The sequence below is a fragment of the Streptomyces sp. CA-179760 genome (genome assembly GCF_050937045.1).
Classification (GTDB): Bacteria; Actinomycetota; Actinomycetes; order Streptomycetales; family Streptomycetaceae; genus Streptomyces.
This window is the reverse complement of record NZ_JBNJLZ010000001.1, coordinates 3,183,833-3,299,175: the sequence shown is the minus strand read 5'-3', so window position 1 is coordinate 3,299,175 and position 115,343 is coordinate 3,183,833. Positions and strand designations below refer to the sequence as shown.

Below are 115,343 nucleotides of genomic sequence, written 5' to 3'. Positions count from 1 at the left end.
GGTGCAGCCGCGGCGGCGTACAGCAGTACTTCGGGGGGTGGCTGCCTGATGGCACAGAAGCGCCGGCACTTCGGCCGGGTCCGCAAGCTCCCGTCCGGTCGCTATCAGGCTCGCTACCTCGGCCCCGATGGGCAGCTCCGGCCTGCGCCGGAAACGTTCCGCACCAAGAGGGACGCCGATGACTGGCTCGCCGACAAGCAGACAGAGCTGCGGCGCGGTGACTGGCACGACCCCGACGCCGGGAAGGTGGCGTTCGGTGAGTACGCCGCTGCCTGGATCAAGGAACGCGAGCTGACCACCACGACTCGGCAGCTCTACGGCTCGCTCCTGCGTCACCACCTCGAACCCGCCTTCGGGGCCGTCAACGTCGCGGAGATCTCGCCGCCGCTCGTGCGACGCTGGCGCGCTGACAAGCTCGCCTCCGGCACCGGCCCGACCACGGTCGCCAAGGCCTACGCCCTGCTGCGCGCGATCATGGGCACGGCCGTCGCCGACCAGATGATCAGGCGCAACCCGTGCACGATCAAGGGCGCCAGCACCGTGCACACCCCGGAGCGGCCGACCGCGACCGTGCAGGAGGTCTACGACCTGGCCGACGCCATGCAGCCCCGCTACCGGGCACTCGTGCTGATGGCCGGATTCCTCGGCCTGCGCTGGGGTGAGCTGATCGGCCTGCACCGCCGGGACATCGACCTCGACCACGGGGCCGTACGTGTCCGCCGAGCCGTCGCCGAGCTGTTCAACGGGCAGCGTGAGATCAAGGCACCCAAGAGCGCTGCGGGCAAGCGCACGGTGTCGATCCCGGCGGCGATCATCTCTGACATCCGTGACCACCTGGAGCGGTACGCCGAGCCCGGTGCCGACGGCCGGGTCTTCCTCGGCGCCAAGGGGGCGACTCCCCGCCGCAACCACTTCAACCGGCTGTGGCAGAAGGCGTGCGATGAGACCGGGATCAAGGGCCTGCACTTCCATGATCTTCGGCACACGGGCAACACTCTCGCGGCCTCCACGGGGGCGAGCACGCGTGAGCTGATGACACGCATGGGTCACAGCACGGCCCGTGCCGCGCTGATCTATCAGCACGCAAGCGCCGAACGTGACCGGCTGATCGCCGACGCTCTGAGCGCCCTCGTCGACAAGGGCCGGAAGACCAAGAAGAAGCAAGATCCAAAGCGGAAGGGGCACGCGGGGGACACGACGGACTGAACACGCCCCCGGGAAACGATCAGGGCCAGGCGGAGGAATGATCCTCTGACCTGGCCCTGATGTGTATGGAGCGGGCGACGGGAATCGAACCCGCGTAGCTAGTTTGGAAGACTAGTGCTCTACCATTGAGCTACGCCCGCACGGTGCGCGCCGCAGGTCGGGTGACCGCGGCACGAAAGCATCGTAGCGGGTTGTGCGCCCTCGTCGCACACCGCATTCGGATCCGGACCTCCCGGGCGCAGACGCAGCGGAAATGCGGCGGCCGTACGGCCTTGCGCCATGTACCCTACGTGTCGCACCAGACGGGGTGTGGCGCAGCTTGGTAGCGCGTCCGCTTTGGGAGCGGAAGGCCGTGGGTTCAAATCCCGCCACCCCGACCAGTCATCCGACCATCTCGAGCCATCTCGAGTCCTCTCGGGTGATCGTCTCCCGGTCGCTCATGTGATCGCCTTTTGGGCGGTGTAGTCGCTGCCGTTACTATGCAAGCTGCACGCCCGTGTGTCTCAGCGTCTGAAGTCTCCGGGCGGCGAAATCCGCCGGGCCGCTCTGGCCCCGGCAGAACCCAAGCAGTCAGCCACAAGGAGACCGAACCGTGAAGAGCGCCGTGGAGACCCTGAACCCGACTCGGGTTCGGCTCACTGTCGAGGTGCCCTTCGAGGAGCTCAAGGACAGCCTCGACGCGGCGTACAAGAAGATCAACCAGCAGGTCACGGTGAAGGGCTTCCGCAAGGGCAAGGTCCCGGCCCGGGTCATCGACCAGCGGTTCGGCCGCGGTGCGGTGCTGGAGGAGGCCGTCAACGACGCGCTGCCGAAGTTCTACACCGACGCGGTCAACGAGGCCGAGCTGAACCCGCTGGGCCAGCCCGAGGTCGACATCACGGAGCTGAAGGACGGCGAGACGCTGAACTTCACCGCCGAGGTCGACATCCGTCCCTCCATCGAGATCCCGGACTACTCCGGCATCGAGGTCGAGGTCGACGCGGTCGAGGTCACCGAGGAGGACGTCGACAAGGCGGTCGAGGAGCTGCGTGAGCGCTTCGCCTCCACCGCCCCGGTCGAGCGTGCCGCCGAGGACGGCGACGTCGTGACGATCGACCTGGAGGCCAAGGTCGAGGGCGAGGTCCTCGAGGACGGCGTCGCCGACGGCGTCTCCTACACCATCGGCTCCGGCGAGCTGCTGGAAGGCATCGACGACGCCGTGAAGGGCGTGGAGGCCGGTGGCGAGGCCACCTTCACCTCCGAGCTCAAGGGCGGCTCGGCGGCCGGCAAGGAGGCCGAGGTCACCGTCAAGGTCACCCAGGTCGCCAAGCGTGAACTGCCCGAGCTGGACGACGAGTTCGCGCAGCTCGCCTCCGAGTTCGACACCATCGAGGAGCTGCGGGCCGACAGCCGTAAGCGCCTGGAGAACATGAAGCAGTACGACCAGGCCACGCAGGCCCAGGAGCGCGTCCTGGAGAAGCTGCTCGAGCTGGTCGAGGTGCCGGTCCCGGACAAGCTGCTCGAGGACGAGGTCAACACCCGCAAGCACAACCTCGAGCACCACCAGCTCGGCCAGATGGGCCTCGACCTCGAGAAGTACCTCGAGATCCAGGGCAAGACGGCCGAGGAGTTCGACGCCGAGACCAAGGAAGCCGCGGTCAAGGGCATCAAGACGCAGTTCGTGCTCGACGAGCTCGTCAAGCAGGAGAAGCTGAACGTCAGCCAGGAGGAGCTCACCGAGCACCTCATGCGCCGCGCCGCCTCCTCCGGCATGTCCCCCGACCAGTTCGCCCAGGCCGTCGTCGAGGGCGGTCAGGTTCCGCTCCTGGTCGGCGAGGTCGCCCGCGGCAAGGCCCTGGCCGTCGTGGTCGAGAAGGCCGCGGTCAAGGACACCAACGGCGAGGTCGTCGACCTGGACGACGAAGAGGACGAGACCGAGGCCTCCACCGAGGAGAGCCCGGCCGAGGCCGCCGAGGAGAAGACCGAGGAGAAGACCGAGGGCTGAGCCCCCGGCACCGACTAGGTCATTAAGGAAGGCCCTGGGGTACGAACCCCAGGGCCTTCTTGCTACCCGCGGGGGCAGCGCGCCTCAGGGGCGCGGGGAGTGCGCGACAAGCCCCTGCCGGCCCGCAGCCGCCGACCAGAAGGCCCACTCACGGCGCGACCGTACGGCCCCCGGCGGAGCCCGTCGCGCTACGCCCCCGGCGAACACTCCCATCTCCGGGATTCCCCGAAGGGACCCGCGCGTTAGGGTCCATGAATACGAGGGCAGTGGAGTCTGCGAACGGCTCCAGCCCCGCAGGGAAACGTGAGACGGCCCGGCGCCGTCGTAAGACGAGCAGGTGGATACGTGACGAATCTGATGCCCTCAGCCGCCGGCGACCCTTCCATCGGTGGTGGCCTCGGAGACCAGGTCTACAACCGGCTGCTCAACGAGCGGATCATCTTCCTCGGCCAGCCGGTCGACGACGACATCGCCAACAAGATCACCGCACAGCTGCTGCTCCTTGCCTCCGACCCGGAGAAGGACATCTACCTGTACATCAACAGCCCCGGCGGTTCGATCACGGCCGGTATGGCGATCTACGACACCATGCAGTACATCAAGAACGACGTGGTGACCATCGCCATGGGCCTCGCGGCCTCGATGGGTCAGTTCCTGCTCAGCGCGGGCACGCCCGGCAAGCGCTTCGCGCTGCCGAACGCCGAGATCCTGATCCACCAGCCTTCCGCCGGCCTCGCCGGCTCGGCCTCGGACATCAAGATCCACGCCGAGCGGCTGCTGCACACCAAGAAGCGCATGGCCGAGCTGACCTCGCAGCACACCGGCCAGACGATCGAGCAGATCACCCGCGACTCGGACCGTGACCGCTGGTTCGACGCCTTCGAGGCCAAGGAGTACGGCCTCATCGACGACGTGATGACGACGGCCGCAGGTATGCCGGGCGGCGGCGGCACCGGGGCCTGAGAGGTCCCCACGGGGCCTGTGGCGCCCCGTGAGGCCCACGGAGCCCTCCCGGGCCCCACAGCGACCCCAGACAGCCCCAGCCGACCGCCTCAGCCCTTCTCAGGAGACACCGTGAACCAGTTCCCCGGCAGCGGGATCTACGACCGTATGAACGCCGTGCAGGACATGAACGGCTCGCAGGGCCGCTACACCGGCCCGCAGGCCGAGTCCCGCTACATCATTCCGCGCTTCGTCGAGCGCACCTCCCAGGGCATCCGCGAGTACGACCCGTACGCGAAGCTCTTCGAGGAGCGTGTGATCTTCCTCGGCGTCCAGATCGACGACGCCTCCGCCAACGACGTCATGGCGCAGCTGCTGTGCCTGGAGTCGATGGACCCCGACCGTGACATCTCGGTCTACATCAACAGCCCCGGCGGCTCATTCACGGCGCTCACCGCGATCTACGACACGATGCAGTACGTGAAGCCGGACATCCAGACGGTCTGCATGGGCCAGGCCGCCTCCGCCGCCGCCGTCCTGCTGGCCGCCGGTACGCCGGGCAAGCGCATGGCCCTGCCGAACGCGCGCGTGCTGATCCACCAGCCGTACAGCGAGACCGGCCGCGGTCAGGTGTCCGACCTGGAGATCGCCGCGAACGAGATCCTCCGGATGCGCTCGCAGCTGGAGGAGATGCTGGCCAAGCACTCCACCACGCCGGTCGAGAAGATCCGTGACGACATCGAGCGCGACAAGATCCTCACGGCCGAGGACGCGCTGAGCTACGGCCTGATCGACCAGGTCATCAGCACCCGGAAGATGGACAACTCGAGCCTGCGCTAGGCGAGAGGCTGTATCGTCTGCCGCCCCTTGGCACGGTTTGGCACGGTGCACGTCAAAGTGAACCGCGCCAAGGGGGGCCCGAACGAGGGGCCCGGCAAGGTACCGTCGGACATAAGGCTGCACCAGGAGCCGCTGGACGTCGACGTCCAGTCGTCTCCCAGGCGAAGGGGAAGCACACCGTGGCACGCATCGGTGACGGCGGCGATCTGCTCAAGTGCTCGTTCTGTGGCAAGAGCCAGAAGCAGGTCAAGAAGCTCATCGCAGGGCCTGGTGTGTACATCTGCGACGAGTGCATCGACCTCTGCAACGAGATCATCGAGGAAGAGCTCGCGGAGACCAGCGAGGTCCGCTGGGAGGAACTCCCGAAGCCCCGCGAGATCTACGAGTTCCTCGAGGGGTACGTGGTCGGCCAGGAAGCCGCCAAGAAGGCGCTCTCCGTAGCGGTGTACAACCACTACAAGCGCGTCCAGGCCGGTGAGAACGGCGGGGCGAACGGCCGTGACGACGCCATCGAGTTGGCGAAGTCCAACATCCTCCTCCTCGGCCCCACGGGCTCCGGGAAGACCCTCCTCGCGCAGACCCTCGCGCGCATGCTGAACGTCCCCTTCGCGATCGCCGACGCCACGGCGCTGACGGAGGCGGGTTACGTCGGCGAGGACGTCGAGAACATTCTCCTCAAGCTGATCCAGGCCGCCGACTACGACGTCAAGAAGGCCGAGACCGGGATCATCTACATCGATGAGATCGACAAGGTCGCGAGGAAGAGTGAAAACCCGTCGATCACGCGCGACGTGAGCGGCGAGGGCGTCCAGCAGGCCCTGCTGAAGATCCTGGAGGGGACCACGGCCTCGGTCCCGCCGCAGGGCGGCCGCAAGCACCCCCACCAGGAGTTCATCCAGATCGACACGACGAACGTGCTGTTCATCGTGGGCGGTGCCTTCTCCGGCCTGGAGAAGATCATCGAGTCCCGGGCGGGTGCCAAGGGCATCGGCTTCGGCGCGCAGATCCGCTCCAAGCGCGAGATGGAGTCCAAGGACCAGTTCCAGGAGGTCATGCCGGAGGACCTGGTCAAGTTCGGCATGATCCCCGAGTTCATCGGCCGGCTCCCGGTCATCACCTCGGTCCACAACCTGGACCGCGAGGCCCTGCTGCAGATCCTCGTCGAGCCGCGCAACGCGCTCGTCAAGCAGTACGAGCGCCTCTTCGAACTCGACGGTGTGGAGCTGGACTTCGAGCGCGAGGCCCTCGAGGCCATCGCCGACCAGGCGATCCTCCGCCAGACCGGCGCGCGTGGCCTGCGGGCCATCATGGAGGAGGTCCTCCAGGGCGTGATGTACGAGGTCCCGTCCCGCAAGGACGTGGCCCGGGTCGTCATCACGGCGGACGTCGTCCAGTCGAACGTGAACCCGACGCTGATTCCGCGGGATGCGCGGGGACGCGGGCCGGGCGAGCAGAAGACCGCCTAGTCACCCACCGCATGCAAAGGGCGCCCGGCACTGCTTGTGCCGGGCGCCTTCGTCGTTGCTGCGTCAGGCCTTGACGCGGACTTCCGCGCGGACCTTGGTGGTGAGGTCGATCGCCACGTCCTTGGTGACGCCCTGCGCGGCCTCAGCCGGCGACACGATGGCGATGGTGCTGTAGTCGGCCCACGCGCAGAACCAGTTGATCTTCTCCTTCTTGTTCAGCTGGTCCTGTGACTTGGCCGACTGGCACTTCATGGCCGCGCCGTCGAGGTCGGCCTCCTCGGGCTCCCCGATCAGTTCGGGCTTGCCGGAACCGGTCGAGGCCTCCTTTTCGGACGACTTCTTGAAGTTGGCGAAGAACAGGTCCAGCGTCGCCTCCGGGTCGGAGATCTCACCGTAGGCACCCGCCACCGTAAGGGTCTTGGCCGACGCCATCTTCGCCGCGGACGACGGGTCGTCGGGGTCGTAGTCGCTCAGGTCCACCGTGGTGTAGAGCCCCGCCGCGGTCTTCGCGCCCTTGACGCCGCTCTGCTCCAACTCCGGCGCGTTTCCGGCGGTCTGCCCGTCCTTCGTGGTGCGCTTGTACTCGCTGAGGACCTTCGCCGGCGTCGCGATCTTGTGCGGCCCGTCGTCCTCCAGGCCGCCACCGCCGCCGATCACGAAGTACGCGCCCACGGCGAGGGCCGCGACCACGGCCACCGCGCCGAGGATGATGCCCGTCTTCTTCTTGCCGCCGCCCGGCGCCGGGGGCTGCGGGACGCCGTACTGGGGCTGCTGACCGTAGGGCGGCTGCTGGCCGTACGGGGGCTGCTGGCCGTAGGGGCCGGGCTGCTGGGGCGGGACGCCCTGCGGGGGCTGCTGCGGGTAGCCGTAACCGGGCTGGGGCGGAGGGGCCTGCTGGGGGTAGCCGTAGCCGGGCTGGGGGGCCTGCGGCGGCTGGCCGTACGGGCCCGGCTGGCCGTACGGACCGGGCTGCTGAGGCTGCTGCCCGCCGTACGGGCCCGGCTGGTTGTAGCTCATGTTCTGGGTTCCCCTCCAGATGCTTATGTGTTCCGGACATCCTGGCGCAGACCCGTCGTGTGCATGGCATCGGGGTCCCCGCCGTTACAAAGCGAAACGAGTTTCGGGACGGGGGAGTGACACCTCTAAACTGACCCCCGTGACCGAGAACGCTCAGCAGCAGCCACCAGCGCCCAGCACCGACCTGCCGACCCAGTACGCGCCGGCCGACGTGGAGGGGCCGCTGTACGAGCGCTGGGTAGAGCGGGGTTACTTCGAGGCGGACGCGAAGAGCGACAAGCCGCCGTACACCGTCGTCATCCCGCCGCCGAACGTCACGGGCAGCCTGCACCTCGGGCATGCCTTCGAGCACACCCTCATCGACGCGCTGACGCGCCGTAAGCGCATGCAGGGTCACGAGACGCTCTGGCAGCCCGGCATGGACCACGCCGGCATCGCCACGCAGAACGTCGTCGAGCGGGAGCTGGCGAAGGAGGGCAAGTCCCGGCACGACCTGGGCCGTGAGGCCTTCGTCGAACGGGTCTGGCAGTGGAAGGGCGAGTCCGGCGGCCAGATCAGCGGCCAGATGCGCCGCCTCGGCGACGGCGTCGCCTGGTCCCGTGAGCGCTTCACCATGGACGAGGGCCTGTCCCAGGCCGTCCAGACCATCTTCAAGCGGCTCTACGACGACGAGCTCATCTACCGCGCCGAGCGCATCATCAACTGGTGCCCCCGATGTCTGACGGCCATCTCGGACATCGAGGTGGAGTACCAGGACGACGACGGCGAGCTCGTCTCCATGAAGTACGGCGACGGTGACGACACCATCGTCGTCGCCACGACCCGCGCCGAGACGATGCTCGGTGACACGGCCGTCGCCGTTCACCCCGGGGACGAGCGGTACAAGCACCTGATCGGCAAGCTGGTCAAGCTGCCGTTGACCGACCGTTCCATCCCGGTCGTCGCCGACGAGCACGTCGACCCGGAGTTCGGCACGGGCGCCGTCAAGGTGACCCCGGCGCACGACCCGAACGACTTCGAGATCGGCCGGCGCCACGACCTCCCGGCCCTGACGATCATGGACGAGCACGCGGTCATCACGGCGCACGGCCCCTTCCAGGGCCTGGACCGGCTGGAAGCGCGGTCGGCGATCGTCGCGGCCCTGCGCGCCGAAGGGCGGATCGTCGCCGAGAAGCGGCCCTACGTCCACTCCGTCGGCCACTGCTCGCGCTGCAAGACCACCATCGAGCCGCGCCTGTCCATGCAGTGGTGGGTCAAGGTCGGTCCGCTCGCGAAGGCCGCCGGCGACGCCGTCCGCGACGGGCGCGTCAAGATCCATCCGCAGGAGATGGAGAAGCGCTACTTCGACTGGGTCGACAACCTCCACGACTGGTGCATCTCACGGCAGTTGTGGTGGGGTCACCGCATCCCGGTCTTCTACGGGCCGAACGGCGAGGTCGTCTGCGTCGGCCCCGACGAGGAGCCGCCCGGCACCGAAGCCGAGGGCTGGCGCCAGGACACCGACGTCCTCGACACCTGGTTCTCCTCCGGTCTGTGGCCGTTCTCCACGATGGGCTGGCCCGAACAGAGCGAGTCGCTCGCGAAGTTCTACCCGAACTCCGTCCTGGTCACCGGCTACGACATCCTCTTCTTCTGGGTCGCCCGGATGATGATGTTCGGCCTGTACGCGATGGACGGCACCCCGCCGTTCCACACCATCGCCCTGCACGGCATGGTCCGCGACCAGTTCGGCAAGAAGATGTCGAAGTCCTTCGGCAACGCGGTCAACCCGCTGGACTGGATGGACAAGTACGGCAGCGACGCGCTGAGGTTCACGCTCGCGCGCGGTGCCAACCCCGGTGTCGACGTCCCGATCGGCGAGGACTGGGTCCAGGGCTCCCGCAACTTCGCCAACAAGATCTGGAACGCGACGCGCTTCGCGATGATGAACGGCGCGACGGTGGACGGCCCGCTGCCTGAGCCGTCCGCGATGTCGTCGACCGACCGCTGGATCCTCTCCCGCCTCAACACGGTCGTCGCCGAAGTCGACGCCTTCTACGAGGACTACCAGTTCGCGAAGCTCTCGGACGCCCTGTTCCACTTCGCGTGGGACGAGGTCTTCGACTGGTACGTCGAGCTGTCCAAGACGACGTTCCAGGCGGGCGGCGAGGCGGCCGAGGTCAGCAAGCGGGTCCTCGGCGAGGTCCTCGACGTCACGCTGAAGCTGCTGCACCCGGTGGTTCCGTTCGTCACCGAGACCCTGTGGACCACGCTCACCGGCGGCGAGTCGGTCGTCATCGCCGAGTGGCCGAGCGACAGCGGTTTCCGTGACAAGGGCGCCGAGCAGGAGATCGAGTCGCTCCAGTCGGTCATCACCGAGGTCCGCCGCTTCCGTGCCGACCAGGGGCTTCAGCCCGGCCAGCGGGTCCCGGCCCGGCTGACCCTCGACGGCACGCCGTTCGCGACCCACGAGTCGGCCATCCGGCAGCTGCTCCGGCTCCAGCCGGAGGGCGACGCCTTCACGGCCACGGCGACCCTCCCGGTCGCCGGCGCCGAGGTCGCCCTCGACCTCTCCGGCACGATCGACGTCGTGGCGGAGCGCAAGCGCCTCGCGAAGGATCTCGCCGCCGCGGAGAAGGAGAAGGCCCAGGCGACCGGGAAGCTCGGCAACGAGGCGTTCCTGGCGAAGGCCCCCGACCACGTCGTGGAGAAGATCCGCACCCGCCTCGCCAAGGCGGAGGAGGACATCACCCGGATCCAGGCGCAGCTGGAGAGGCTGCCGCAGGCGTAAGGGTTCGTACGGTGTTGAGGCCCCCGGAGCTGTCAGGCCGGGGGCCTCACACGTGGCTCGGGGCACCTGCCCAGAGGGGCTCCGTACCGCGGGGTGAGGCGGAGCCGCCCGCGCGCGGGGCATTATCGATGTCCGGCTCCGCCGCGCGGGCGCGACCAGCCCGCATGGGCCCGCACCCGCCCACAGCGAACAATGTCAGTCGGTCTCCGTAGACTGGGCCCCGTGAGCGAGTTCCCTCCAGACCACAGCGACGACCAGCCCGACCCCCTCGACAACTTCGACGAGATCATCGCGGAGGAAACCACCCGCGACCCCGACCTCGCGGTCATCGAAGCCGGCAGCCGAACCCTCCGCACCCAGGGCGGCCCGCCCGAGGCCGACATCCCCGCCCGGCCCGCCGACCCCGAGGTGGACAAGGCCCTGCGCGAGGTCGAGACAGAGCTCGCCTCGCGCTGGGGCGAGACCAAGCTGGAGCCCTCCGTCAGCCGTATCGCCGCGCTGATGGACGTGCTGGGCGAGCCGCAGCGGTCGTACCCCTCGATCCACATCACGGGGACGAACGGCAAGACCTCCACCGCCCGCATGATCGAGGCCCTGCTCGGCTCCTTCGAGCTGCGCACCGGCCGCTACACCTCGCCCCACGTGCAGTCGATCACGGAGCGCATCAGCCTCGACGGCGCCCCGGTCTCCGCCGAGCGGTTCATCGAGACGTACGAGGACATCAAGCCGTACATCGAGATGGTCGACGCGCAGCAGGAGTACCGGCTGTCCTTCTTCGAGGTGCTCACCGGCATGGCCTACGCGGCCTTCGCCGACGCACCCGCGGACGTCGCCGTCGTCGAGGTCGGCATGGGCGGCTCCTGGGACGCCACGAACGTGATCGACGGTGACGTCGCCGTCGTCACGCCCATAGACCTCGACCACACCGACCGGCTGGGCTCCACGCACGCCGAGATCGCCACGGAGAAGGCCGGGATCATCAAGCAGGGTGCGACGGTCATCATGGCGCAGCAGCCTGTCGACGCGGCGCAGGTGCTGCTGAAGAAGGCCGTCGAGGTGGACGCGACCGTGGCCCGCGAGGGGCTGGAGTTCGGCGTCGTCGACCGCCAGGTGGCCGTCGGCGGGCAGCTGGTGACGCTGCGCGGCCTGGGCGGCGAGTACCCCGAGGTGTACCTGCCGCTGCACGGCGCGCACCAGGCGCACAACGCGGCCGTCGCGCTCGCCGCCGTCGAGGCGTTCTTCGGGGTCGGCGCGCAGCGGGCCGACGCGTTGGACATCGACGCGGTTCGCAAGGCGTTCGCGGCCGTCGCCTCGCCGGGGCGGCTGGAGGTCGTGCGGAAGTCGCCCACCGTGGTGCTCGACGCCGCCCACAACCCGGCGGGTGCCCGGGCGGCGGCCGCGGCGATCGGGGAGGCCTTCCAGTTCAGCCGCCTCATCGGGGTCGTCGGCGCGAGCGGCGAGAAGAACGTCCGGGGGCTGCTGGAGGCCTTCGAGCCGGTGTTCGCCGAGATCGTGGTCACGCAGAACTCCAGCCACCGTGCGATGGACGCCGACGAGTTGGCCGGTATCGCCGTCGAGGTGTTCGGCGACGACCGCGTCCAGGTCGAGCCGCGGCTGCCCGACGCGCTGGAGGCCGCGATCACGCTCGCCGAGGAGGAGGGCGAGTTCGCGGGCGGCGGTGTGCTCGTCACCGGTTCCGTCATCACGGTCGGCGAGGCCCGACTGCTCCTGGGGAAGGGCTGAGACCCGTGCGTACGCTCTGTTCCTCGACCCTGATCGGCGAGTTCTTCGTCATCGGCTTCGCCGGTCTGGTCGCCATGAAGGATCCCGATCTGTCCATGGCGACGGTGTGGACGGTCAGCGGTGTTGCGATGTTCCTGTGCCTGGTGCTGTGCGGACTGGTGACGCGCCCCGGCGGGGTCGTGCTCGGCTGGGTGCTGCAGCTCGCGCTCATCGTGTCGGGCTTCGTCGTGCCGATCATGTTCTTCCTGGGCGCGATCTTCGCGGCCCTGTGGTGGGCGTCCGTGCACTACGGGCGGAAGGTGGACGAGGCGAAGGCGAGATTCGCGGCCCAGGCGGGTCCCTCGGGCTCCTCCACACCTGACGCTGCGTAACGAGCGCCCCGACACGCCGGGTAATCTCGTCTTTCCGTAAAACCTTGACGCATAAGGAGCCCGTCGTGACCCAGCGCACCCTCGTCCTGCTCAAGCCCGACGCCGTCCGTCGTGGCCTGACCGGCGAGATCATCGGCCGCATCGAGCGCAAGGCGGGCTGGCGGATCACCGCGCTGGAGCTGCGCACCCTGGACCAGGACACGCTGGAGCAGCACTACGGCGAGCACAAGGGCAAGCCCTTCTACGAGCCGCTGGTGGAGTTCATGGCCTCCGGCCCGGTGGTGGCGCTGATCGTGGAGGGTGAGCGGGTCATCGAGGGGCTGCGCGCGCTCGCCGGCCCGACCGACCCGATCGCCGCCGCGCCCGGCTCCATCCGCGGCGACTACGGCGTCATCGTCCGAGAGAACCTGATCCACGCCTCGGACTCGGAGGAGTCCGCCGAGCGAGAAGTGAAGATCTTTTTCCCGGGTCGCGCCTAAAGCGCGAAGGGGCGAGCGAAGTCTGGGGGTGCCGCTCCCAGACTTTTCTGGCATATGCGTGCCGATCGAGGGAACGATCGCCCCCGAACGCCCGTCTCCACAAGCGAACCCGCACAGCATCTGCTGACATTGGCGGAGACCCTCCCGCAGTGTTCGCGAAGGCGCGTCTACGATGGAAGCCTTCACGTCACAGCACCCACCTTTGCCTACCTGAAAAGCCCTCAAAAGCTAGTGGGAAGGCCAGACGAATCCTGATGGGGAACTCAATGTCGTTCATCGGCCGTGACATGGCTGTCGACCTCGGGACCGCCAACACGCTGGTGTACGTCAGGGGTCGCGGGATCGTACTCAACGAACCGTCCGTCGTCGCGATCAACACCAACACCGGTGGCATCCTCGCGGTCGGGGCCGAAGCGAAGAAGATGATCGGGCGCACGCCCGGCAACATCGTTGCCGTTCGTCCTTTGAAGGACGGCGTGATCGCCGACTTCGAGATCACCGAGCGGATGCTCCGCTACTTCATCCTGAAGATCCACAAGCGGCGGTATCTGGCTCGTCCGCGGGTCGTCGTCTGTGTGCCCTCGGGCATCACGGGCGTCGAGCGCCGCGCCGTCATCGAGGCGTCGTCCCAGGCCGGCGCCCGCCAGGTGCACATCATCGAGGAGCCCATGGCCGCGGCCATCGGCTCCGGCCTGCCGGTCCACGAGGCCACGGGCAACATGGTGGTCGACATCGGCGGCGGCACCACGGAGGTCGCGGTCATCTCCCTCGGCGGCATCGTCACCGCCCAGTCCATCCGGGTCGCGGGCGACGAACTGGACAACGCGATCATCCAGCACATCAAGAAGGAGTACTCCCTCCTGCTGGGTGAGCGGACGGCCGAGCAGATCAAGATCACGATCGGTTCGGCGTACGACCTCGACTCCGACGAGCACACCGAAATCCGTGGCCGGGACCTGGTGTCCGGGCTGCCGAAGACCGTCGTCATCTCCGCGGCCGAAGTCCGCAAGGCGATCGAGGAACCGGTCAACGCGATCGTCGACGCCGTCAAGACGACCCTCGACAAGTGTCCGCCGGAGCTGTCCGGCGACATCATGGACCGGGGAATCGTTCTGACCGGTGGCGGGGCGTTGCTCCGGGGCCTGGACGAGCGGCTGCGCCGGGAGACCGGTATGCCGATCCATATCGCGGAGGATCCGCTGGACAGCGTGGCTCTCGGTTCCGGTAAGTGCGTCGAGGAGTTCGAGGCGCTCCAGCAGGTGCTGGACGCCCAGCCGCGCAGATGACATAACTCTTCGATTCCGCCGTACGGGACGATCTCCTCTCGTGCGGCGGATCGTTGATATAGAGGCATAAGCTCCCACAAAGCAGCCCCTCGGGTTTCCCTGGGGCTCCCTGAATTCCTATGAGGAAGGGCACGGCCGCCGCACGTGAGGGACACACGAGAGAGTCGGCTGCTCCTGGTGCTGCTGATCGCCATCGCGTTCGCTTTGATCACGGTGGACATCCGCGGTGGAGAGGACTCGCCCGTCGACGGTGCCCGACAGGGCGCTGCGACGGTCTTCGGCCCGATCGAGAGCGGTGTCTCGGCCGCGGTCGACCCGGTCGGCAACGCGGTCTCCGCCATCCGTGAATCCGGCGACCGGCACGACCGGCTCGCCGTGCTGGAAGAGGAGAACGCCGCCCTGAAGGCGAGGCTCGGCAGCGACGACCGCAGCCGCAGCCGCCTCAAGCAGCTCGACAAGATGCTGAAGGTCGCGGGCACCGGCCAGTACGGCATCAAGGGCGCCCAGGTCATCGCCATCGGCGCCGCGCAGGGCTTCTCCTGGACCATCACCGTCGACGTCGGCGCCAACGACGGCATCAAACGCGACATGACCGTCCTGAACGGGGACGGGCTCGTCGGCCGGGTCACCACCGTCGGGCCCAACACCGCCACGGTCCTGCTCGCCAGCGACCCCGACTTCACGGTCGGCACCCGGATGGAGTCCGGCGACGAGCTCGGCTTCGCCTCCGGGCAGGGCGACCGCCCGCTGCGCGTGGAACTCCTCAACGGCAAGGCGGAGGTGAAGAAGGGCGACCGTCTGGTCACCTTCGGCTCGCAGGCCGACCGGCCGTTCGTGCCCGGCGTGCCCGTCGGCGTGGTCTCGCGTGTCGACCCGTCCGGCGGCGGCCTGACCCGCACGCTCTTTGTCACGCCGTACGCGAGCTTCACCAAGCTCGACATCGTCGGTGTCGTCGTCGAAGTCCCGAAGAAGGACCCGCGCGACACGGTGCTCCCGCCCAAACCCAAGCCCACCCCCAGGCCGACGGTGACGGTGACCGTGACGCCGTCCGCCGAGGCACCCGCAGACGGCCAGAACCAGCAAGAGCAGTAGGAGCTGTCACCTCATGCGCGTCAACCGGATCCTGCTCTCCTCCGCCCTGGTCGTCGTCGCCCTGGTGATCCAGGTGAGCGTCCTCGCCCGCCTGCACCTGCCGGGCGCGGTGCCCGACCTGATGCTCCTCACCGTCCTCGGCCTCGCCCTGGTCTACGGCCATGTGGGCGGTGCCCTCGTAGGCTTCGGCGCGGGCCTGCTGGCCGACCTCGCCCCGCCCGCCGACCATGCCGCCGGGCGGTACGCCCTTGTGCTGTGCCTCATCGGCTATCTCGCCGGCCTGGCGAAGCCGGAGACGGGCCGGCTGAAGTCCGCCACCGGCCCCATGGTCGTGGTGGTCGCCGCCGCCATCGGCACGACCCTGCTGTACGCCGGGGTCGGCGCCCTCGTCGGGGACACCGCCGCCCGCCATGTGGGCCTGGGCAGCCTGCTGTTCACGGCCGCCCTGTACGACCTGCTGCTCGCCCCGTTCGTCGTGCCGGGCATCATGGCCCTGGCCCGGCGCGCCGAGAACGATCCGCTCGCCGATTCGGGCTCCGGTGGCAAGGCCACCGACATCTCGAACGGCTGGCTCTCCGGCGGCACCGGCCTGAAGATCGGCAGTCAGCGGAACGGGCTGCGGGTGAAGGCGGCTCGGGCCCGGATGGCGCGGGCCGGGCGCATCAAGGGGGTCAAGCGGCTGTGAACGCAGCGAAGTTCACCCGAACGAGAGCCTCCAGTCGGAACGCCTGCTCAGGGGCCGGCCGTTCATCACTCGTACCGGCGCACCTGTGGCCGGACACACCGTCGTATCCGACCATCCGCACGCACACCGAGAGGGGGAGGCAGCCGCAGTGACCAACATTCCCGAGACCGGCCGGAACACACGGGTCCAGATCCGGCTCGTCGTCATCCAGGTTCTCGTCCTCTCCCTCCTGCTCACGCTCGGCGGACGCCTGTGGTACCTCCAGATCCGTGAGGGCGCGGCGTACGCCAAGGAGGCGTCCGGGAACCACGTCCAGCAGGTCGTCCAGCCCGCTGTCCGGGGTTCGATCCTGGACGCGCGCGGTGTGGCCCTCGCAGACAACGAGACCCGGCTGGTCGTCTCCGCGTCCCGTACCGACCTGCTGAAGATGCCGGACGACGGCAAGGACGTCCTTGCCAAGCTCGCCAAGGTCCTGGGCATGAAGCCCGAGGAGGTCATGGCGAAGGTCCGGCTGTGCGACTCCGAGACGCCCCAGCCCTGCTGGAACGGCTCGCCGTACCAGCCGATCCCCATCACCGACGAGGCCACGCCCAAGCAGGCCCTGCAGATCCGCGAGCGCGCCGAGGACTTCCCCGGCATCACCGCCGAGCCGGAGGCCATGCGCCGCTATCCGAGCCCGGGCAAGGCCAACACCGCCCAGGTCCTCGGCTATCTCTCGCCGGTCACCGACGAGGAGATCAAGCAGGCGCAGAACACCAACTCGCCGTATCTGCGCTCCGACCAGGTCGGCCGCTCGGGCCTCGAGCGCCAGTACGACAAGGCGCTGCGCGGCAAGGCCGGCGTCACCCGCTACGAGGTCGACAACCTCGGCCGCGTCATCGGCCAGGCCGAGGCCGACCCCACCCACCCGGGCGACAACCTCGTCACCAGCATCGACTCGCGCGTCCAGCGGATCGCCGAGTACCAGCTGAACGAGGCCATGAAGGAAGCCCGCAAGCAGAACGACCGCAACACCGGCACCAACTACAAGGCCGACTCCGGTGCCGTCGTGGTGATGGAGGCCAAGACGGGCCGGGTCGTCGCCATGGCGTCCAACCCGAACTACGACCCCAACGCCTGGGTCGGCGGCATCTCCGCCAAGGACTACGCGCGGCTCACCGGCAAGAACTCCAACTACCCGCTGCTCAACCGCGCGATCCAGGGCCAGTCGGCGCCCGGCTCCATCTTCAAGGTCGTCCCGACGGCCGCCGCGATCAACGCCGGCTACTCCTTCGACGGCCCCTACCAGTGCTCCAGCTCGTTCTCCCTCGGCGGCCAGGTCTTCAAGAACTTCGAGTCCAAGGGATACGGCCCGATCAGCCTCGGCCGCGCCCTGGAGGTCTCCTGCGACACCGTCTTCTACCGGCTCTCCCACGAGGAGTGGAAGCGCGACGGCGGCGCCAAGCCGAAGAAGAAGACCAACGACTGGTTCTACAAGACCGCCCACCAGTTCGGCCTCGGCAAGGAGACCGGCATCGACCTGCCCAACGAGGTCACCGGCCGCATCCCCGACCGCCAGTGGAAGCTGGACTACTGGAAGGCCAACAAGGACGTCTGGTGCCGCACCGGCAAGCGCAACGGCAGCTACGCCGAGAAGATCGCCTACGAGAACTGCCTCGAAGGCAACCGTCTGCGCGCCGGTGACTCCGTCAACTACTCCATCGGCCAGGGTGACACCCTCGTCACACCGATCCAGATGGCCACCATCTACGGAGCCATCTCCAACGGCGGCACCCTCTACGATCCCTCCGTCGGAAAGGCCGTCATCAGCGCCGACGGCAGGACCGTCACGCCGATCGAGCCCAAGTCGCACGGCAAGCTGCCGATGACGAAGACGACGCGCGACCGGATAGACGATGCCCTCGCGGGAGTCGCCACCCGCGGTACGGCCGCCTGGAGGTTCGGCGGCTGGCCGCAGGACAAGATCCCGATGCACGCCAAGACGGGTACGGCCGAGGTCTACGGCAAGCAGACGACCTCGTGGTTCGCCACCTACACCAAGGACTACACGGTCGTCATGACGATCGCCCAGGGTGGTACGGGCTCCGGCGCCTCGGGCCCCGCCGTCCGCAACATCTACAACGCGCTGTACGGCGTCTCCGAGGACGGCAAGATCAACAAGAAGAAGGCCCTGCTGCCCACCCCGCAGGAGGCCCTGCCGAAGGTCAGGACCGACGGCACCATCTCCTCCCCGAAGGTGGCCAAGGACCCGGCCAAGGACCAGCAGGCCGACAAGAAGGACCCGAACGCCCCGGCCGACCCGCTCCAGCCGGCGACGGCCGCTCCACCGACACCGGAGAACCGTGACACCCGAAGGCGGCGGCGCCGCAGGGGAAGCCGGAGGCCGACGACATGACCGGCGGTGTGAACAGCTTCCAGGTCTCCGGCTACGGGCCCGAGCGCTCCGGCTGGACCCGGCTCCTCGCCCGTGACTCGGTCGTGCGGCGGCTCGACTGGCCGATCCTGCTGTCGGCGCTGGCCCTGTCGCTGCTCGGCACGCTCCTCGTCTACTCGGCCACCCGCAACCGCACCGAGCTCAACCAGGACGACCCGTATTACTTCCTCATCCGGCACCTGCTGAACACCGGCATCGGCCTCGCCCTGATGGCCGGCACGATCTGGCTCGGCCACCGCGCCCTGCGCACGGCCGTGCCGATCCTGTACGGCCTCTCGGTCCTGCTGATCCTGCTGGTGCTCACCCCGCTCGGCTCCACGATCAACGGCGCCCACTCGTGGATCAAACTCCCCGGCGGCTTCTCCCTGCAGCCCTCGGAGTTCGTGAAGGTCACGATCATCCTGGGCATGGCGATGCTGCTGGCGGCCCGGGTCGACGCGGGCGACAAGCAGTACCCCGATCACCGCACGGTCGTGCAGGCCCTGGGCCTGGCCACGGTGCCCATGCTGATCGTGATGCTCATGCCCGACCTCGGGTCGGTCATGGTCATGGTCATCATCGTGCTCGGCGTGCTGCTCGCCTCCGGGTCGTCCAACCGGTGGGTCTTCGGCCTGATCGGCGCGGGCGCCATCGGCGCGATCGCCGTCTGGCAGCTCGGGGTGCTCGACGACTACCAGATCAACCGCTTCGCCGCCTTCGCCAACCCCGAGCTCGACCCGGCGGGCGTCGGCTACAACACCAACCAGGCCCGCATCGCCATCGGCTCCGGCGGACTGACCGGCTCCGGCCTCTTCCACGGCTCACAGACCACCGGCCAGTTCGTCCCCGAGCAGCAGACGGACTTCGTCTTCACCGTGGCGGGAGAGGAGCTGGGCTTCCTCGGCGGCGGCCTGATCATCCTGCTCCTCGGCATCGTCCTGTGGCGGGCCTGCGCCATCGCCCGGGACACCAGCGACCTGTACGGCACGATCGTGGCCGCGGGCATCGTCGCCTGGTTCGGCTTCCAGACGTTCGAGAACGTCGGCATGACGCTCGGCATCATGCCGGTCACCGGCCTGCCGCTGCCCTTCGTGTCGTACGGCGGTTCGTCGATGTTCGCCGTGTGGATAGCGGTGGGGTTGCTGCAGTCGATCCGGGTGCAGCGGCCGATGTCGGCCTAGCGGCCTGAACGGGGGAGCGGAATGTCCGGGGAGTTCGTGGCCCGGTGTCCGGTGACCGAGGAACTGGTGAGCCATCTCCTCGCACTGGCGGAGCTGGACCTGACCGATGACGACGCCATCGAGGCGCGGATGCGTGAGGCCGGCTGGCCCGACTGGTCGAAGGCGGTGCGGGGACCGGCGTACGAGGACACACCCGATGTCCCCGACGCCACCCACGTCACCCCGCAGGGCCACTTCGTCACCTGCGACGGCGACGGCTCGCTCTACCTGCCGTTCGCCTACCTCTACTCGGTCGACGGCGGCCTGCTCGACGAGGACTGCTGGGGCCCCCTTCCCGGCTGGACCAGCGAGGAGGGCGCCTGGCGACCGGAGTTCGACGCCCACTACGGAACCGTCGTGCGGCGCTTCACCGAGAGGCTTGGGCTGCCGGACCACGACATCCGGCAGCCCAGGTACGACACCCGGTACGTCAGCTGGCGCCTGGAACACAACGTGCTGATCGTCGGACAGGGCCCGGAGCCACTGTCGTACCACCAGTTCGAGGACGCCCACGTGTACCTCGTCTCCCGCACGGCGAAGGACGCGCCGTTCCCGGACGGCGAGGAGATGCGGGCTCTGCTGACGGCCTGACGTGACGCTAGATTTGTTTCATGGCGGAGACGAAACGCGAGATCGAGCGCAAGTACGAATCCGATGAGAGCGGGCTACCCGACCTGACCGGCGTTGCCGGGGCCGCGGCCTTTGTCGGCAAGGGTGTCGCCCACCTCGACGCCACCTACTACGACACAGTCGACGAACGCCTCGCCGCGTCGTCCGTCACCCTGCGCCGCCGCACCGGCGGCTCCGACTCCGGCTGGCATCTGAAGTTCCCGGTCGCCCCGGGCGTCCGCGACGAGCTGCACGCCCCGCTCTCCGACACCCTCCCCGAGGAACTCGCCGGGCTCGTCCGCTCCCGCGTCCGAGGCACCGAGCTGCTGCCCGTGGTCCGGCTGCGCTGCGAGCGTGACGTACGCCACCTCGTGGACGCCGACGGCGGGCTGCTCGCCGAGGTCGCCGTCGACGCCGTACACGCCGAGCGGCTCACGGCCGGCGGCGGCGAGGCACAGTGGACCGAGATCGAGGTGGAACTCGCCGACGGCGGCGACCCGGCCCTGCTCGACAAGGTGGAGAAACGGCTGCGCAAGGCGGGCGTACGGCCCTCGGCGTCGGCGTCCAAGCTGGCCCGCGCCCTCGCGGAGACGGTGCCGGCCAAGAAGCGCCCGGCTGCCTCCGCCGGGAAGCCGGTCACCGCCGGGGACCATGTGCTCGCCTATGTGCGCACCCAGCGCGACGCGGTCGTCGAGCTCGACCCGGCCGTCCGCCGGGACGCCGAGGACTCCGTGCACAGCATGCGCGTGGCCACCCGACGGCTGCGCAGCACCTTCAAGTCGTTCGGCGAGGTCCTCGACCGTGAGGTCACCGACCCGGTCGGCGACGAGCTGAAGTGGCTGGCCGGCGAGCTGGGCCTGGACCGGGACCGGGAAGTGCTGACCGAGCGGCTGACGGCGGCCCTCGACGGGGTGCCCGCCGGCCTGGTCCGCGGCCCGGTGCCGGAGCGGATCAACTCTTGGTCGAGCGCCGAGCACGACGGGGCCCGCGGCAAGCTCCTCGGCATCCTGGACTCCCGCCGCTACCTCGCCCTGCTCGACACCCTGGACGCACTGATCGCCGACCCGCCGCTCCTGAAGGCAGCCGGCAGGAAACCTCGCAAGGTGATCGCCAAAGCCGTCAAGAAGGACTTCCGCAAGGTCACCGGGCTGGTCCAGCAGGCACGGGAACTGGAGCCCGGCACCGACCGTGACGTCGCGATCCACGAGGCCCGCAAGAAGACCAAGCGCACCCGCTACGCGGCCGAGGCCGGTAAACCGGCCCTCGGCAAGCCGGCCAAGCACCTGGTCAAGTCCATGAAAGCGCTGCAGAACCTGCTCGGCGAGCACCAGGACAGTGTGATGGCCCGGCAGATCCTCCGCGAACTGTCGGCGGTCGCCCACGCGGCGGGGGAGAGCGCCTTCACCTACGGCCTGCTCCACGAGAGGGAGGAGCAGCGGGCCGCGCGTGTGGAGGCCGAACTGCCCGGTTTCTGGGACGGGATCAAGGACGGGACGGCCGGTCTCTGAGCCTCGGGCGTACGGAGACGCCCCGCGATCACGTTAGGCTGGATGGTCACCCCTGTCAGTACAGTCCAGCCCACGAAGGTGCGCGACATGCCTGCCGAAGTCGCTGCGTCGGTCTTCCCGCAGCTCGAAGCTCTGCTCCCGCATGTGCAGAAGCCGATCCAGTACGTCGGCGGGGAGCTCAACTCCACGGTCAAGGAGTGGGACTCCTGTGACGTCCGCTGGGCGCTCATGTACCCGGACGCCTACGAGGTCGGTCTCCCCAACCAGGGCGTCATGATCCTCTACGAGGTCCTGAACGAGCAGCAGGGCGTCCTCGCCGAGCGCACCTACAGCGTGTGGCCGGACCTCGAGGAGCTCATGCGGGAGCACGCCGTCCCGCAGTTCACGGTGGACAGCCACCGGCCGGTCAAGGCCTTCGACGTGTTCGGCCTGTCCTTCTCCACGGAGCTGGGCTACACGAACATGCTGGCCGCCCTCGACCTGGCCGGTATCCCGCTGGAGTCCAAGGACCGCGGCCTGGACGACCCGATCGTCCTGGCCGGCGGCCACGCGGCGTTCAACCCCGAGCCGATCGCCGACTTCATCGACTGCGCGGTGATCGGCGACGGCGAGCAGGCGGTCCTGGAGATCACCGCGATCATCCGCGCCTGGAAGGCGGAGGGCCGCCCCGGCGGCCGCGAGGAACTCCTCTTCCGCCTCGCCCGGACGGGCGGGGTCTACGTCCCCGGCTTCTACGACGTCGAGTACCTGCCGGACGGCCGGATCGCCCGTGTCGTACCAAAGCGCAGTGGTGTCCCGTGGCGGGTCTCCAAGCACACCGTCATGGACCTGGACGAGTGGCCGTACCCCAAGCAGCCCCTGGTCCCGCTGGCCGAGACGGTCCATGAGCGCATGTCGGTGGAGATCTTCCGCGGCTGCACCCGCGGCTGCCGTTTCTGCCAGGCCGGCATGATCACCCGCCCGGTCCGCGAGCGCTCCATCACGGGCATCGGCGACATGGTCGACAAGGGCCTGAAGGCGACGGGCTTCGAGGAGGTGGGCCTGCTGTCCCTCTCCTCGGCGGACCACACGGAGATCGCCGACGTGGCCAAGGGCCTGGCGGACCGCTACGAGGAGGACAAGATCGGCCTGTCCCTCCCCTCCACCCGCGTGGACGCCTTCAACATCGACCTGGCGAACGAGCTGACGAGGAACGGCCGCCGCTCCGGCCTCACCTTCGCCCCCGAGGGCGGCTCGGAACGCATCCGCAAGGTCATCAACAAGATGGTCTCCGAGGACGACCTGATCCGCACGGTCTCCACCGCCTACGGCAACGGCTGGCGCCAGGTGAAGCTGTACTTCATGTGCGGCCTGCCCACCGAGACCGACGACGACGTCCTCCAGATCGCCGACATGGCGACCAAGGCCATCGCCAAGGGCCGCGAGGTCTCCCGCGCCAACGACATCCGCTGCACGGTCTCGATCGGCGGCTTCGTCCCCAAGCCCCACACGCCCTTCCAGTGGGCCCCGCAGCTCTCCGCCGAGGAGACGGACGCCCGGCTGCAGAAGCTGCGGGACAAGATCCGCGGCGACAAGAAGTACGGCCGCTCCATCGGCTTCCGCTACCACGACGGCAAGCCGGGCATCGTCGAAGGCCTGCTCTCCCGCGGCGACCGCCGCATCGGCGCGGTCATCCGCGCGGTCTACGACGACGGCGGCCGCTTCGACGGCTGGCGCGAGCACTTCTCGTACGACCGCTGGATGGCGTGCGCCGAGAAGACGCTGCCGGGGTTCGGGGTCGACGTCGACTGGTACACCACCCGTGAGCGCACCTACGAGGAGGTCCTCCCCTGGGACCACCTCGACTCCGGCCTGGACAAGGACTGGCTCTGGGAGGACTGGCAGGACTCCCTCGACGAGACCGAGGTCGAGGACTGCCGGTGGACGCCGTGCTTCGATTGTGGGGTGTGTCCGCAGATGGACACGGAGATCCAGATCGGCCCGACCGGGAAGAAGCTGTTGCCCCTGACGGTCAAGAACGCGGCGCCTGCGGCCGGCGGGCACGTGCACTGAGGTGAGCGGCGCCGTCGCACGGGTGAGGGATGCCCTGGCGGGGGCGAGGGACGAAGAGATGGCCGCGGCGTGAACACCATCGAGGCCCAGGCCATCGGCGTCAGTCGGCTGGACCTGCTGCCGCTGTACGTCGATCATGCCGAGGAGATGGCCGCGGTGCTGGCCGACCCCGCCCTGCACACCTTCATCGGTGGCATGCCGGACACCCCGCAGAGCCTGCGCTCGCGCTACGCGCGCTTGACCGCGGGCTCTCCCGACCCGGCCGTCTCCTGGCTGAACTGGGTGATCCGGCTCCGTGACGAGTCCTGTCTGGCGGGCACCGTCCAGGCCACGGTCAGCCCTTCCGGCCACGGCCTCTTCGCCGAGGTCGCCTGGGTGGTGGGGACCCCGTGGCAGGGAAAGGGGCATCGCCACCGAGGCGGCCCGAGGACTCGTCGACTGGCTCTGCCGGCAGCCGGTGCACACGGTCATCGCCCACATCCACCCCGAACATCGGGCATCCGCGGCCGTCGCCACTGCCGCCGGGCTCACGCCCACCGACGAAGGGCGCGACGGCGAGATCCGATGGCAGCGGAGCAGCGGGCGGTGACTCAACGTCCAGAAACGGAAACCCGACCTTGGCCGGCGGCCGCTTCCGCGAGGAGGAGATAGCTGCTGGCGGTCCATGTGTAGGCGCGGTCCCTGAGGCCCGTGCCCGCCAGGGCGTCGAAGTTCTCGGCGAAGCCATGGGTCTCGCACAGGGTGCGGAAGCGGGCGCTGATGTCGGCCGCCAGCCGGTGGTGGCCGGCCCGGCGCAGGCCGTCTTCGATGAGGACCGTGGCGGGGGCCCAGATCGGGCCGCGCCAGTAGCCGTCGGACAGGTAGTGCGGTGAGGTCGGCAGCTCGGTGGCCAGGCCGTGGGGGGTCAGGTGCGCCGCGATGCGGTCGGCCAGGATGTCGCTGATCCGGGCCGGGAGGTGCTCGCCCAGCACGATGGGCATCAGGTCGAGGAGGCCGGCGCTGTGCCAGGTGTTCCCGCTGCCAACGCCCCGGGCGGCGAACCGGTCCTCGCCGGTCCAGAGTTCTTCGAGCAGGGCCGTCTGGGTGGACTCGGCGGTCCGGGTCCAGCGGTGGGCGTCGTCCGGTCTGTCCAAGTGCGCGGCCAGGGCGGCGAGTTCGTGCAGCTGGAGGATGAGGAAGGCGGCCAGGTCGGCGGTGACGACCACGCGTTCGGGGTCGAAGGTGGTGGCGTTGTCCCAGCCGCTGTCGTTGCCGTGGTGGTAGTGGGGGAGCGCCGCGCCGGGGGTGCGCCGGGCGGTGAGCCAGAAGGTCGTCCAGCGTTCCAGCCGGTCGTAGGTCTCGGCCAGTTCAGTGCGGTCGGGGGTGTGGGCAGGCGGCGGCGCAGGTGGCCGAGGGCCCAGCCGTGGATGGGCGGTTTGACGAAATTGTGCAGGACCTCGGAGTGGGTCACCGAGTCGGGCAGCGCCCCGGTCTCGTCCTGGTGGTCGAAGGGCAGGTGGTACTGGTCCCAGGCCAGTTCGGGGCAGCCGGGGGCCAGGGCGAGCGCGTTGAAGCAGTGGTCCCAGCTCCAGACCTTGTCCATCCAGTGTTTGGACATGAGGACGGCGGGGCGGGGGACCAGTCCGGCCGGGCGTACGGTCGCGGACCAGACGACGTAGGCGGCGAGTTCGGCGGCCGGGGTGGCCGAGGAGCGCCAGGGGGCCACCGCGTCGGCGAAGTCCGCGAAGGCGTTCCGCGCCGTCTCGGCGATCTTGCCGAAGAGTGACGTCGATACGTACGGCGGGCGGGCCGTGTCGAGTTCCTCGACCGCGATCTCCCAGGGGTCGTCCGGGCCGGCGGTGACGGTGAGGCCGCGGTCGGCGGTGCCCAGGGCCTGGTCGCCGTAGGTGTGGGCCACCGTGCCGGACAGGACGGTGACGCGGTAGCGGCGTCCGGTCTCGTACGAGGTGAAGACGTATGCGTCGGTGGCCGCGTCGCGGAAGAAGTACGTGCCGCTGAAGGGGGTCAGGGTGTGGGCGGACGCGGAGACGCGCAGCGACAGTGCCGTGCCGCGCAGACGGACGGTGTCCGGCGACTCGTAGGCGAGGTCGATGCGGCCTGGCCTGTTGATGCCGATCCAGCTCAGCAGGGCGGGAGTGGCCTCCACCCGGGTCTCGGCCCGCTCGCCCGTCGCCCGGTCGAGCGGCGTCAGGCTCAGGACGGCGTGCATGCCGTTCTGGTGCGAGACGAGGTGGAGGTCTTCGGCGTACGTCTTCTCCGCCACCACGGGGGAGATGTCGAACCAGGATCCGTACGTGCTGAACGGGATGTCCTGGACGGAGAAGGCCGGGCCGGAGCGGTCGGCGGTCATGAAGGGGCACTCGTTTCTCGAGCAGGGATCGTGTGGGGGCCGGTTCGTGACCGCGTCGTGGGTCCTGGACCGCACCGTCAGTCCTTGACCGCACCGGCTGTCACGCCGGCGGCGACGTAGCGCTGGGCCAGGACGAGGATGACCGCGGCCGGCAGCGAGGCCACGACGGCGGTCGCCATGATGGCGTTCCACTCCTGGTTGTTGTTGCCGATGTAGTGGTAGATGCCGAGAGTGATCGGCTCCCGCGCGCCGCCGTTGACCAGGGTGCTGGCGAAGACGAAGTCGGACCAGGACCACAGGAACGCGAAGAGCGACACGGTGACGACGGCGTTGCGGCTCATCGGCAGGACGATCGAGCGGAAGGTGCGCCAGGGGCCGGCACCGTCCGTCTTCGCCGCCTGGAGCAGTTCGCCCGGGATGCCGGACATGAACGCGGTGAAGATGAGGACCGCGAAGGGGACGGCCAGGGTGGAGTCGGCGACGATCAGGCCGGGGACGGACTGGAGCAGACCGAGCTGGAGGTAGATGGCGTAGAAGCCCATCGCCATGATGATGCCGGGGATCATCTGGGCGGTCAGGAGGAGGAAGCTCAGCACTCCGCCGCCGCGTGGGCGCAGTTTGGCCAGCGCGTAGCCGGCGGGGGCGGCCAGGGCCACGGTCAGGGCGACGGTGCCCAGGCCGATGACGAGGCTGGTGCCGAGGTAGGGCAACTGCTCGTCGAGGACGGTGCGGTAGCCGGCCAGGGTGCCGTGGACGGGGAAGAGGTCCGGCGGGGATTTGCGCATGTCCTGGTCGCGGGTGAGGGACACGTTCAGCATCCAGTAGACCGGGAAGAGCATGATGGCGGTCAGCAGGACGCCTATGGTCGTCTTGCCCCAGGTACGTGTGGTCGTCTTTCCCTGTGTGCGCTTGCCGCTTCGGGTCATGAGAGCGCCTGCTTTCTCTGCACCCGGACGTAGACCAGGCCGAACACCAGGGCGGCCACCACGAGCAGGTTGCCGACGGCCGCGCCCGGACCGAAGGCGGGCAGCAGGTTGCCGAAGCCCAGCTGGTAGGACCAGGTGGCGAAGGTCGTGGACGCTCCCGCGGGGCCGCCCTTGGTCATGATCCAGATGATGTCGAAGACCTTGAGCGTGTAGACCAGCCCGAGCAGCAGGGTGATCGCGGACACCGGGCGCAGCAGCGGGAAGGTGATGCTCCAGAACCGCCGCCAGGGGCCTGCCCCGTCGAGGGCGGCGGCCTCGTACAGGCCGGCCGGGATGGACTGCAGGCCGCTGTAGAGGACGACCAGGTTGAACGGGATGCCGATCCAGATGTTGGCGATGATCACGGAGGTGAGCGACCAGGACGGCGAGGTCAGCCAGTTCACCGGGTCCACGCCGACGGCGCTCAGCAGAGCGTTGACCACACCGGAGTCGCTGTTGAGCATCCACGACCAGGTGGAGGCCGACACGATCAACGGCAGCAGCCAGGGCACCAGGAACAGGGCCCGCAGCGTGGCCGAGAGCCGGAAGTGCTGGTGGAAGAAGACCGCGAGCGCCAGGCCGATGACGTACTGGAAGACCAGGCACACGACGGTGAACACCACGGTGTGGAGCAGAGCGGGTGCGAAGGCCGGGTCGTCGAAGACGGTCCGGTAGTTGTGCAGGCCGGTGAAGGGCGCGTCGCCCTGGACGAAGGAGCGCACGGTGTAGTCGCGCAGGCTCAGGTCGATGTTGCGGTAGAGGGGATAGGCGTAGAAGAGGACGAGGTACAGCGTCACCGGGGTGAGGAAGGCCCAGGCGGCCCACTGCTGGGAGCGGGCGCGGCGTCGTGCCGGGGGCGGCGCGGCCGGGGCCGCGCCGCTGTGACCGGGTGCGGGCCGCAGCTGCGGCACTTGGGTGGCGTGGCTCATCGATGGGCCCCGGTGCACGGTCACTTGGCCGCGGACTGGGCGGTGGTGAGCGCGTCCTTCGGTGACTTGGAGCCGCTGAGGGCGGACTGCACGGCCTTCCACAACTGCTCGGAGATCTTGGGGTACTTGATGCCCAGGTCGTCGCTGGTGCGGCCCTTGGCCGACTTGACCGCGTCCACCCACGGCTCCAGCGCGGGGTCGGCCGCCACCTGCTTCTTCTGGACCTCGGCGGTGGGTGCGACGTAGGAGAGGGTGGTGTCGGTGTCGTACAGGTTCTTCGTGCTGGTCAGACAGGTCGTGAGCTTGCGGGTGGTGGCGTAGCGGCCGGTGTCGCTCTGCACCGGGACGGTGACGAACTCGCCGCCCGTCGGGGCCGCGGCACTGCCTCCCTTGGCGGCGGGGACGGGCAGGACACCGAAGTCGAAGCCCGCCTTCTTGGCGGCCGCGAGCTGCCAGGTGCCGTTCTCCGCGAAGGCGTAGTCGCCGGTGGCGAACTCCTGCCAGCTGGTGGTCTGGGTGTTGTTCAGCACCGAGTTGGGCGCGTATCCCTGTCCAGCCACTCCTTCCAGAGGGAGAGCGCGGAGGCGGCGGCGGGCGAGTCGAGTGCGGTCAGCTCGGCTCCGGAGCCCCAGAACCACGGCAGGAACTGGAAGCTGCCCTCCTCGGTGCCGATCGCGGAGAAGGTGATGCCCTTCTTCCCGGCGTCCTTGACCTTGGCCAGTGCCGTCGTCAGCGATTTCCAGTCCTTGACCGAGGCTATGTCCACCCCGGCGTCCTTCAGGACCTTCTTGTTGTAGTAGAGGGCGAGGGTGTTGGCGCCGATCGGGGTGCCGTAGGTCTTGCCGCCCGACTGGCCGGCCGCGAGCAGGTTGGGGTCCACGGCAGAGGTGTCGAGCTTGCTCTCGTCGGTCGTGGTGAGCACGCCCGCCTCGGCCAGGGTCGACACCACCGGGTTGTCGACGATGAGGACGTCGGGGGAGTTGCCCTGCTGCGCCGCGAGCAGCGTCTTGTTGGCCAGGTCGCTGGTGTCGAAGCCGGTCCGCTTGACCTTCACTCCGGCCTCGCTGCCGCAGGCGTCCAGCAGCTTCACCCACGCGGAGCCCTTGGCGAACTGCGGGTACGGGTCCCAGATGGTGTAGGTGCCGCCGTCCGCAGCCTTGGTCCCGGTGCCTGCCGAGCCGGAGCCGCAGGCGGTGGCGGTGGTGGCGACGGCCAGGGCGGTCAGGGCCGCGGCGGTCAGGCGGCGCCGTCTGGAGAAGCTGTTCATCGCGGGGTCCTTTGTGTCGGGCGTGCGGGTCTGTCGGGCATGCGGGTGCCGAGGCATGCGGTGCTGAGGCTGATTCCGGCCTGTGGGTGCCGAGGCGAGGACGTTGCCGGGGGGAGGGCTGAAAAGGGGAACTTGCCTGGGAAGGACTGAAAGGGGACGTTGCCGGGGGAGGATCGAGAAGGGTCAGGGCGCCGGATCGGCCCGGGTGCCCGGGGCGGGCGTCGCGCCCGCGGGCCCGGTGCTGGCCCGCAGGGAGATGGGCGGCGTGACGAGGTGGTGCCGGGGCGGGGCACCGGGGTGGCCGAGCCGCTCCACCAGCAGGTCGACGGCGAGCCGGCCCAGCTCGGCCGCGGGTACGTCCGCCGCGGTGAGCTGCGGGGTCACCGTCTCCGCCCAGCGGGCGGCCACGACCCCGGTGATGGAGAAGTCACGTGGCACATGGCGCCCGGCCTGGGCCAGCCCCCGGTAGAGACCGCCGAGGGCGGCCTCGTTCAGTGTGACCAGGGCGGTGGTGGCCGGATCGTCGTGCAGGATCCGTTCCACACACGCCTGGCCCGCGGCGGCGTCGTCCCCGCAGCAGTACGTCCGGACGGTCAGTCCACGCTCGGCCGCGGCTTTGGTGAAGCCGTCCAGGCCGCGCTGTGCGGACTCGTACCCGGCCCGCAGCAGCTGCTCCGGGCGGTTGACGAAGGCGATCCGGCGGTGGCCGAGATCCGCCAGGTGCTGGACGCACGCCGTGACGAGCGCGGTGTGGTCCAGGCCCACCCACCAGCTGCCTTCGGGGCGGGCGGTACGGCCGATGGCGACGGACGGGAAGTCCAGCGCGGCCAAGTGGTCCGCCCGGTCGTCCTCCAGCCTGATCTCCATCAGGATCGCGCCGTCGACCCGCCGCTCACCCAGCAGCCGCTGGAAGGAGCGGTCGCTGTCCACGCCGCTGGGGGACAGCAGCACGTCGTAGTCGTAGACCGCGGCGGCCTCCACCACGCTGCCGATGAAGTCCAGCTGCATTCCCGTGTAGTGGTTCCCGGCCGGCGGGAAGACCAGGCCGAGGGTGCTGGTCCGCCCGTTGGCCAGGGCGCGGGCGCTGGCGCTGGGCTGGTACCCCAGTTCGTCGACGACCTGCTGGATCTTCCGGCGCGTGTCCTCCGACACCGGGCGCTTGCCGCTCAGGGCGTAGGACACGGTGCTGCGCGAGACTCCGGCCCGGCGTGCGATCTCACCGATGTTCACGGCAACTCCTTGCTCGAACCGGTTCGACGTCGACCGGCCACTGTCGAACCGGTTCGCATGGAGGGAAGGTAGGAACTGCCCGGACGCCTGTCAACACCCGGAACGAACTTCGCAGGCCGGTCGCGACAGCCGACAAGATCCCGGTGTCGAAGGGATTGCTGGGCCGGTGTACCGGTGCTAGCTTCCCGAACCGGTTCGACGCGGCGATCCCGTTCCGGGCCTGCCCTCTCCTCCCCGGGTCCACCTCCGCCGTTCACCTCCTCATCCACCTCCGTCATCCACGTCCGCGCCTGCGCGCCCGGTCTGGATCGAACCGGTTCGATGATCGGTTCGACGCCTACGCAACGACCGCCCTTCCCCGACGATTGAGGACGCCATCCATGCCATCCGCTGACAGATTCACCCGGCGCCGGGCCCCGGCCGCCGTGGCGCTGACCCTCGGCGCCGGCCTCCTGGCCGCACCGGTGGCCCCCGCGCACGCGGCGGAGCCGCCCAGGCCTGCCGCCCGTTACACCTTCGACCAGGACGACATGGCCTCCGGGAAGATCGCCGACAGTTCCGGCAACGGCCTGACGGCGGACCTGGTCAACGGCTCCACCGCCCAGTCCGTCGCGGGCACGGAAGGAGGCAAGGCGCTGGCCCTGCCCGGCGGCGCGGCCGACTCCAGCGGCGCGTACGTCCGGCTGCCCCGCGCGGTGGTCGGCGACGCGGCCGACCTGACCGTCTCGGCCCGCGTGAAGTGGAGCGGTGACAAGTCGCCCTGGCAGCGGATCTTCGACCTGGGCACCAACACCACCAAGTACCTCTTCAGCACCCCGTACAACGGCAGCGGACTGTTCCAGACCTCCGTGACCACCGGCGGAGGGGGCGCGGAGGCGCAGGTCCGCGGTTACGCGCCGCTCCCCGCCGACGCGTGGCGAACCGTCACCGTCACCCTCGACACCTCCGCCGGCCGCCTCACCACCTACCTCGACGGCGTGGCGGTCTCCTCCGCCGAGACCGGCATCAAGGCCAGGGACCTGCTGGAGAGTTCGGCCACCGCCGCCGGGTACATCGGCAAGTCCCTCTACCCGGACCCCCTGCTCAAGGGCGCGATCGACGACTTCACCGTGTGGCACGCGGCGCTGAGTGCCGAGCAGGTGGCCGGTACGGTCGGTGCCGTGCCGACCGTCCAGGAGCTCTCGAAGACATCCTTCGAGGTCCGTACCACCACCGGGACCGCCCCGTCCCTCCCCACCGCCGCCCGCGCCTCCTTCTCCGACGGCTACGACCGGGACATACCGGTCACCTGGGACGCCGTGGCGTCCGAGAAGTACGCGAAGCCGGGGACGTTCACCGTCGCCGGGACCGCGGCGGGACGTGCGGTGAAGGCCACCGTCACCGTGGTCCGCGAGGGACAGCTCACCGTCGACCTCGGCTCGGACACCGGCGCGTTCCACGGCGGCGCCTCGGGCACGCTCTACGGCGTGTACGGACCGGACGTGCCCACCAACAACCTCATGGAGGGCATGGGCCTGCGCACGGTCTCCACCAAGGCGCAGGACGGCCCTCAGCACCCTGGTGCCGACGCGCTGGAAGTGGTCAAGCCGCTGGCCGACTCCACCGACGGCGATGTGTACATCTACATGACCGACATCCACCGCGGCTTCCCGTACCAGTGGCCCGGGGACACACCGGCGGAGAAGCTCAAGCTCTACCGGGAGAAGGTCGCCCAGCAGGTCGACCAGGTCCTCAAGCTGCCGAAGCAGTACCAGGACAACATCGTCTTCGTGCCGTTCAACGAGCCCGAGGGCAACATGTTCGGCACCGGCGAGTGGAGCTACGACAAGGTCAGCTGGCTCGACAAGCCCGACGCCTACTTCGCCGCCTGGGACGACTTCTACAAGCTCATCAAGGGCAAGATGCCCGAGGCCCGTATCGCCGGCCCCAACACCAGCGTCCTGTACGACCAGGTCAAGGGCTTCCTCACGCACACCCTGGCCGCCGGCACCCTCCCGGACGTCATCACCTGGCACGAGCTGAGCCACCCGGAGGCGGTGCGCGCGAGCGTCGCCAAGTACCGGGCGTGGGAGAAGGACCTGTTCAAGGGCACCGACAAGGCGGGGACCGAACTCCCCATCAACATCAACGAGTACGCCTTCAACTACCACACCTCGGTGCCCGGCCAGATGATCCAGTGGGTCTCCGCGATCGAGGAGTCCAAGGTCGACGCCGACATCGCGTACTGGAACATCGACGGCAACCTCTCCGACTCCGCGGTGCAGTCGAACCGCGGCAACGGCCAGTGGTGGCTGCTCAACTCCTACGCCTCGATGAGCGGCCACACCGTCAAGGTGACTCCGCCCTTCCCGGGCGAGAACTACACCATGCAGGGCGTCGCCACGCTCGACGAGAAGAAGAAGCAGGCCCGGCTGATCTTCGGCGGGTCCACCGGCAAGGGGCACATCACCTTCGGCAAGGTTCCGAAGAAGCTCTTCGGGGACCGTGTGCACGCCTGGGTCAAGGAGATCGACTGGAGCGGGCAGGTGGGCGACAACTCCGGCCCGAAGCTGCTCGCCGAGCGGAACCTGAAGGTCGGTGACGACGGCACGGTGGTCGTCGACTTCGGCGAGGGCGGCCTGCCGACGCTGAAGGAGTCCTCGGCGTACGAGATCGTCCTCAGCCCGGCCGGGAAGGCCAAGAGCACCCAGTCCCCGCCGGTGCGCTGGCAGGGCTCGTACGAGGCGGAGGACGCCGCCCACACCGGGTCCGGATGGTCGAAGAACGGTCCGGAGGGCTCGCCCAAGGACGTGTCGAAGTTCTACACCTCCGGCGGCTACGACGTGGGCGGACTGCGCACCGGCTCGGACGTCACCCTGGACTTCACCGTGGACGTGCCCGAGGACGGCACCTACGACCTGAACGTCTTCGCCAACTCCCTCAACACCTTCGACAAGGTGAAGGAGCAGGGGCCGACCAACGTGTTCCTGCGCGTGGACGGCAAGGCGGACGGCGAGCAGCAGCTGCACCTGCCGCTCGGCTACAAATGGGTCGTCTGGGATCACACCGGCACCAAGGTGAAGCTCACCAAGGGCAAGCACACCCTGACGCTCGCAGCGAAGAGCCTCGACGGCAAGCGCGCCACCCAGGGCGACGCCATCGTCGACCGCCTCACCCTGTCCCTGCCGGACGCCTCGGCCCGCACCCAGGTGTACGAGGGCGAGCTGGCCTGGCCGGCCGGCGGGGCGCGGCCGGTCTACGACCTGCCGAAGCAGTCGGGGTCGGGCGCGGTCCGGCTCGCGAAGGGCCAGACGGCCACGTTCTGGGTCTACTCACCCGCCGACCGCGAGGCCACCCTCAGGGCCGACACCCTCGGCGGCACCGGAGCCCGGCTCGCCGTCAACGGGCACGACGTCCTGCGGCTGGCCAAGAACCGGAGCAGCGTGGCCGTGTCCCTCTCGGGCGGCGTCAACAAGGTGACCGTGACCGGCGGCGCGGCCACGACCCTCCTCGACCGTCTGACGGTCACACCGACCGAGGGCAAGCTGCCGACGCGTACCTACGAGGCCGGTGACGCCGAGCTCGCGGGCTCGGCCGAGCTCACCCCGCTCTCCCTGGCCACCGACGGCACGGCGATCACGGGCATCGGCGGCGACCCCGGCAACGGCAACACCGCGACGTTCACCGTCACGGCCGACCGGGCCGGCCTGTACGCGCTCCGCGTCCGCTACTCCAACCCGGAGCAGTCCGAGGCCACGCACTACAACCCGGACCCGCTCGCCCGTCACGCCGACATCAGCGTCAACGGCGGCGCGCCGCGGCGCGTCGGCTTCCCGCACAGCTTCCACCAGAACAACTTCTGGGAGCTGACCGTCCCGGTCCAACTCAAGAAGGGGAGGAACACGATCGGCTTCCGCTCCGAGGAACTGCCGAACTACGACGGCACCACCTACGCCTCGGACACCTTCCCCGGAGTGCTGCTCCGCTCCCGCTACGCGCCGCTGATCGACCGGATCACGGTCGCGCGGTACTCGCGGGAAGACTGAGGGGTGAGGTCGGCCCTCGGGGGGACCCGCTGAACAAGCGGGGTCGGTACATCCCCCGGGGGACCGGCCCGGCCCAGGTTCCCCCGGTTCAGCCACGAGCTGGGGGAGCCGTCAGCCGAGGCGGCCGTGTTCGCAGACCCGCCGGGCGACCTCGCGGAGCTTGATGTTCTTCTCCTGGGAGAAGCGGCGCAGCACGTCGAAGGCCTCCTTCTCGGTGAGGTGGTGGCTGCCCATGAGGATGCCCATGGCCTCGCCGATGATGTGACGGGTGGCTACGGCCTGCTCCAGCTGGGCGTGGCTGCGGGCGCTGGAGAAGGCGACGGCGGCGTGCGAGGCCAGCAGCCAGCCCGCCGTCTCGCTGTCCTCAGTGAAGGACCCCGGGCGGCCGGAGTAGAGGTTGAGAGCGCCGAGATCCTCGTCCTCGGTGTACAGCAGGAAGCCCATCATGCTGCCCACGCCCAGGTCACGGGCCTGCTCGGCGTACGCGGGCCAGCGCGGCTGCTCATCGGTGAAGTCGGTGATGCGGTACACCCGCTCCGCTGTGCCGCTGCGGGCCGCGTCGAAGCAGGGGCCCTCCGCCAGGCGCTCCTGCAACTGGTCGCTCTTGACGACCAGGTCGGCCGTGGGAGCGAGTGTCTCCACCCGTTTGCCGTGCAGGAGGAGGATGCCGGCCGCGTCGCATCCCGCCACGAGCTTCGTGGCCGACTCGGTGATGTGCTCGAGAGTGGCGTCGACCGATTCCTGGGCGAGCAGATCCCGCGCCATGGCGGCCATCTGCTGGGCGAACACGCGCCATTCCACAGTGGTTCTCCCTCGGTCGTCGCCTCGGCGTGCTCTCTGTCCACGTTGCCACGTTTCCCCAGGGCGAGCCGCCCCATTGCGTTATCTATCGAATCTCGATAGATTTTCATCGTAGATCGATCGAAGGAGTGGCGATGGGGAAGCTGGCCGTGGCGGCGTTGCGTGGGGTGCTCGGGGTGCTGCTCGCCGGGTCGCTGTTCGTGCAGGCGGTGATGGTGCCGCTGCTGGCCGCCGATCTGGGTGGCCTGAACCCGGATCACGCATACCTGCGCACCCCGCTCCTCGTGATCACGATCCTCGGTATCGTGACGGCCCAGGTCGTTGTGGTCTGCGTGTGGCGGCTGGTGACGATGGTGCGCCGCGGGACGGTGTTCTCCACCGCCGCCTTCCGGTACGTGCACATCGTGATCGGCGCGTTCGTGGCGGCCGCCCTGCTGGTCTTCGCCCTCGCGGTCGTTCTCGCGCCCGGCGAGGCCGTCGCTCCCGGGGTGGTCCTGCTGCTGTGCGGGGTCGTCGTGGCCGTGCTGGGCGTCGCGCTGGTCGTGCTCGTACTGCGCGTGCTGCTCGCGCAGGCCGTCGCACGCGACATCGAGGCGGCCCGGATGCGGGCCGAGTTGGAAGAGGTCATCTGATGGCGATCGCCGTCGACATCGACGTGATGCTGGCCAAACGGAAGATGTCCGTGGGCGAGCTCGCGGAACGCGTCGGCATCACCCCCGCCAACCTGGCGGTCCTCAAGAACGGCCGCGCCAAGGCAGTCCGTTTCTCCACGCTCGCCGCGCTCTGCGAAGTGCTGGAGTGCCAGCCGGGGACCTGCTGCGCTGGGAGTCCGACGGCGTGGACGGGTGAAGCAGCCGCTCGACACAATGCGGTGATGGAGAACATCAGCATCCGGCCCGCCCGGCCGCGCGAACAGGCCGCCGTCGCCGGGCTTCGCTGGGACTGGCTCGTCGAGAACGGCGACGAGGGCCTCGGAGAACGCGAGGAGTTCGTGCGGCAGTTCGTCGGATGGGCCCGGGAGAACACCGCATCGCATCGGTGCATGGTGGTCGTGCGCGACGACACGGTGGTCATCGGCATGGCATGGCTGGCCGTGGTGCAGCGGGTGCCCACACCACGAGCGCCGCGACGCGCCTCCGGCGATCTGCAGTGCGTGTACGTCCTGCCCGAGGCGCGGGACGGAGGGCTGGGCGGACGGCTCATCCAGGCGGTACTGGACCGGGCCCAGGAGCTCGGGCTGGAGCGGGTCACCGTGCACTCGACCCCGCGGGCGATCCCCGCGTACGCCCGGCGCGGTTTCCAGGAGTCGCCCCGGCTGCTGCAGGCTCGGGTCGAGGGCGGGTGACTCTTGTGATCAGGGCGCCAGGTGGAGGATCCGCGGGAGAACGGGGCGGGACTGTGCGGTGCTGCATCCGGACGGGGCGTTGAGGCGTCTTCGACGGTATGGATCTGGAGAAACCGGCCCGAGAGGGCTCCGAGGCGCGTGTCGATCTGCGCAAGAGAGCGCCCGAACCGACCGCGCCGCCTGTACGTGAGGGCGCCGCGCCCGAAGGGTGTCTCGCCGTCGCGATCCGGATTCCCGTGCGGATCGTGGTGCTCGTGCTGGTCGTCCCCGTGCGGATGGTGTGGGACGCGCTCGTCGTGGCCGGGCGGTTCTTGAACGACGCGCTGTTCCGGCCGGTGGGGCGGGCGCTGCTGTGGCTCGGGCGGGCGGTGTTCGTCTGGCCGTTCGTGGGGCTGTGGCGGTACGTCGTGGTGCCGGTGGGCAAGGCCCTCGGGTGGCTCGGGAACGTCCTCGTGGTGGTGCCGCTGGTGTGGCTGTACCGGTGGGTGCTGACGCCCGTGGGGCACGCGATCATGTGGCTCGTCACAGGGGTCGCCAGGGGTGTCGCGGCCGCCCTCGGCTGGGTGTACGCGTATCTGCTCGCACCCGTCGGGCGTGCCCTGATGTGGGTCCTCAAGGGGCTCGGCGCCGTGCTCGCCGCGATCGGGATCGGCGCGTACACGGTCCTGGCGTGGCTCACCCGGTATCTCCTCGTCGTCCCCGCCGTGTCGTTGTACACCTGGGTGCTCGCACCCGTCGGGCGCGCGATCGCCTGGTGCGGCAAGAAACTCGTGTGGCTGGTGAGCGCGATCGTCACCGGCATCGGAATGGCCCTCTACTGGATCACCCGGATCCTGCTCGTCCTGCCCGCGCTCGCCCTCTGGCGCTGGGTTCTCGCCCCCGTCGGGCGGGTCCTCGCCGTCATCGGCCGGGAGGTGTGGGACGCCCTCGGGCACGCGTGGCGCGTCGCCGGGCACATCTCGCTCGCCGTCGGGCGGTTCCTCGGCACCCTCTTCCGGTGGATCTTCGTCGAGCCGGTGCGGTGGGTGTACCGCAGCGTGCTGACACCGGTCGGACACGTCGTGCGGGACGCCGTCCTGCGGCCCGCCGCCGAAGCCGCCCGCAGCGTGGGGCGCGCCACCCGGCAGGCCCTGGCCTCCGCCCGGGATTCCGTACGAGAGGCGCGCGCCGACTTCCGGCGGCTGCTCTTCGGCGAGCCGCGGCAGCCGCGGCCGGTCGACCGCGGGGAACCTTTGGCGCGCGAGACACGTACTCTTGGTAGCAGTACGACCGCTCTCACGAAGGACTGAACGACACTGGGCAAGCGACAGCCCGAAGGCCCGCCGCCCGCACCCGCGGTGCAGCGCATCCGACTGCGCTACACCAAGCGCGGCCGCCTCCGGTTCACCAGCCACCGTGACTTCCAGCGCGCCTTCGAGCGTGCGTTGCGCCGTGCCGAGGTGCCGATGGCGTACTCGGCGGGCTTCACACCGCACCCGAAGGTGTCGTACGCCAATGCCGCACCCACCGGCACGGGCAGTGAGGCGGAATACCTGGAGATCGCGCTCACCGCACCGCGCGATCCGGAGCAGCTCAGGGCCCTCCTCGACGCGTCGATGCCCACCGGCCTCGACATCGTCGAGGCGGTCGAGGTCCGCACCTCGGGACTCGCCGACCGGCTGACGGCTTCCGTGTGGGAGCTGCGGCTGGACGGTGTACCGCAGGAGGAGGCCCGCCGCGCGGCGGGCATCTTCACCGCGGCCGAGACCGTCGAGGTCCAGCGCCAGGCCAAGAACGGCGTCCGTACCTTCGACGCCCGCGCCGCCGTGGTGAGCCTGGAGATCCCAGACATCACGGAAACGCACAGTTCCCGGGCTGATAGGCCGACCGACCAGCCCTGTGCGATACTGCGGCTGGTTGTTCGGCACGTGACGCCTGCCGTACGACCCGACGACGTCCTGTCCGGTCTCCGCGCCGTGGCCGACCTGGCGCCGCCGGTCCCCGCAGCGGTGACCAGGCTGGCGCAGGGGCTGTTCGATGAAGAGACCGGCACGGTGACCGACCCGCTCGCGCCCGACCGCGAGGCAGCGGAGGCCCTCTCAACGGCCGAACCGACTGCCGCCGCGACGGCGCCGGCGTAAGGAAGGTTCCGCGAAGGGACGGACGTCGTAGCGCCGCCCTCGGACTCGGGAGCCACCTGGGTCGGGCAGCGTACCGACCAGCAGACTTTCGCCAGGCCGTACGCATTCGGCGTACGGAACCGGCGAGACAGGACACGGAGAGCTCCCGTGCGGCGCCCGCGCCCCGGACGGCGGCGACGCGCACAGCGCGAGCCGCGGACGTCACCGGCATCGCCGGACCAGGCGCGGCGCCCGGGAGCCTGACGGGAGAAAAGCCCGCATGCTCGAACCGACCGAATTCGCAGAGTCCTCCACGGGCTCCGAACAGAACAGCCCCAGCGACACCCTGCCGCCTCGCCGGCGGCGCCGTGCCGCGTCCCGCCCGGCGGGTCCCCCCGTCGGCGGATCCTCCGACGCCCCGGTGGAGACCGTCGCACCGGCCATACCGGCCGCCGATCCCGACGAACTCGCGACCGAGGTCGTGGAAGCCGGCGAGGACGCAGCCGCCGAGGCGGATGAGACGTCCGAGGCCGTACGGGCCGCCGAGGCCGCCGCGCCCGCCGCTCCCAAGCGGCGCCGCGCCGTCCGTCGCGCGTCCGCACCTGCCGGGACTCCGGCGGCCATGGAGGCCGCCGAGACCGTGGTCCCGGTGACCACCGCCGCTCCGGCCGGCTCCGAGGCGTCGGAGCAGGCCGAGGTCTCCGCGTCCGCCGCGGTGTCCGAGGACGCCGCTCCCCGGCGTACCCGGCGTCGTGCGACCCGCACGGTGACCTCGCCTGCTGCGGCTCCGGCGGAGACGCCCGGGACGGCGCCGGCCGCGACCGGTGTGCCTGCCGAAGAGGCCGCGCCCGCAGAGGTCTCCGCGCCCGCCGAGGCCGCCGCGCCCGCCGAGGTCCCCGAGGACGCCGCTCCGCGCCGGACCCGGCGCCGTGCCGCGCGGCGGGTCTCCGCGCCCGCCGGAACGCCGGAAGGCAACGCCGAGGAGGCGAAGGCACCTGTGACCGAGAACCCCGCCGCCGAATCCGCCGGCGCCGCCGAGACCCCCGCCCCCGAGGCCGTGCCCGCGCCCGAGGCCCCCGCCGCAGCACCCGCCGAGGCCGCCGAGGCCGCCGAGGACGCCGCCCCGCGGCGTCGTCGCCGGGTCGCCCGCAGGGCCGCCAGTGGCTTCGCCGAGCCCGCCCAGTCCTCGAGGTCCGCGAAGGCCTCGAAGTCCGCCGCGGCCACCGACACGGCTGCCGGTGAGAGCGAGTCGGCCGCGCGTCCCGCGCGTCCGGCCGTCGCAGTGTTCCAGGCGCCCGTGTTCACCGAGCCCCAGTTCCAGACACCGGAGCGGGCCGCCGCCGCTGCCGCCGCCGAGGCTGCCGTGGCCGACGAGCCCGAGGAGACCGAGGCGTCCGCGCCGGCCGAGGCTCCCCAGGAGGAGCAGTCCGCCGGGTCGCGCCGCCGGCGCCGCCGCCGGGGTGCCGGCGACGAGTCCGAGGCCCCGGCCGTCGAGGCCGCCGCCGCACAGAGCGCCGACGACGAGTCGGAGGACGCCGAGGACTCCGCCGACGGCGAGGATCAGGACGAGTCCGAGGGGAGCGGCTCGCGCCGCCGCCGTCGCCGGGGCGGTCGCCGCCGTCGGCGTGGCGACTCCGCCGACTCCGACGAGACCACGGACGACGAGTCCGAGCAGGGCGCCGCGGCCCAGGACGCCGAGGACACGGCCGAGGAGGACGAGGAGTCCGACGAGGCCGCCGACCGTGACGATGCCTCCGGCGGGGGCGGCTCCAGCAGCAGCCGCCGGCGCCGTCGCCGCCGGCGCCGTGCCGGTGACGGCGGCACCGAGTCCGAGTCCTCCGACGACGACCCGGAGCGCACGGTCGTCAAGGTCCGCGAGCCCCGCCCCGCGCGGGCAAAGAGTGCGGAGCCGTCCGACGAGGTGCAGTCCATCAAGGGCTCGACCCGTCTGGAGGCCAAGAAGCAGCGCCGCCGTGAGGGCCGCGAGCAGGGCCGCCGGCGCGTCCCGATCATCACCGAGGCCGAGTTCCTGGCCCGGCGCGAGGCCGTCGAGCGCGTGATGGTCGTCCGCCAGCACGGCGACCGTACGCAGATCGGTGTCCTCGAGGACAACGTGCTCGTCGAGCACTACGTCAACAAGGAGCAGTCGACCTCGTACGTCGGCAACGTCTACCTGGGCAAGGTCCAGAACGTGCTGCCGTCGATGGAGGCCGCCTTCATCGACATCGGCAAGGGCCGCAACGCGGTGCTGTACGCCGGTGAGGTCAACTTCGAGGCGCTGGGCATGGCCAACGGGCCGCGGCGCATCGAGTCCGCCCTGAAGTCCGGGCAGTCCGTGCTCGTCCAGGTGACGAAGGACCCCATCGGGCACAAGGGCGCCCGTCTGACCAGCCAGGTCTCCCTCCCGGGCCGCTACCTCGTGTACGTCCCCGAGGGCTCCATGACCGGCATCAGCCGCAAGCTGCCCGACACCGAGCGGGCCCGGCTGAAGACCATCCTCAAGAAGATCGTCCCCGAGGACGCGGGTGTCATCGTGCGCACCGCCGCCGAGGGCGCGAGCGAGGACGAGCTGCGCCGGGACGTCGAGCGACTGCATCAGCAGTGGGAGGACATCCAGAAGAAGGCCAAGAGCGGCGGCAGCTCGAACGCACCGTCGCTGCTGTACGGCGAGCCGGACATGACCGTCCGGGTCGTGCGCGACATCTTCAACGAGGACTTCTCCAAGGTCGTCGTGAGCGGTGACGACGCCTGGTCGACCATCCACGGGTACGTCTCGCACGTCGCCCCCGACCTGGCCGAGCGGCTGTCGAAGTGGACCTCCGAGGTCGACGTCTTCGCCACGTACCGGATCGACGAGCAGCTCGCCAAGGCCCTGGACCGCAAGGTCTGGCTGCCCAGCGGCGGCTCGCTGGTGATCGACCGGACCGAGGCGATGGTCGTCGTCGACGTCAACACCGGCAAGTTCACCGGTCAGGGCGGCAACCTCGAGGAGACCGTCACCAGGAACAACCTGGAGGCGGCCGAGGAGATCGTGCGCCAGCTGCGGCTGCGCGACCTCGGCGGCATCATCGTCATCGACTTCATCGACATGGTGCTGGAGTCCAATCGGGACCTGGTGCTGCGGCGCCTGCTGGAGTGCCTGGGCCGGGACCGGACCAAGCACCAGGTGGCGGAGGTGACCTCGCTGGGGCTCGTGCAGATGACCCGCAAGCGGGTCGGGCAGGGCCTGCTGGAGTCCTTCTCCGAGACCTGCGTCCACTGCAACGGCCGCGGTGTCATCGTGCACATGGAGCAGCCGGCCGGCGCCGGTGGCGGAGGCGGCGGCAAGCGCAAGAAGCGCGCGCGTGCCGGTGCCGCCGAGCAGCCGCACACGCACGAGGCGGCCGCCGTCGAGACCGCCGAGCAGGAGGCGGAGACCGAGGCCGAGGTCGGTGCCGAGGTCGCCGAGCCGATCGCTCTGCCCGAGCCGTCCTTCGAGCCCGACGAGGAGCTGTACAGCAGCGCCGCCGAGGCGGAGGCCGCGGCCGGGCGTGGGCGTACCAGGCGCCGGGCGAGCAGGCGGGCGTCCGCTCCCGCGGGTGCGCCGCGCGGTGAGACGGCGGAGCCGAAGGCCAGGAAGGGCAGGAAGGCCGAGCAGGCCGCGGCCGAGGCGCCGACGGCGCAGGACGTGACCGCCGCCGAGGAGGTCGCCCGTCCGGTGCAGCCGGAGCCGGCCACCGAGGCGCAGGCCGAGCCGATGGCCGTCGAGGACCCGGTCGTCGAGGCCCCGGCCGCCGCTGCCGAAGGGGCCCCGGCCGCCGAGGAGGCCGCGCCCAAGGGCCGTGGCCGTCGGCGGGCGACGCGCAAGGTGTCCGCGCCGGCCGGTTCCCCGGCGGGGGCGGAGGCGACCGTGGTGACGGTCTCCGAGACCGCGCCCGCCGCGTCCGAGGCCACGGAGACGCCCGAGCGGGCCGAACAGCCCGAGGCGCCCGCCGAGAGCGCCGCCCCGGCCCGTCCGCGGCGCCGTGCCGTGCGCAAGCCCACCGCGTCCACCACGTCCGAGGAGGCGGCCGTCGTGGTCGTGTCGTCGGCCGCGGAGGAGTCGTCGGAGGCCGGAGCCCCGGCCGCCGAGGCCGCTGCGGAGGCGCCCGCCGAGGAGTCGGCTCCGGCCAAGAAGACGGCCCGCAAGACGGCCAAGAAGGCCACGGCGAAGAAGGCCGCCACCAAGAAGACCGCGGCGAAGAAGACCGCGGCCAAGAAGACGACGGCCAAGAAGGCGGCGACCACCAAGACCGCCGCGAAGAAGACCGCGTCGAAGAAGACCGTGGCGGCGGAGCAGTCCGTGTCCTCCGCGTCGTCCGTCTCGGTCTCCACCGACGAAGGCTGACATCCCGCCCCTGTGCGACCGGCGTGACCGGTCGCACAGGCGGCGGACCGGCCTCGGTTTGACCCCTTCGGCCGGGTCCCCGTAACCTTGACCGTCGGCGTGTCGACTGACACGTCACATCCCCGTAAACCTCACCCTCCGGGCGCCTGGCGCCCAGGAGAGGCTGCTCGCTGATTCGGGCGGCTGGCCTGCGGGGGTGCCGTTTCCCCGAGCGAGAGAGAGTTCCGCGTGTACGCCATCGTGCGCAGCGGTGGTCGCCAGCACAAGGTTGCTGTCGGCGACATCGTTGAGGTTGACAAGATTTCCACCGCCAATGTTGGCGACACGGTCGAGCTCTCGACCCTGCTCGTTGTCGACGGCGACTCCGTGACCAGCGACCCGTGGGTGCTGGCCGGCATCAAGGTCCAGGCCGAGGTCGTGGACCACCACAAGGGCCAGAAGATCGACATTCTGCGCTACAAGAACAAGACCGGTTACCGCCGTCGCCAGGGCCACCGCCAGCAGTACACGGCGATCAAGGTCACTGAGATCCCCGCGGCTGCGAAGTAAGGGACTGAGGAGAAATGGCACACAAGAAGGGCGCATCGTCCACTCGGAACGGTCGCGACTCCAATGCCCAGCGGCTCGGCGTGAAGCGCTTCGGCGGTCAGGTCGTCAACGCTGGTGAGATCCTGGTCCGTCAGCGTGGCACCCACTTCCACCCGGGCTCCGGCGTCGGCCGTGGCGGCGACGACACGCTGTTCGCCCTGGCCGCCGGTTCGGTGCAGTTCGGCACCCACCGTGGCCGCAAGGTCGTGAACATCGTTCCGGTCGCCTGACCGGAAGCTTTCGCGAGGCGGACCTCACTTCCCTCACGGGAAGCGGGTCCGCCTTTCGCGTGTTGGGAAGAGAACAACCCCGTACGACCCGTACGGACACGTACGCAAATGGAGGCACACACCATGACCACCTTCGTGGACCGCGTCGAGCTGCATGTCGCCGCGGGTAACGGAGGCCACGGCTGTGCCTCCGTCCACCGTGAGAAGTTCAAGCCGCTGGGCGGCCCGGACGGCGGCAACGGCGGTCGTGGCGGGGACGTGATCCTCACCGTCGACCAGTCGATCACCACGCTTCTCGACTACCACCACTCCCCGCACCGCAAGGCCACCAACGGCAAGCCCGGTGAGGGCGGCAACCGCTCCGGCAAGGACGGGCAGGACCTGGTGCTGCCGGTGCCGGACGGCACGGTGGTGGTGGACAAGGCGGGCAACGTCCTCGCCGACCTGGTCGGGCACGGCACATCCTTCGTCGCCGCGCAGGGCGGCCGGGGCGGACTGGGTAACGCGGCGCTGGCCTCCGCGCGCCGCAAGGCACCCGGCTTCGCGCTGCTCGGTGAGCCGGGGGACCTTCATGACGTCGTCCTGGAGCTGAAGACGGTCGCCGACGTGGCGCTCGTCGGGTACCCGAGTGCCGGCAAGTCGTCCCTGATCTCGGTGCTGAGCGCCGCCAGGCCGAAGATCGCGGACTACCCCTTCACCACGCTCGTGCCGAACCTCGGTGTCGTCACGGCCGGTTCGACCGTGTACACGATCGCCGACGTGCCCGGGCTGATCCCCGGGGCCAGCCAGGGCAAGGGCCTGGGCCTGGAGTTCCTGCGGCACGTGGAGCGGTGCAGTGTGCTCGTGCACGTCCTGGACACCGCCACGCTGGAGTCGGACCGCGACCCCGCGTCCGACCTCGACATCATCGAGGAAGAGCTGCGGCAGTACGGCGGGCTGGACAAGCGCCCGCGGATGGTCGTCCTGAACAAGACCGACGTACCGGACGGCAAGGATCTGGCCGAAATGGTGCGGCCCGACCTGGAGGCGCGCGGGTACCGCGTGTTCGAGGTGTCGGCCGTGGCCCATCTGGGGCTGAAGGAGCTGTCGTTCGCACTCGCGGAGCTCGTGGCCAAGTCCCGGGCGGCGAAGCCGAAGGAAGAGGCCACCCGGATCGTGATCCGGCCCAAGGCCGTGGACGACGCGGGCTTCACCGTGACCCGCGAGGCCGACGGCCTGTTCCGGGTGCGCGGTGAGAAGCCCGAGCGCTGGGTGCGGCAGACCGACTTCAACAACGACGAGGCGGTCGGGTACCTGGCGGACCGGCTCAACCGGCTCGGTGTCGAAGAGGCGCTGGTGAAGGCGGGCGCCCGGGGTGGCGACGGTGTCGCCATCGGGCCCGAGGACAACGCGGTCGTCTTCGACTGGGAGCCGTCCCTGACGGCCGGGGCGGAGATGCTGGGCCGGCGTGGTGAGGACCACCGGCTCGAGGGAGACCGGCCGGCCGCGCAGCGCCGTAGGGACCGGCAGGCCGAGCGGGACGAGGCGCAGCAGGAGTTCGACGACTTCGAGCCTTTCTGAGTTAACAAAGCGCAAATTTGCGACCGACTTTGATGCAACCAAGTCGTTCTCCGGGGTGTCGTACAGGGCAGAGCGGATGAGGATCTTGTTCCTTGCCGCGTAGCAACTGACCACGCGATCCACGGAGTTGACGTACGTGCCCCAGTCCACGAGCAAGCGCGGGATCGGTCGAGGCATAGGAATGGCGGCGGCGATCGCCGTCGTCGCCGCCGTCACCGCCCGGTGGCCGCTCAGGCCGCCGGCGCGGCCGACGCCACCCCGGCCGCCGCCTCGAAGCTCCACGACGACTTCAACGGCGACGGCTACGCCGATCTCGCGGTGGCCGCCCCGACCGCGACCGTCGGCGGCAAGAAGGGCGCCGGCTACGTCGCCGTGCTCTATGGCACGGCGAACGGGCTGAACACCACGAAGAGGCAGGTGTTCAGCCAGAACACCGCCGGCGTGCCCGGCAGCGCCGAGACGGACGACGCGTTCGGCAGCACCCTCGCCACCGCCGACGTCGACCGCGACGGGTACGCGGACCTGGTCGTCGGCGCGGGCCGCGAGGACACGGCCGACGGCGGTACCGACTCGGGTCTTGCCGAGGTGCTGTGGGGCGGCCCGAAGGGCCTCGCCGGCGGTGCCGTACTGGCCACGGGGAAGGAGCACGACGGGCTCGGCGCCCAGGGGCGTCTGGCCCTCGGGGACGTCGACGGCGACGGCGCCGAGGACCTGGTGACCGCGGAGAGCCATTACTACCTGCGTGTGGTGAGCGGCCCGTTCACCCGGGACGGCGCCACGGCCCGTGACGATCAGATCCTGAGGGACGAGTTCGACACCCGTGTCCTCGACCTGGCCACCGGCGACGTCAACGGCGACGGTGTCACCGACGTCGCAGCCACCCAGAACGACGGCGACGAGTTCGACGCCCGTCGGGTCGTGTACTGGCAGGGCTCCCGGCAGGGACTCGAGCCGTACACCACCGTGGAGGGCGGCGACGGCTACTCGCTCCAGGGCGGCGAGAACCTCGACATCGGGGACGTCGACCAGGACGGCGTCGACGACATCGTGGTCGGCAGGGCCGTCACCGGGTACGACAGCGACCTGGACACCCCCGCCGCCAAGGGCGGCCGGGTCACCTGGATCCCGGGCACCTCGAACGGGCCGGACGGCACCAAGGCCAGGCACCTCAACCAGGACAGCCCCGGGGTGCCGGGCGCCGCCGAGGCGGGCGACGGCTTCGGGACGGACGTCCGGGTCGCCGACGTCAACGGCGACGGCTACCCGGACGTGGCGACCGGGCTGCCCGGCGAAGACCTGGGCAGTGTGGCCGACGCGGGCGCGGTCGTCGTGCTGCGCGGCAGCGCGAAGGGGCTCACCGGCACCGGCGCCCAGGCCGTCACGCAGAACACGCCGAACGTGCCGGGCACCGCCGAGAAGGGCGACACCTTCGGCTCGGCCGTGCACCTCGCCGACGCGAACCACGACGGCCTGGCCGACCTGGCAGCCGGCGCGGCGGGGGAGAACGCCAAGGCCGGGTCCGTCTGGTACTTCCGGTCCGGTCCGACGACCGTCGTGAGCCCGAACGGCACGACGACCTTCGGCAACACGCTCCTCGGCACCACCCCCACGGACGCTCGGCTCGGTACGCTCTTCGCCGACTGATCATCCGTCAGACCCGCTGCGGCAACGGCTTGTTCCGGTGCTGGCGGCGGGTCTCTTTTTGTCTGCTTAGTTGTCATGTACGTGAACCCCGGCGTTCAGCGGGCGGGTCGCCCGCGAGCGTGAAGCTTCCCAGAGTCCATGTGGCCAGCGAGGTAAGGGAGTCAGCCGATGACAGCAGGATCGCCCGACCGACGCCGCTTTCTGACCGCCGGCGCCGCGGTGCTAGGCGCCGCCGCCTCCGCCCAGCTGTGGCTTCCGGCCGCCGCCCGCGCGGCCGAGACGCCGCTGCCCGACGGTGTGTTCAGCCTCGGCGTCTCCTCAGGTGACCCGCTGCCTGACGGCATAGTGCTGTGGACCAGGCTCGCCCCCGACCCGCTGAACGGCGGGGGCATGCCCGACCGGGTGGTGCCGGTGGAGTGGCAGCTCGCGGAGGACCACCGGTTCAGAAAGCTCGTCCGCCGGGGCACCGCCCAGGCCCGGCCCGAGTACGGGCACAGCGTTCACGTGGACGTACGCGGGCTGCGCGCGGACCGCACGTACTGGTACCGCTTTCGCACCAGCGGGCAGCTCTCGCCCACCGGCCGCACCCGCACCGCGCCCCACCCCCACAGCTCCGGTGGCTCCCTGCGCATGGCCCTCGCCTCCTGCCAGAACTGGCAGCACGGCTATTTCACGCCATACGCAGACATGCTGGATCAGGACCCCGACGTCGTGGTGTTCGTGGGCGACTACATCTACGAGTCCACGCCGTCGTCGACGGGCGTACGGCGGCACGAGGGCACCGGTGAGCCGTTCAGCCTCGTCCAGTACCGCAACCGGTACGCCCAGTACCGCACCGACCCGGACCTCGCGGCGATGCACGCGAACGCGCCCTTCGTGGTGAGCTTCGACGACCACGAGGTGGACAACGACTTCGCGGGCGAGATCCCGCAGGACCCCGACAAGCAGCCGCACGACGCGTTCGTGGCCCGCCTGACCGCGGCCTACCAGGCGTTCTACGAGCACATGCCGGTCCGTGCCACCGCCGTCCCGAACGGACCGCACATCCGGATGCACCGCCGCCTGGAGTTCGGCCGCCTGGCCCGGCTCAACGTCCTGGACACCCGGCAGTACCGCAGCGACCAGGCCACCAGCCAGGCCGGCGCCCAGGACCCCTCGCTGACCATGCTGGGCGCGCAGCAGAAGCGGTGGCTGCTGGACGGGCTCAAGAACTCGCCCGCCCGCTGGAACCTCATCGCCTCCCAGATCATGATGGCCGAGACGGACCTCAAGGTCGGCGAGGGCAAGCTCTGGTTCTACGACGCCTGGGACGGCTACCAGGCCGAACGCAACCAGTTCTCCCAGGAGTTCAGGCAGGTCCGCAACCCCGTGGTGCTCTCCGGGGACCGGCATCTGACGATGATCAGCGACCTCAAGGAGGACTACGCCGACCCGGACTCCGCGGTCGTCGGCGCCGAGTTCGTCGGCACGTCCATCTCCAGCAACGGCGACCAGGACCAGGAGGCCTTCCGCAAGGAGTGGGACCCGCGGCGTCCGGACAACCCGCACTGGAAGCTGCTCGACGCGCACCGCGGCTACCACCTCTTCGACGTCCGCCGCGACGGCATCGACGCGCAGGTGAGGGTGGTCGACACCGTGCGGCAGCCGGCCTCGGTACCGAGCACGCTGGCGAGGCTGCGGGTCGAGGCGGGCCGGCCGGGCGTCGAGGTGGTCTGACGGCCTTTCGGCCATGGAGCGGACGGGAGCCCGGGACTCATCGGAGTCCCGGGCTCTTCCGGCTCTTCCCTTACCCCGACCGAGATCGAAATGCTGCGGAATCTTTACCGAGAATTCCGCGGCAATGGGCGGCTGAACGAGCGGTATTCAGGACTTGCCCGCGACTGCGTGGCGGCGAGGCTTATGGAGAACACGTGCCGTCCCGTGCCCGGGTAGGTGAAGGCGGCCCGCGGTCGCCGGCCCGTGACGACTGCCACGGTGGTCGGGTGCCACACCACACCGCCGAGGCGCGTACCGTGCAGCAGACACCGTCCAAGGAACTCGTGAACGCTTCACGGAGTCGTCTCACCAATCACCGGCACTCCCAGGTGAATGACAGGTTGCGCGCACATATGTGGCGAAGGTCGCTCACCTTGCACTGCGGTAACCACAAGTGGGACCATTTCCAAGTTCCCTGTCGCCCCGAGGTAGGTCACCTGTGTCCCAGCACATAGCCAAGCCCCGTACCACCGCAGTGATCCTGGCTGGTGGTACCGGTCAGCGCGTTGGTCTGTCGATCCCCAAGCAGCTGCTGAAGATCGCCGGCAAGGCAGTCATCGAGCACACGCTGACCACTTTCGAGAACGCCGACTCGATCGACGACATCATCGTGCTGATGGCGCAGGGCTACGTGCCCGACGTCGAGAAGATCGTGACGAAGGCCGGATTCAAGAAGGTCTCGAAGATCATCGAGGGCGGCTCCACGCGGAACGAGACCACCGAGCGCGCCATCGCCGCGCTGGGCGAGGGCCTGGCCGAGGGCGAGGACGCCAACGTCCTCTTCCACGACGCCGTGCGCCCCCTGCTGTCGCAGCGCGTCATCGACGACTGCGTCGTCGCGCTGGAGCGCTTCCACGCCGTCGACGTGGCCATCCCGTCCGCGGACACCATCATCGTCACGCGCACGCACGGCGAGGACGGCGAGTTCATCACCGAGATCCCGGACCGCTCCCGGCTGCGCCGCGGCCAGACCCCGCAGGCCTTCAAGCTGTCCACGATCAAGCGGGCCTACGAGGTCGCCTCGAACGACCCCAACTTCCAGGCCACCGACGACTGCTCCGTCGTTCTCAAGTACCTGCCGGACGTGCCGATCCACGTCGTCGCGGGTGACGAGTACAACATGAAGGTCACGCAGCCCGTCGACGTCTTCATCGCCGACAAGCTCTTCCAGCTCGCCTCGACCGCCGCGCCCGAGCAGGTCTCCGAGGAGGCCTACCGCGAGCTCCTCACCGGCAAGACGATGGTCGTCTTCGGCGGCTCCTACGGCATCGGCAAGGACATCGGCGAGCTCGCCGAGTCCTACGGCGCCAAGGTCTACGCGCTCGGCCGCTCCACCACCGGCACCCACGTGGAGAACCCGGAGGAGGTCGACGACGCCCTGTCCAAGGCGTACGCCGAGACCGGCCGCATCGACTACGTGGTGAACACCGCGGGCGTGCTGCGCATAGGCAAGCTCGCCGAGACCGACAACGCCACCATCGAGGAGGCGCTGAAGGTCAACTACCTGGCCCCGGTCCAGATCGCCCGGTCGTCGTACAAGTACCTGTCCGAGACCAACGGCCAGCTCCTGCTGTACACCTCCAGCAGCTACACCCGCGGCCGCGCCGAGTACAGCCTGTACTCCTCGACCAAGGCGGCCATGGTGAACCTCACCCAGGCCCTGTCCGACGAGTGGGCCGGCGACGGCGTCCGCGTCAACTGCATCAACCCCGAGCGCACCGCCACCCCCATGCGCACCAAGGCCTTCGGCCAGGAGCCCTCGGGTTCCCTGCTGTCCTCCGAGGCCGTGGCCCGTACCTCGCTCGACGTGCTGCTGTCCGAGCTGACCGGCCACGTCATCGACGTCCGCCAGCAGGACCCGACGGCCGGCGCGGCCCGGGCGTCCGGCTTCGAGCAGGCGCTCGCCACGGTTCTGGACCGGCAGGACGGCGTGTAATAATTGGCGCCAAATAGACCCCGGTAATTCAGGCCTCTGCGGTCTCCTGTTCACGAAGTTCGTCGACAGGAGTGTTCGCAGGGGCCTGAATCCATACCGTCCCGCGAATATTCACAGACCAGCCGCAATTCCGAACCAGACCGGCACACCCCTCCCAAGAGCAGGTTTCTCCGTGATATCCACCGCTATTCGCGTCGCCCGGGTGGGCAGTGCGGCCCAGCTGGCCGCGGCGGTCCTCATGATGGCGGGCTACCCCGCCCTCATGCTGGCCGCGCTCGTCCCGAGCGTTCCCGCCTTCGCGGCAGCGGCCGCCGTGACGTACCTGGCGGACCACTATCTGCACCGCAAGGGCAGCTATCTGATCAACCGCCTCAGCAAGGTGCGGGCCGGCCTGTCGATCCGCTTCCTGATCAGGCAGCTGCTCCTGGTCCTGCTGCTGGCCCGGCTGTCCCTCGCGGACAACCTGATCTACTACGGGGCGATCGCCTGCTTCATCGCCTTCTACGGTCTGCAGGCCCCGCACGGCGCGCTGGTCCAGCTGATCCGCAACCGCCGCCGCATGCCGGTCGCCACCCGCAATGTCGACCTGAAGTCGCGCATCCGCATCCCGGACGCCCCGCCGCGCAAGCTGCTGCACCGCTCCGCCGAGAAGATGCTCCACATCGACCTCTTCGCGGTCGCCGGCATCCTGCTCGCCGCGCAGGTGAAGTCCGCCCTCGTCGGCTTCGTCGGCATCGGCGTCACGGTGGCCCTCGGAACGCTGTACGTGCTGGCGCTCGTGCCGTACGTGCGCGGCCGGAAGATCCCGCCGAGGGCCGACATGGTCCTGGCCGCCGTGGACGACTGGCTGGGCGAGTACAAGCCGGAGACGGTCCTGTACTTCTCGGGTTCGAAGGACTCCGCCTACCAGGTCAACATGTGGCTGGACACCATGGAGAAGCTGGACTCCAAGCCGCTGATCATCCTGCGTGAGCGGGCCATCCTGAACAATCTGGCGCCCACCACGGTCCCGGTCGTCTGCGTGCCCGGAGGGGTGCACCTGATGAACATGGACCTGTCCACGGTGCGTGTCGCGCTCTACGCGGCCAATGTCGGCAAGAACATCCACATGCTGCGCGTGCCCACGATCAAGCACGTCTTCATCGGCCACGGCGACAGCGACAAGCTCGCCAGCGTCAACCCGTACAGCAAGGTCTACGACGAGGTGTGGACGGCCGGCCGCGCGGGCCGCGACCGCTACGCCATCGCCGACGTCGGTGTCCGCGACGACGACATCGTCGAGGTCGGCCGCCCGCAGCTCGCCCCGATCCAGACCTGGCAGGGCGTGCCCGACAGCCGGATCCCGACCGTCCTGTACGCCCCCACCTGGGAGGGCTGGGACGGCAACCCGGGCAACACCTCGGTCGTACTGGCCGGCGAGAACATCGTGAAGCAGCTCGTGCAGGCCGACCCGCCGGTCCGCGTCCTGTACAAGCCGCACCCGTTCACCGGCAACGTCAGCAAGGAGGCCGGCGCCGCCCACCAGCGCATCACCGCCCTGGTGCGCAAGGCCGCCGCCGAGCGCGCCATCGACACGCGCTTCGTCGCCGACACCGCCGCTCAGGCCACCGCCAAGACCGAGCTGGCCCGGATCGAGGCCCGGCTCGCGCAGCTCTCCGGCTCCGGCGGCGAACGGCGCGACGAGGCCGAGGCCACCCGTGACGGCCAGGTCGACATCGCCCGGCACGAGGAGGTCGCCCGGCTGCGCGCCGAGTGGAACGACGCCTACTGGCGTTCCTTCCCCGCCTGGGAGCACCGCGTCATCACCGGCTCCGACCCGCGGCTGTACGACTGCTTCAACGTCTCCGACGCGATGGTCTCCGACATCTCCAGCGTGGTCTCCGACTTCATCGCGAGCGGCAAGCCGTACGCGGTCACGGACTCCGCCGAGGTGGGCGTCGAGGAGTTCAAGCGGAACAACACGGCGGTGCGCGCCGCGGTGATCCTGTCCAACAGCGCGGCCGAGCTGGGCGAGCTGCTTGTCGCTGTCCGTGACCGGGCCGCCGATCCGCTGGCCGAGGACCGCAAGGAGCTCAAGCAGTACCTGCTGGGACCGGACGAGCCGACCTCCCTCGAGCAGTTCAACACCGCGGTCGCGGATCTCGCGCTCAAGGCCGAGACGCGCAACGTCGGTCAGGAGTCACGGGTGGCGGCCGCCCTGGCCGATGCCGAGGTCGACGCCGAGGCCGATGCCGAGCTGGCGAACGCCGTGCCCGGGCAGCGGGCGGCCGCGGCCGGTGACACGGACGGTGTCGGCGCGGGCTGACCCGCCTCCGCCTGAATCAGGGCTCGGCCCCGAGGAGCGTCTTCCTCGGGGGCCGAGCCCTTTCGTGTGCCCGCTGTCTGTCGATCCATTGTGTGACGTGTCCCACTAACACGTGCGTGCGAGGCAACCGCTTGCCCTGATCACCCGTCTACCAAGTAGCGAATGAGGCGATACGGGGGAATATCCCATTGACTAGGGGGAAACGTGACCGTTGCGCAGCCTGATGTGAGTGTGATCATCGGGGCGTACGAAGCGATGCCGTATCTGATCGAGTGCCTCTCGTCCGTCGAGGCACAGACCATCGATCCAGAGCGCGTCGAGGTCATCGCGGTGGACGACGGATCGACGGACGGGACGGGGGAGTACCTGGAGGAGTTCGCCGAGCGCGCTCCCATGCACGTTCTGGTGATCCGTCAGGAGAACTCCGGCGGCCCCAGCGGCCCGCGCAACGTCGGCCTGCGCAAGGCGAACGGGCGCTATGTCTTCTTCCTCGACGCCGACGACCGGCTGGGCCCCGAGGCCCTGGAGCGGATGGTCGCCATGGCCGACCGCGCGGGCACGGACGTCGTCCTCGGCAAGGTCGAGGGCGTCAACCGCTCCGCGCCGAAGTCCATGTGGGGCAAGACGGTGGAGCGGACCGACGTCTTCTCCTCCAACATCAAGTTCACGCTCAGCGCGCAGAAGCTGTTCCGCCGCGAGCTGCTGGACCGGCACGGCATGCGGTTCGACGAGTCGCTGTTCACCGGCGAGGACGCGCTGTTCACCATGGAGGCGTACCTGCGGGCGAACGGCGTCTCCGTGATCGCCGACCACACCTGCTACTACCTGGTCGGCCGCGACGACGGCAAGCACGTGACCAAGAGCGGCAGTTACGCGCTGCGGTTCGACTCCGCGCGGGCTCTGATGAACCTCATCACCGAGCACGTCCCCGCGGGCCCCCGGCGAGACCAGCTGATGCTCCGGCCCTTACTCGTCACGCTGCTGCCGCAGTTCGGGCCCAAGTACCTCACGGACAGCGAGGAGATCCGCCGGCACAAGTTCGAGCTGGCCAAGCCTCTGCTGGACGCCCACTGGACCGAGGGCGCCGCCCAGCGCCTCAAGGTCCATGAGCGGCTGCGTCTGCACCTGGTCGCCGAGCAGCGGCCCGAACTGCTCATCGAGGTCGTGAAGTTCGTCAAGGCCAAGAAGCAGGCGGCGGCGCTCCTGGAGCGGAAGGGCCGCCGCGTCTACCTGGCCTACCCGCACTTCCGTGACCGCGCCGCCGGCATCCCCGACTCGGTGTACCTCGCCGAGCCGCGCGAGGCCCGCGCCTTCCCGGGCTACCGCGAGGGCGGCGCCCACACGTTCGTACGCCGGGCGGTACGCAAGGCGCGGCGAGTGCTGACGTCGCGTGAGGTGCGGCCGGCGGCGTGAACACGGACGCGGGGGCCGGCTTTCGCGCAGCCCCCGCGTTCACCTCTCGTTCGTCGCTGTCGCCACTCAGCGGGGCGCGGTCGGGACCGCTGTCCCGGTGCGCTGGCTGGGTAGCGCCGACAGCCGTTCCGCCACCCGGGCCCGGTGTTCCCCGGCCGACCGGCACAGTTCCCGTACGGCCGTGTTGAAGCGCTCCTGAGACGACGGCTCGGCCGGGCCCAGCAGACGCAGCTTCAACGCGGCGCGCGCCTCGGCCAGTTCGTCCTTCTCCGGGTGCCGGACCGCCTCCAGCAGGGCCGGCACCCCGCCGGCGTCCGGCGACAGCACCGTCGCCGCCACCACCGTCGGGAACGCCGTACGGAACGCGTCCTCGCTCAGCCCGCTGGTGTTCGCCACCGCGTACGGCTTCTCGCTCGCCAGGAAGTCGCTGATCACGCTGGACACATCACTGACCAGCAGGTCGGCCACATCGAAGCAGGAGTACAGCGCGGGCCGGACGTCCGTGATGATCTGGTGCTCGCCCTCCGGCAGCGAGGCCCAGTACGCCTCCTCCCAGGACGCCGTCGCCCGCGCCACCGCCCCGGCCCGGCCCGGCTCCGGCGCCGACTGCACCCGCATGCGCTCCACCGTGTCGGCCCCGGACCGGAAGTCGGTCGTGGTGAGGCGGTCCAGCTCCCGCGTGAGACGGTCGAGTCCGGCGTCGCCCGGGGGGCGTGCCCCTGTCCGCTCCCGGTTCGCCGCCCGGATCAGCTCCCGGATCCGCAGATCGGCCGCGCCCGCGCGCGGGTCCACCGACCCCGTCAGCGGATGCGGCTTGTACAGCAGCCGCACGCCCGGGTCGGCGAGCAGCGCCCGCACCAGGTTCTCGCCGGCCGCGATCACCGAGGTGTTGCCGGGGTTGCCGTCCCAGCCCTCCCAGGTCGGCGCGTACAGGACGGTCGTACAGGCCCCGGTCGGCGGGCCCGCGTACGGCTGTACGGCGTCCAGCTGCGGGCGGCCGGTCTCCACCACGTCCTTGTCCTCGACGCCCACCTCGGCCAGCGCGTACCGTTCGCGCGCGGCGGGCCCGGCCACCCACACCTCGTCGTAGGCCTTCGCGTACGGGTTGCACGAGGACAGCTTGTCGCTCTCGCCGTGGTTGACGAAGGTGTGCTTGATCGTGGGGATGCGCAGCACCTGGGAGGTCTTGCCGGAGTTCGACGGGTGGATCAGTACCTGCAGCGTGGAGTGCTCCAGCCGCATCAGCGTCGACACCTTCGGCAGGCAGATGACCGGGATGTCCGTCGCGGCGATCTTCTGCACCATGAACCGCTCACGCAGCACGATGACCGGCCTGCCGTCCACCCGCGCGAGGGGCTCCAGCCACATGTTCGCCTGGTACGCCGAGGCGGCGCCGCCGGAGAAGTACAGACCGACGGTCGGCCGGTACGCGGCCAGCCATGCGTCGAACCAGTCGAGCACCTCCTGCTCTCCGGCCGGGCGGCGGCCCGGCAGCAGCCGGAGCAGCAGCACACCGAGGCCGGTCAGCGCGAGGAGGAGGGAGAGCCCGATGCCCGCCGCCGCGTACACCGGTTCGTCGCCCGGCGCGGCGGCCAGCAGTCCGGCCGTCGCGGGCAGGCCGAACACCAGCAGCCGGTGGCCGGGGCGGCGCAGCAGCAGGGGCGGGGCCGGGGACAGCCGCAGCACCGAGGCGTCGATGTTCCGGGTCACCACAGGCAGCGTGCGGGTACGCCGCACCAGTACGGAGACCGCCTGGATCGCGCAGTGCAGCACGTAGAAGGCGAGCAGCCCGGCCACCAGCGGGGCGTACACCGTCTCCCGGTCCTGTTCGCCGAGCCGCAGCAGGCCGACGACCAGCAGCAGGTCGCGCAGGACGTGCCGCACGGTGATGTCCGCGTGCGACTTCGCGAACAGCGACAGCACCCCGCGCTGCCACCGGAAGAGGGCGCCCTCGGTGGCCAGGGACACGGCTGTCGCGGCGAGCAGCAGCGGTACGTGGGGCAGCAGCGCCGCGACCGCCTGAGCGGCGAACGCGGCGGCCAGGACGACGGTGACCAGCCCCTTCAGCAGGGCCGGTGGACGGGGGAGAGGTACGGGCACTGCGGTCACTCCAGGAGCGTCGGGTGTCGGCGCAGGTCGGCCGTACGGGTTAACGCGCGGCGACCTCCTGACGACACGCGCGTGTCGCCGGAGCGTAGGGGGCCTGTCGGCCCGCTGTGTCGTCGGACCGTAGCGGAAGATCGCATTCCTGTCTTCGGGTGGGACGGAACTGGCCACGACCGTGGTCCGTGACGCGGGCGGCACCGTCCGTAGCGTGGACCGGCGCCGCGTCGGGTCTCGCCGTCCCGTAGATTTCCTGGTGAGGGACCGAATCGACGCGAGGGGCGGACGGGGACGTGGCAGGGGCAAGGCAGGCCGTGGGCGAGGCCCGCAGAATCGTCGTGAAGGTCGGTTCCTCCTCTCTGACCACCGCCTCGGGCGGCCTGGACGCGGACCGCGTGGACGCGCTGGTCGACGTGCTCGCCAAGGTCCGCAGCGGTGGGGAGCGGGAGATCGTCCTGGTCTCCTCGGGCGCCATCGCGGCCGGACTCGCCCCGCTCGGCCTGCGCCGCCGCCCCACGGATCTCGCCCGGCAGCAGGCCGCCGCCAGCGTCGGCCAGGGCCTGCTCGTCGCCCGCTACACCGCCTCCTTCGCCCGCTACGGCGTTCGCGTCGGCCAGGTGCTGCTGACCTCCGACGACATGAGCCGCCGCGCCCACCACCGCAACGCCTCGCGCACCCTCGACAAGCTGCTCGCGATGGGCGCCTTCCCGATCGTCAACGAGAACGACACCGTCGCCACGGACGAGATCCGCTTCGGCGACAACGACCGCCTCGCCGCCCTGGTCGCCCACCTCGTCCACGCCGACCTGCTGGTCCTGCTGTCCGACGTGGACGGCGTCTACGACGGCGACCCGGCGAGGCCCGGCACCTCCCGCATCGCCGAGGTGCGCGAGCCGTCCGACCTCGCGCACGTCGAGATCGGCAGCGCGGGCAAGGCCGGCGTCGGCACCGGCGGCATGGTCACCAAGGTCGAGGCCGCCCGGATCGCCACCGGCGCCGGTGTCCCCGTCGTGCTCACCAACGCCATCCACGCGGCCGACGCCCTGACCGGCCAGGACACCGGCACCCACTTCCACCCCACCGGCAAGCGCTCCGCTGACCGGCTGCTGTGGCTCCAGCACGCCTCCACCCCGCAGGGCGCGCTGACCCTGGACGACGGTGCCGTCCAGGCCGTCGTGGACCGCCGCAAGTCGCTGCTGCCGGCCGGGATCGCCGCCGTCCAGGGCGAGTTCAGCGCCGGCGACCCGGTCGAGCTGAGGGACGGCACGGGACGGGCGGTGGCCCGCGGGCTCGTCAACTTCGACGCCAAGGAGATCCCCCGGCTGATCGGCCGCTCGACCCGCGAACTGGCCCGCGACCTCGGGCCCGCGTACGAACGCGAGGTCGTACACAGGGACGACCTGGTAGTCCTCCACCCGTAATGTGACGAAACATCCGCCCCCGGTGGTGGACGTTCCGCAAAATCGCCACGCGATCCCTGGCGGCCTGCTCAACTTTGTCTCAGGGCAACAATCCGCAGGAGCACCACTGTGCAAAGGAGGCCGTCGTGAGACGAGTGCGCCCTGGGGCCACGGCGTCCCGTGGTGGTGCCGGCTCCCGTGCGGCCGGTGACGAGCGCGCCCTCACCAGTGTGGCGGCCGGGGACCGGTTCCAGGGCGGGGAACCCGGCGACATCCCGCGCCTGTGGCACGTCACCCTCAGCGTCTCCGGCCGGGAGGCCCCCTCACCGAGGTCCGGCGTGCCCTGGAACAGCTCGCCCACGACCACCCCTTCCTCCTGACCAGCCGCTACGCGGTCGACCACGCGGAGATCCGCTACTGGGAGGAGGCCCGCGACCTGCACGACGCGGCCGCCGTCGCCCTGCGCCTGTGGGGCGAGCACCGGCAGACCGCCGGCCTGCCGCCCTGGGAGATCGTCGGCCTGGAGGTCATCGACCGCGCGACCTACCACCAGCGCGTCGCCGAGGGGTACGGACCGCCACCGGCGTCCCCCGTCGGAGTCCACCCGTTCTGACCCGGTCCCGGGAGGGCCCCGGGAGCGCCCGCAGGATGTCTCGGGGTGTCTCGCGGGTTGTCTCGGAGGGTGTCTCGGGGTGTGAAACGAACGATGAACGGACCCGCCCGGCGCACTACGCTTCCCTCATGACCACGCTTTCGCCGTACGACTCGATGTCCCCGGTCACCGAGGCCGCCTACCGCGCCAAGGCCGCCGCCGCGAACCTCGCGCCCCTGCCGCGGGCCGACAAGGACGACGCGCTGCTGGCCATCGCGGACGCGCTGGAGGTCCGTACGAGCGAGATCGTCGAGGCCAACGGCAAGGACGTCGCCAAGGCCCGTGAGGCCGGCATCAGCGAGGGCATGATCGACCGGCTCACGCTCACCCCCGAGCGGGTCCGCGCCATCGCCTCCGACGTGCGCGACGTCGCCGCGCTGCCCGACCCGGTCGGCGAGGTCGTCCGCGGCTCCACGCTGCCCAACGGCATCGACCTTCGCCAGGTCCGCGTGCCGCTCGGGGTCGTCGGGATCATCTACGAGGGCCGGCCGAACGTCACCGTCGACGCCGCGGCCCTCTGCCTGAAGTCCGGCAACGCGGTCCTGCTGCGCGGCTCCTCCTCGGCCTACCAGTCGAACACCGCCCTCGTGCGCGTCCTGCGCGACGCCGTGGGCGGAGCCGGACTGCCCGCCGACGCCATCCAGCTCGTCCCGGGGAGAGCCGCGACAGCGTGCGCGAGCTGATGCGGGCCCGCGGCCTGGTCGACGTGCTCATCCCGCGCGGCGGCGCCTCCCTGATCAGCACGGTCGTCCAGGAGTCGACCGTCCCGGTCATCGAGACCGGCACCGGGAACTGCCACGTCTACGTCGACGCCGCCGCCGACCTCGACATGGCCGTCGACATCCTGATCAACTCCAAGGCCCAGCGGGTCGGCGTCTGCAACGCCGCCGAGACCCTGCTGGTCCACCAGGACATCGCCGCCGAGTTCCTGCCCCGCGCCCTGGAGGCCCTCGCCGGCGCGGGGGTGACCGTGCACGCCGACGATCGCGTGCAGGCCTACGCCAAGGACACCAAGGCGACCGTCGTCGAGGCGACGGCAGAGGACTGGGAGACGGAGTACTTGTCGTACGACATCGCCGCGGCCGTCGTGGACTCCCTGGACAAGGCCGTCGAGCACATCCGGCTGTGGACCTCCGGCCACACCGAGGCCATCGTCACGACCTCCCAGCAGGCGGCCCGCCGCTTCACCCAGCTGGTCGACTCGACCACCGTCGCCGTGAACACCTCCACCCGCTTCACCGACGGCGGCCAGTTCGGATTCGGCGCGGAGATCGGCATCTCCACGCAGAAGCTGCACGCCCGCGGCCCGATGGGCCTGCCGGAGCTGACCAGCACCAAGTACATCGTGACCGGGGACGGGCACGTGCGCCGCTGAGCGTCTGCCGGGTGAGTATGTGGAGCGGCGCATATGCGTGCGGCAGGGGCGGACCGGCCGGGCGCGCGCCGCGCGGAGCCCTGTGAACGCCGTCTCAACCGACGGATGAATTTCCATACCGTCTGCCCAAATTGCCCCCCCAGGTCTACTCTGGATTTGTGCCGGAGGACGTGGGGGCACGCCGTTTCCGGACGGCTGGGAGCCCGACGACGACCAGGACCGCGGGGTGTCGGACGAAGAGTTCGCCTCCGTGGTTTTCGACGAGGCCTTCGTACGCGCGGCCGTGGTGCACGAGCCGACCGCCGTGGAGCGCCTCCTTGCCGCCGCACAGGCGAGAGCCGAGGCCTCCGAAGCGGAGGCGCGCCGCGCCCACGCCAGAGGCGAGCGCTACGACGACGGGTACGGCTCCGACGGACATGGCGATTTCGGCCATGATCCCGACCTCGACGAGCTGGACGACCCCGACATCATCGAGGACCACCAAGGCGGCACGGGCCCGTACGGCAAGCAGGTCCGCTGGCACCGCCCCGTCGCCTGGCTGCTCGCCCTCGTGATGGGCATCGGCATGGTCGCGCTGGCCTTCACGGCGGTTTACCGGGGAGCGTCCTCGAACCGCCAGGAGCCCCTGCCGACGCCCACCTCGACCGGGCTGGAACAGAGCGGTGGCGCGACCCCCTCGGCGTCCGCCGACTACACCGGGCCGGCCGTCTCGGTGATCCCGCGCACCCCCTGACCGGAACCCGCCTGTCCTGGTGAGAACCTGTCAGAACTTGTCATGGAGCCGGGCGTTTACCCGACCTTCCGGAGACCTACCCTGAAGATATGGGCGGGCCTGGAGACCCACCTGAGGGGGCGCCCGAAGGGGCTCCCGGAGGTGGCGAGGACGAGTATCGATCCGTCGTCTTCGACGAATCGTTCATCCGTGCTGCCCGCCTCCAGGAGTTCTCCGCCCAGGAGCGCATCGCCGACCACGCCCCCGCCGTGCGCCGCCGCCCGCCCCTGCGCCGGGGCCTGTCCCGGCAGGCACTGGTCCTGGTCCTGCTGATCGCCGTCGCCTTCGGCACCGCGATCTACATGGGGGTACGGCACCCCTACCAGACGCCCGCCGCCCAGAAGCCCGCCGAGCCCCTGCGGATGACCGTCATCCCGCTCGCCCCCGAGGGCAAGGTGCCCGGCACGGCCGACCCGGCCTATCTGTACGAGCACAGCCCCGCCGCACAGTTCAAGAGCGGCGCGGAGGGCGTCCCGCTGCCCGCCTCGCGGCGCACCGCGCACTTCTCGGACAGCCAGGTCGTGTCCGCCCTGTCCACGGCCAAGGACTACATCGTCCGCTCCGCCCTCGACCCGGACGTGCTCACGGGCGGCGAGGTCCGCGCGGTCCGCGTCCTGCTCGACCCCGATCAGCTGGGCCAGTTCGACCAGAGCCTCTCCCGCCCCACCGCGGACGGACGCCACGCGCCCACCGGCTGGCTCGTCCGCTTCGACCCCACCCGCGCGCAGCTGGCCGACCGCAAGGTGCGGGTCCAGGGCACGCTGCAGGCGGCCGAGGCCGACTCGTCCACGCTCGAGGTCACCGCCGACCACACGTTCGTGTACGCGCTGCGGCCGGCCGGCGCCGAGGACAAGGCCGAGGTGTCGCTGTTCACCGTCCGGCGCGAGCTGCACTTCCGCTTCGACCGCGAGGACCTGCGCCTGCACCAGGGCCAGCTCGTCGTCTCCTACGTCCAGGCCGGACCGCTCTCCTGCGCCGAGGACTCCACGAACCACCTCCGCCCCCTCCTGGCCGGCCAGACGGCCAAGGAGGGCGGCCCCGCCGGAACGGACCCCTATGCCACGGGCAGTGCGACGGCCCTGTGCGGGTCCTTGGCGACGAGCGCGCAGCCGAAGGTGTGAGACGGGGGCAGAGGAAGGTGTGAGACGGGGCAGACGAGGGCTCGGGCGCCTCAGCCGTTGCCGCGCGGGGGCTGGTCGTCCCCGGGGGAGTCAGGCCCAGGGGAGTCCGGTGCCTCCGGGCCCTGCGGCTTCGAGGACGAGTTCGTGAAGCCGCCGAAGCCGCGGCGGACGCGGTCGCCCAGGTCACCGGCGCCGTCGGCGAGGTCCGTGACCAGCTTCATCAGCGGGTCCTTGGAGTTCTTCACATGGGTCGTGTAGTGGTTCGCCGAGTCCCGCCAGGAGTCCCTGACCGAGGTGTCCTTGTCCTCGTCGCGCCGCGGGTAGTGGCCGTCCATGATCCGCTGGTAGTCCCGCGACTCGGCCCACCTCTTCAGCTCGGCCGCCCGCACGGTGGTGAACGGGTGGGAGCGGGGCAGCACGTTCAGGATCTTCAGCACGGAGTCCCGCAGGTCGCCCCCGGCCTCGTACTCCTCGGCCTGTGCGAGGAACGCGTCCACGTTCATCTCGTGCAGGTGGTTACCGCCCGCGATCTTCATCAGACCCCGCATGGAGGCCGTGAGGTCCTGCCCGACCAGCAGCCCCGCCCGGTCCGCCGACAGCTCCGACTTGCGGAACCACTCCCGCAGCCCGGTCACGATCGCCATGATCGCGAGGTTGCCCAGCGGGATCCAGGCGACCCGGACGGCGAGGCTGGTCAGGAACAGCAGGATCGTCCGGTAGACCGAGTGGCCGGACAGCGCATGCCCCACCTCGTGCCCGACGACCGCCCGCATCTCCTCCTCGTCGAGCAGCTCGACGAGCCCGGTCGTGACGACGATGATCGGCTCGTCCAGGCCGATACACATCGCGTTCGGCTGCGGGTCCTGGTTCACGTACATCGGCGGGACCTTCTCCAGGTCCAGGATGTAGCAGGCGTCCCGCAGCATCACGTTCAGATGGGCGAACTGCTGGTCCGAGACGCGCACCGAGTCGGAAAGGAACAGCAGCCGGAGACTGCGCTCGGGCAGCAGACCGCTGAGCGCCTTGAACACCGTGTCGAAACCGCTCAGCTTGCGCAGCGCCACCAGGGCGGAGCGGTCGGCCGGATGCTCGTACGTACGCGAGGAGATTCCGGGGAAGCGCCTGCGCTGCCTGCTGGGCACGTGCTCGTGCCCGCTCTGCTCGTGGCCGTCGGACATGTCTTCCCCCATGCGTCTGTGTGACCTTTGCGGCCCCTTGTGCGGCCTTTTGCTTCCCCGAGGCAGAGCCCAGCCTAGGCCGAGTTACGGTGGTCGGGCAGTACAGCGAAGGGAACCACCGTCATGGAGCACCACCCCGCGTCCGCCTGGCTCGCCGAGGCCGCGAGCGCCGCCGAGCGGCAGGGACCGGGGATGCTCCGGATCGTCCTCATCGTGATGATCCTGGGCTGTGCGCTGACCGCGTGGTTCCTGCTGCGTGGCTACAGACGGAAGGACGACTGAGGCTCCGGGAAGGTTCCCCGCCGGGCCCCGGGACCGGGTCCGGCGACGGCGCGCGTCGCCTCCGCGCCACGAACATGCGGAGTCGGGGTGATCGCGCTCGGGACGCCCGCTTACGATGAGCCGACGTCTTTATGCCGCCCACACGCGATAGGTCCTGCCGAAGATGAGCTTCCACAGCACCGCTGCCCAGTTGGTCACCCTCGCCGCCGAGGGCGAGGAGCACGGCGGAAACCACGAGAGCCTCAACCCCTACCTCACCGGTGGCGGCGCGCTCTTCATCCTGCTGCTCCTGCTGTGGATCACCACCCGCTTCAACCGCGACCGCTGAGCCCGGCAGGGTGCCCCGGGCAGGGCATCCCGGGATCATGGGGGCGGCCGGAGCCCTCAGGCAGGGCCGGTAGGGTCTGCACGCATGGGAGAGCAGGACATGCCTACCGGTCCGGCGAACGAGACGCCGCACGACCCGGCACAGGACACGGCGAGCGGCACCGAGCGACACTCGGAGCCCCGCCGTGCCACCACGGAGCCCCGTCATGCCGCCTCGGAGCCACGCGGCGCCGACGGCACCCGGAACGGCCCGTCGCGGCCGGGCAAGCGCCGCCTCGGCGTCATGGGCGGCACCTTCGACCCGGTCCACCACGGGCACCTGGTCGCGGCCAGCGAGGTCGCCGCGGCCTTCCACCTCGACGAGGTGGTCTTCGTCCCGACCGGCCAGCCCTGGCAGAAGAGCCACCGCAGCGTCTCCCCGGCCGAGGACCGCTATCTGATGACGGTCATCGCGACCGCCGAGAACCCGCAGTTCTCCGTGAGCCGCATCGACATCGACCGCGGTGGTGCCACCTACACCGTGGACACCCTGCGTGACCTGCGCGCGCTCAACCCGGACACGGACCTCTTCTTCATCACCGGCGCCGACGCGCTCGCCCAGATCCTCACCTGGCGGGACAGCGAGGAGCTGATCTCCCTCGCGCACTTCATCGGGGTCACCCGCCCGGGCCACCATCTGAACGACCCCGGACTCCCGGAGGGCGGCGTCTCTCTCGTCGAGGTCCCCGCCCTCGCCATCTCCTCCACCGACTGCCGTGCGAGAGTCGCCAAGGGCGACCCGATCTGGTATCTGGTGCCGGACGGAGTCGTGCGCTATATCGACAAGCGCGAGCTGTACCGCGGCGAGTGAGCCGAGAGGGGCACCGGTGAACGACCGATACGACCCGAGGGCCGCGGGATACGAGGCCGAGCAGTACGAACTCGTCGGGTACGACGAGTACGGCCAACCTGTCTACCGCCAGGTCCAGGCGCAGCAGACCCAGGCCTACGACCCGTACGCCCAGCAGGGGCAGCAGGGGCAGCAGGGGCAGCAGGGGCAGCAGGGGCAGCAGGGGCAGCAGCAGGGCTACGGCTACGACCCGTACGCGACGGCCGGGCAGCAGCCTGGCGCATACGACTACGGGACCGGCCGGCAGCAGCCCGGCGCCTCCTACGGCTCCTACGACCCGTACGCCACCGGCACCCACCAGGGCGGCCCCGGGGCCCACGATCCCTACGGCCAGAACGCGGCCGCAGCCGGCACGACCCAGCAGCCCCGCGTCGCCGAACAGACCGCGCACATCCCGCAGCAGGCGGGCCCGGCCGATGAGGAAGCCCCTGGCCGGCCGGAACCGGAGTACCACACCGAGCAGTTCGCCTTCGTCGAGGAACCTGACGCCAACTCCGAAGACGTCATCGACTGGCTGAAGTTCACCGAGAACCGCACCGAGCGCCGCGAGGAGGCCAAGCGCCGCGCCCGCAGCCGGATCGTCTCCCTGGTCGTCGTCCTCGCGCTCGCCGCGGCCGGCGGCGTCGGCTACCTCGGGTACGCGGGGAAGCTGCCCGGTCTGTCCTCCGGCGACTCCAAGGCGGGCACCGCGACGGCGGCGGGCGCCCAGAAGCGCGACGTGATCGTCGTCCACCTGCACGACACCAACAGCCGCGACACCTCCACGGCCCTCCTCGTCGACAACACCACCACCAAGCGGGGCACCACCGTCCTCGTGCCCAACTCCCTGGCCCTGACCAGTGACGACGGCACCACGACGACCCTCGCCAAGTCGGTCGAGGACGACGGCTCCGACGGCACCCGCGACGCGCTCGACTCGGCCCTCGGCACCGACATCCAGGGCACCTGGCGCCTGGACACCCCTTACCTGCAGAACCTCGTCGACCTCGTCGGCAACGTCGACGTCGACACCGACACCGACGTCCCCGACCCCGCCGCCAAGAAGAAGGGCACGGCCCCCCTGGTCAACAAGGGCCGGGACCAGACCCTCAGCGGCAAGATGGCCGTCGCCTACGCCACCTACCGCGCCCCCGGCGAGGCCCAGGACGCCCAGCTGGAGCGCTTCGGGCAGGTCATGCAGGGCGTCCTGCGCAAGGTGTCCTCCGACCCGCAGGCCGCGACGACCACGATCCAGACCCTGGCGCAGATCCTGGACCCGTCTTTGACCGACAAGGACCTCGGCTCCTTCCTCGCCGGGCTCTCCGACCTCGCCAAGGGCGGCGACTTCAAGACGGACCTGCTGCCGGTCCAGGCCGACGGCACGCTCAGCGCCCAGGCGAGCGCGGGCGTGGTCAGGAACGTCCTCGGCGGCACCGCCAAGAGCCCCGACAAGGACGCCGCCGTCAGCGTTTCCGTCCAGAACGCCACCGGTGTGAAGGACAACACGGAGAAAGCCCGCGTCGTGCTCCTCAACGGCGGCTTCACCTTCCTGGAGGGCGGTGCGGCAGGCGCCGCCCGGGCCACGTCCCAGGTCGTCTACGCCGACGCCGGCGACAAGGCGAACGCCGTCGAGGTCGCCAAGACCCTCGGCCTGCCCGCGGGCTCCGTCGCCAAGGGCAAGATCTCCGCGAACGCCGACGTCGCCGTGGTCCTCGGCCAGGACTACAAGCCGTAGCCCGGCCAGGACGCAGGAGTCCGGCCCCCACGTGATCCCCGTAATCGCGTGGGGGGCCCACGGCGGTCCGTGAGACCCTTGGTGGCAAGTGTCCGCCGATCGAAAGCCTTGTAGTGACCGCGACCGACCGCTCTCACGAGCTCATCATCACCGCCGCCCAGGCGGCCGCCGACAAGCTGGCGCACGACATCGTCGCCTACGACGTCAGTGACGTGCTGTCCATCACGGACGCCTTCCTGCTGGCCTCGGCACCCAACGACCGCCAGGTCAAGTCGATCGTCGACGAGATCGAGGAGCGGCTCCAGAAGGAACTCGGCGTCAAGCCGGTGCGCCGCGAGGGCGACCGCGAGGCCCGCTGGGTCCTGCTCGACTACGTCGACATCGTCGTCCACGTCCAGCACAGCGAGGAGCGTGTCTTCTACGCCCTGGAGCGGCTGTGGAAGGACTGCCCCGAGCTCGAGCTGCCCGAGGACGCCAAGGCGACCCGCGGCAAGGCCGAGGAGCACGCCAAGCTGCAGGCGGCAGAGGAGGCGGCGGAGCTGGACGGAGACTGGCGGTGAGCTTCAGCGAGGCCGCAAGGCCGGGCCGGGGCCGCCGCGTCATCCTCTGGCGGCACGGCCAGACCTCGTGGAACGTGGAGCGCCGTTTCCAGGGCACCACGGACGTCGAGCTCACCGAGACGGGCCTCGCCCAGGCCCGCCGCGCCGCCCGGCTGCTGGTGGCCCTGAAGCCGGACACGATCGTCGCCTCCGACCTGAAGCGGGCCGCGAACACGGCGGCCGAGCTCGCCGCGCTCACCGGTCTCGACGTCACCCACGACGAGGCTTTGCGCGAGACCTACGCGGGCGTCTGGCAGGGCCTGACGCACGAGGAGATCATCAGCCGCCACGGCGACGAGTACGCCGCGTGGAAGCGCGGTGAGCCGGTGCGCCGCGGCGGAGGCGAACTGGAGACCGAGGTCGCCGACCGCGCCGCTCCCGTGGTGCTCCGGAACGCCGAGAAGCTCCCCGAGGGCGGCACGCTCGTCGTGGTCAGCCACGGCGGCACGATCCGCACCACCATCGGCCGCCTCCTCGGCCTGGCCCCCCGCGACTGGGAGAGCCTCGGCGGGCTCTCCAACTGCTGCTGGTCCGTCCTCGGCGAAGGCGCTCGCGGCTGGCGCCTGCTGGAGCACAACGCCGGCACCCTGCCGGAACCGGTGCTCGGTGACGACGACTGACCCGGATTTCACTTTCCGGCAGGTCGCAGGCTAAAGTTCTTCTTGTTCGCCCCGCCAGCGGGGAAGGAACACGAGGGGCTATAGCTCAGTTGGTAGAGCACCTGCATGGCATGCAGGGGGTCAGGAGTTCAAATCTCCTTAGCTCCACGTCAAGATCCCGTTCCCGTTCTGGGGGCGGGATTTTTCGTGCCCGAGTTGAGTCACTCGGGCCTGCTGAGGCGTATACCTCTACGGCCACGACGCCTGCCGTGTCCGGACTGGTGCTGAGGCGTCGCTGACCGTATTGGTCCGGCCGTGGCAGAATCAAACGGCCGGAAGGGAGCGCGGCCCGACGGGAGGAGTAGCGATGCCTGCGAGCATCCTCGAGGAGGTCGACCACCTCCTCGGAGCAGCGTTGACACGGCAGATGTCCACCCGTCTCAGCTGCCCCTCCTGCGGTTCCGGGCATGTGGCCCAGATGCTCGGCGACAACGGCGGGATCTCCTACGTGTGCACGGCCTGCGGCCACAGCTGGAGCTGATCCATGGGTGCACACAGGCGGAAGTGCGACTGGTGCGGCAGCGGGACGCCGATCGTCCGTGACATGGAACCGATCAATCCCGACTACCAGTACTGGTGCGAGGAGTGCGCGCGGGCGCTGATCATAAAAGGCGACCCGATCGAGACGTACCGCGAGTTGGAGGGCGAGCCGATCTACGGCCGGCTTCTGGAGGAGCACTGCACGCTCAAGCGGTTCTATTCGTTCGTCACGGCCTGAAGCTCGACAAAACGGTCATTTCAGGCAAGGTGAAACCGATTTGGTGTTGGGCCCGATGGGCCAGTAAAGTTGGCGTCGCCGCCAGGGAAACCCGGCGGAAACGCTACACGGGGCTATAGCTCAGTTGGTAGAGCACCTGCATGGCATGCAGGGGGTCAGGAGTTCAAATCTCCTTAGCTCCACAAGAGATGAGAAGGCGGGCCATCCGATCGGATGGCCCGCCTTCTTGTTGTGCGTAGTTGTGCGCATGAGTACGGCGGGCTCCCCCGGAGGGGAGCCCGCCGTGCGTCTGCTCAGCGGCCGAGAGCGCGCCGTCCGCGGCCCTGGGAGAGGACCGGGAGGTTGCGGGACGACGGCGCGCCCTGGGAGCGCGTGTCCTCCTCCAGGCGCAGCGCCAGCGCCGGGCAGCGGCGCACCGCGCGTAGAGCCTTCGCCTCGGCGTAGCGCGGCACCTGGGCCTGCGCCACGGTGGGGAAGCCGTCGGCGCCCAGCTGGAACACCTCGGGGAGGATGTCCGCGCACAGGCCGTGGCCCCGGCACAGGGTCCAGTCGACGTAGATCTTCTGGCGGCTGGGGCCGTTCTCCTCGGACTCGCCGCCGCCCGGGATGCCCGTCGGGGCCCTGCCGCCCTCGAAGAGCGGCAGAACGCCCTCCACGGGCCTGCCGCAGCCGTTGCCGAGGACATGGGCGGCCAGGTCGTCCGTGAACGCCTTGATGGTCGACTCGAGGAACATCGCGGAGCCGTCCGGGTGCGAGCACGCGCCGCGCCGCTTCACGTTCTTGGCGACCTGCTTGACCGCCTCCAGGGCGGCCGGTCCACCGCCGTTGAGGATGTCCTCCAGACCGCGTGCGGCGGCCGGCAGGCCGAGGTAGCAGGGGCCGCACTGGCCCGCGCTCTCCTCGGCCAGCCACTGGGCGACCCGCAGCGACTCGCCCAGCGGGCAGGTGTCCTGAGTGATCGGCAGAATCGCTCCGGCGCCGAGCGCGCCGCCCACCGCGTCCAGGGAGTTGCGGGAGACGATCGCCTCGTTGACCGTCGCCGCGTCGATCCACTTCCCGTGGTAGCCGCCGGTGAGCACGCCCTGCGGCACCGGCGGCGCGCCGGCGAGCTGCAGGACGTAGCGCAGCGGCACGCCCGTCGGGACCTCGATCACCATGGGGCGGGCCACCGCCCCGGAGACCGTGAGCATGACGGTGCCCGGCTCGTCGTACAGGCCGGTGTTGCCGTAGCGCTCCGGGCCGATGCGGGCGGCGATGGCCAGCTGGGCGAAGGTCTCGGCGTTGGACAGCAGCGTGGGGGCGCCGCCGACGCCGTTCTGCGAGGCGCTGACCTTGCGGCCCGGCGGGACGGCCGGGCCGCCGTCGATCGAACGGACCAGCGACGCGGCGGCGCCGGTGACCATGCGGACCGGGTTGCGCTGCACACGCGCCCGCAGTGCCGACCGGCGGCCGTTGTTCAGGCCGCGTTCGGCGAGTGCCGCCTCCATGGAGCGCTGTGTCGACTCACGGGTGACCCCCACCACGAGCGTGCGGGCACCCAGAGCTTCGGCGCACAGCAGCGCGCCGTCCAGGATCAGGTGCGGGGCGCGGTTGATCAGCACCGTGTCCTTGCGGCAGGCCGGCTCGTCCTCGCTTCCGTTCACGACGACGACCGGCCGGATGCCGCGCTTGATCGCCGATTCGGCGACCGAGCGCAGCTTCTTGTGGAAGGGGAAGCCCGCGCCGCCGCGACCCTTCAGGTTGATGCGTTCGGCGAGTTGAGCGAGCTGCTCGCCGCCCATCGGCTCGAGCGGCCCGTGCACCTTGAGGTGCATGGGCAGATCGAGCCGATCGACAAGGTCGAAGCCCGACGTGAGCTGAGGAAGTCCGACCACGCGGACTTCGGGTACGTCGGGCAGAGCCTCGTTCACTTAAAGCCTCCGGAAGGCGTGTTCCAAGGTTCGCCCGATCCCGGAGCGTCGAAGTCATATGACGCACCGGGTGATGTTTCAGTGGCGGGACCGCTGTTGTACGTGTCGTTCGGGTAGTACGTGTCGAAGGCGGCATTCGACTCACCCGTGTCGTACACGTCACTCGATCCATAGCCGGCGACGCCTGGATTGCCATAGGCCGGGATGCTTTGTCCGGTGTCCTGCAGGGGGTCGTAGGGCGGGATGTTGAAGCCCGTGTCCTGGAGGGGGTCGTAGGCCGACGGCGGGGCCTCGCCGACCGGGGGCGGGGACGGGATCGGCCAGTTGCCGGAGGTGCTGGAGGGGCCGTCGACGAGCGGCATGTTCTGGGTGGGCTGCATGTCCAGCGGCAGTTCCGTGCGGGTGCTCGGCCCCGGCGCGAAGGCCTGCTGGCCCGTGGGCGGGCCCGAGACGGCCCGGTAGGCGGCCGCGAATCCGTTGGCCGGCTCCCTGGCCGCGGGGCGTTCCGCCTTCTCGTACAGCGGACCCGACGGGGACGCGGCGGCCCTGCGGGGCGAGTCCCGGCTCTCGTAGCCGGGCAGCGTGGAGCCGCCGGTCGCCCGGGAGCGGCTCTCCTCCAGGTCCCTGCGGGCCGAGGGCTCCCCGGGGCCTATGAGATCGGCGAACTTGTCGGCGATCTTGCGCTTGACCGGGCGCGGAGCGGCGCGCAGGGCGAGGGCGGCGGCCACTCCGGCCAGGGACAGGCCGTAGAGGATGACGAAGGTCGGCTTGGCCGCGCGACCCGCGTAGAGCCCGTGCACCAGGGCGGCGCACCAGGCCGGGTAGGCCAGCATGTGCATGGCCCGCCAGCGGGCGGCGACGGGGGCGGGGGAGGCGAAGCGGTTGCGCAGTACGCCGGTCACGCCCACGAAGATCATGAGCATGCTGGCCACGGTGCCGAGGCCGATGAGGAACGACCTGCCCTGGACGGCCTCGTCCTCGGTCAGGAGCAGCCCGAAGGGGATCACCGCGGCGATCCACGAGGTGTGGGACAGCGCCAGCTTCACCCCGATGTGGACCAGGAGGAAGACGATCGAGGCGACCGCCGTGGTCCGGTGCACACCCTGCGCCAGGATGCGCCTGCGCGTGTCGAGCAGGACCCGGTCCTGGGCGACGAGTCCCCAGATCACCGAGCAGGACAGACACACCAGGGACAGCACGCCGGCGCCGAAGTTGAGGAACTCGGCGAACGAGTCGTCCGCCGTGGAGTCGTAGGGATTCACGGCCGGCCTCCCCGCGTCCCGGTGACCGGGGGTAGCGAGGTGTTACTGCGATGAGGGTTCATGGGGGCAACTCCGAGCGGTTCGGGAAAGCGGTCCCGCTGCCGCACTCTAAGCGGAGCCATACCGATGGGTACGAGGTTTGAGTTATTGCGTTGTTATCAAAGGACAATATGGATGTTGTGATGTCCCTTAGTGACTATTACGCGAAGTAACCTTTGACCCTGGTTCAGCTTTTCGGGTACCGAACGGCCGTCCAGAAGCGCGTCGCGGCGCGCTGGGGGCCTGCGGTACCCTAACGCCATGCGTGCCGTACGCCTTCTGCTTAGCGGGCCGCGCTGATCAGTCCCGGCCACCGGACGAGTCGAGTGGCCGGAATCGGCGCGGCGTCCCCTCCTGTGCGAGGGGATTTTTCGTTTCTCGAACCCACAGCCGCAGGCAGAGACGATCGATGGAGCTTTGAGGATCATGAGCGAGACGAACCCCGCTGCCGCCGCCGAGGTGGCGGCGCCGCACCGCTACACGGCCGCCATGGCAGCCGACATCGAGGCACGCTGGCAGGACTTCTGGGACGCCGACAACACCTACGGCGCGCCCAACCCCAAGGGTGACCTGGCGGGCGAGCCGGAGACCGTCGCCAAGCCCAAGAAGTTCATCATGGACATGTTCCCGTACCCCTCCGGCGCTGGCCTGCATGTCGGCCACCCCCTGGGCTACATCGCCACGGACGTGTTCGCCCGCTTCCAGCGGATGACCGGCCACAACGTCCTGCACACCCTGGGCTTCGACGCCTTCGGCCTGCCCGCCGAGCAGTACGCGGTGCAGACCGGCACGCACCCGCGCGTGTCCACCGAAGCCAACATGGAGAACATGAAGTCCCAGCTGCGCCGGCTGGGCCTGGGTCACGACAAGCGCCGGTCGTTCGCCACGATCGACCCGGACTACTACAAGTGGACCCAGTGGATCTTCCTGCAGATCTTCAACTCCTGGTACGACCACGACGCCCGGCGGGCCCGCCCGATCGCCGAGCTGATCGAGCAGTTCGCCTCCGGTGAGCGGCCCGTTCCGGGACACACGCGCGCGTGGAGCGAGCTGAGCGCCGCCGAGCAGGCCGACGTCCTGGGCGAGTTCCGGCTGGCCTACGCCTCCGACGCGCCGGTCAACTGGTGCCCCGGGCTGGGCACCGTGCTGGCCAACGAGGAGGTCACCTCCGAGGGCCGCTCCGAGCGCGGCAACTTCCCGGTCTTCAAGGCCAAGCTGCGCCAGTGGAACATGCGCATCACCGCCTACGCCGACCGGCTGCTGGACGACCTGGACGCGCTGGACTGGCCCGAGGCCATCAAGCTGCAGCAGCGCAACTGGATCGGCCGCTCCGAGGGCGCCCGCGTCGACTTCCCCATCGACGGCGAGAACATCACCGTCTTCACCACCCGCCCCGACACCCTGTTCGGCGCCACCTACATGGTGCTGGCCCCCGAGCACCCGCTGGTCGAGAAGTTCACCCCGGCCGCCTGGCCGGAGGGCACCCACGAAGTGTGGACCGGCGGCCACGCGACCCCCGGTGAGGCCGTCAGCGCCTACCGCGCGCAGGCCGCCTCGAAGTCCGACGTGGAGCGGCAGGCCGAGGCCAAGGACAAGACCGGCGTCTTCATCGGCGCGTACGCCACCAACCCGGTCAACGGCGAGCAGGTCCCGGTCTTCATCGCCGACTACGTGCTGATGGGCTACGGCACCGGCGCGATCATGGCCGTCCCGGCCGGCGACCAGCGCGACTTCGAGTTCGCGCGCGCCTTCGAGCTGCCGATCCACTGCATCGTCGAGCCGACGGACGGTCGGGGCACGGACACCTCGACGTGGGAGGACGCCTTCTCGTCCTACGATGCGAAGATCATCAACTCCTCTGGTGAAGGTGTCTCCCTGGACGGCCTGGACGTCGCCGAGGCCAAGGCACGCATCACCGAATGGCTGGAGCGGTCCGGCGTCGGCGAGGGCACCGTCAACTTCCGGCTGCGCGACTGGCTGTTCAGCCGCCAGCGCTACTGGGGCGAGCCCTTCCCGATCGCCTACGACGAGGACGGCATCGCCCACGCGCTGCCCGAGTCGATGCTGCCCCTGGAACTGCCCGAGGTCGAGGACTACTCGCCCCGCACGTTCGACGCGGACGACGCGGACACCCAGCCCGAGACGCCGCTGTCCCGCAACGAGGACTGGGTCAACGTCACGCTGGACCTGGGCGACGGCCGCGGCCCGCGCACGTTCCGCCGCGAGACCAACACCATGCCCAACTGGGCCGGTTCCTGCTGGTACGAGCTGCGCTACCTGGACCCGCACAACAGCGAGAAGCTGGTCGACCCCGAGATCGAGCAGTACTGGATGGGGCCGCGCGAGGAGCAGCCGCACGGCGGTGTCGACCTGTACGTCGGCGGCGCCGAGCACGCCGTCCTGCACCTGCTGTACGCGCGCTTCTGGTCCAAGGTGCTGTACGACCTGGGGCACGTCTCCTCGGCCGAGCCGTTCCACAAGCTGTTCAACCAGGGCATGATCCAGGCCTACGTCTACCGCGACAGCCGTGGCATCGCGGTACCGGCCGCCGAGGTGGAGGAGCGCGACGGTGCCTACTTCTACCAGGGCGAGAAGGTCTCCCGGCTGCTGGGCAAGATGGGCAAGTCCCTGAAGAACGCCGTCACTCCGGACGAGATCTGCGCCGAGTACGGCGCCGACACGCTGCGCCTGTACGAGATGGCGATGGGCCCGCTGGACGTCTCCCGGCCGTGGGACACGCGCGCGGTGGTGGGCCAGTTCCGGCTGCTGCAGCGGCTGTGGCGCAACGTCGTCGACGAGACGACCGGCGAGGTGACGGTCGTCGACGCGGAGCCGGACGAGGAGACGCTGCGCGCCCTGCACAAGGCGATCGACGGGGTGCGCGGTGACCTGGAGGGCATGCGGTTCAACACCGCCATCGCCAAGGTCACCGAGCTGAACAACCACCTGACCAAGGCGGGCGGCGCCGTCTCGCGTCCGGTCGCCGAGGCGCTGGTGCTGATGATCGCCCCGCTGGCCCCGCACGTCGCCGAGGAGCTGTGGCGCCGGCTGGGGCACTCGGACTCGGTGGTGCACCACGACTTCCCGGTGGCCGACCCGGAGTACGTGGTCGACGAGACCGTGACCTGCGTCGTGCAGATCAAGGGCAAGGTCAAGGCCCGGCTGGAGGTCTCGCCGGCCATCTCCGACGACGAGCTGGAGAAGGCCGCGCTGGCGGACGAGAAGGTCGTCGCCGCGCTGGGCGGGGCCGGGATCCGGAAGGTGATCGTGCGGGCACCGAAGCTGGTGAACATCGTCCCGGCGTAGGCGTGGGGCCTGACAGGTCTGCATCGGGGTGCTCCCCTACGGGCAGGTTCGGGGTTCTTCCGGAACTCCGGGCCTGCCTGTTGCGTTTACCGTTGAAGAGCGACGTGAGGTGTGCCGCGATGCCCTGAGGAGGAGCCGGTGGACGCAGTGATCGCAGTATTCGCCCTGCTTTTCGTGCTCTTTGTCGGGCTCGGCGTCTACGCGACCGTGAAGGTGGTCGGTGCCGCCAAGCGCGGTGTGGACCGCGGCCTCACCCAGGCCCGCCGCACCGTGGAGGACCACACGCTGCGGGCCAAGTCCTTCGCCCAGCCCGGCGCCGCCGGTGAAATCGCCCAGCTCCGGCTGAGACTGCGCACCTCGATGCGTGCCACCCAGGACGCGCTGCACGCGGCCGTCGCCGAGGACGAGTCCCTGAAGGAGTCCATCGGCCTCTTCCAACGGCTCAGCGCGCACGGCCATGAGCTGGACGACGAGCTCAAGCGCCTGGAGGCCGAGCCGGACCGTGGTGCGCTGACCCAGCGGCTGCCCGGGCTGCGCGAGCGCACCGAGCGCGTCACACAGTCGGCGGACGCGCTGCGCTGGGCGGCCCGCGACCGGGCCCGACGCTTCGCAGAGGACGACCTGGACACGCTCAGCGCCCAGATCGACGTGGAGGCCGGGGCGCTGCGGCACTGGACGACGCCGGAGTCCGAGCCGGCCTCGCAGCCGTGGCCCGAAGCGCCCGCCGCCGATGCCACCACAGCCGGGCAGACCTGGCCGGAAGCACCGCAGCCGAGCCCTGAGCAGGAGCCGGCACGGCCCGCCATCACCCCGCCGGGACCGCGCCCCACCTACTCCTGGCAGAAGAAGGCCCGCCCCGAGAGCACCACTTGATCCGGCCACTCGCGCCACGGGGCACCGGGGCCGGGCTGCCACACGGGCACTACGGCAGGTAACCTCCAGCTCATGTCCCGCCATGTCGCGATCGTCACCGATTCAACGGCCTACCTGCCGGCCCGGACGATGGAGCGCCACGGCATCACAGCGGTACCCCTGACGGTGGTCCTCGGTGACCGGGCGCTCGAAGAGGGCACCGAGATCTCGACCCGTGCCCTCGCCCAGGCTTTGCAGAAGCGGCGCCCCGTGACCACCTCGCGGCCCAGCCCCGCCGTCTTCGAGGAGACGTACCGCAAGGTCGCCGAGTCCGGCGCCACCGGCATCGTCTCCCTCCACCTCTCCGCCGAACTCTCCGGCACCTACGACGCGGCCGTCGTGGCCGCCCGGCAGGCGCCGGTGCCCGTGCGGGTGGTGGACACCGGCATGATCGCGATGGCGCTCGGCTTCTGCGCTCTCTCGGCGGCGGAGGCCGCGGAGTCGGGCGGCACGGTGGACGAGGCGGTCACGGCCGCGGAGAAGCGGGCCGCGGGCACGTCCGCCTACTTCTACGTCGACACCCTCGACTACCTGCGCCGAGGCGGCCGTATCGGTGCCGCGCAGGCCCTGCTGGGGTCGGCCCTCGCGGTGAAGCCGCTGCTGCAACTGTCCGACGGCCGCATCGAACCGCTGGAGAAGGTGCGAACCGCGTCCAGGGCGATCGCCCGCCTGGAGGAGATCGCGGCCGAGCGGGCGGGCAGCGGGCAGGTCGATGCCGCCGTCCATCACCTCGCCGCCCCGGACCGGGCGTCGGCCCTCGCCGACCGGTTGCGGACGCGGTTGACCGGGCTGGCCGATCTGCATGTCAGCGAGGTCGGGGCGGTGATCGGGGCGCATACGGGACCCGGGCTGCTGGGAGTTGTGGTTTCGCCGCGGTGAACGTTGCTGTGGGGCTCTGATCGTCGGCTCCGATCACCCGTGTGAGTGGCGGAGTTGTCCACAGCCGGGGGGTTGTCCCCGGGAATCGACCATGATCATCGCGGGTGGGCCGAGGTGGCCGATCCTCGTCGCATGGCACTTCGATCACGTTCACGTTCAGCGACTGTGACCAGCGGTCCGGGCCGTGGGCCCACGTCCGACGGCCGCGTCCGCCACAGTCGACGCCCTCCCGTTGTGCGCGGCCGGGCCCGGCACCGGCACGCTTCGGCACAGGAGCTGCGCCGGCGGGCGGGGGTGCTGTTCGGAGAGCCTGGCGAACGGGCTGGGCCTGGGGAGCGGGTCGGGCCTGCTGAACGGGGCGGGGAGTGGCGGGAGTCGGGGCAGCGGCCGTCGCCTCGGCGGCGACCCTCCTGGGCTGTTGTGGAGACTCCTGACGGGGACCGCGCTCGGCAAGGGCGGGATCGGAACGAAGCCGTTGTGGAGCCCGGCCTGGAACCCGAGGCCGTCCCCGCCGAGTCGGACAGCGGGACCGGTCGCGTCGCGGAAGGGGCCTGGCGGGAGCGGGCCGGGCTCGCGCTGCGGGAGCGCATGCCGCTGTGGTTGCAGGCCAGGTGTGGACTGGAGCGGCGGAGTGTGCTCGCTCTGAGCGTGGTGCTCGTCGTGGCCGCGGCGTTCGCCGTGCAGCACTTCTGGACCGGGCGGACTCAGTCCGTACGGCCGCCCGAGGTGGTCCGGGCGGCGGCGCCGTACGAGCAGGGGCAGGGTGGGCGGTCCGACGAGGAGCGAGGACCGGGCGGACCCGGGGGTGCGGCGAAGGCGACAGGTGCCGCAGGGCCGCCCGAGATCGTCGTGGACGTCGGCGGCAAGGTCCGTGAACCCGGAATCCACCGGCTGCCGAGCGGTTCGCGCGTCGCGGACGCCCTGCGCGCGGCGGGCGGCGTGAAGCCCGGGACGAACACCGACGGTCTCAACCGGGCCCGCTTCCTCGTGGACGGCGAACAGGTGGTCGTCGGGGAGCCGGTTCCCGGCACGGGAACCGGCGCGGGCGGTCCGGCCGCCGGAGGCCCCCCGGCCGGTGCGGCGGCGGGTGGCGCGATGCCGGCGGCCCCGGTTTCCCTCAACACGGCCACCGCCGACCAGCTCGACACCCTGCCGGGTGTGGGCCCGGTGCTGGCCCAGCACATCATCGACTACCGCACGCGGCACGGCGGTTTCCGTTCCGTGGACGAACTGCGTGAGGTGAACGGCATCGGCGACCGCCGCTTCGCCGACCTGCGCAATCTCGTACGGCCATGAGGACGGCCCCTGACCCGCCGGCGCTGCGGGACGAGGCCGCTCCCGGGGCCGCGCCCGAAGCGGCCCGGTCGTCCGTGCACGCCTCGTCCGGGAAGCGGCTCGGCGCTGCCCGTCCTCGGCAGGAAGGCCCCACCGACCTACGGCTCGTGCCACCCGCCCTCGCGGCCTGGGGCACGGCGGCGCTGGTGCTGGGCGCGTCGCCGGGGTGGGCCGCGGGCATCGTGGCCGGCTGTCTGCTCGTCGTCGGGCTGCTGTCGCTGGCCCGGAGAACCGGATCGGCGTCATGGCCCCGCGCGTCGGCCGCCGCCGTGCTGCTCTGCGTCGCCGCTGCCGCCGCCTCGGCCGGGCTGCACGGGGCGGATCTGCGCCGGGGGCCCGTGCCCGGCCTGGCGCGGGAGTACGCGACGGTGACCGCCGAGGTCGAGCTCACCTCCGACCCGCGGCTGACCCGGCCCAAGGTCCGGGGCGATCACGTGGCTCCGACCGCCGTGCTGATCGATGCCGAGGTGCGGCGGGTCCAGGTTCACGAGGCGGGCGGCAGGTCAGCGGTGACGCGGACGCCGGTGCTGATGATCGTCGATGTGAGGTCGGCCCACCGGGGCGCCGGGGGTGCCGGGGGTCCATGGGGTGCCGGGGGTGCCCAGCAGCGGCCGGTGGCCGGTGAGCGGGTGCGGTCGCCGTGGCTCGGGCTGCTGCCGTCGACGCGGCTGCGGGTCAGCGCGCGGCTGGCGCCCGCGATGACGGGCGGCGACCGAGTCGCGGCAGTGCTGCGGGTGCGGGACCAGGGCGTGCCGGAGGTGGTGGGAGAGCCCTCGGGCGCTCAGCGGCTCGCCGGGCGGTTGCGTGCCGGGCTGCGGGAGGCGACCAGCGGTCTGCCGGCGGATGCCCGGGCCCTGTTGCCGGGGCTCGTGGTCGGGGACACCTCGCGGATCACCCCGGAGCTGGAGGAGGCCTTCAAGGAGACGGACCTCACACATACTTTGGCTGTTTCTGGAGCGAATTTCACGATTCTGCTCGCTCTCCTGCTCGGGCCGCCGGGCCTGGCGCAGCACGTCGAACGGCGGGGGATCGCGCCTCGCCTCGGTATCTCCCTGCGGGGCACGGCGGTGCTCGGGGGTGCGCTCTCCCTCGGTTTCGTCGTGGTGTGCAGACCGGACCCGAGCGTGGTGCGGGCCGCGGCCTGTGGGGCGGTCGCGCTACTCGCCCTGGCGACCGGCCGGCGGAGGTCACTGATCCCGGCGCTGGCGACGGCGGTCCTGCTGCTGGTGCTGTACGACCCGTGGCTGGCGCGGAGTTACGGGTTCCTGCTGTCCGTCGTGGCCACCGGGGCGCTGCTCACGCTCGCCCCGCGGTGGAGTGCCGGGCTGCGGCGGCGCGGGGTGCCGCCCAGGCTCGCCGAGGCGCTGGCCGCAGCTGCCGCCGCGCAGGCGCTGTGCGCTCCCGTGGTCACCGTGCTCTCGGCGCGGGTGAGCCTGGTCGCGGTGCCGTGCAACCTGCTCGCGGAATTCGCGATCGCGCCCGCCACCGTGCTGGGCTTCGCGGCACTGGCCACGGCGCCGGTGGGGATGCCCTTGGCCAAGGCCCTGGCGTGGTGCGCGCATTGGCCCGCCGAATGGATCGCGGAGATCGCCCGGACGGGGGCGGCGCTGCCGGGGGCGGGCGTGGACTGGCCGGGCAGCTGGGCGGGCGCGGCGCTGCTCGCGGCCGTGACCCTGCTGGTGCTCCTCGTGGGGCGGCGGCTGCTCGGGCATCCGTGGTGGTGCGGGGTCTGCGGGCTGCTGCTGGCGCTGGCGGTGGTGCAGCCGCCGCCGCTGACCCGGGTGATCACGGGCTGGCCGCCGCCGGGCTGGCGGCTGGTGATGTGTGACGTGGGGCAGGGGGACGCCATGGTGCTCGCGGCGGGTGACGGTGCCGGAGTGGTGGTGGACGCGGGGCCCGATCCGCAGCTCGTCGACCACTGCCTGCGCGCCCTCGGCATCACCAGGATCCCGCTGGTCGTGCTCACCCACTTTCACGCCGATCATGTGGCGGGGCTGCCCGGTGTGCTGCGCGGGCGGACGGTGGGCGCGATCGAGACGACCGGCTTCGAGGAACCCGCGGACCAGGCCGCGTTCGTACGGAGACAGGCGGCTGCCCGGCGGGTGCCCGTGACGAGCGCCGCCGCCGGGGAGCAGCGCCGCGCGGGCGGGCTGTCCTGGCAGGTGGTGTGGCCGCCACCGAGCCCGCCACCGCCGTCGGCGGCCTCTCCACCGGTTTCGCGTCCGCAGACGCTCCCGGACCATCCGGTGCCTGAGGGGCCGAACGACACCAGTGTGGCCATGCTGGTCCGGACGGCGGGGCTGCGGCTGCTGCTCCTCGGGGACCTCGAACCCCCGGCCCAGCGGGCGCTGGCCAGGTCGCCGGCGGCCGAGGCGCTGCGGGGCGTGGACGTGCTGAAGGTCGCCCACCACGGCTCGGCCTACCAGGACCCCGGACTCATAGGCCGGGCGGCACCGCGGCTGGCCCTGATCAGCTGCGGTGCCGGCAACACTTATGGGCATCCGGCGCCCGGCACGGTGGCGGCGCTGCGCGCCGGGGGTGCGACGGTGCTGCGGACGGACCGGGACGGCGCACTGGCGGTCGTTGGAGAGGGCGGAGAGCTCAGGGTGGCGCGAGACTGAGGACATGAACTCAGCACAGGTCGATGCCTATCTCCGCCGCCTCGGGGTCGAGCCCCCGGCGTGGCCCACGGTCGACGCGCTGCGCGAGCTTCATCTGCGGCATCTGCAGACCGTGCCGTTCGAGAACCTCTCCATCCATCTCGGCGAGGAGATCGTGCTGGAGGAGAAGCGGCTACTGGACAAGGTGGTGGGCGCCAGGCGGGGCGGGTTCTGTTACGAACTCAACGGATCCTTCGGGGCGTTGCTCGCCGCGTTGGGGTACGAGGTGGCGCTGCTCGCGGGGCGTGTCTACGGGGACGAGGAGCGGCTGGGGATCCCGTACGACCATCTCGCGCTGCGGGTGCGGACGGTGGACGGGGGCGACTGGCTGGCAGACGTCGGGTTCGGGGCGCACAGCCACCTTCCGCTGGCGTTCCGGGAGCGGGGAGAACAGGAGGACCCGGGGGAACGTTCCGGATCGTGGAGGCGGGGCCGGACGCGGCCGGGGTGCGTGGTGGACACGACACGGTGGAGGCGGCGGACCTGCGTGTGATCCGTGACGGCAGACCGCAGTACCGCTTGGAGGTGCGGCCGCGGGCGCTCGGCGACTTCGTGGCCGGGGCGTGGTGGCACAGCACGTCGTCGGTGTCGCACTTCACGCGGTCGCTGGTCTGTTCGCGGGTCACGGAGGACGGAGGGCGGATCACGCTCAGCGGACGCAAGTTCACGGTGACGGCGGCCGACGGGACGCGGGAGGTGCGGGAGCTGGGGACCGACGAGGAGGTGCTCCGGGTGTACCGCGAGCGGTTCGGGATCGAGCTCGGTGCGGTGCCGGAGGTCCGGGGCACTGGACGGGAAGGCTGATCCCGGACCTGCCGGGGGGCTGATCCCGGACCTGCCGGGAAGGCTGATCCCGGACCCGCCGGGAGGGCTGTTCCGGACCCGCCGGGAAGGCTCATTCGGTCCAGAAGGCGCACGCCGTCCACACATGGTCCACATGGTTCCAGTCGGCGCCACTCGGGAGTAGTCCCATCACATGTGCTGGATTCCCGTGATGTGGTCGCGTGTTGCCTCGAAAGCCTCATCGGTGGTCGAATGCGTCCTCGGTGAACAGTGATCAAACCGCTGACTTCGAGTCGCACGAGGTGTCCAGATGATCGGCCGCTGGCTGGGAAGCCGAACCAACCGGGTGCACCGGACGAGTCCTCTGGCGGCGGTGCCCACACCGCCGAGTGCGGGGGTGCTGAGCTGCCGGGTGCTCGATCCGGTCAACGAGCCGGTCAGACACGCGGAGTTCGCGGTCACCGACGCCATGGGGCGCGCGGTGGTCAGCGGGGGCGCGGATCCGTTCGGGTCGTTCGTGGCGACGGTGCCCGCGGGGGAGTACCGGCTCGCGGTGTCGGCGGAGGGGTACACGCCGTACCGGGCGACCACGCAGGTCGCCGAGAACACACTCGCGTCGCTCGGGGACGTGACCCTGCAGATGGCCCGGCCGCCGGAGCTGCCCGAGCCCGGCGACTGGGAGATCGAGTCGGCGCACTCCTCGCTCGGCTTCACCGCGCGGCACATCGGACTGGCCCGGATCCACGGGCAGTTCAAGTCCTTCGCGGGTGTCATACGGGTCACCGAGCCGCTGGAGCGGTCGGCGATGCATGTGGTGATCGACGCGGCGTCCATCGACACCAACGTGAAGATGCGTGACGACCATCTGCGGTCGGCGGACTTCCTGGACGTCGCGAAGTTCCCGACGCTCGAGTTCTACAGCGACCGGTTCGTGCACAAGGGCGCGAACCGGTGGGCCGTGACGGGGGCGCTGTCGCTGCACGGCGTCACGCGGACGGTGACGCTGGACACGGAGTACCTGGGGCTGGGCAACGGCATGGAGGGCGAGCTGCGGGCGGCCTGCCGGGCCACGACCGAGCTGCACCGGGACGACTTCACCGTGAGCTGGCAGACGATGCTGGCACGGGGCATCGCGGTGGTCGGGCCGAGCATCAGGATCGATCTCGATGTGCAGGTCGTCCGCAAGGGCTGAGCCGGGCGGATCCGGCCGACCGGGCCGCTGCACGGTGTCGGACAATGTCCGGCGTGAGTGATGTGCGACATGTGCTGGTGCTGCCCGACCGTGATGCCGCGGAAGAGGTGGTCGAGGCGCTCGGGGAGAGGTTCGGGGTCGTCGAGGAGCCGCAGCTGGTGCGGGACGCGCTGGCCGGTGAGGACGATGCCGAGGACGCGCAGTGGCTGGTCGTCCTGAGGGACGAGGACGGGCGGCTGGACGCCGCGGAGCTGGACCGGTTCGCCGGGGAGTGGGACGGCTGGCGGGAAGAGCCGTAGTCCGTCCCGGGCGGCTGTCCGTGCACCCGGCCGTCCGCTCACATCTCCGCCCGGACCCGTTGTCAGTGCCGCGTGGGATGCTTGTCGCGATGGCCAGGAAGACTGCGAATGACGACCCTCTCGCCCCGGTGACGCTCGCCGTGGGCCAGGAGGAGCTGCTGCTCGACCGTTCCGTGCAGGAGGTGGTGGCCGCGGCGAAGGCCGCCGACGCCGACACGGACGTACGGGACCTGACCCCGGACCAGTTGCAGCCCGGCACGCTCGCCGAGCTGACGAGTCCGTCGCTCTTCGCGGAGCGCAAGGTCGTGGTCGTGCGCAACGCGCAGGACCTCTCGGCCGACACGGTCAAGGACGTCAAGGCCTATCTCGGGGCGCCCGCCGAGGAGATCACCCTCGTGCTGCTGCACGCCGGAGGGGCCAAGGGCAAGGGGCTGCTCGACGCGGCGCGCAAGGCCGGGGCACGTGAGGTGGCCTGTCCGAAGATGACGAAGCCGGCGGACCGGCTGGCGTTCGTGCGGGGAGAGTTCCGGGGGACGGGGAGGTCCGCCACACCGGAGGCGTGCCAGGCGCTCGTCGACGCGATCGGGAGCGATCTGCGGGAGCTGGCGTCGGCGGTCTCGCAGCTGGTCGCGGATGTCGAGGGGACGATCGACGAGGCGGTCGTCGGGCGGTACTACACCGGCCGGGCCGAGGCGTCGAGCTTCACGGTCGCCGACCGGGCGGTCGAGGGGCGGGCGGCGGAGGCGCTGGAGGCGCTGCGCTGGTCGCTGGCGACCGGGGTGGCGCCGGTGCTGATCACCAGTGCGCTGGCGCAGGGCGTCCGGGCGATCGGGAAGCTGTCCTCGGCGCGCGGAGGCCGGCCGGCCGATCTCGCGCGCGAGCTGGGGATGCCGCCGTGGAAGATCGACCGGGTGCGGCAGCAGATGCGCGGCTGGACCCCGGACGGCGTGTCCGTGGCGCTGCGGGCGGTGGCCGAGGCGGACGCGGGAGTGAAGGGCGGCGGGGACGACCCGGGGTACGCCCTGGAGAAGGCGGTGGTCACCATCGCCCGGGCCGCCCGGTCCAGGGGACGAGGGTAGGGGCCGCCGGCTCGGCCGCCGCTCCCTCAGCGGACGGGCTCGCCGATGCCCAGCAGGTTCCCCTCGCTGTCGCGGAACCAGCCGCCGCGCTCACCCCGGGCGCCCTTGCTCGGGTAGTTTCCCTCGACCTCGGCGATCCCGTCCCGTGTGCGCAGGCCGGGCACGTCGACCTCCTCGAACACCACACCGCGCCGCTTCAGCTCCGCCACGACGGCGTCGATGTCGTCGACCTCCAGTGCCATCTGGGTGAAGGTGCCGGGCGAGGCGCCCGTCGAGCGGAACAGCACGAACTCCCCGCCGCCGCACCGGTAGAGCAGCCCGCCGGGCCGTTCGTCGGCGGGCTCCATGCCGAGTTTCTCGGCGTAGAAGCGCCGCGCCCGGTCCAGGTCCTGAGCGGGAAGCCGGGTCGCCACGCGGGCCCGGGCCAGCACGTTCGTGTCGTCTGAGTCCATGGCTCCACTGTGCCGTGATCGAGTCGCTCTCCTCCTGCTGGAGAGGAGAATCGGGTGTATCAGCCGTACGTCGCCAAGTGACGGAGAGGTGGCGAGGACCATGGCTGAACACCCGCACGCAGCGCTCGTCCGCAAGGGATTCGAAGCCTTCTCGCGCGGTGACATGGACACCCTGCGCGGATTGATCGCGTCGGATGCCACCCACCACGTGCCCGGAGATCACCCTTTGTCGGGCGACTTCAAGGGAGTGAACGCGATCATCGAGATGTACGAGCGGCTCGGCATGGAGACCAAGGGGACGATGAACGCCGAGCTGATCGGCATCTGCGTCGACGGCCGCGGCCATGCGGTCGGGATGACCCGCTTCACGGCCGAGCGCAACGGCAAGCGCCTCGACGACACCGGCTGCATCATCTTCCGGATCGTCGGCGACAAGGTCACGGACCTCGACGAATGCGTCGAGGACATCGACAAGAACAACGCGTTCTGGTCCTGACAGGCCAAGGCCTTGAACAGGCCGAAGGCCGGGTGCCCTCCCATGGGGAACAGGAGAGGCACCCGGCCTTCGAATCAAGCTGCTGGATCCGCGCCCGCGTGGCGAACGCAGGCCGCGCGCGGATCCGAGGGGTGCCGGAAGGGAGCGGATGAGAGGGCCCGCTCGATTCCCTCCGGCGTCACATCAGTGTCAGCCCTTGAGCGCGGCGACCTTCTGAGCCAGCGCCGACTTCTTGTTGGCAGCCTGGTTCTTGTGGATGACGCCCTTCGAGACGGCCTTGTCGAGCTGACGCGCGGCGACGCGCTGGTACTCGTTGGCCTTCTCGACGTCACCCGCGGCAGCAGCCTCACGGGCCTTGCGGATCGCGGTCTTGAGGGAGGACTTGACGGCCTTGTTGCGCAGCCGCGCCTTCTCGTTGGTCTTGATCCGCTTGATCTGGGACTTGATGTTCGCCACGAATGAGCCTTTTCAGGTTCTGGCACGGGACCGCGCGGGACCCGTACCGATGATTTCTTGAGGTAGCGCCTCCTGCTGAGAGGGCATGAGGCACAGCCCCCCACGGTACCAGCGGGCCCATCCACGGCCCAAACCCGTCCATGGTCCCCTTCCGTGGGACCATGGAGGCTACGTATCGATCCGACCCGAGACCGCAGACACTGCGGACGCCTCAAGAATCAGGACCCTGCGTGCCCGCGATCCCTAGCCATGTGCCCGAACCGAGCCGTACCGACCCGGCTCTGATCCGCAACTTCTGCATCATCGCGCACATCGACCACGGCAAGTCCACGCTCGCCGACCGGATGCTCCAGCTGACCGGAGTGGTCGACCAGCGGCAGATGCGCGCCCAGTACCTCGACCGCATGGACATCGAGCGCGAGCGCGGTATCACGATCAAGTCCCAGGCGGTGCGTCTGCCGTGGGCTCCCACCGAGGAGCCAGGCAGCACGCACATCCTCAACATGATCGACACCCCGGGGCACGTCGACTTCACCTACGAGGTCTCGCGGTCGCTCGCGGCCTGCGAGGGCACCGTCCTCCTGGTCGACGCCGCCCAGGGCATCGAGGCCCAGACCCTCGCCAACCTCTACCTGGCGATGGAGAACGACCTCAAGATCATCCCTGTACTGAACAAGATCGACCTCCCGGCCGCCCAGCCGGAGAAGTTCTCCGAGGAGCTCGCCAACCTCGTCGGCTGCGACCCGGACGACGTCCTCAAGGTCTCCGCGAAGACCGGCTTGGGCGTCGACGCGCTGCTCGACAAGGTCGTCGCCGAGGTGCCGGCCCCGGTCGGCGTCGCGGACGCGCCGGCCCGCGCGATGATCTTCGACTCGGTCTACGACTCCTACCGCGGCGTCGTCACGTACGTTCGAGTCGTCGACGGCCAGCTCAACAAGCGTGAGCGCATCCGGATGATGTCCACCAACGCCACGCACGAGCTGCTCGAGATCGGGACGAACTCGCCCGAGATGCTGTCCGCCGACGGCCTCGGTGTCGGCGAGGTGGGCTACATCATCACCGGTGTGAAGGACGTCCGCCAGTCCAAGGTCGGTGACACGATCACCAGCCTGCACAAGGGCGCCACCGAGGCCCTCGGCGGGTACAAGGAACCCAAGCCGATGGTGTTCTCCGGCCTCTACCCCCTCGACGGATCCGACTACCCGGAGCTGCGCGAGGCCCTCGACAAGCTCCAGCTCAACGACGCCGCGCTGGTCTACGAGCCGGAGACCTCCGCGGCCCTCGGCTTCGGATTCCGCGTCGGCTTCCTGGGCCTTCTCCACCTCGACGTCATCCGCGAGCGGCTCGAGCGCGAGTTCGGGCTCGACCTCATCGCCACCGCTCCGAACGTGGTCTACCGCGTGGTCATGGAGGATGGCACCGAACACACGGTGACAAACCCGAGCGAGTTCCCCGAGGGCAAGATCAACGACGTGTACGAGCCGGTCGTGCGCGCCACGCTTCTCGCCCCGAGCGAGTTCATCGGCGCGATCATGGAGCTGTGCCAGACCCGGCGCGGCACGCTGCTCGGTATGGACTACCTCTCCGAGGACCGCGTGGAGATCCGCTACACGCTTCCCCTCGCGGAGATCGTCTTCGACTTCTTCGACCAGCTGAAGTCCAAGACCAAGGGCTACGCCTCGCTCGACTACGAGCCCACCGGCGAGCAGGCCTCCAGCCTCGTCAAGGTCGACATCCTGCTGCACGGCGACAAGGTGGACGCCTTCTCGGCGGTCACGCACAAGGACGCGGCGTACGCGTACGGCGTGCGGCTCGTCGCCAAGCTGCGCGAGCTGATCCCGCGCCAGGCCTTCGAGATCCCCGTCCAGGCGGCCATCGGCTCCCGGGTCATCTCCCGCGAGACCATCCGCGCCATCCGCAAGGACGTCCTCGCCAAGTGCTACGGCGGCGACATCTCCCGTAAGCGGAAGCTGCTGGAGAAGCAGAAGGAGGGCAAGAAGCGGATGAAGATGGTGGGTTCCGTAGAGGTTCCGCAGGAGGCCTTCATCGCCGTCCTGTCCAGCGATGACAGCGCGGGGTCGGGCAAGGGCAAGAAGTAGTCACGGCTTACCGTGGGTTACACCGCAAACCGGGTAGAACAGGGGCTCGCCGTGCGAGAGCACGGCGGGCCCCTGTGCGTACGTGGGGTAGCTGTCTGTACGAAGAGACAGGCCGCGGGCCCTTACGCGGGGGCCGGTCGGCCTTTACTCTGATCCCTGCTCGATAGTTACTCGCGAGTTAAACAAGGCATGTGAACAAGCAACGCATGTGAACAGCAGCGCGCGAGTACCAACCAGCCGCACCTGAGCCAGCCGCCTGACGCGGGCCCCGGAGGATGTCGTGAGCGACACACAGACCCTGATCGAGAACCGTCCGCCGTCGGTGGCGGGCCTGTTCCTGGAGCGCGTGGCGGCCACGCCGGACGCCGAGGCCTATCGGTATCCGGTCCCATCGTCCTCCGGCCAGGGACCGGACGAGTGGAAGTCGCTGAGCTGGGCGCAGGCCGCCGAGCGCGTCTACGCCATCGCGGCGGGACTCATCGAACTGGGCGTGCGGGCCGAGCAGCGCGTCGCGCTCGCCGCGGGCACCCGGATCGAGTGGATCCTCGCCGACCTCGGCATCATGTGCGCCGGTGCCGCGACCACCACGGTCTATCCGCAGACCAACGCCGAGGAGTCCGCCTACATCCTGTCGGACTCCGAGAGCCGGGTGCTGATCGCGGAGAACGTGGAGCAGCTGGCCAAGGCGAAGGGGAAGCGCGCCGAGTTGCCCGAGCTGACCCATGTCGTGGTCGTCGACCCGGCGGGTCTGGCGAACGAGGAGAGCGCCGACTGGATCCTCACCCTCGACGAGCTGGAGAAGCGTGGCGCGGCCCGTCTGGAGAAGGACCCCGACCTGATCAAGGAGCGGGTCGGCGCGATCACGAAGGACCAGCTGGCCACCCTCATCTACACGTCCGGCACCACCGGCCGTCCCAAGGGTGTGCGCCTCCCGCACGACAACTGGTCGTACATGGCGAAGGCGATCGCCGCGACCGGCCTGGTCAGCAGCGAGGACGTGCAGTACCTGTGGCTGCCCCTCGCGCACGTCTTCGGCAAGGTGCTCACCTCCGGCCAGATCGAGGTCGGCCACGTCACCGCCGTGGACGGCCGCGTCGACAAGATCATCGAGAACCTGCCGGTCGTGCAGCCGACGTACATGGCGGCCGTCCCGCGCATCTTCGAGAAGGTCTACAACGGCGTCGCCGCCAAGGCCCGTGCGGGCGGCGGGGCCAAGTACAAGATCTTCCAGTGGGCTGCCGAGGTCGCCCGCGAGTACGCCAAGGTCTCCCAGGACAACTTCCGGCGTACCGGCACGCTGTCCGTGCCCTTCGGCCTCGGCGCCAAGCACAAGGTCGCCGACACGCTGGTGTTCGCCAAGATCCGTGAGGCCTTCGGCGGCAACCTGCGCGCCTGCGTCTCCGGGTCGGCCGCCCTCGCCCCGGAGATCGGGTACTTCTTCTCCGGCGCCGGCATCCACATCCTCGAGGGCTACGGCCTGACCGAGTCCTCGGCGGCGTCCTTCGTGAACCCGGGCGAGGCCTATCGCACCGGTACGGTCGGCAAGCCGCTGCCCGGCACGGAGGTGCGGATCGCCGACGACGGGGAGATCCTGCTGCGCGGGCCCGGGATCATGGAGGGCTACCACGGGCTGCCCGAGAAGACCGCCGAGGTGCTGGAGTCGGACGGCTGGTTCCACACCGGGGACATCGGGGAGCTGTCGGCTGACGGGTACCTGCGGATCACCGACCGCAAGAAGGACCTCATCAAGACCTCGGGCGGCAAGTACATCGCGCCGGCGGAGGTCGAGGGGCAGTTCAAGGCGGTGTGCCCCTACGTGTCCAACATCCTGGTGCACGGGGCCGACCGGAACTTCTGCACGGCGCTGATCGCGCTCGACGAGTTGGCCATCGTGGAGTGGGCGAAGGAGAACGGGCTCGGGGGGAAGTCGTACGCCGAGATCGTGGCCGCGCCGGCGACGGTGGAGATGGTCGACGGGTATGTGAAGCAGCTCAACGAGGGGCTTCAGAAGTGGCAGACCATCAAGAAGTTCCGGTTGCTGCCGCGGGATCTCGATGTGGAGCACGGGGAGATCACGCCGAGTCTGAAGCTGAAGCGGCCGGTTGTGGAGCGGGAGTACAAGCATCTGATCGAGGAGATGTACGAGGGCTCTCGCGAGGCGTAGAGGCGGAGGGGTGACGGGGGCTGTGTGGCGACCTCGGGTCCGTTCGGGTTGTTCGCGCAGTTCCCCGCGCCCCTAGGTATTTGAACCCACTCGGCGTTTGAGGTCCTGGATCTCCTTTCGCAGGCGTTCCACCTCTCTGCCCTTGCGGTAGAGGTCCAGGAAGACGCTGACCTTTGCCCTGAGGACCCAGGGGTCGAAGGGCTTGGTCAGGTAGTCGGCGGCGCCGGTCGCGTAGCCGCGGAAGGCGTAGCCCGAGTCGTCGTCCGCTCCTGTCAGGAAGATGATCGGGACGTCGCGGGTCTGGTCGAGGCGTTTGATGTGGGCGGCCGTCTCGAAGCCGTCCATGCCGGGCATGCGGATGTCGAGCAGGACCAGGGCGATCGGCTGCCGCAGCAGGGCCTTCATCGCCTCCTCGCCCGAACGGGCGCGTACCAGCGGTTCGTTGAGGGAGGCGAGGACGGCCTCCAGGGCGGTCAGGTTGTCCTCCATGTCGTCGACCAGGAGGATTCCGGCGCGGTCGGTGCTCATGGCCGGGCCTCCTCCGCCGGGTCCTCCGCGTTCTCTGCGTTCTCCGGGGACAGTAGTTCGCACACGACCGTCAGCAGCCGGTCGATGTCCACCGGCTTGGGCACGTAGTCGTTGGCGCCGCGGGCGATGGACTTCTCCCGGTCGCCTGGCATCGCCTTGGCGGTCAGCGCCACGATCGGCAGGCCCGTCCAGCGGGGTGCGCGGCGGATGGCGGAGATGGTCTCGTAGCCGTCCATCTCCGGCATCATGATGTCCATCAGGACCAGTTCGACGTCCGCGCTGCGCTCCAGGGTCTCGATGCCCTCGCGGCCGTTCTCCGCGTACAGCACGGTCATGCCGACCCGGCCCAGGACATGGGTGAGGGCGAACACGTTGCGGATGTCGTCGTCGACGATCAGCACCCGCCGCCCGGCCAGGATCCGGCCCGGCCTGCCGGACGTCCACGCCTCCAGCTTCGTCGGCGCGGGCCATGCGTCGTCCGTGTCGTGAGCGGCCGGGTACGGTCCCACCGTCGGCTGGAGCGGCAGGGGCAGGTCGGCGCGCTCCTCCGGGACCGGAACCGGGACCGGCGCCGTGTGGCCGGGGCTGACGACCGGGACGTACAGGGTGAACCTGGAGCCCTTGCCGGGCTCGCTCTCGGCGATGATCCGGCCGCCGAGCAGGCCCGCGATCTCCCGGCTGATCGACAGGCCGAGGCCGGTGCCGCCGTACTTGCGGTTGGTGGTGCCGTCGGCCTGCTGGAACGCCTCGAAGATCACCGGGAGTTTCTCCGGCGCTATGCCGATGCCCGTGTCGGACACGGCGAACGCGATGACGTCGTCGGTGTCCCGGAGATGGCGGTGCTCGGTGTCCTGCACCCGGTCGACCCGCAGCTCGACCTTGCCCGACGCGGTGAACTTGATCGCGTTGGACAGGAGATTGCGCAGGATCTGCTGGAGGCGCTGCTCGTCCGAGAACATCTCGCGCGGTACGTCCTCGCCGACCGCGACCTCGAAGGCGAGCCCCCGGTCGATGGTGAGGGGGCGGAACGTGGCGTGGACGTAGTCGAGGAGCTTGATCAGGGGGAGGCGCTTGGGGCGTACGTCCATCCGGCCCGCCTCGATCTTCGACAGGTCGAGGATGTCGTTGATCAGCTGGAGCAGGTCCGAGCCCGAGCGGTGGATCGTCGTCGCGAACTGCACCTCCTGGTCGGAGAGACGGCCGTCCGGATTGTCGGAGAGCAGCCGGGCCAGGATCAGCAGGGAGTTCAGCGGTGTGCGCAGCTCGTGCGACATGTTCGCCAGGAACTCCGACTTGTACTGCGAGGACGTGGCCAGCAGGGCGGCCTTCTCCTCCAGTTCGGCGTTGGAGCGCTGCAGCTCGCCCTGCTGCTTCTGGAGTTCGTCCGAGCGCTCCTGGAGCTGCATGGCGAGGCGCTGGGACTCGCCGAGCAGGGACTCGGTGCGGGAGTTGGCGATGATCGTGTTGATGGCGACGCCGATGGTGTTGACGAACTGGTCGAAGAAGGCCAGGTGCACATCGGAGAAGCGGGAGAACGAGGCGAGCTCGATGACACCGAGGAGCTTGTCCTCGAAGAGGATCGGGATGATGACGATCGTGGTGGGGGCCGCCTCGCCCAGGCCGCTGTTGATCTTGATGTAGTCGGGCGGGGCGCCCTCCACCAGGATCCGCTTCTTCTCCCGGGCCGCCTGTGCGACCAGGCCGTGCACGGGCAGGCCGCCGGTCTCCACGGTCGCGTCCTGGGCGGCGCCGTAGCCGGCGATGAAGGCCAGGCCCTTGATCGGCACGGTGGTGCGCAGGGCCGCGCCGTCCTCGTCCGGGTCGGCCAGGTAGAACGCGCCGTACTGGGCGTTCACCAGCGGGGTCAGCTCGCGGAGTATCAGGTCGGCGACCTCCATCAGGTCGCGGTGGCCCTGCATCAGGGCGGCCAGGCGGGCCAGATTGGACTCCAGCCAGTCCTTCGCGCGGGTCGTCTCGCGCAGGTTGGCCACCATCAGGTTGATGTTGTCCTTCAGCTCGGCGACCTCGCCGCGCGTCTCGACCGTGATCGAGCGGGACATGTCGCCCTGGGCCACCGCGGAGGCGACCTCGGCGATGGCGCGGACCTGGGTGGTGAGGTTGAGCGCGAGCTCGTTGACGTTCGTCGTCAGGCGCTTCCAGGTGCCGTAGACGCCCTCGACCCGGGCCTGGCCGCCGAGCTGGCCCTCGGAGCCGACCTCGCGGGCCACGCGGGTGACCTCGGAGGCGAAGGAGGACAGGGTGTCGACCATCGTGTTGATCGTGGTCTTCAGCTCCAGGATCTCGCCACGCGCGTCCACGTCGATCTTCCGGGACAGGTCGCCCTGCGCCACGGCCGTAGCCACCTGGGCGATGTTCCGCACCTGGGAGGTGAGGTTGTCGGCCATGTAGTTGACGTTGTCCGTCAGGTCCCGCCAGACGCCGGAGACGCCCAGCACCTGGGCCCGGCCGCCGAGCCGGCCGTCGGTGCCGACCTCGCGGGCCACGCGGGTCACCTCGTCGGCGAAGGCGCGCAGCTGCTCCACCATCGTGTTGACGGTGTCCTTCAGCTCCAGGATCTCGCCGCGGGCGTCGACCGTGATCTTCTTCGACAGGTCGCCGTTGGCGACGGCGGTGGTGACCTGGGCGATGTTGCGGACCTGGGAGGTCAGGTTCAGCGCCATGAAGTTGACGTTGTCGGTGAGGTCCTTCCAGACGCCGGAGACGCCCCGGACCTGTGCCTGGCCGCCGAGGTTGCCTTCCGTGCCGACCTCGCGGGCGACCCTGGTCACTTCGTCGGCGAAGGCGGAGAGCTGGTCGACCATCGTGTTGATCGTGGACTTGAGCTCCAGGATCTCGCCCTTGGCCTCCACCGTGATCTTCTTGCCGAGGTCGCCCTGGGCGACGGCGGTGGAGACGAGGGCGATGTTCCGCACCTGGGAGGTGAGGTTGTCCGCCATGAAGTTGACGTTGTCGGTGAGGTCCTTCCAGACGCCGGAGACGCCCCGGACCTGAGCCCGGCCGCCGAGGTTGCCCTCGGTGCCGACCTCGCGGGCGACGCGGGTGACCTCGTCGGCGAACGCGGAGAGCTGGTCCACCATCGTGTTGATGGTCGACTTGAGCTCCAGGATCTCGCCCTGCGCGGCGACCGTGATCTTCTGGGACAGGTCGCCGTTGGCCACGGCCGTCGTCACCTGGGCGATGTTGCGGACCTGGGAGGTCAGGTTCGACGCCATGAAGTTGACGTTGTCGGTGAGGTCCTTCCAGACGCCGGAGACGCCCCGCACCTGCGCCCGGCCGCCCAACTGGCCTTCGGTGCCGACCTCGCGGGCGACCCTGGTCACTTCGTCGGCGAAGGCGGAGAGCTGGTCGACCATGGTGTTCACGGTCAGCTTCAGCTCCAGCAGCTCGCCGGTCGCCTCCACCGTGACCGTGCGGGTCAGGTCGCCCCGCGCCACCGCCGTCGTCACCGCCGCGATGTCCCGCACCTGGGCCGTCAGCCGGGACGCCATGGTGTTGACCGCCTCGGTGACGTCCCGCCAACTGCCCGACAGGCCCCGCACATTGGCCCGGCCGCCCAGCCGGCCCTCGGTGCCGACCTCGCGCGCGACCCGCGTCACCTCGCCCGTGAACAGGGACAGCTGATCCACCATGGTGTTCACGGCCCGGCCGAGACGGCGCAGGTCGCCGCGTAACTGCCGGGTCCCGTCGTGCAGATCGACCCGCTGGGTCAGATCGCCGCCGGCCACCGCGTCCAGCACCCGCGTGGCGTTCGCCGCCGGGGCGACCAGGGCGTCGAGCAACTGGTTCACGTCGTTGACGCGGGAGGTCCACAGGCCCTGGCCCGGGCTGGCCGAGAGGCGCTCGTCGAGCCGGCCGTGCCGCACCAGCTCCCGTCTGACGCGCTGCGTCTCGGTGGTGAAGTGGATGCTGCGGTCCATGATCTGGTTGAAGACCGCGGTGAGTTCGGCCACCATCCCGTGGCCGGATTCCGGCACCTTGGTGAAATCGCCGTCACGTGCGGCGGTCATAGCGGCGAGCAGTGGACGCAGATCGGATGTACGAATCTGACCGCCTTCGTACCCATCTTCGACCACAGGAGTAGCTGTGTTCTCACTCATGGCGGCCCACTTCGGTAACTCGGCGCTTATGGGCGTGGTCAGTCTGTCACTCTGTCGGCATCGACTGTGGCGTATTCGTACGAACTGCCCGGGGAGCTGTCCATGGGGGCCATTCCGACGCAACGGGAGACCGCCTTCCGTGCCTCGCAGGCGCCTGCACACGGCTCGGAGACGCCTGTGTCCGTTGAGGACGAGCCCGTTTCCGAGGAGTCGGCACCGACTGCCGAGACGCTCACGCCCGACGCGTGCGCGTCGGCCTGCGCGGCGCCCGCACCCATATACGAGGCGCCCGCACGGGAGTGCGCGCGGGCGCACGCAACCCTGTCCGGCAGCTCGCTCGCGCCGGGCACCGCACGCGCCCTCGTGCGCTCGGCGCTCGCCGACTGGACCCGGCTCGGCCTGCCCGGCACCGAGCACCTCACCGACCGCCTCGCCGACGACGCCACACTCGTGGTCAGCGAACTCGTCACCAACGCCGTCGTGCACGCCGGCACGGACGTCGAGCTGGAGTGCCGGCTGGAAGTCGGCGACGGAGGCGACGGCGTGCACGACGGCGGTGACAAGGAGACGGCCGCGCTCGTCGTAGAGGTCTGCGACCACCACCCCTCACGCGCCCCGCGCGGCGGCGAGCCGGAGACACCGCACGACATCCCCGAGTACGGGCGCGGCCTGCGGCTCGTCGGCGCGCTCTCCGAGGCCTGGGGCATCACGTACCGCACGGGCCGGAAGACCGTATGGGCTCGGCTGCCCGCCGGGGGGTGCGCGGCGGGCGAGCAGATCGAGGCGTACGCCGAGGAGCAGGCGCTGGCGCGCGGTCTGCGGGTGGCGGAGATCCTGGCGCCGGAGCCGCGTGAGGGGCGGGAGACCGAGGAGCCGGGGGAGGCCGGGCGGCGGTGGCGTGACCGGCACGACCCGCAGGACTCCCGCGGCTTACGGGACTGGCGTGACTGGAACGACGTACGGGACTGGCGGGACCGTCACGAGGGCGGTGGCGACGGACGCGACGGTGCCTGGCTGGGTCGCGGCGCCCTCTCCTTCCTCGCCGAGGCCTCCGACCTGCTCGCCGGGCAGCTCGACGAGGACCTGGTCGCCGCCCTCGCCGGGCAGCTGATCGTGCCGCGGCTGGCCGACTGGTGCGCGGTGTGGCTGGAGGACGAGGCCACCGGAGGCGGCTGGAGCGGTGGGGCAGGAGGAGGCGGGGCGCGACTGGCCCGGGTCTGGCACGGCAGTGAGAACCGCATCGAGGAGCTGCGCCGGGCCCTGGAGAAGGACCCGCCGCATCCGTCCGACCCGCCCGGGTCCGGGCCCGTCGACTACCCCTGGCCGGGCGAGGCGCTCGGTGAGGCGCCGGGCGAGCCGGGGTCGGCACTCGCGTACCGGCTGGTCGCCGGGGGACGCCCGCTGGGCACCCTGGTCATCGGCCGGTCCGGGGCCGCCGGCTTCCCCGACGAGATCACCGGCCTCGTGGAGGACCTCAGCCGCCGCGTCGCCCTCGCCATCGGCGCCGCCCGCCAGTACGCCCGCCAGGCCACCATCAGCGCCGTGCTCCAGCGCGGACTGCTGCCCGGCGCCGTCGCCGAGATCCCCGGCGTGCGCAGCGCGCTCGTCTACGAGCCGTACGACAAGGGCGGGCCCAGCGGCGACTTCTACGACCTGTTCCCGGCCGGAGACGGCCGCTGGTGCTTCGCCGTCGGCGACGTCCAGGGCAAGGGCCCCGAGGCGGCCGTCGTGATCGGCCTGGCCCGGCCCTGGCTGCGGCTGCTGGCCCGCGAGGGCTACCGGGTCGCCGACGTCCTCGACCGCCTCAACCAGCTGCTGCTCGACGACGCCACGGAGGCCGCCGACGCGGCGGCCCGGGCGCTGGTGGCCGCGGGCGCCCGGCCGACCCCGCCCGGCGACGGCCCCCAGACGCGCTTCCTGTCCCTGCTCTACGGCGAACTGGTCCCCTTCGACGGCGGTGTCCGTTGCACCGTCGCCTCCGCCGGGCACCCGCTCCCGCTGCTGCTCGGCGCGGGCGGCGAGGTCCACGCGACAGCGCGGCCGCAGACCCTCCTGGGCGTCGTCGAGGACGCCACGTACACCAGCGACACCTTCGAGCTGCGGCCCGGCGACACGCTGCTGTGCGTCACCGACGGCGTGACCGAGCGCCGCTCGGGCTCCCGCCAGTTCGACGACGAGGACGGGCTCGCGTCGGCGCTGGCCGGGTGCGCGGGGCTGGACGCCGAGCTGATAGCCGAGCGGATCAAGCGGCTGGTGCACGAGTTCGGGGCGAGGCCGCCGGCCGACGATCTCGCGCTGCTCGTGCTCCAGGCGGACTGAGTGCCCCCGGTGCTGGACAATGGAGGGCATGCCTTCCGCACTTCCCGACGGCGAGCCCGTCCCCGACGACGGCGCGCTGCCCGCCTCCGCGCTCGCCGGGGCCGCCGGCCGTCCGCTCGGGTTCTATCTGCACGTCCCGTACTGCGCGACCCGCTGCGGCTACTGCGACTTCAACACCTACACGGCGACCGAGCTGCGCGGCAGCGGCGGTGTGCTGGCCTCCCGCGACAACTACGCCGAGACGCTGGTCGAGGAGGTCCGCCTGGCACGCAAGGTGCTGGGGGACGATCCGCGGCCCGTTCGTACGGTGTTCGTCGGCGGGGGGACGCCCACGCTGCTGGCCGCCGGTGATCTCGTACGGATGCTGGGCGCGATCCGTGACGAGTTCGGACTGGCGCCGGATGCCGAGATCACGACGGAGGCGAACCCGGAGTCGGTGGATCCGGCGTATCTGGCGGCGCTGCGGGAGGGCGGCTTCAACAGGGTCTCCTTCGGTATGCAGAGCGCGCGGCAGCATGTGCTGAAGGTGCTGGACCGTACGCATACGCCGGGACGGCCGGAGGCATGTGTGGCGGAGGCGCGGGCGGCGGGCTTCGAGCACGTCAATCTGGATCTGATCTACGGCACGCCGGGGGAGAGCGACGACGACTGGCGGGCCACGCTGAGCGCGGCGCTCGGGGCCGGGCCTGATCACGTCAGCGCGTACGCCCTGATCGTGGAGGAGGGCACGCAGCTCGCTCGTCGTATCCGCCGGGGCGAGGTCCCCATGACGGACGACGACGTTCACGCCGACCGCTATCTCATCGCCGAGGATGCGCTGTCCTCGGCGGGCTTCGAGTGGTACGAGGTGTCCAACTGGGCGACCTCGGAGGCCGGGCGGTGTCTGCACAACGAGCTGTACTGGCGGGGGGCCGACTGGTGGGGGGCCGGGCCGGGGGCGCACAGCCATGTGGGGGGCGTCCGGTGGTGGAACGTCAAGCATCCGGGGGCTTATGCGGGGGCGCTGGCGGTGGGGCGGTCGCCTGGGGCCGGGCGTGAGGTGCTGTCGGAGGAGGACCGGCGGGTCGAGCGGATTCTGCTGGAGCTGCGGCTGCGGGAGGGGGTGCCGTTGGCGTTGCTGCGGGAGGAGGGGCTTGCCGCGTCGCGCGGGGCGCTGTCGGAGGGGTTGCTTCAGGAAGGGCCGTATGAGCAGGGGCGTGCGGTGTTGACCCTGCGTGGGCGGTTGCTGGCGGATGGGGTGGTTCGGGATCTCGTGGACTGAGGTGCTCGGGGTCGGTGCTGAGGTCGGGGCGTTGCGCAGCCCGGCGTAGCGGGGTGCGGCCGCGCCCACCCGTGCCGCCCCTAGCGGCACGCATGCCCGCAGCTGGGGCGGCACGTATGCCCGCGGCTGGGGCGGCACGCATGCCCGCGGCTGGGGCGGCGCGCATGTGCGCGGCTAGGCCGTTACGAAGTCGATCAGTTCCTCGACCCTGCCCAGCAGCTCCGGCTCCAGGTCCTTGTAGGAGCGGACCCCCGAGAGGATTCGCTGCCAGGCCGCGCCCGTGTTGGGCGGCCAGCCCAGGGAGCGGCACACGCCCGTCTTCCAGTCCTGGCCGCGCGGGACCCTGGGCCAGGACTGGAAGCCCAGGGACGTCGGCTTCACCGCTTCCCAGATGTCGATGTACGGGTGGCCCACCACCAGGGCGTGCTCACTCGTCACCGACTGCGCGATGCGCCACTCCTTGGAGCCCGGCACGAGGTGGTCCACCAGGACGCCCAACCGCGCGTCCGGGCCGGGTGCGAATTCGGCCACGATCGACGGCAGGTCGTCGACGCCCTCCAGGTACTCCACGACCACGCCCTCGATGCGCAGGTCGTCGCCCCACACCCTCTCGACCAGCTCGGCGTCGTGCCGGCCCTCGACGTAGATGCGGCCGGCGCGGGCGACACGCGCGCGTGCGCCGGGGACGGCCACCGAACCGGAGGCGGTGCGCGTGGGGCGGGCGGGGCCGAACGACGGGCGGACCAGCGTCACCACCCTGCCCTCCAGCAGGAAGCCGCGCGGCTCCATCGGGAACACCCGGTGCTTGCCGAAGCGGTCCTCCAGCGTCACTGTGCCCGCCTCGCAGCGGATCACCGCGCCGCAGAAGCCACTCCCGGCCTCCTCGACCACCAGGCCCGGATCCGCCGGAACCTCGGGCACCGGCTTCGGCTTCTTCCACGGTGGGGTCAGGTCGGCGGAGTACTGGCGCATTCGAATGACGATAGGAGAAGGCGAACGGCGATCACCGCGACACGCCGAAACGCGCGGCCAGCGCGTCCCGCTGGGCCCGGACGAACGCCGCGTCCACCACCGCTCCGTGACCGGGCACGTACAGCGCGTCCTCACCGCCCAGATCCAGCAGCCGGTCCAGCGCGGCCGGCCAGTGCGACGGCACGGCGTCGGGGCCCGCCTGGGGCTCGCCGGACTCCTCGACCAGGTCGCCGCAGAACACCACCTCCGGATCGCCCGGCACCAGCACCACCAGGTCGTGCGCGGTGTGCCCCGGGCCCACGTTCGCCAGCAGCACCTGGCGGCCGCCGCCCAGGTCGAGCGTCCACTCGCCGGAGACCAGATGGCGGGGCGGGACCAGCCGGTCCGCCGACTCCCGCGCGACAGGCGCCGCCAGGCCGTTGCGCACCGCGTCCGCGCGCAGCTCCTCGCGGTCACGCACGCGGGTGAGGACCGAATCCACGCCCACCGCGCCGAACACCTCCGCCTCCGGGAAGGCCGCCGCGCCGAAAACGTGGTCGAAGTGGGGGTGGGTCAGCGCGAGATGCGTCACACGATGACCGGTGAGCGACCGCGCCTGCGAGCGCAACCGCGCGCCCTCGGCCGGGCTGGACCCCGCGTCGATCATGAGGACCGCGCCCTCACCGGCGACCAGTCCCGCCGTGCAGTCCCACACCGGAAGCCGGCACCGGCCCACCCCGGCGGCCACCCGTACCCACCCGAGCTCTTCCCAAGTCACCGTCATACGGCGACGCTAGCGGTGACACCCGTCGCGGGCACGACAGCGCACGACCAGCCTTGCCGGGGGTGCACCCCACCGCCGTACACTGGGCCGGGGAATGCTGGCACTCGCACGCGCAGAGTGCCAGGCCACGACAGGCAGGGCAGCACGGACGACATCTGGAGGTGTGCGCGATGCTCAGTGAACGCAGGCTTCAGGTGCTCCGCGCCATCGTCCAGGACTACGTCGGCACCGAGGAGCCCGTCGGCTCCAAGGCCCTCACCGAGCGGCACAGCCTCGGCGTCTCCCCGGCCACCGTCCGCAACGACATGGCGGCCCTCGAGGACGAGGGATACATCGCCCAGCCGCACACCAGTGCCGGGCGCATCCCCACCGACAAGGGCTACCGGCTGTTCGTGGACAAGCTGGCCGGCGTCAAGCCGATGACCGCGCCGGAGCGGCGCGCGATCCAGAACTTCCTCGAGGGCGCCGTAGACCTCGACGACGTCGTGGCGCGTACGGTACGGCTGCTCGCGCAGCTCACGCGCCAGGTGGCCGTCGTGCAGTACCCGTCGCTGACCCGGTCGACCGTGCGGCATGTGGAGTTGCTCTCCCTCGCGCCCGCGCGTCTGATGCTCGTGCTGATCACGGACACCGGGCGGGTCGAGCAGCGCGTGGTCGACTGCGTGGCGCCCTTCGGCGAGGCATCGCTCGCGGATCTGCGCGCACGGCTCAACAGCCGTGTCGCGAACCGCCGTTTCGCGGATGTGCCGAGTTTGGTGGAGGATCTGCCGGAGGCGTTCGAGCACGAGGACCGGGGTACGGTTTCCATGGTGCTCTCCACGCTTCTGGAGACGCTCGTCGAGGAGAACGAGGAGCGGCTGATGATCGGCGGCACCGCCAATCTCACCCGCTTCGGGCATGACTTTCCCCTGGTGATCCGGCCGGTGCTGGAGGCACTCGAGGAGCAGGTCGTGCTCCTCAAGCTGCTCGGCGAGGCGCAGGATCCGGGCGTGACCGTACGTATCGGTCATGAGAACGCCCACGAAGGACTCAACTCCACGTCCGTCGTGTCGGTCGGCTACGGTTCGGGCGGCGAGGCAGTCGCCAAGCTCGGCGTGGTCGGACCGACCCGCATGGACTACCCGGGAACGATGGGAGCGGTACGCGCAGTGGCACGGTACGTCGGACAGATCCTGGCGGAGTCGTAGTGGCCACGGACTACTACGCCGTACTCGGCGTGCGCCGCGACGCGTCGCAGGAAGAGATCAAGAAGGCCTTCCGGCGGCTCGCACGCGAGCTGCACCCGGACGTCAACCCCGATCCGAAGACCCAGGAGCGGTTCAAGGAGATCAACGCCGCTTACGAGGTGTTGTCGGACCCGCAGAAGAAGCAGGTCTACGACCTCGGCGGCGACCCGCTCTCGCAGGCCGCCGGCGGCGGCGCGGGCGGCTTCGGAGCCGGTGGCTTCGGGAACTTCTCCGACATCATGGACGCGTTCTTCGGCACGGCGTCGCAGCGCGGTCCGCGCTCGCGCACCCGCCGCGGCCAGGACGCCATGATCCGTATCGAGATCGAGCTCGACGAGGCCGCGTTCGGTACGACCAAGGACATCCAGGTCGACACGGCCATCGTCTGCAACACCTGCAGCGGCGAGGGCGCCGCGCCGGGGACGAGCGCGCAGACGTGTGACATGTGCCGCGGCCGCGGTGAGGTGTCGCAGGTCACCCGGTCGTTCCTCGGCCAGGTCATGACGTCCCGGCCCTGCCCGCAGTGCCAGGGCTTCGGGACCGTGGTGCCGACGCCGTGCCCGGAGTGCGCCGGTGACGGCCGCGTCCGCTCCCGGCGGACCCTGACCGTGAAGATCCCCGCGGGTGTCGACAACGGCACGCGCATCCAGCTCGCCGGCGAGGGCGAGGTCGGGCCCGGTGGCGGTCCCGCCGGTGATCTCTACGTCGAGATCCACGAACTCCCGCACTCCACGTTCCAGCGGCGCGGCGACGACCTGCACTGCACGGTGACGATCCCCATGACGGCCGCGTGCCTCGGCACGAAGGTGCCGCTGGAGACGCTGGACGGCATGGAGGAGGTCGACATCCGCCCGGGCACCCAGTCCGGCCAGTCGATCCCGCTGCACGGCCGGGGCATCACGCACCTGCGGGGCGGCGGACGCGGCGACCTCATCGTCCACGTCGAGGTCCAGACGCCGACCAAGCTCGACCCCGAGCAGGAGCGGCTGCTGCGCGAGCTGGCCAAGCTGCGGGGCGAGGAGCGGCCCACGGGGCAGTTCCAGCCCGGGCAACAGGGGCTGTTCTCCCGATTGAAAGACGCGTTCAACGGGCGTTGACGCGGGCTGGTGAACGGCTTCCGGAGGGCCCGTTCCTCTGGTCTATGCCACATGGCAGGCCGGTTTCGGGGTTGTTCGGAGGACGTGACAACATGCGGTCATGTCCTCCGCGCTGACCGATCTCTTCCCGCATCCGATCGTGCAGGCCCCCATGGCGGGTGGCGTCTCCGTACCGCAGCTCGCCGCCGCCGTGTGCGAGGCGGGCGGGCTCGGATTCCTCGCCGCCGGGTACAAGACCGCCGACGGGGTGTACCAGGAGATCAAGCAGCTGCGGAGCCTCACGAGCAGGCCTTTCGGCGTGAACGTCTTCATGCCCCAGCCCGAGTACCCCGGTGCAAGCACCGGCTCCACTGGAGCGGCTGGCGCCGCACTCCCTGCTGCCGCCGCCGTCGACGTCTACGCCCACCAGCTGGCCGGCGAGGCCACCTGGTACGAGGCCGAGCTCGGCGACCCCGACAGCGGTCGCGACGACGGCTACGAGACCAAGCTCGCGGTGCTGCGCGACAACCCCGTGCCGGTGGTGTCGTTCCACTTCGGCGTGCCGAGCCGTGAGGTCATCGACACCCTGCACCGCGTCGGCACCTTCGTCCTGGCCGCCGCGACCACCCCCGACGAGGCCCGGGCCGTGGAGCGGGCGGGCGCGGACGGGGTCATCGCGCAGGGCGTCGAGGCCGGCGGCCACCAGGGCACCCACCGGGACATCCCCGAGCTGGACGGTTCCGGCATCGGGCTGCTGTCGCTGGTCGCCCAGATCCGGGAATCCGTGAGCATCCCGATCGTCGCCGCCGGCGGCATCATGCGCGGCGGCCAGATCGCCGCGGTGCTCGCGGCCGGCGCGAGTGCGGCCCAGCTCGGCACCGCCTTCCTCGCCACGCACGAGTCGGGCGCGAACTCCCTGCACAAGCAGGCGCTGACCAACCCCCTGTTCGTGCGTACGGAGTTGACCCGGGCCTTCTCCGGGCGTCCGGCGCGCGGCCTCGTCAACCGCTTCCTGCGCGAGCACGGGCCGTACGCGCCGCCCGCCTACCCCGAGATCCACCACCTGACCTCGCCGCTGCGCAAGGCCGCCGCCAAGGCGGGGGACGCGCAGGGCATGGCCCTCTGGGCCGGGCAGGGTCACCGGATGGCGCGGGAGCTGCCCGCCGGGCAGCTGGTCGAGGTGCTGGCCGGTGAACTCGCCACGGCGCGCGCGGTGCTGGGCGGCGTTCGATGACCGCGCCGGTGTTCGTGGTCGAGCATCTCGACGCGGGCGGTGGCGGTGGCCGGTACGTCCTCGACGGGCCGGAAGGGAGGCACGCCGTCTCCGTGAAGCGGCTGCGGCCCGGCGAGGACATCGTCCTCACGGACGGGGCCGGCCGCTGGGCGGACTGCGTCGTACTCGACACGGAGGGCAAGGACCGGCTGATCGTCCGGCTGGACTCGGTGACCGAGGAGCCGGTGGAGCAGCCCCGGGTCACCGTCGTCCAGGCGCTGCCCAAGGGCGACCGCGGGGAACTGGCCGTCGAGACGATGACCGAGGTCGGTGTCGACGCGATCGTGCCGTGGGCGGCGGCGCGTTGCATCACGCAGTGGAAGGGCGAGCGAGGGCTGAAGGCGCTGGGCAAGTGGCGGGCGACGGCCCGGGAGGCCGGGAAGCAGTCGCGCCGGGTGCGGTTTCCTGAGGTCGCGGAGGCGGCTTCGACCAAGCAGGTCGCTGCGCTGCTGGCCGGTGCCGACTTCGCCGCCGTGCTCCACGAGAGCGGGGACGAGCCGCTGGCGACCGCCGAACTGCCGTCCTCCGGCGAGATCGTGCTGGTCGTGGGGCCCGAAGGGGGCGTGGCGCCCGAGGAGTTGGCGCAGTTCGAGGAGGCCGGGGCGAAGGCGTACCGGCTGGGGCGCAGTGTGCTGCGCACGTCGACCGCCGGTACGGCTGCCACCGCTGCACTCCTGGCCCGCACCGGCCGGTGGTCCTGAAACCGTACGGGGAGTGTGCGTCGGGACACCCACCCACTGTCCGTTGACGCCCCGACCGCTATGGGCCGTGGTGGCCGTATGCGCTCTACCGCCCCGCCCCCGTCGGTGGCAGGCTGCCTTCCATGGGGGCATCGAGGAGGATCGGGCGGGGCTCGCGCGGCCGGCGGGTCGCGGCCGTGGCGGTGTTCGCGGTGGTCGGTGTGGGTGGTGCTGTCGCCTGCGAACCCGGGGCGGGGATCAGTTCCGCGGCCGTCGCCTATACGACCGACGAAACCGTCACCAAGGAGCTCAACCGGCAGAAGGCGGGCGTGCGTTGGCTGACGTGTACCGCCTCGTACGGGGACTCCGGCAAGGGCGGGAACGCATCGCCCTCGGCGCGTGAGAAGACTGTCGTCACGGTGGACTGTGAAGGGGAGACCAAGGACGGGAAGGACATCACCGTCACCGGCAGGATCACCCACGCCGTGGACGGCGAATGCGTACGCGGGAAGATCACCGCCAAGGTCGACGGCAAGGTGTGGTTCGAGGTCGACGGGCTCGGCAACTGCGACGCCACTCCGTCGCCGGTGGGGGCGGGCCCACGAACGGGCAGCCAGGACCCACTGCCACCGTGACCGTCACACAGACCATCTGGTGCGAGCGGTATCCGGACTGCCGGCCCGTCGAGGGCAAGTGATCCGAAGTCTGTCCGCGCGGCGCCGTCCCTGCATAGGGTGATCGGGTGACTCAGTCCGCATCGCCTGCTTACCTCCGGTTCCCCCACGTGCACGGCGACCTGGTCGCCTTCACCGCCGAGGACGACGTGTGGCTCGCCCCTCTCGACGGCGGCCGGGCCTGGCGGGTCAGCGCCGAAAACGTGCCGGTGACCCACCCTCGTATCTCGCCCGACGGGACGACCGTCGCGTGGACCTCCACCCGCGACGGCGCTCCCGAGGTGCACATCGCCCCGGCCGAGGGCGGACCCGCCAAGCGGCTGACGTACTGGGGCAGTTCGAAGACCCAGGTGCGCGGATGGACGCCGGACGGTGAGGTCCTGGCCATCAGCACCCAGGGGCAGGCGAGCCTGCGCCGTACCTGGGCGCGTGCCGTTCCGCTCGACGGCGGTCCGGCCACCACCTTGCCGTACGGGCCCGTCGGCGACATCGCCTACGGGCCGAGTGTCGTCCTGCTGTCCGCGCCGATGGGGCGCGAGGCCGCCTGGTGGAAGCGGTATCGCGGGGGTACCGCCGGGAAGTTGTGGATCGACCGGGAAGGGGACGGGGAGTTCGTACGGCTGCACGCGGAGCTGGACGGGAACGTCGAGTACCCGCTGTGGGCCGGCGACCGCATCGCGTTCCTGTCCGATCACGAGGGCACCGGCGCGCTGTACTCCTCCCTCGCCGACGGGTCCGATCTGCGGCGTCACACGCCGATCGACGGGTTCTACGCCCGGCACGCCGCGACCGACGGCACCCGGGTCGTCTACTCCAGCGCCGGTGAGCTGTGGGTCCTCGATGATCTGGACGGGGCCGAGCCGCGTCGGCTGGACGTGCGGCTGGGCGGGCAGCGCGTCGATCTTCAGCCGTTTCCGCTGCAGGCCTCCCGGTCGTTCGGGTCGGCGTCCCCGGACCACACCGCGCGCGGCAGTGCCGTCTCCGTACGCGGCTCCGTCCACTGGGTCACCCACCGCGCCGGCCCCGCCCGCGCCCTCGCCGCGACGCCCGGTGTGCGGGCCCGGCAGCCACGCGCCTTCCGCGCCGACGGCGAGGAGTGGGTGGTGTGGGTGACGGACGCCGAGGGTGACGATGCCCTGGAGTTCGCGCCCGCCACCGGGCTCGCCCCGGGAGCGACGCCGCGCCGGCTCGCCGCCGGGCAGCTCGGCCGGGTGCTGGACCTCGCCATGGCGCCCGACGGCAGCCGTGCGGCCGTCGCCTCCCACGACGGGCGCCTGCTGCTCGTCGAGCGGGAGACGGGTGAGGTGCGGGAGGTGGACCGGAGCGAGGACGGTGATGTGTCGGGGCTCGTCTTCTCGCCCGACTCCGCCTGGCTGGCCTGGTCCCACCCCGGCCCGCGGCCCCTGTCCCAGCTGAAGCTCGCCAACACCACCGACCTGTCGGTCACCGAGGCGACCCCGCTGCGCTTCCAGGACTACGCGCCCGCGTTCACGGTGGACGGCAAGCACCTCGCGTTCCTGTCGACCCGCTCCTTCGACCCGGTCTACGACGAGCACGTCTTCGACCTGGCCTTCGTGGAGGGGGCCCGGCCGCATCTCATCACCCTCGCGGCGACCACACCGTCCCCGTTCGGGCCGCAGCGGCACGGCCGGTCCTTCGAGACGCCCGACCGGGAGGAGACCCCCGACAGCGAGGGCACCCCCACCACCCGCATCGACATCGAGGGCCTCGCCGACCGCATCGTGCCCTTCCCGGTCGAGGCCGCCCGCTACTCCAACCTGCGGGCCGCGAAGGACGGCGTCCTGTGGCTGCGCCACCCGGTCTCCGGAGTGCTAGGCGCGTCCCGGGCCACCCCGGACGACCCGGAGCCCAAGTCCGAGCTGGAGCGGTACGACCTCGCCCAGCAGCGCGTCGAGCATCTCGCCGTCGACGCCGATCACTTCGAGGTCAGCGGCGACGGCAAGCGGGTGCTGCTGTGGACCGACGGACGGCTGAAGGTCGTCCCCAGCGACCGGCGCGCCTCGAACGACGACGACAGCGACTCCAACATCACCGTCGACCTCGGCCGCGTACGCCAGTTCGTCGACCCGGCCGCCGAGTGGCGACAGATGTTCGACGAGAACGGCCGCATCATGCGGGACCACTTCTGGCGCCCGGACATGAGCGGCGTCGACTGGTCCGGCGTCCTCGACCGCTACCGCCCGGTCGTGGAGCGCCTCGCCACCCACGACGACCTGGTCGACCTGCTGTGGGAGGTGCAGGGCGAACTCGGCACCTCGCACGCCTACGTCACCCCGCGCGGCGGCTACGGCCGTGGCGCCCGCCAGGGCCTGCTCGGCGCGGACATCTCCCGCCACGAGGACGGCAGTTGGCGCGTCGACCGCATCCTGCCCTCGGAAACCTCCGACCCGGACGCGCGCAGCCCGCTGGCCGCACCCGGTGTCGCCGTACGCCCCGGGGACGCGATCCTCGCGATCGCGGGACAGCCGGTCGACCCCGTCGCAGGACCCGGCCCGCTGCTGATCGGCACGGCGGGCAAGCCGGTGGAGCTGACCATCTCCCCGTCCGGCGGCGGAGACCCCCGGCACGCCGTCGTCGTCCCGGTCGCGGACGAGGAGCCGCTGCGCTACCACGCCTGGGTCGCCGACCGGCGTGCCTACGTCCACGAGAAGTCCGGCGGCCGCCTCGGATACCTGCACGTCCCGGACATGCAGGCGCCCGGCTGGGCCCAGATCCACCGCGACCTGCGCGTCGAGGTCGCCCGCGAGGGCCTGGTCGTCGACGTCCGCGAGAACCGCGGCGGCCACACCTCCCAGCTCGTCATCGAGAAACTCGCCCGGCGCATCGTCGGCTGGGCCGTGCCCCGTGGCATGCGCCCCTACAGCTACCCCGAGGACGCCCCTCGCGGCCCCGTCGTCGCCGTCGCCAACGAGTTCTCCGGCTCCGACGGCGACATCGTCAACGCCGCGATCAAGGCCCTGGGCCTGGGCCCGGTGGTCGGCACCCGCACCTGGGGCGGCGTCATCGGCATCGACAGCCGCTACCGCCTCGTGGACGGCACCCTCGTCACCCAACCCAAGTACGCCTTCTGGCTGGAGGGCTACGAGTGGGGCGTGGAGAACCACGGGGTGGACCCGGACGTGGAGGTCGTGCAGCGCCCGCAGGACCACGTGGCCGGCAGAGACACCCAACTGGATGAAGCAATCCGACTGGCACTGGAGAGCCTGGAGGCCAGTCCGGCCAAGACGCCGCCTGCTGTGCCGACCCTTTGAGGGGCGCGGGGCTGTGTCGATTTGCGGCTCCGCCGCGTGGGCGCGACCAGCCCAAACGCACCCGCACAAGACGACGATACGATGCCCAAGTCCGACCACATTCGGCCAACCCTCGGAGGAGACATGGCAGGGGAGCCCCAGGAAGACTGTCTGTTCTGCAAGATCGTCGCCGGCACCATCCCGGCGACCATCGTGCGACAGACAGACACCACCGTCGCGTTCCGCGACATCAACCCCCAGGCCCCCACCCACGTCCTGATCATCCCCAAGGCGCACTACGAGAACGCCGCCGCCCTCGCCGCAGCCGACCCCGGCCTCACCGCGGACGTGATCCGCGAGGCCCAGGCCGTCGCCGACGAGGAGAAGCTCGACAGCCACCGCCTCGTCTTCAACACCGGCAGCGGCGCCGGCCAGACCGTCTGGCACGTGCACGGCCACGTGCTCGGTGGCCGCGGCCTCGAATGGCCCCCCGGGTAGTGCGCCTTGTCCGTACGTGAACTCGTGGTCCTCGGCACCGCCAGCCAGGTGCCGACCCGGCACCGCAACCACAACGGCTACCTGCTGCGCTGGGACGGCGAGGGCATCCTGTTCGACCCCGGCGAGGGCACCCAGCGTCAGATGCTGCGGGCCGGGGTCGCCGCGCACGACCTGAACCGGATCTGCGTCACGCACTTCCACGGCGATCACAGCCTCGGCCTCGCCGGTGTCATCCAGCGCATCAACCTCGACAAGGTGCCGCACGAGATCACCGCGCACTACCCGCGCTCCGGGCAGCGCTTCTTCGACCGTCTCCGGTACGCCACCGCCTACCGCGAGACCGTCGACATCACGCAGTCACCCGTCTCCGCCGACGGGCCCCTCGCCCGTACGGGCGGCTACACGCTGGACGCCCGGATGCTGTCGCACCCCGTGGAGTCGTACGGGTATCGGATCGTCGAGCCCGACGGCCGCCGGATGCTGCCCGAGCGGCTCGCCGCGCACGGCATCAAGGGCCCGGACGTCGGCCGCATCCAGCGCGAGGGCTCGCTCGGCGGGGTTCCCCTCGACGCCGTCAGTGAGGTGCGGCGCGGGCAGCGGTTCGCGTTCGTCATGGACACCCGGCTGTGCGACGGGGTGTACGCGCTCGCCGAGGGCTGCGACATGCTCGTCATCGAGTCGACCTTCCTCGACGAGGACGAGCAACTCGCCGTGGAGCACGGACATCTGACGGCAGGACAGGCGGCGCGGGTGGCCCGGGACGGTGGGGTGCGGCATCTGGTGCTGACCCACTTCAGTCAGCGGTACACCGATTCGGACGAGTTCGAGCGGCAGGCGCGGGCAGCGGGCTATGAGGGTGAGCTGACCGTGGCGCACGATCTACTGAGAGTGCCGGTTCCGAAGCGTCGGTGAATCAGCCGTACGATGAATTGATGTCCCTCCCCAAAGCCGAACTGCACCTTCACATCGAAGGCACCCTGGAACCGGAACTCGCCTTCGAGCTCGCTGCGCGCAACGGCGTCACGCTGCCGTACGCCGACACGGACGAGCTGCGCGAGGCGTACCGGTTCGAGGATCTGCAGTCCTTCCTGAACCTGTACTACGAACTCATGGCCGTCCTGCGCACCGAGCGTGACTTCGAGGACCTGGCCAACGCCTACCTCGCCCGCGCCGCCGCCCAGGGGGTGCGGCACGCCGAGATCTTCTTCGACCCGCAGGCCCATACCAGCCGGGGTCTTGAGATCGGCACGGTCGTCGAGGGGCTGTGGCGGGCGCTGGGCAGCAGTGAGGCGAACCACGGTGTCTCTACCCGGCTGATCCTGTGCTTCCTGCGCGACGAGTCCGCCGAGTCGGCCCTGGCGACCCTCGACGCGGCGAAGCCGTACCTGGACCGGATCACCGGCGTCGGACTCGACTCGGCCGAGGTCGGGCACCCGCCGGTGAAGTTCCGCGAGGTCTACGAGGCCGCCGCCGCGCTCGGGCTGCGCCGGGTCGCGCACGCCGGCGAGGAGGGGCCGCCGGAGTACATCACCGAGGCGCTGGACATCCTCGGCGTGGAGCGGGTCGACCACGGGCTGCGCTGTGTGGAGGACCCGGCGCTGGTGGAGCGACTGGTGCGGGACCGGGTGCCGCTGACGCTGTGCCCGCTGTCGAACGTCCGGCTGCGGACCGTCGACACCCTCGCCGACCACCCACTGCCCGCCATGCTGGACGCCGGGCTCATGTGCACGGTGAACTCGGACGACCCGGCCTACTTCGGCGGGTACGCCGGTGAGAACTTCGACGCCGTGCGCGCCACCCTCGGCCTGAGCGAGGAGCGGCTGCGGGAGCTCGCCCGCAACTCCTTCCTCGCCTCGTTCCTGGAGGACGACGAGGAACTGCGGGCGCGGTATCTCGCCGAGGTGGAGGCCTACGCGTTCCCGTAGGCCCGCCTGTTTCGTTCATTTCCCGTGGATGTGGTCCACCAGGATGTCGATGACCAGCGGCGTGCGCGGGCCGTAGCCGAGCAGCACGCCGTCCTCGACGTCGACGACACGGCGGTTCATGCCGGCGGGGGTCTGGGCGATGCCTGGGATCTTGACGAGGCCGTCGACGCCGTCGACCGACTCCAGGCCCTTGGACATCATCAGGATGACGTCCGGCTGAGCCTGGGCGAGGGCCTCGGTGGTGATCGGGGTGAAGGGCTTGTCCAGGCCGGCGGCGGTGCCCGCGTCCACCGCGCCCGCGGCCTCGATGAGGGAGTCGGCGCCTGAGCCCTTGCCGCCGATCAAGTAGACGGCCGCGCTGCCGCGCAGGTAGAGGAACGCGACCTTGGGCCTGCTGCCGGCGGGCACGGCGTCCCGGGCGGCGGCGAGGCCGGCGCTCATCCGCCGGTTGAGCGCCTTGCCCGCGTCGGGGACGCCGAGGGCCTCGGCGATACGGGTCGTGCGCGCGGTGACGTCGGACAGCCTCGTCGCCGGGTCGAGGACGACGACGGGGATTCCGGCGTCCCGGATCTGGTCGAGCGCCTCGTCGGGGCCGGTGTCGGTGTCGGCGAGCACCACGGTCGGCCGCAGGGACAGCACACTCTCCGCGCTCACATCGTGCGCCTTGGTGACCTGGGGGAGCTTCTTCGCCTCGGCGAAGGTGGCGGTGATGTCGCGGCCGACGACGCGGTCGCCGAGCCCCAGCGTGAACACGATCTCCGCGACGCCGCCGTTGAGCGGCAGGATGCGGGAGGCGTCCTCGACGGTGACCTTCCGCCCGTCGGACGAGTCGACGGTCACCGGCAGCTTCGGGGTGGGGGTCTTGCCCTTCAGGGGCACGATCGTGTTCTTCGCGAGCTGCTTCTCGGCCGCGGCGGCCCGGGCGCTCGCGGAGGCCGGCGAGGAGTCCGGGCCGCCCGAGGGCGATGAGCCGCCGTCCGAGCCGCAGGCGCCGGTCAGCAGTCCGAGGGTGAGGGCGAGTGCGGCGAAGGTGCGCCTGCGGGCGGGGGGACGGCATCTCGCTGAGTTGAGCATGGCTCTACTTTTCCTCTCTCGCGACGCACAATTGACGGCTAGTTTAGGTTAGGCTCACCTAAATAAAACCTTGGTGGGGGTGTTTCGTGCCATCGTCAACTGGCCTGCGCCACAAGGGAGTTGCCCGATATCGGGGAGCTTGGGGGATCGTGGGAGCTGTCGCGGCCCTGATCGTCCCGGCCGCCGCTCCGGCCGTTGCCGCCGGTGGTTCGGCGACCGGCCCCGAGGGGCAGAAACTCGCCGTTTCCAAGTCCTCCGGCCTGAAAACGGCAGGGGAGACGGTCACCGTCACCGGCTCCGGCTACAACACGGAGAAGGGCATCTACGTCGCCTTCTGCGTGGACAACGGCCCTGGCAGGACTCCCACTCCCTGCGTCGGCGGCGTCGACATGTCCGGCGAGTCCGGTGCTTCTGCCTGGATCTCCTCCGACCCGCCCTCGTACGGGGAAGGACTGGCGAAGCCGTACGGCGGCAGCGGGCACGACGGCACCTTCAGCGTGAAACTCAAGGTGCGCGCCAAGGACGCCAACACCGACTGCACGAAGACCGGCGTGACCTGTGCCGTCATCACGCGCAACGACCACACGCGCGGTGGCGACCAGAGTCAGACGGTCCGGGTGCCGGTGGCCTTCGGTAGCGGTCCGTCCGGGGGTGGCGGTGTGTCGGCCGCGCCGAGCGCGACCGCCGGGACGAGCGCGACCGGCGGGGGTGGCACGGGCGGTTCCGACGGCGGTGGCGGTGGCGGGAGCGGTGACAAGGGCTCCGGCGGCCCGCTGGCCAGTACCGGCTCCGCCGCGCTGTCGCTCGGGCTGGCCGCCGGCGGGCTGGTCGCCGCCGGAACCGGTACCTGGTTCTGGGCACGCGGGCGCCGGGCCGCCGGGCGCGCGGACGTGAGCTGACTCGACTGCCGTCCAGGCACGGCATGTCCCGGAAGGGGATACGAAGATGGCGAAAAGACCCGGCGCCGTCGCCCTGGCCGTCGGTGCCGCCCTGTGTGCGGTGCTGTCGCCGGGCGCGGCGGCCGCGCAGGACGGGGAGGCCCTCCCTCGCGAGGTGTCCGGAGGGTGTGCGAGCTGGGACGCGGACGTGCCCGGCCTCACCGGCAGAGGCATCGCGCTGGCCCCGGGCCGGCCGGCCGTACAGGGGGCGGCCGATCGGTCCTGGTTCCCGGCGACGGGAGGCGGCGCGGATTCCGGAACCGGGGCGGCGGACGTCGAGTTGGGCGGCGTCGCCCGCTTCGAACGGTCCGCCGGGCCGGACGACCCGCTCGTTCTGGGCGGCCTGCGGCTGGAGTTGACCGGCGGCGGGGACGGCGGTGCGCTGCACGTCCGTGCCGTACGTGACGGCCGCGCCCAGGAGGTGACGCTGGCCGAGTTCGCGGCGGGCGGCGCCGAACCCGCCGTCCGTGCGGGCGGGATGACCTGGACCGGCCTGCGGGCGTCCCTCACGGACGAGGGGGCGGGGCTGCTGTCCGACTGGAGCGGGGAACGGTTCGCGTCGGGGGACGCGCTGGGATTGCTGGACGTGACCGCCGGTACCGGGGCCGGGGGCGGTGCTTCCGGTGACGTACCGCCGTCGCCGACCCCCACGGCCTCGGGTGCGCCCACGCCCGAACCTCGGCGGGAGCCCTCGAGCGCCCCCGTGGCCTCCGTCGCGCACTCCTCCCTCACCGCCGGCGCAGAGCAGCGGGTCACCGGGGAAGGCTTCGCGCCCGGCGGGGTCGTGCTCGTCACTGTCGACGGCGACACCCGGTACCAGGCGGTGGCCGACGAGGGGGGCCGGGTCACCCGCGCCTTCCCGGTGTACGTCACGGCCGCCGAGGGTGGGCACGCGGTCGAGTTGTCGGCCGTGACCGGGCAACGGGGCTCCGCCGTAGCGCAGTTCACGGTCCATGCCATGAACTGACCCTTGATTATTTAGGTAAGGCTTACCTAATCTTTGCTCGCTGTCGACCAACGAGGTCGACCGACGAGAAAGGGCTCGTACCTCATGAGATCCGCCTTCTCCGCCCGTACCGCCGCCCGCGCCGGTGGGGCCGTCGCCGCCTCCGCCGCCCTCACTCTGGGCCTGGCCGGCTCGGCCTCCGCCGCCACCTCGACCCGCACGATCACCGACGGCGGCACCACGTACAACCTGTCGGTGACCGCCCCGAACACGGCCTCGGCGGCCGGTCAGGTCATCAACGTCACCGGCTCCGGCTTCAACCCGGGCCAGGGCGTCTACGTCGGTCTGTGCGTGGTCTCGGGCGCTCAGGGGGCCGCCAAGCCGACTCCCTGTCTGGGCGGCCAGGACGAGAGCGGCTCCACCGGTGCCTCGCACTGGGTGAACAACACCTTCGGCGGCATGTTCGCCAACAGCTCCAAGTTCGGCACCGGCGGCACCTTCGGCGTGAACATCTTCGTCAAGGCCACCCTCGACAACGGCCAGGTCTGCGGCGACGACGTCACCTGCGCGATCGTGACCCGCGCCGACCACTTCGACAGCGGCGACCGCAAGTACGACGTCCACGTCCCGGTCACCTTCCAGTGACGGCCGACTGACGCACCGCCAGGCCGGGCCCCCGGGCACTCCGGGGCCCGGCCCTCGGCGTCCGTACGGGCCCACCCGACCATGTGAGGAACCGCTCATGCAGCACAGACGCCCGGCGGCGCTGCTCGGCGTCGCCGCCCTGGTGGCCGCCTCGGTCGCCGTGGGCGCCGGCACCGCCGCGCAGGCCGCCGACACCCCCAGGACGGGCCTCGGCAAGAACGGCCAGAAACTCACCGTCTCGGCCTCCGCGAACCTCGACCCGGACGGGGAGACCCTGCGCGTCACCGGCTCCGGCTACGGCACCGCCAAGGGCATCTACGTCGCCGTGTGCAAGGACAACGGCGACAACCGCATCCCCACCCCCTGCCTGGGCGGCGCCGACCAGAGCGGCGGCAGCGGCGCCTCGAAGTGGATCGTCCCCGAGGGCGATGCCAACGAGGGCCCGCTCACCGAGACCTTCGGCGACGGCGGCACCTTCGACGTCGAGATCGAGGCCGAGGCAAAGGACGGCGGTCTCGACTGCGCCCAGGTCCGCTGCTCGGTCGTCACGCGCGTCGATCACCGGGCCGCCGGTGACCGCTCCCAGGACGTCCGGATCCCGATCACCTTCGAGGGCCAGGACCCCGGTGGCGGCGACGGCGACGGCGTGGACGTCCCGGCGGGCACCGTCGGTTACGCGCGCTCCGCCGAGATCACCACCGTCGGCCGGCCCAACGCCCTGCTGCTGCACCCCGATTCCGGGAAGCTGTACGTCGGCTCCGACAACATCCCCGACACGGCGGACGTCAACGAGGCGGGCCTGTACGTACTGAACCCCGGGGACGGCAAGCTGCTCAGCCATGTCGCCCAGGCCCCCGGCTCCACCGGAACGATGCAGCCCCGCGCGGTGCAGCGGATCATCGCCCCGATCGACGGTGACGGGGTCGTCTTCCAGTACCCGGTGCGCGGCATCGGCACCGCCAAGGACGGCGACTCGGCGGCGAAGGGCGTCTGGCCGCCCGGCGGCGCGGTCACCGGGGCCGCTCCGGGCATCGGCGCGGACAGCGTCCTGATCTCTCAGGGCGCCGCCCTGTCCGAGGTGGAGACCGCCACCGGGGCCGTCCGGCGGACCGTCACCCTCGACGGCGGGGGCGACCTCGCGGCCGACACCGCCCGTAAGACCCTCTGGTCCGCCGAGGCCACCGGCGGCAAGCTCCGCCGTGTCGACGCCGGGTCTTTGGCCGTGACTGCCGAGGCCGCCCTGCCCGGGGAGATCCTCGCCTTCGTCGAGGTGGATCCCGAGACCGGCAACGTCTGGGTGGGGACGGGCTCTTCGGTGCTCGTGTACGACAAGGACGCGAAGCTCCTGACGACCCTCAAGGGCGAGGACCGGCCCACCGCGGTCGCCTTCGACAAGACCACGGGTGAGGCCTTCGTTCTCCGTGAGGACTACGGCAGCGCGGAGGACGGCGCGGACAACAACGGCGTCCTGGAGGTGTACGACAGCGTCACCTTCCAGCAGGCTGCCGTGCCCGTCGCCCTGCCCGGCAGCCGGGCGGGCGGCTTCGGCGGCGTGGCCGTGACTCCGGGTGCC

The 115,343-nt window shown here is 70.6% G+C and carries 83 protein-coding genes, 4 tRNA genes and 9 pseudogenes (2 of these 96 running past the window's edge); 77 read left to right on the top strand and 19 right to left on the bottom strand.

Annotated features, from left to right (window positions below; translation table 11 throughout):
• Both ACQEV8_RS14745 and ACQEV8_RS14740 read left to right on the top strand, forming a co-directional pair.
• Positions 1-49: the 3' portion of an excisionase family DNA-binding protein gene (locus ACQEV8_RS14745; protein WP_432960260.1), read on the top strand. Its footprint begins 164 nt before the window's first position; only the last 49 of its 213 coding nucleotides appear in the window; the start codon falls outside the window, past its left edge; its stop codon occupies positions 47-49.
• A complete protein-coding gene (locus tag ACQEV8_RS14740; protein WP_432960258.1) occupies positions 49-1,206 on the top strand; it encodes a tyrosine-type recombinase/integrase in 1,158 nt (385 codons plus the stop codon). Before ACQEV8_RS14745 ends, ACQEV8_RS14740 begins: the two co-directional genes overlap by 1 nt.
• 66 nt (positions 1,207-1,272) lie before the next feature.
• On the opposite strand, the gene ACQEV8_RS14735 is transcribed toward ACQEV8_RS14740, so the two are convergent.
• A tRNA-Gly gene (locus tag ACQEV8_RS14735) sits at positions 1,273-1,346 on the bottom strand.
• A 163-nt stretch (positions 1,347-1,509) separates the two neighbouring features.
• Here ACQEV8_RS14735 and ACQEV8_RS14730 point away from each other — a divergent pair.
• From ACQEV8_RS14730 to clpX, 5 genes are all read left to right on the top strand, one after another.
• A tRNA-Pro gene (locus ACQEV8_RS14730) sits at positions 1,510-1,586 on the top strand.
• Positions 1,587-1,798: 212 nt separating this feature from the next.
• On the top strand, positions 1,799-3,190 hold the full coding sequence (tig, locus tag ACQEV8_RS14725; RefSeq protein ID WP_432960256.1) for a trigger factor: 1,392 nt from the start codon (positions 1,799-1,801) through the stop codon (positions 3,188-3,190).
• A 357-nt stretch (positions 3,191-3,547) separates the two neighbouring features.
• On the top strand, positions 3,548-4,153 hold the full coding sequence (locus ACQEV8_RS14720; RefSeq protein ID WP_179879105.1) for an ATP-dependent Clp protease proteolytic subunit: 606 nt from the start codon (positions 3,548-3,550) through the stop codon (positions 4,151-4,153).
• A 111-nt stretch (positions 4,154-4,264) separates the two neighbouring features.
• Positions 4,265-4,972, top strand: coding sequence for an ATP-dependent Clp protease proteolytic subunit (locus ACQEV8_RS14715; RefSeq protein ID WP_432960254.1), 708 nt, complete (start codon positions 4,265-4,267; stop codon positions 4,970-4,972).
• Between the two features lie 179 nt (positions 4,973-5,151).
• Positions 5,152-6,438: an ATP-dependent Clp protease ATP-binding subunit ClpX gene (clpX, locus tag ACQEV8_RS14710; protein ID WP_062926847.1), complete on the top strand. Its 1,287-nt coding sequence runs from the start codon at positions 5,152-5,154 to the stop codon at positions 6,436-6,438.
• A 63-nt stretch (positions 6,439-6,501) separates the two neighbouring features.
• Here clpX and ACQEV8_RS14705 read toward each other — a convergent pair whose 3' ends face one another.
• The gene (locus ACQEV8_RS14705) at positions 6,502-7,455 is read right to left on the bottom strand and encodes a hypothetical protein (RefSeq protein ID WP_432960252.1); all 954 of its coding nucleotides are present in this window, start codon (positions 7,453-7,455) and stop codon (positions 6,502-6,504) included.
• A 139-nt stretch (positions 7,456-7,594) separates the two neighbouring features.
• On the opposite strand from ACQEV8_RS14705, the gene ACQEV8_RS14700 reads away from it, so the two are divergent.
• From ACQEV8_RS14700 to ACQEV8_RS14640, 13 genes and pseudogenes are all read left to right on the top strand, one after another.
• The gene (locus ACQEV8_RS14700; RefSeq protein WP_432960250.1) at positions 7,595-10,225 is read left to right on the top strand and encodes a valine--tRNA ligase; all 2,631 of its coding nucleotides are present in this window, start codon (positions 7,595-7,597) and stop codon (positions 10,223-10,225) included.
• 192 nt (positions 10,226-10,417) lie between these two features.
• Complete coding sequence (folC, locus tag ACQEV8_RS14695; protein WP_432960247.1) at positions 10,418-11,968, top strand: bifunctional tetrahydrofolate synthase/dihydrofolate synthase; 1,551 nt, start codon at positions 10,418-10,420, stop codon at positions 11,966-11,968.
• A 5-nt stretch (positions 11,969-11,973) separates the two neighbouring features.
• Positions 11,974-12,339: a DUF4233 domain-containing protein gene (locus ACQEV8_RS14690; protein ID WP_432960245.1), complete on the top strand. Its 366-nt coding sequence runs from the start codon at positions 11,974-11,976 to the stop codon at positions 12,337-12,339.
• 65 nt (positions 12,340-12,404) lie between these two features.
• Complete coding sequence (gene ndk, locus ACQEV8_RS14685; protein ID WP_184592637.1) at positions 12,405-12,818, top strand: nucleoside-diphosphate kinase; 414 nt, start codon at positions 12,405-12,407, stop codon at positions 12,816-12,818.
• A gap of 266 nt (positions 12,819-13,084) precedes the next feature.
• Positions 13,085-14,104 carry a rod shape-determining protein gene (locus ACQEV8_RS14680; RefSeq protein WP_004001297.1) on the top strand — a complete coding sequence of 340 codons (1,020 nt, stop codon included), beginning with the start codon at positions 13,085-13,087 and terminating at the stop codon, positions 14,102-14,104.
• A 144-nt stretch (positions 14,105-14,248) separates the two neighbouring features.
• Positions 14,249-15,196, top strand: a complete 948-nt coding sequence (gene mreC, locus ACQEV8_RS14675; protein WP_432960242.1) for a rod shape-determining protein MreC — start codon at positions 14,249-14,251, stop codon at positions 15,194-15,196.
• A gap of 13 nt (positions 15,197-15,209) precedes the next feature.
• The gene (gene mreD, locus ACQEV8_RS14670) at positions 15,210-15,881 is read left to right on the top strand and encodes a rod shape-determining protein MreD (RefSeq protein WP_432960240.1); all 672 of its coding nucleotides are present in this window, start codon (positions 15,210-15,212) and stop codon (positions 15,879-15,881) included.
• A gap of 148 nt (positions 15,882-16,029) precedes the next feature.
• On the top strand, positions 16,030-18,276 hold the full coding sequence (gene mrdA / locus ACQEV8_RS14665) for a penicillin-binding protein 2 (RefSeq protein ID WP_432960238.1): 2,247 nt from the start codon (positions 16,030-16,032) through the stop codon (positions 18,274-18,276).
• Positions 18,273-19,475, top strand: a complete 1,203-nt coding sequence (rodA, locus tag ACQEV8_RS14660; RefSeq protein WP_432960236.1) for a rod shape-determining protein RodA — start codon at positions 18,273-18,275, stop codon at positions 19,473-19,475. The genes mrdA and rodA overlap by 4 nt, the downstream gene beginning before the upstream one ends.
• 21 nt (positions 19,476-19,496) lie before the next feature.
• Complete coding sequence (locus ACQEV8_RS14655) at positions 19,497-20,105, top strand: hypothetical protein (RefSeq protein WP_432960234.1); 609 nt, start codon at positions 19,497-19,499, stop codon at positions 20,103-20,105.
• 20 nt (positions 20,106-20,125) lie between these two features.
• Positions 20,126-21,631, top strand: a complete 1,506-nt coding sequence (locus ACQEV8_RS14650) for a CHAD domain-containing protein (protein ID WP_432960232.1) — start codon at positions 20,126-20,128, stop codon at positions 21,629-21,631.
• Between the two features lie 87 nt (positions 21,632-21,718).
• Complete coding sequence (locus tag ACQEV8_RS14645) at positions 21,719-23,683, top strand: TIGR03960 family B12-binding radical SAM protein (RefSeq protein ID WP_432960230.1); 1,965 nt, start codon at positions 21,719-21,721, stop codon at positions 23,681-23,683.
• Positions 23,684-23,752: 69 nt separating this feature from the next.
• Positions 23,753-24,272, top strand: a pseudogene (locus tag ACQEV8_RS14640) (GNAT family N-acetyltransferase).
• Position 24,273: 1 nt separating this feature from the next.
• On the opposite strand, the pseudogene ACQEV8_RS14635 reads toward ACQEV8_RS14640, so the two are convergent.
• The 5 genes and pseudogenes from ACQEV8_RS14635 to ACQEV8_RS14615 all read right to left on the bottom strand — a co-directional run bounded on the left by ACQEV8_RS14635 (position 24,274) and on the right by ACQEV8_RS14615 (position 30,424).
• Positions 24,274-26,033 (bottom strand): annotated as a pseudogene (locus ACQEV8_RS14635) (amylo-alpha-1,6-glucosidase).
• A 77-nt stretch (positions 26,034-26,110) separates the two neighbouring features.
• Positions 26,111-26,959: a carbohydrate ABC transporter permease gene (locus ACQEV8_RS14630; RefSeq protein WP_432960228.1), complete on the bottom strand. Its 849-nt coding sequence runs from the start codon at positions 26,957-26,959 to the stop codon at positions 26,111-26,113.
• Entirely contained in the window at positions 26,956-27,927 is a 972-nt protein-coding gene (locus ACQEV8_RS14625) for a carbohydrate ABC transporter permease (protein ID WP_432960226.1), read from the bottom strand. Before ACQEV8_RS14625 ends, ACQEV8_RS14630 begins: the two co-directional genes overlap by 4 nt.
• A 20-nt stretch (positions 27,928-27,947) precedes the next feature.
• Positions 27,948-29,194 (bottom strand): annotated as a pseudogene (locus ACQEV8_RS14620) (sugar ABC transporter substrate-binding protein).
• A gap of 183 nt (positions 29,195-29,377) precedes the next feature.
• Positions 29,378-30,424, bottom strand: a complete 1,047-nt coding sequence (locus tag ACQEV8_RS14615) for a LacI family DNA-binding transcriptional regulator (protein ID WP_432960224.1) — start codon at positions 30,422-30,424, stop codon at positions 29,378-29,380.
• Between the two features lie 380 nt (positions 30,425-30,804).
• On the opposite strand from ACQEV8_RS14615, the gene ACQEV8_RS14610 reads away from it, so the two are divergent.
• On the top strand, positions 30,805-34,449 hold the full coding sequence (locus ACQEV8_RS14610; protein WP_432960222.1) for a LamG-like jellyroll fold domain-containing protein: 3,645 nt from the start codon (positions 30,805-30,807) through the stop codon (positions 34,447-34,449).
• A 111-nt stretch (positions 34,450-34,560) separates the two neighbouring features.
• On the opposite strand, the gene ACQEV8_RS14605 is transcribed toward ACQEV8_RS14610, so the two are convergent.
• Complete coding sequence (locus tag ACQEV8_RS14605) at positions 34,561-35,250, bottom strand: GAF and ANTAR domain-containing protein (RefSeq protein ID WP_432960220.1); 690 nt, start codon at positions 35,248-35,250, stop codon at positions 34,561-34,563.
• A 134-nt stretch (positions 35,251-35,384) separates the two neighbouring features.
• Here ACQEV8_RS14605 and ACQEV8_RS14600 point away from each other — a divergent pair, with 134 nt between their 5' ends.
• From ACQEV8_RS14600 to ACQEV8_RS14535, 14 genes and pseudogenes are all read left to right on the top strand, one after another.
• Entirely contained in the window at positions 35,385-35,882 is a 498-nt protein-coding gene (locus ACQEV8_RS14600; protein WP_432960218.1) for a DUF2975 domain-containing protein, read from the top strand.
• Positions 35,882-36,099 (top strand): annotated as a pseudogene (locus tag ACQEV8_RS14595) (helix-turn-helix domain-containing protein). Before ACQEV8_RS14600 ends, ACQEV8_RS14595 begins: the two are co-directional and overlap by 1 nt.
• 25 nt (positions 36,100-36,124) lie before the next feature.
• Positions 36,125-36,595 (top strand): GNAT family N-acetyltransferase, encoded by a 471-nt coding sequence (locus ACQEV8_RS14590; RefSeq protein ID WP_432960216.1) that lies wholly within the window; start codon positions 36,125-36,127, stop codon positions 36,593-36,595.
• Positions 36,596-36,693: 98 nt separating this feature from the next.
• The gene (locus ACQEV8_RS14585; RefSeq protein WP_432960214.1) at positions 36,694-37,884 is read left to right on the top strand and encodes a hypothetical protein; all 1,191 of its coding nucleotides are present in this window, start codon (positions 36,694-36,696) and stop codon (positions 37,882-37,884) included.
• 48 nt (positions 37,885-37,932) lie between these two features.
• Positions 37,933-38,715 carry a TIGR03936 family radical SAM-associated protein gene (locus ACQEV8_RS14580; RefSeq protein WP_432960212.1) on the top strand — a complete coding sequence of 261 codons (783 nt, stop codon included), beginning with the start codon at positions 37,933-37,935 and terminating at the stop codon, positions 38,713-38,715.
• A 259-nt stretch (positions 38,716-38,974) separates the two neighbouring features.
• Positions 38,975-43,060 (top strand): Rne/Rng family ribonuclease, encoded by a 4,086-nt coding sequence (locus ACQEV8_RS14575; protein WP_432960210.1) that lies wholly within the window; start codon positions 38,975-38,977, stop codon positions 43,058-43,060.
• 228 nt (positions 43,061-43,288) lie between these two features.
• The gene (gene rplU / locus ACQEV8_RS14570; RefSeq protein ID WP_030815038.1) at positions 43,289-43,609 is read left to right on the top strand and encodes a 50S ribosomal protein L21; all 321 of its coding nucleotides are present in this window, start codon (positions 43,289-43,291) and stop codon (positions 43,607-43,609) included.
• Between the two features lie 14 nt (positions 43,610-43,623).
• Complete coding sequence (gene rpmA / locus ACQEV8_RS14565; protein ID WP_031130899.1) at positions 43,624-43,878, top strand: 50S ribosomal protein L27; 255 nt, start codon at positions 43,624-43,626, stop codon at positions 43,876-43,878.
• 123 nt (positions 43,879-44,001) lie between these two features.
• Entirely contained in the window at positions 44,002-45,438 is a 1,437-nt protein-coding gene (gene obgE, locus ACQEV8_RS14560; RefSeq protein WP_432960207.1) for a GTPase ObgE, read from the top strand.
• Between the two features lie 222 nt (positions 45,439-45,660).
• A complete protein-coding gene (locus tag ACQEV8_RS14555; protein ID WP_432960205.1) occupies positions 45,661-47,082 on the top strand; it encodes an FG-GAP-like repeat-containing protein in 1,422 nt (473 codons plus the stop codon).
• Between the two features lie 168 nt (positions 47,083-47,250).
• Complete coding sequence (locus tag ACQEV8_RS14550) at positions 47,251-48,798, top strand: alkaline phosphatase D family protein (protein WP_432960203.1); 1,548 nt, start codon at positions 47,251-47,253, stop codon at positions 48,796-48,798.
• A 478-nt stretch (positions 48,799-49,276) separates the two neighbouring features.
• Positions 49,277-50,773 (top strand): D-ribitol-5-phosphate cytidylyltransferase, encoded by a 1,497-nt coding sequence (locus ACQEV8_RS14545; protein WP_432960201.1) that lies wholly within the window; start codon positions 49,277-49,279, stop codon positions 50,771-50,773.
• Between the two features lie 202 nt (positions 50,774-50,975).
• Positions 50,976-53,078 (top strand): hypothetical protein, encoded by a 2,103-nt coding sequence (locus tag ACQEV8_RS14540; protein WP_432972696.1) that lies wholly within the window; start codon positions 50,976-50,978, stop codon positions 53,076-53,078.
• A gap of 204 nt (positions 53,079-53,282) precedes the next feature.
• Positions 53,283-54,491 carry a glycosyltransferase family 2 protein gene (locus tag ACQEV8_RS14535; RefSeq protein ID WP_432960199.1) on the top strand — a complete coding sequence of 403 codons (1,209 nt, stop codon included), beginning with the start codon at positions 53,283-53,285 and terminating at the stop codon, positions 54,489-54,491.
• A 66-nt stretch (positions 54,492-54,557) separates the two neighbouring features.
• Here the strand turns inward: ACQEV8_RS14535 and ACQEV8_RS14530 are convergent, their stop codons facing one another.
• Complete coding sequence (locus ACQEV8_RS14530) at positions 54,558-56,591, bottom strand: hypothetical protein (RefSeq protein WP_432960197.1); 2,034 nt, start codon at positions 56,589-56,591, stop codon at positions 54,558-54,560.
• Between the two features lie 317 nt (positions 56,592-56,908).
• Here ACQEV8_RS14530 and proB point away from each other — a divergent pair, with 317 nt between their 5' ends.
• The 5 genes and pseudogenes from proB to ACQEV8_RS14505 all read left to right on the top strand — a co-directional run bounded on the left by proB (position 56,909) and on the right by ACQEV8_RS14505 (position 61,914).
• The gene (gene proB, locus ACQEV8_RS14525) at positions 56,909-58,015 is read left to right on the top strand and encodes a glutamate 5-kinase (RefSeq protein WP_432972693.1); all 1,107 of its coding nucleotides are present in this window, start codon (positions 56,909-56,911) and stop codon (positions 58,013-58,015) included.
• 125 nt (positions 58,016-58,140) lie between these two features.
• Positions 58,141-58,607, top strand: a pseudogene (locus ACQEV8_RS14520) (hypothetical protein).
• Positions 58,608-58,735: 128 nt separating this feature from the next.
• A pseudogene (locus ACQEV8_RS14515) lies at positions 58,736-60,021 on the top strand (glutamate-5-semialdehyde dehydrogenase).
• Between the two features lie 131 nt (positions 60,022-60,152).
• A pseudogene (locus ACQEV8_RS14510) lies at positions 60,153-60,754 on the top strand (hypothetical protein).
• Between the two features lie 89 nt (positions 60,755-60,843).
• Positions 60,844-61,914 carry a hypothetical protein gene (locus ACQEV8_RS14505; RefSeq protein WP_432960195.1) on the top strand — a complete coding sequence of 357 codons (1,071 nt, stop codon included), beginning with the start codon at positions 60,844-60,846 and terminating at the stop codon, positions 61,912-61,914.
• Positions 61,915-61,964: 50 nt separating this feature from the next.
• On the opposite strand, the gene ACQEV8_RS14500 is transcribed toward ACQEV8_RS14505, so the two are convergent.
• The gene (locus ACQEV8_RS14500; RefSeq protein WP_432960193.1) at positions 61,965-63,104 is read right to left on the bottom strand and encodes a M48 family metallopeptidase; all 1,140 of its coding nucleotides are present in this window, start codon (positions 63,102-63,104) and stop codon (positions 61,965-61,967) included.
• 111 nt (positions 63,105-63,215) lie between these two features.
• Between ACQEV8_RS14500 and ACQEV8_RS14495 the strand changes: the two genes are divergently transcribed.
• The 10 genes from ACQEV8_RS14495 (at position 63,216) to ACQEV8_RS14450 (ending at position 68,462) form a co-directional block, all read left to right on the top strand.
• The gene (locus tag ACQEV8_RS14495; protein ID WP_184592584.1) at positions 63,216-63,374 is read left to right on the top strand and encodes a hypothetical protein; all 159 of its coding nucleotides are present in this window, start codon (positions 63,216-63,218) and stop codon (positions 63,372-63,374) included.
• A 163-nt stretch (positions 63,375-63,537) separates the two neighbouring features.
• Complete coding sequence (locus ACQEV8_RS14490) at positions 63,538-63,702, top strand: hypothetical protein (protein WP_175432503.1); 165 nt, start codon at positions 63,538-63,540, stop codon at positions 63,700-63,702.
• A gap of 84 nt (positions 63,703-63,786) precedes the next feature.
• Positions 63,787-64,551 carry a nicotinate-nucleotide adenylyltransferase gene (gene nadD, locus ACQEV8_RS14485; RefSeq protein WP_432960190.1) on the top strand — a complete coding sequence of 255 codons (765 nt, stop codon included), beginning with the start codon at positions 63,787-63,789 and terminating at the stop codon, positions 64,549-64,551.
• A gap of 16 nt (positions 64,552-64,567) precedes the next feature.
• Positions 64,568-66,304 (top strand): LCP family protein, encoded by a 1,737-nt coding sequence (locus ACQEV8_RS14480; RefSeq protein ID WP_432960188.1) that lies wholly within the window; start codon positions 64,568-64,570, stop codon positions 66,302-66,304.
• Positions 66,305-66,417: 113 nt separating this feature from the next.
• Positions 66,418-66,864, top strand: coding sequence for a ribosome silencing factor (gene rsfS / locus ACQEV8_RS14475; protein WP_184592576.1), 447 nt, complete (start codon positions 66,418-66,420; stop codon positions 66,862-66,864).
• Positions 66,855-67,523: a histidine phosphatase family protein gene (locus tag ACQEV8_RS14470; protein WP_432972690.1), complete on the top strand. Its 669-nt coding sequence runs from the start codon at positions 66,855-66,857 to the stop codon at positions 67,521-67,523. The genes rsfS and ACQEV8_RS14470 overlap by 10 nt, the downstream gene beginning before the upstream one ends.
• Positions 67,524-67,597: 74 nt before the next feature.
• Positions 67,598-67,670: transfer RNA gene (locus tag ACQEV8_RS14465), tRNA-Ala, on the top strand.
• A 199-nt stretch (positions 67,671-67,869) separates the two neighbouring features.
• Entirely contained in the window at positions 67,870-68,043 is a 174-nt protein-coding gene (locus tag ACQEV8_RS14460) for a hypothetical protein (RefSeq protein ID WP_382493611.1), read from the top strand.
• 3 nt (positions 68,044-68,046) lie between these two features.
• On the top strand, positions 68,047-68,280 hold the full coding sequence (locus tag ACQEV8_RS14455) for a hypothetical protein (protein ID WP_006136074.1): 234 nt from the start codon (positions 68,047-68,049) through the stop codon (positions 68,278-68,280).
• Positions 68,281-68,389: 109 nt separating this feature from the next.
• Positions 68,390-68,462: transfer RNA gene (locus tag ACQEV8_RS14450), tRNA-Ala, on the top strand.
• A 111-nt stretch (positions 68,463-68,573) separates the two neighbouring features.
• Here ACQEV8_RS14450 and ACQEV8_RS14445 read toward each other — a convergent pair.
• Together ACQEV8_RS14445 and ACQEV8_RS14440 are read right to left on the bottom strand one after the other, a co-directional pair.
• A complete protein-coding gene (locus ACQEV8_RS14445) occupies positions 68,574-70,190 on the bottom strand; it encodes an NADH-ubiquinone oxidoreductase-F iron-sulfur binding region domain-containing protein (protein WP_432960185.1) in 1,617 nt (538 codons plus the stop codon).
• Positions 70,187-71,452: a cytochrome b/b6 domain-containing protein gene (locus ACQEV8_RS14440; protein WP_432960183.1), complete on the bottom strand. Its 1,266-nt coding sequence runs from the start codon at positions 71,450-71,452 to the stop codon at positions 70,187-70,189. Before ACQEV8_RS14440 ends, ACQEV8_RS14445 begins: the two co-directional genes overlap by 4 nt.
• Positions 71,453-71,917: 465 nt before the next feature.
• Between ACQEV8_RS14440 and leuS the strand changes: the two genes are divergently transcribed.
• The 9 genes and pseudogenes from leuS to holA all read left to right on the top strand — a co-directional run bounded on the left by leuS (position 71,918) and on the right by holA (position 83,936).
• Positions 71,918-74,797: a leucine--tRNA ligase gene (gene leuS, locus ACQEV8_RS14435; RefSeq protein WP_432960181.1), complete on the top strand. Its 2,880-nt coding sequence runs from the start codon at positions 71,918-71,920 to the stop codon at positions 74,795-74,797.
• A gap of 138 nt (positions 74,798-74,935) precedes the next feature.
• Complete coding sequence (locus ACQEV8_RS14430) at positions 74,936-75,670, top strand: hypothetical protein (RefSeq protein WP_432960179.1); 735 nt, start codon at positions 74,936-74,938, stop codon at positions 75,668-75,670.
• Positions 75,671-75,742: 72 nt separating this feature from the next.
• Complete coding sequence (locus tag ACQEV8_RS14425) at positions 75,743-76,588, top strand: DegV family protein (RefSeq protein ID WP_432960177.1); 846 nt, start codon at positions 75,743-75,745, stop codon at positions 76,586-76,588.
• Positions 76,589-76,720: 132 nt separating this feature from the next.
• The gene (locus ACQEV8_RS14420) at positions 76,721-77,884 is read left to right on the top strand and encodes a helix-hairpin-helix domain-containing protein (protein WP_432960175.1); all 1,164 of its coding nucleotides are present in this window, start codon (positions 76,721-76,723) and stop codon (positions 77,882-77,884) included.
• Entirely contained in the window at positions 77,881-80,544 is a 2,664-nt protein-coding gene (locus ACQEV8_RS14415; RefSeq protein ID WP_432960173.1) for a ComEC/Rec2 family competence protein, read from the top strand. The genes ACQEV8_RS14420 and ACQEV8_RS14415 overlap by 4 nt, the downstream gene beginning before the upstream one ends.
• 4 nt (positions 80,545-80,548) lie before the next feature.
• Positions 80,549-81,387 (top strand): annotated as a pseudogene (locus ACQEV8_RS14410) (arylamine N-acetyltransferase family protein).
• A 289-nt stretch (positions 81,388-81,676) separates the two neighbouring features.
• The gene (locus tag ACQEV8_RS14405; RefSeq protein WP_432960171.1) at positions 81,677-82,558 is read left to right on the top strand and encodes a YceI family protein; all 882 of its coding nucleotides are present in this window, start codon (positions 81,677-81,679) and stop codon (positions 82,556-82,558) included.
• Positions 82,559-82,611: 53 nt separating this feature from the next.
• On the top strand, positions 82,612-82,857 hold the full coding sequence (locus tag ACQEV8_RS14400; protein ID WP_432960169.1) for a hypothetical protein: 246 nt from the start codon (positions 82,612-82,614) through the stop codon (positions 82,855-82,857).
• An 89-nt stretch (positions 82,858-82,946) separates the two neighbouring features.
• On the top strand, positions 82,947-83,936 hold the full coding sequence (holA, locus tag ACQEV8_RS14395) for a DNA polymerase III subunit delta (protein ID WP_432960167.1): 990 nt from the start codon (positions 82,947-82,949) through the stop codon (positions 83,934-83,936).
• 26 nt (positions 83,937-83,962) lie between these two features.
• On the opposite strand, the gene ACQEV8_RS14390 is transcribed toward holA, so the two are convergent.
• Positions 83,963-84,388, bottom strand: coding sequence for a VOC family protein (locus ACQEV8_RS14390; protein ID WP_432960165.1), 426 nt, complete (start codon positions 84,386-84,388; stop codon positions 83,963-83,965).
• 100 nt (positions 84,389-84,488) lie between these two features.
• On the opposite strand from ACQEV8_RS14390, the gene ACQEV8_RS14385 reads away from it, so the two are divergent.
• The gene (locus ACQEV8_RS14385) at positions 84,489-84,884 is read left to right on the top strand and encodes a nuclear transport factor 2 family protein (RefSeq protein WP_432960163.1); all 396 of its coding nucleotides are present in this window, start codon (positions 84,489-84,491) and stop codon (positions 84,882-84,884) included.
• Positions 84,885-85,073: 189 nt separating this feature from the next.
• On the opposite strand, the gene rpsT is transcribed toward ACQEV8_RS14385, so the two are convergent.
• Positions 85,074-85,340 carry a 30S ribosomal protein S20 gene (gene rpsT / locus ACQEV8_RS14380; protein ID WP_311125643.1) on the bottom strand — a complete coding sequence of 89 codons (267 nt, stop codon included), beginning with the start codon at positions 85,338-85,340 and terminating at the stop codon, positions 85,074-85,076.
• A gap of 230 nt (positions 85,341-85,570) precedes the next feature.
• Here rpsT and lepA point away from each other — a divergent pair, with 230 nt between their 5' ends.
• Together lepA and ACQEV8_RS14370 are read left to right on the top strand one after the other, a co-directional pair.
• On the top strand, positions 85,571-87,439 hold the full coding sequence (gene lepA, locus ACQEV8_RS14375) for a translation elongation factor 4 (protein WP_432960160.1): 1,869 nt from the start codon (positions 85,571-85,573) through the stop codon (positions 87,437-87,439).
• 280 nt (positions 87,440-87,719) lie between these two features.
• Positions 87,720-89,603 carry an AMP-dependent synthetase/ligase gene (locus ACQEV8_RS14370; RefSeq protein ID WP_432960157.1) on the top strand — a complete coding sequence of 628 codons (1,884 nt, stop codon included), beginning with the start codon at positions 87,720-87,722 and terminating at the stop codon, positions 89,601-89,603.
• 72 nt (positions 89,604-89,675) lie between these two features.
• On the opposite strand, the gene ACQEV8_RS14365 is transcribed toward ACQEV8_RS14370, so the two are convergent.
• Together ACQEV8_RS14365 and ACQEV8_RS14360 are read right to left on the bottom strand one after the other, a co-directional pair.
• Positions 89,676-90,131: a response regulator gene (locus ACQEV8_RS14365; protein WP_432960155.1), complete on the bottom strand. Its 456-nt coding sequence runs from the start codon at positions 90,129-90,131 to the stop codon at positions 89,676-89,678.
• The gene (locus ACQEV8_RS14360; RefSeq protein WP_432960152.1) at positions 90,128-94,249 is read right to left on the bottom strand and encodes a HAMP domain-containing protein; all 4,122 of its coding nucleotides are present in this window, start codon (positions 94,247-94,249) and stop codon (positions 90,128-90,130) included. Before ACQEV8_RS14360 ends, ACQEV8_RS14365 begins: the two co-directional genes overlap by 4 nt.
• Positions 94,250-94,351: 102 nt before the next feature.
• On the opposite strand from ACQEV8_RS14360, the gene ACQEV8_RS14355 reads away from it, so the two are divergent.
• Positions 94,352-96,568, top strand: coding sequence for a SpoIIE family protein phosphatase (locus tag ACQEV8_RS14355; protein WP_432960150.1), 2,217 nt, complete (start codon positions 94,352-94,354; stop codon positions 96,566-96,568).
• 28 nt (positions 96,569-96,596) lie between these two features.
• Positions 96,597-97,829, top strand: a complete 1,233-nt coding sequence (gene hemW / locus ACQEV8_RS14350; protein ID WP_432960148.1) for a radical SAM family heme chaperone HemW — start codon at positions 96,597-96,599, stop codon at positions 97,827-97,829.
• A 174-nt stretch (positions 97,830-98,003) separates the two neighbouring features.
• On the opposite strand, the gene ACQEV8_RS14345 is transcribed toward hemW, so the two are convergent.
• Complete coding sequence (locus ACQEV8_RS14345; protein ID WP_432960146.1) at positions 98,004-98,801, bottom strand: DUF3097 domain-containing protein; 798 nt, start codon at positions 98,799-98,801, stop codon at positions 98,004-98,006.
• Between the two features lie 31 nt (positions 98,802-98,832).
• Complete coding sequence (locus tag ACQEV8_RS14340; RefSeq protein WP_432960144.1) at positions 98,833-99,564, bottom strand: MBL fold metallo-hydrolase; 732 nt, start codon at positions 99,562-99,564, stop codon at positions 98,833-98,835.
• A 170-nt stretch (positions 99,565-99,734) separates the two neighbouring features.
• Between ACQEV8_RS14340 and hrcA the strand changes: the two genes are divergently transcribed.
• The 9 genes and pseudogenes from hrcA to ACQEV8_RS14295 all read left to right on the top strand — a co-directional run bounded on the left by hrcA (position 99,735) and on the right by ACQEV8_RS14295 (position 110,167).
• Positions 99,735-100,751: a heat-inducible transcriptional repressor HrcA gene (gene hrcA, locus ACQEV8_RS14335; protein ID WP_432960142.1), complete on the top strand. Its 1,017-nt coding sequence runs from the start codon at positions 99,735-99,737 to the stop codon at positions 100,749-100,751.
• Positions 100,751-101,887 carry a molecular chaperone DnaJ gene (gene dnaJ, locus ACQEV8_RS14330; RefSeq protein ID WP_432960140.1) on the top strand — a complete coding sequence of 379 codons (1,137 nt, stop codon included), beginning with the start codon at positions 100,751-100,753 and terminating at the stop codon, positions 101,885-101,887. Before hrcA ends, dnaJ begins: the two co-directional genes overlap by 1 nt.
• 100 nt (positions 101,888-101,987) lie before the next feature.
• Positions 101,988-103,100, top strand: coding sequence for a nitronate monooxygenase (locus ACQEV8_RS14325; protein WP_432960138.1), 1,113 nt, complete (start codon positions 101,988-101,990; stop codon positions 103,098-103,100).
• The gene (locus ACQEV8_RS14320; protein ID WP_432960136.1) at positions 103,097-103,840 is read left to right on the top strand and encodes a 16S rRNA (uracil(1498)-N(3))-methyltransferase; all 744 of its coding nucleotides are present in this window, start codon (positions 103,097-103,099) and stop codon (positions 103,838-103,840) included. The genes ACQEV8_RS14325 and ACQEV8_RS14320 overlap by 4 nt, the downstream gene beginning before the upstream one ends.
• Before the next feature lie 122 nt (positions 103,841-103,962).
• Positions 103,963-104,516 (top strand): annotated as a pseudogene (locus ACQEV8_RS14315) (hypothetical protein).
• Between the two features lie 45 nt (positions 104,517-104,561).
• Positions 104,562-107,765, top strand: a complete 3,204-nt coding sequence (locus ACQEV8_RS14310; protein ID WP_432960134.1) for a S41 family peptidase — start codon at positions 104,562-104,564, stop codon at positions 107,763-107,765.
• Between the two features lie 123 nt (positions 107,766-107,888).
• Positions 107,889-108,242, top strand: a complete 354-nt coding sequence (locus ACQEV8_RS14305; protein ID WP_215121481.1) for a histidine triad nucleotide-binding protein — start codon at positions 107,889-107,891, stop codon at positions 108,240-108,242.
• A 6-nt stretch (positions 108,243-108,248) separates the two neighbouring features.
• On the top strand, positions 108,249-109,154 hold the full coding sequence (locus ACQEV8_RS14300) for a ribonuclease Z (RefSeq protein ID WP_432960131.1): 906 nt from the start codon (positions 108,249-108,251) through the stop codon (positions 109,152-109,154).
• Positions 109,155-109,174: 20 nt separating this feature from the next.
• Positions 109,175-110,167 carry an adenosine deaminase gene (locus ACQEV8_RS14295; protein WP_432960129.1) on the top strand — a complete coding sequence of 331 codons (993 nt, stop codon included), beginning with the start codon at positions 109,175-109,177 and terminating at the stop codon, positions 110,165-110,167.
• A 15-nt stretch (positions 110,168-110,182) separates the two neighbouring features.
• Here the strand turns inward: ACQEV8_RS14295 and ACQEV8_RS14290 are convergent, their stop codons facing one another.
• The gene (locus ACQEV8_RS14290) at positions 110,183-111,241 is read right to left on the bottom strand and encodes a heme/hemin ABC transporter substrate-binding protein (protein ID WP_432960127.1); all 1,059 of its coding nucleotides are present in this window, start codon (positions 111,239-111,241) and stop codon (positions 110,183-110,185) included.
• A gap of 149 nt (positions 111,242-111,390) precedes the next feature.
• On the opposite strand from ACQEV8_RS14290, the gene ACQEV8_RS14285 reads away from it, so the two are divergent.
• The 4 genes from ACQEV8_RS14285 to ACQEV8_RS14270 all read left to right on the top strand — a co-directional run.
• Positions 111,391-112,140 carry a hypothetical protein gene (locus ACQEV8_RS14285; protein ID WP_432960125.1) on the top strand — a complete coding sequence of 250 codons (750 nt, stop codon included), beginning with the start codon at positions 111,391-111,393 and terminating at the stop codon, positions 112,138-112,140.
• A gap of 46 nt (positions 112,141-112,186) precedes the next feature.
• Complete coding sequence (locus ACQEV8_RS14280; protein WP_432960123.1) at positions 112,187-113,146, top strand: hypothetical protein; 960 nt, start codon at positions 112,187-112,189, stop codon at positions 113,144-113,146.
• A gap of 84 nt (positions 113,147-113,230) precedes the next feature.
• Entirely contained in the window at positions 113,231-113,770 is a 540-nt protein-coding gene (locus ACQEV8_RS14275) for a hypothetical protein (protein WP_432960121.1), read from the top strand.
• 97 nt (positions 113,771-113,867) lie between these two features.
• Positions 113,868-115,343 carry the 5' portion of an immunoglobulin I-set domain protein gene (locus ACQEV8_RS14270; protein WP_432960119.1) on the top strand. Its footprint extends 1,077 nt past the window's final position, so the window shows 1,476 of its 2,553 coding nt (coding positions 1-1,476); it begins with the start codon at positions 113,868-113,870; the stop codon falls past the right edge of the window.

What these genes read in the sequence shown, in the direction of transcription:
- ACQEV8_RS14740 (WP_432960258.1), top strand. Translation starts at nt 49, where the DNA reads ATGGCACAGAAGCGCCGGCACTTCGGCCGGGTCCGCAAGCTCCCGTCC.
- ACQEV8_RS14720 (WP_179879105.1), top strand. Translation starts at nt 3,548, where the DNA reads ATGCCCTCAGCCGCCGGCGACCCTTCCATCGGTGGTGGCCTCGGAGAC.
- ACQEV8_RS14705 (WP_432960252.1), bottom strand. Translation starts at nt 7,455, where the DNA reads ATGAGCTACAACCAGCCGGGCCCGTACGGCGGGCAGCAGCCTCAGCAG.
- folC (WP_432960247.1), top strand. Translation starts at nt 10,418, where the DNA reads ATGTCAGTCGGTCTCCGTAGACTGGGCCCCGTGAGCGAGTTCCCTCCA.
- ACQEV8_RS14680 (WP_004001297.1), top strand. Translation starts at nt 13,085, where the DNA reads ATGTCGTTCATCGGCCGTGACATGGCTGTCGACCTCGGGACCGCCAAC.
- mreD (WP_432960240.1), top strand. Translation starts at nt 15,210, where the DNA reads ATGCGCGTCAACCGGATCCTGCTCTCCTCCGCCCTGGTCGTCGTCGCC.
- rodA (WP_432960236.1), top strand. Translation starts at nt 18,273, where the DNA reads ATGACCGGCGGTGTGAACAGCTTCCAGGTCTCCGGCTACGGGCCCGAG.
- ACQEV8_RS14655 (WP_432960234.1), top strand. Translation starts at nt 19,497, where the DNA reads ATGTCCGGGGAGTTCGTGGCCCGGTGTCCGGTGACCGAGGAACTGGTG.
- ACQEV8_RS14650 (WP_432960232.1), top strand. Translation starts at nt 20,126, where the DNA reads ATGGCGGAGACGAAACGCGAGATCGAGCGCAAGTACGAATCCGATGAG.
- ACQEV8_RS14645 (WP_432960230.1), top strand. Translation starts at nt 21,719, where the DNA reads ATGCCTGCCGAAGTCGCTGCGTCGGTCTTCCCGCAGCTCGAAGCTCTG.
- ACQEV8_RS14630 (WP_432960228.1), bottom strand. Translation starts at nt 26,959, where the DNA reads ATGACCCGAAGCGGCAAGCGCACACAGGGAAAGACGACCACACGTACC.
- ACQEV8_RS14625 (WP_432960226.1), bottom strand. Translation starts at nt 27,927, where the DNA reads ATGAGCCACGCCACCCAAGTGCCGCAGCTGCGGCCCGCACCCGGTCAC.
- ACQEV8_RS14610 (WP_432960222.1), top strand. Translation starts at nt 30,805, where the DNA reads ATGCCATCCGCTGACAGATTCACCCGGCGCCGGGCCCCGGCCGCCGTG.
- ACQEV8_RS14600 (WP_432960218.1), top strand. Translation starts at nt 35,385, where the DNA reads ATGGGGAAGCTGGCCGTGGCGGCGTTGCGTGGGGTGCTCGGGGTGCTG.
- ACQEV8_RS14590 (WP_432960216.1), top strand. Translation starts at nt 36,125, where the DNA reads ATGGAGAACATCAGCATCCGGCCCGCCCGGCCGCGCGAACAGGCCGCC.
- ACQEV8_RS14585 (WP_432960214.1), top strand. Translation starts at nt 36,694, where the DNA reads ATGGATCTGGAGAAACCGGCCCGAGAGGGCTCCGAGGCGCGTGTCGAT.
- ACQEV8_RS14575 (WP_432960210.1), top strand. Translation starts at nt 38,975, where the DNA reads ATGCTCGAACCGACCGAATTCGCAGAGTCCTCCACGGGCTCCGAACAG.
- rpmA (WP_031130899.1), top strand. Translation starts at nt 43,624, where the DNA reads ATGGCACACAAGAAGGGCGCATCGTCCACTCGGAACGGTCGCGACTCC.
- obgE (WP_432960207.1), top strand. Translation starts at nt 44,002, where the DNA reads ATGACCACCTTCGTGGACCGCGTCGAGCTGCATGTCGCCGCGGGTAAC.
- ACQEV8_RS14550 (WP_432960203.1), top strand. Translation starts at nt 47,251, where the DNA reads ATGACAGCAGGATCGCCCGACCGACGCCGCTTTCTGACCGCCGGCGCC.
- ACQEV8_RS14505 (WP_432960195.1), top strand. Translation starts at nt 60,844, where the DNA reads ATGGGCGGGCCTGGAGACCCACCTGAGGGGGCGCCCGAAGGGGCTCCC.
- ACQEV8_RS14500 (WP_432960193.1), bottom strand. Translation starts at nt 63,104, where the DNA reads ATGGGGGAAGACATGTCCGACGGCCACGAGCAGAGCGGGCACGAGCAC.
- ACQEV8_RS14495 (WP_184592584.1), top strand. Translation starts at nt 63,216, where the DNA reads ATGGAGCACCACCCCGCGTCCGCCTGGCTCGCCGAGGCCGCGAGCGCC.
- ACQEV8_RS14490 (WP_175432503.1), top strand. Translation starts at nt 63,538, where the DNA reads ATGAGCTTCCACAGCACCGCTGCCCAGTTGGTCACCCTCGCCGCCGAG.
- nadD (WP_432960190.1), top strand. Translation starts at nt 63,787, where the DNA reads ATGGGAGAGCAGGACATGCCTACCGGTCCGGCGAACGAGACGCCGCAC.
- ACQEV8_RS14460 (WP_382493611.1), top strand. Translation starts at nt 67,870, where the DNA reads ATGCCTGCGAGCATCCTCGAGGAGGTCGACCACCTCCTCGGAGCAGCG.
- ACQEV8_RS14455 (WP_006136074.1), top strand. Translation starts at nt 68,047, where the DNA reads ATGGGTGCACACAGGCGGAAGTGCGACTGGTGCGGCAGCGGGACGCCG.
- leuS (WP_432960181.1), top strand. Translation starts at nt 71,918, where the DNA reads ATGAGCGAGACGAACCCCGCTGCCGCCGCCGAGGTGGCGGCGCCGCAC.
- ACQEV8_RS14425 (WP_432960177.1), top strand. Translation starts at nt 75,743, where the DNA reads ATGTCCCGCCATGTCGCGATCGTCACCGATTCAACGGCCTACCTGCCG.
- ACQEV8_RS14420 (WP_432960175.1), top strand. Translation starts at nt 76,721, where the DNA reads ATGGCACTTCGATCACGTTCACGTTCAGCGACTGTGACCAGCGGTCCG.
- ACQEV8_RS14415 (WP_432960173.1), top strand. Translation starts at nt 77,881, where the DNA reads ATGAGGACGGCCCCTGACCCGCCGGCGCTGCGGGACGAGGCCGCTCCC.
- ACQEV8_RS14405 (WP_432960171.1), top strand. Translation starts at nt 81,677, where the DNA reads ATGATCGGCCGCTGGCTGGGAAGCCGAACCAACCGGGTGCACCGGACG.
- holA (WP_432960167.1), top strand. Translation starts at nt 82,947, where the DNA reads ATGGCCAGGAAGACTGCGAATGACGACCCTCTCGCCCCGGTGACGCTC.
- ACQEV8_RS14390 (WP_432960165.1), bottom strand. Translation starts at nt 84,388, where the DNA reads ATGGACTCAGACGACACGAACGTGCTGGCCCGGGCCCGCGTGGCGACC.
- ACQEV8_RS14385 (WP_432960163.1), top strand. Translation starts at nt 84,489, where the DNA reads ATGGCTGAACACCCGCACGCAGCGCTCGTCCGCAAGGGATTCGAAGCC.
- ACQEV8_RS14365 (WP_432960155.1), bottom strand. Translation starts at nt 90,131, where the DNA reads ATGAGCACCGACCGCGCCGGAATCCTCCTGGTCGACGACATGGAGGAC.
- ACQEV8_RS14360 (WP_432960152.1), bottom strand. Translation starts at nt 94,249, where the DNA reads ATGAGTGAGAACACAGCTACTCCTGTGGTCGAAGATGGGTACGAAGGC.
- ACQEV8_RS14355 (WP_432960150.1), top strand. Translation starts at nt 94,352, where the DNA reads ATGGGGGCCATTCCGACGCAACGGGAGACCGCCTTCCGTGCCTCGCAG.
- hemW (WP_432960148.1), top strand. Translation starts at nt 96,597, where the DNA reads ATGCCTTCCGCACTTCCCGACGGCGAGCCCGTCCCCGACGACGGCGCG.
- ACQEV8_RS14345 (WP_432960146.1), bottom strand. Translation starts at nt 98,801, where the DNA reads ATGCGCCAGTACTCCGCCGACCTGACCCCACCGTGGAAGAAGCCGAAG.
- ACQEV8_RS14340 (WP_432960144.1), bottom strand. Translation starts at nt 99,564, where the DNA reads ATGACGGTGACTTGGGAAGAGCTCGGGTGGGTACGGGTGGCCGCCGGG.
- hrcA (WP_432960142.1), top strand. Translation starts at nt 99,735, where the DNA reads ATGCTCAGTGAACGCAGGCTTCAGGTGCTCCGCGCCATCGTCCAGGAC.
- ACQEV8_RS14325 (WP_432960138.1), top strand. Translation starts at nt 101,988, where the DNA reads ATGTCCTCCGCGCTGACCGATCTCTTCCCGCATCCGATCGTGCAGGCC.
- ACQEV8_RS14320 (WP_432960136.1), top strand. Translation starts at nt 103,097, where the DNA reads ATGACCGCGCCGGTGTTCGTGGTCGAGCATCTCGACGCGGGCGGTGGC.
- ACQEV8_RS14305 (WP_215121481.1), top strand. Translation starts at nt 107,889, where the DNA reads ATGGCAGGGGAGCCCCAGGAAGACTGTCTGTTCTGCAAGATCGTCGCC.
- ACQEV8_RS14295 (WP_432960129.1), top strand. Translation starts at nt 109,175, where the DNA reads ATGTCCCTCCCCAAAGCCGAACTGCACCTTCACATCGAAGGCACCCTG.
- ACQEV8_RS14290 (WP_432960127.1), bottom strand. Translation starts at nt 111,241, where the DNA reads ATGCTCAACTCAGCGAGATGCCGTCCCCCCGCCCGCAGGCGCACCTTC.
- ACQEV8_RS14280 (WP_432960123.1), top strand. Translation starts at nt 112,187, where the DNA reads ATGGCGAAAAGACCCGGCGCCGTCGCCCTGGCCGTCGGTGCCGCCCTG.
- ACQEV8_RS14275 (WP_432960121.1), top strand. Translation starts at nt 113,231, where the DNA reads ATGAGATCCGCCTTCTCCGCCCGTACCGCCGCCCGCGCCGGTGGGGCC.